The organism is Enterobacter sp. D2 (assembly GCF_034427575.1).
GTDB lineage: Bacteria > Pseudomonadota > Gammaproteobacteria > Enterobacterales > Enterobacteriaceae > Enterobacter > Enterobacter cloacae_M.
The window spans coordinates 228718-344060 of sequence record NZ_JAXQPP010000002.1 but is presented as its reverse complement, the minus strand read 5'-3'; the positions used below and the strand labels follow the sequence as shown (position 1 = coordinate 344060).

The 115343-nt window shown below is 54.2% G+C and carries 99 protein-coding genes, 3 tRNA genes, 1 other RNA gene and 1 pseudogene (2 of these 104 only partly in view); 65 read left to right on the top strand and 39 right to left on the bottom strand.

The genetic code is table 11. The features are described 5' to 3' along the window. The 4 genes from endA to metK all read right to left on the bottom strand — a co-directional run. A protein-coding gene (gene endA, locus SPG90_RS13795) for a deoxyribonuclease I (protein WP_023333343.1) crosses the window boundary here: on the bottom strand, positions 1–111 show its 5' end (the start). Its footprint begins 597 nt before the window's first position; the window shows 111 of its 708 coding nt (coding positions 1–111); the start codon lies at positions 109–111; its stop codon lies off the left edge, out of view. A gap of 94 nt (positions 112–205) precedes the next feature. Beyond that, the gene (locus SPG90_RS13790) at positions 206–703 is read right to left on the bottom strand and encodes a SprT family zinc-dependent metalloprotease (protein WP_032667932.1); all 498 of its coding nucleotides are present in this window, start codon (positions 701–703) and stop codon (positions 206–208) included. A 58-nt stretch (positions 704–761) separates the two neighbouring features. Beyond that, positions 762–2159, bottom strand: coding sequence for a galactose/proton symporter (gene galP, locus SPG90_RS13785; RefSeq protein ID WP_023309123.1), 1398 nt, complete (start codon positions 2157–2159; stop codon positions 762–764). Positions 2160–2519: 360 nt separating this feature from the next. Then, positions 2520–3674, bottom strand: coding sequence for a methionine adenosyltransferase (gene metK, locus SPG90_RS13780; protein WP_014885184.1), 1155 nt, complete (start codon positions 3672–3674; stop codon positions 2520–2522). A 663-nt stretch (positions 3675–4337) separates the two neighbouring features. On the opposite strand from metK, the gene yqgB reads away from it, so the two are divergent. From yqgB to speB, 3 genes are all read left to right on the top strand, one after another. Further along, positions 4338–4469, top strand: a complete 132-nt coding sequence (yqgB, locus tag SPG90_RS13770; protein WP_127312443.1) for an acid stress response protein YqgB — start codon at positions 4338–4340, stop codon at positions 4467–4469. 8 nt (positions 4470–4477) lie between these two features. Continuing rightward, on the top strand, positions 4478–6454 hold the full coding sequence (speA, locus tag SPG90_RS13765; protein WP_008499744.1) for a biosynthetic arginine decarboxylase: 1977 nt from the start codon (positions 4478–4480) through the stop codon (positions 6452–6454). A gap of 286 nt (positions 6455–6740) precedes the next feature. Beyond that, positions 6741–7661: an agmatinase gene (gene speB, locus SPG90_RS13760; protein ID WP_014071686.1), complete on the top strand. Its 921-nt coding sequence runs from the start codon at positions 6741–6743 to the stop codon at positions 7659–7661. Between the two features lie 52 nt (positions 7662–7713). Here speB and SPG90_RS13755 read toward each other — a convergent pair whose 3' ends face one another. Then, positions 7714–8982, bottom strand: a complete 1269-nt coding sequence (locus SPG90_RS13755) for an OprD family outer membrane porin (protein WP_023309119.1) — start codon at positions 8980–8982, stop codon at positions 7714–7716. A gap of 210 nt (positions 8983–9192) precedes the next feature. Further along, positions 9193–9951, bottom strand: coding sequence for a M48 family metallopeptidase (locus tag SPG90_RS13750; protein WP_021242066.1), 759 nt, complete (start codon positions 9949–9951; stop codon positions 9193–9195). Between the two features lie 272 nt (positions 9952–10223). Between SPG90_RS13750 and tkt the strand changes: the two genes are divergently transcribed. The 7 genes from tkt (at position 10224) to SPG90_RS13715 (ending at position 18600) form a co-directional block, all read left to right on the top strand. Continuing rightward, positions 10224–12215 (top strand): transketolase, encoded by a 1992-nt coding sequence (gene tkt, locus SPG90_RS13745; RefSeq protein WP_045355615.1) that lies wholly within the window; start codon positions 10224–10226, stop codon positions 12213–12215. Positions 12216–12543: 328 nt separating this feature from the next. Beyond that, positions 12544–13563, top strand: a complete 1020-nt coding sequence (gene epd / locus SPG90_RS13740) for an erythrose-4-phosphate dehydrogenase (RefSeq protein WP_021242064.1) — start codon at positions 12544–12546, stop codon at positions 13561–13563. A 49-nt stretch (positions 13564–13612) separates the two neighbouring features. Continuing rightward, positions 13613–14776, top strand: a complete 1164-nt coding sequence (gene pgk, locus SPG90_RS13735; RefSeq protein WP_024906565.1) for a phosphoglycerate kinase — start codon at positions 13613–13615, stop codon at positions 14774–14776. A gap of 92 nt (positions 14777–14868) precedes the next feature. Then, positions 14869–15948, top strand: a complete 1080-nt coding sequence (gene fbaA, locus SPG90_RS13730; RefSeq protein ID WP_008499731.1) for a class II fructose-bisphosphate aldolase — start codon at positions 14869–14871, stop codon at positions 15946–15948. A 186-nt stretch (positions 15949–16134) separates the two neighbouring features. Further along, positions 16135–16989 carry a small-conductance mechanosensitive channel MscS gene (locus SPG90_RS13725; RefSeq protein ID WP_045405010.1) on the top strand — a complete coding sequence of 285 codons (855 nt, stop codon included), beginning with the start codon at positions 16135–16137 and terminating at the stop codon, positions 16987–16989. Positions 16990–17132: 143 nt separating this feature from the next. Further along, the gene (gene argO, locus SPG90_RS13720) at positions 17133–17768 is read left to right on the top strand and encodes an arginine exporter ArgO (RefSeq protein ID WP_047173568.1); all 636 of its coding nucleotides are present in this window, start codon (positions 17133–17135) and stop codon (positions 17766–17768) included. 91 nt (positions 17769–17859) lie between these two features. After that, positions 17860–18600: an oxidative stress defense protein gene (locus SPG90_RS13715; RefSeq protein ID WP_023309114.1), complete on the top strand. Its 741-nt coding sequence runs from the start codon at positions 17860–17862 to the stop codon at positions 18598–18600. A 48-nt stretch (positions 18601–18648) separates the two neighbouring features. Here SPG90_RS13715 and argP read toward each other — a convergent pair whose 3' ends face one another. Beyond that, positions 18649–19542, bottom strand: a complete 894-nt coding sequence (gene argP, locus SPG90_RS13710; protein WP_008499727.1) for a DNA-binding transcriptional regulator ArgP — start codon at positions 19540–19542, stop codon at positions 18649–18651. Positions 19543–19669: 127 nt separating this feature from the next. Here argP and rpiA point away from each other — a divergent pair, with 127 nt between their 5' ends. Then, positions 19670–20329 carry a ribose-5-phosphate isomerase RpiA gene (gene rpiA / locus SPG90_RS13705; protein WP_014885151.1) on the top strand — a complete coding sequence of 220 codons (660 nt, stop codon included), beginning with the start codon at positions 19670–19672 and terminating at the stop codon, positions 20327–20329. Positions 20330–20595: 266 nt separating this feature from the next. After that, entirely contained in the window at positions 20596–21828 is a 1233-nt protein-coding gene (gene serA / locus SPG90_RS13700) for a phosphoglycerate dehydrogenase (protein ID WP_023309113.1), read from the top strand. A gap of 96 nt (positions 21829–21924) precedes the next feature. Here serA and SPG90_RS13695 read toward each other — a convergent pair whose 3' ends face one another. From SPG90_RS13695 to zapA, 3 genes are all read right to left on the bottom strand, one after another. After that, positions 21925–22521 carry a 5-formyltetrahydrofolate cyclo-ligase gene (locus SPG90_RS13695; protein WP_126303075.1) on the bottom strand — a complete coding sequence of 199 codons (597 nt, stop codon included), beginning with the start codon at positions 22519–22521 and terminating at the stop codon, positions 21925–21927. Positions 22522–22545: 24 nt separating this feature from the next. Further along, positions 22546–22729, bottom strand: a non-coding RNA gene (ssrS, locus tag SPG90_RS13690) — 6S RNA. Positions 22730–22770: 41 nt separating this feature from the next. Further along, the gene (gene zapA, locus SPG90_RS13685) at positions 22771–23100 is read right to left on the bottom strand and encodes a cell division protein ZapA (protein WP_006811891.1); all 330 of its coding nucleotides are present in this window, start codon (positions 23098–23100) and stop codon (positions 22771–22773) included. Between the two features lie 168 nt (positions 23101–23268). On the opposite strand from zapA, the gene SPG90_RS13680 reads away from it, so the two are divergent. The 8 genes from SPG90_RS13680 to SPG90_RS13645 all read left to right on the top strand — a co-directional run bounded on the left by SPG90_RS13680 (position 23269) and on the right by SPG90_RS13645 (position 33299). After that, entirely contained in the window at positions 23269–23847 is a 579-nt protein-coding gene (locus SPG90_RS13680; RefSeq protein WP_023333316.1) for a YecA family protein, read from the top strand. Positions 23848–23878: 31 nt separating this feature from the next. After that, complete coding sequence (gene pepP, locus SPG90_RS13675; RefSeq protein WP_123244558.1) at positions 23879–25192, top strand: Xaa-Pro aminopeptidase; 1314 nt, start codon at positions 23879–23881, stop codon at positions 25190–25192. Beyond that, positions 25189–26367, top strand: a complete 1179-nt coding sequence (gene ubiH / locus SPG90_RS13670; RefSeq protein ID WP_126303074.1) for a 2-octaprenyl-6-methoxyphenyl hydroxylase — start codon at positions 25189–25191, stop codon at positions 26365–26367. Before pepP ends, ubiH begins: the two co-directional genes overlap by 4 nt. A 12-nt stretch (positions 26368–26379) precedes the next feature. Next, on the top strand, positions 26380–27582 hold the full coding sequence (gene ubiI / locus SPG90_RS13665) for an FAD-dependent 2-octaprenylphenol hydroxylase (RefSeq protein ID WP_047173565.1): 1203 nt from the start codon (positions 26380–26382) through the stop codon (positions 27580–27582). Between the two features lie 397 nt (positions 27583–27979). Continuing rightward, positions 27980–29074, top strand: coding sequence for a glycine cleavage system aminomethyltransferase GcvT (gcvT, locus tag SPG90_RS13660; RefSeq protein ID WP_047173564.1), 1095 nt, complete (start codon positions 27980–27982; stop codon positions 29072–29074). 23 nt (positions 29075–29097) lie between these two features. Next, positions 29098–29487, top strand: coding sequence for a glycine cleavage system protein GcvH (gene gcvH, locus SPG90_RS13655; protein WP_126303073.1), 390 nt, complete (start codon positions 29098–29100; stop codon positions 29485–29487). Between the two features lie 124 nt (positions 29488–29611). Then, positions 29612–32485: an aminomethyl-transferring glycine dehydrogenase gene (gene gcvP / locus SPG90_RS13650; RefSeq protein ID WP_322408194.1), complete on the top strand. Its 2874-nt coding sequence runs from the start codon at positions 29612–29614 to the stop codon at positions 32483–32485. A gap of 70 nt (positions 32486–32555) precedes the next feature. Continuing rightward, complete coding sequence (locus SPG90_RS13645; protein ID WP_045405035.1) at positions 32556–33299, top strand: SDR family oxidoreductase; 744 nt, start codon at positions 32556–32558, stop codon at positions 33297–33299. Positions 33300–33360: 61 nt separating this feature from the next. Here SPG90_RS13645 and bglA read toward each other — a convergent pair whose 3' ends face one another. Both bglA and SPG90_RS13635 read right to left on the bottom strand, forming a co-directional pair. Beyond that, complete coding sequence (bglA, locus tag SPG90_RS13640) at positions 33361–34794, bottom strand: 6-phospho-beta-glucosidase BglA (protein WP_045405037.1); 1434 nt, start codon at positions 34792–34794, stop codon at positions 33361–33363. Between the two features lie 116 nt (positions 34795–34910). After that, positions 34911–35642: a MurR/RpiR family transcriptional regulator gene (locus tag SPG90_RS13635; protein WP_032660101.1), complete on the bottom strand. Its 732-nt coding sequence runs from the start codon at positions 35640–35642 to the stop codon at positions 34911–34913. Positions 35643–35693: 51 nt separating this feature from the next. Here SPG90_RS13635 and yqfB point away from each other — a divergent pair, with 51 nt between their 5' ends. After that, positions 35694–36005: a N(4)-acetylcytidine aminohydrolase gene (yqfB, locus tag SPG90_RS13630; protein WP_023309102.1), complete on the top strand. Its 312-nt coding sequence runs from the start codon at positions 35694–35696 to the stop codon at positions 36003–36005. A 165-nt stretch (positions 36006–36170) separates the two neighbouring features. After that, positions 36171–36830 (top strand): PAQR family membrane homeostasis protein TrhA, encoded by a 660-nt coding sequence (gene trhA, locus SPG90_RS13625; protein WP_023309101.1) that lies wholly within the window; start codon positions 36171–36173, stop codon positions 36828–36830. 73 nt (positions 36831–36903) lie between these two features. Here trhA and ygfZ read toward each other — a convergent pair whose 3' ends face one another. Further along, positions 36904–37884: a tRNA-modifying protein YgfZ gene (gene ygfZ, locus SPG90_RS13620; RefSeq protein ID WP_045405040.1), complete on the bottom strand. Its 981-nt coding sequence runs from the start codon at positions 37882–37884 to the stop codon at positions 36904–36906. 294 nt (positions 37885–38178) lie between these two features. Here ygfZ and sdhE point away from each other — a divergent pair, with 294 nt between their 5' ends. Both sdhE and SPG90_RS13610 read left to right on the top strand, forming a co-directional pair. Then, a complete protein-coding gene (gene sdhE, locus SPG90_RS13615; protein ID WP_010435322.1) occupies positions 38179–38445 on the top strand; it encodes an FAD assembly factor SdhE in 267 nt (88 codons plus the stop codon). Continuing rightward, positions 38426–38836, top strand: coding sequence for a protein YgfX (locus SPG90_RS13610; protein WP_045405042.1), 411 nt, complete (start codon positions 38426–38428; stop codon positions 38834–38836). The genes sdhE and SPG90_RS13610 overlap by 20 nt, the downstream gene beginning before the upstream one ends. A 6-nt stretch (positions 38837–38842) precedes the next feature. On the opposite strand, the gene fldB is transcribed toward SPG90_RS13610, so the two are convergent. Continuing rightward, positions 38843–39364: a flavodoxin FldB gene (gene fldB, locus SPG90_RS13605; protein WP_045405044.1), complete on the bottom strand. Its 522-nt coding sequence runs from the start codon at positions 39362–39364 to the stop codon at positions 38843–38845. Between the two features lie 101 nt (positions 39365–39465). Here fldB and xerD point away from each other — a divergent pair, with 101 nt between their 5' ends. The 5 genes from xerD to lysS all read left to right on the top strand — a co-directional run bounded on the left by xerD (position 39466) and on the right by lysS (position 45559). After that, the gene (gene xerD / locus SPG90_RS13600) at positions 39466–40362 is read left to right on the top strand and encodes a site-specific tyrosine recombinase XerD (RefSeq protein WP_023309098.1); all 897 of its coding nucleotides are present in this window, start codon (positions 39466–39468) and stop codon (positions 40360–40362) included. Between the two features lie 28 nt (positions 40363–40390). Further along, positions 40391–41104: a bifunctional protein-disulfide isomerase/oxidoreductase DsbC gene (gene dsbC, locus SPG90_RS13595; RefSeq protein ID WP_023309097.1), complete on the top strand. Its 714-nt coding sequence runs from the start codon at positions 40391–40393 to the stop codon at positions 41102–41104. Positions 41105–41109: 5 nt separating this feature from the next. Continuing rightward, on the top strand, positions 41110–42843 hold the full coding sequence (recJ, locus tag SPG90_RS13590) for a single-stranded-DNA-specific exonuclease RecJ (protein WP_045355605.1): 1734 nt from the start codon (positions 41110–41112) through the stop codon (positions 42841–42843). Between the two features lie 90 nt (positions 42844–42933). Continuing rightward, a protein-coding gene (gene prfB / locus SPG90_RS13585) for a peptide chain release factor 2 (RefSeq protein ID WP_096059326.1) occupies positions 42934–44032 on the top strand; the annotation gives its coding sequence in 2 pieces (ribosomal slippage) (positions 42934–43008 and positions 43010–44032; 1098 coding nt in all). A 9-nt stretch (positions 44033–44041) separates the two neighbouring features. Next, a complete protein-coding gene (gene lysS, locus SPG90_RS13580; RefSeq protein ID WP_023309094.1) occupies positions 44042–45559 on the top strand; it encodes a lysine--tRNA ligase in 1518 nt (505 codons plus the stop codon). A gap of 38 nt (positions 45560–45597) precedes the next feature. Here lysS and idi read toward each other — a convergent pair whose 3' ends face one another. Then, positions 45598–46140 (bottom strand): isopentenyl-diphosphate Delta-isomerase, encoded by a 543-nt coding sequence (gene idi / locus SPG90_RS13575; RefSeq protein ID WP_045405048.1) that lies wholly within the window; start codon positions 46138–46140, stop codon positions 45598–45600. Positions 46141–46303: 163 nt separating this feature from the next. Here idi and actS point away from each other — a divergent pair, with 163 nt between their 5' ends. From actS to SPG90_RS13555, 4 genes are all read left to right on the top strand, one after another. After that, positions 46304–47047 carry an amidase activator ActS gene (gene actS, locus SPG90_RS13570; protein WP_274621334.1) on the top strand — a complete coding sequence of 248 codons (744 nt, stop codon included), beginning with the start codon at positions 46304–46306 and terminating at the stop codon, positions 47045–47047. A gap of 80 nt (positions 47048–47127) precedes the next feature. Beyond that, a tRNA-Gly gene (locus SPG90_RS13565) sits at positions 47128–47201 on the top strand. Positions 47202–47290: 89 nt separating this feature from the next. Further along, the gene (locus tag SPG90_RS13560; protein ID WP_322408193.1) at positions 47291–49231 is read left to right on the top strand and encodes a site-specific integrase; all 1941 of its coding nucleotides are present in this window, start codon (positions 47291–47293) and stop codon (positions 49229–49231) included. 182 nt (positions 49232–49413) lie between these two features. Then, complete coding sequence (locus tag SPG90_RS13555; RefSeq protein WP_135411516.1) at positions 49414–49641, top strand: hypothetical protein; 228 nt, start codon at positions 49414–49416, stop codon at positions 49639–49641. A 399-nt stretch (positions 49642–50040) separates the two neighbouring features. Here the strand turns inward: SPG90_RS13555 and SPG90_RS13550 are convergent, their stop codons facing one another. From SPG90_RS13550 to SPG90_RS13530, 5 genes and pseudogenes are all read right to left on the bottom strand, one after another. Further along, positions 50041–52335 carry an AAA family ATPase gene (locus SPG90_RS13550; protein ID WP_322408192.1) on the bottom strand — a complete coding sequence of 765 codons (2295 nt, stop codon included), beginning with the start codon at positions 52333–52335 and terminating at the stop codon, positions 50041–50043. Between the two features lie 373 nt (positions 52336–52708). Further along, the gene (locus SPG90_RS13545) at positions 52709–53041 is read right to left on the bottom strand and encodes an NIPSNAP family protein (protein WP_135411518.1); all 333 of its coding nucleotides are present in this window, start codon (positions 53039–53041) and stop codon (positions 52709–52711) included. A gap of 636 nt (positions 53042–53677) precedes the next feature. Further along, on the bottom strand, positions 53678–54697 hold the full coding sequence (locus SPG90_RS13540) for a hypothetical protein (RefSeq protein ID WP_250204374.1): 1020 nt from the start codon (positions 54695–54697) through the stop codon (positions 53678–53680). Between the two features lie 152 nt (positions 54698–54849). Then, positions 54850–54996: pseudogene (locus SPG90_RS13535) on the bottom strand (hypothetical protein); the annotation flags it as partial. Positions 54997–55018: 22 nt separating this feature from the next. Beyond that, complete coding sequence (locus tag SPG90_RS13530; protein ID WP_135411519.1) at positions 55019–55462, bottom strand: NUDIX hydrolase; 444 nt, start codon at positions 55460–55462, stop codon at positions 55019–55021. Positions 55463–55681: 219 nt separating this feature from the next. Between SPG90_RS13530 and SPG90_RS13525 the strand changes: the two genes are divergently transcribed. Continuing rightward, complete coding sequence (locus SPG90_RS13525) at positions 55682–56242, top strand: recombinase family protein (protein WP_322408225.1); 561 nt, start codon at positions 55682–55684, stop codon at positions 56240–56242. A gap of 273 nt (positions 56243–56515) precedes the next feature. Beyond that, positions 56516–57517, top strand: coding sequence for a PIN domain-containing protein (locus tag SPG90_RS13520; RefSeq protein WP_201472684.1), 1002 nt, complete (start codon positions 56516–56518; stop codon positions 57515–57517). Between the two features lie 278 nt (positions 57518–57795). On the opposite strand, the gene SPG90_RS13515 is transcribed toward SPG90_RS13520, so the two are convergent. Continuing rightward, the gene (locus tag SPG90_RS13515; RefSeq protein WP_322408191.1) at positions 57796–58548 is read right to left on the bottom strand and encodes a hypothetical protein; all 753 of its coding nucleotides are present in this window, start codon (positions 58546–58548) and stop codon (positions 57796–57798) included. A 122-nt stretch (positions 58549–58670) separates the two neighbouring features. Here SPG90_RS13515 and SPG90_RS13510 point away from each other — a divergent pair, with 122 nt between their 5' ends. Next, the gene (locus SPG90_RS13510; protein ID WP_322408190.1) at positions 58671–59129 is read left to right on the top strand and encodes a helix-turn-helix transcriptional regulator; all 459 of its coding nucleotides are present in this window, start codon (positions 58671–58673) and stop codon (positions 59127–59129) included. Positions 59130–60048: 919 nt separating this feature from the next. Here the strand turns inward: SPG90_RS13510 and SPG90_RS13505 are convergent. The 6 genes from SPG90_RS13505 to SPG90_RS13480 all read right to left on the bottom strand — a co-directional run bounded on the left by SPG90_RS13505 (position 60049) and on the right by SPG90_RS13480 (position 68619). After that, a complete protein-coding gene (locus tag SPG90_RS13505; protein ID WP_047173548.1) occupies positions 60049–61839 on the bottom strand; it encodes an LTA synthase family protein in 1791 nt (596 codons plus the stop codon). 290 nt (positions 61840–62129) lie between these two features. Beyond that, a complete protein-coding gene (locus SPG90_RS13500; protein WP_045404646.1) occupies positions 62130–63200 on the bottom strand; it encodes an ABC transporter ATP-binding protein in 1071 nt (356 codons plus the stop codon). Beyond that, positions 63193–64962: an ABC transporter permease gene (locus SPG90_RS13495; protein WP_023309073.1), complete on the bottom strand. Its 1770-nt coding sequence runs from the start codon at positions 64960–64962 to the stop codon at positions 63193–63195. The genes SPG90_RS13500 and SPG90_RS13495 overlap by 8 nt, the downstream gene beginning before the upstream one ends. A gap of 80 nt (positions 64963–65042) precedes the next feature. Then, positions 65043–66131: an ABC transporter substrate-binding protein gene (locus SPG90_RS13490; protein ID WP_047173547.1), complete on the bottom strand. Its 1089-nt coding sequence runs from the start codon at positions 66129–66131 to the stop codon at positions 65043–65045. Positions 66132–66299: 168 nt separating this feature from the next. After that, positions 66300–66995, bottom strand: coding sequence for a response regulator (locus SPG90_RS13485; protein WP_100245683.1), 696 nt, complete (start codon positions 66993–66995; stop codon positions 66300–66302). Next, positions 66979–68619, bottom strand: a complete 1641-nt coding sequence (locus SPG90_RS13480) for an ATP-binding protein (protein ID WP_045404637.1) — start codon at positions 68617–68619, stop codon at positions 66979–66981. Before SPG90_RS13480 ends, SPG90_RS13485 begins: the two co-directional genes overlap by 17 nt. 301 nt (positions 68620–68920) lie before the next feature. Here SPG90_RS13480 and yjdI point away from each other — a divergent pair, with 301 nt between their 5' ends. Together yjdI and SPG90_RS13470 are read left to right on the top strand one after the other, a co-directional pair. Then, positions 68921–69151 carry a 4Fe-4S mono-cluster protein YjdI gene (gene yjdI / locus SPG90_RS13475; protein WP_008499689.1) on the top strand — a complete coding sequence of 77 codons (231 nt, stop codon included), beginning with the start codon at positions 68921–68923 and terminating at the stop codon, positions 69149–69151. 10 nt (positions 69152–69161) lie between these two features. Then, positions 69162–69434, top strand: coding sequence for a GNAT family N-acetyltransferase (locus tag SPG90_RS13470; protein WP_047173545.1), 273 nt, complete (start codon positions 69162–69164; stop codon positions 69432–69434). Positions 69435–69461: 27 nt separating this feature from the next. Here SPG90_RS13470 and SPG90_RS13465 read toward each other — a convergent pair whose 3' ends face one another. Then, on the bottom strand, positions 69462–70073 hold the full coding sequence (locus SPG90_RS13465; protein WP_045404632.1) for a LysE family translocator: 612 nt from the start codon (positions 70071–70073) through the stop codon (positions 69462–69464). Between the two features lie 115 nt (positions 70074–70188). Between SPG90_RS13465 and SPG90_RS13460 the strand changes: the two genes are divergently transcribed. Continuing rightward, positions 70189–70641 carry an Lrp/AsnC family transcriptional regulator gene (locus SPG90_RS13460; protein ID WP_045404629.1) on the top strand — a complete coding sequence of 151 codons (453 nt, stop codon included), beginning with the start codon at positions 70189–70191 and terminating at the stop codon, positions 70639–70641. A 55-nt stretch (positions 70642–70696) separates the two neighbouring features. Here the strand turns inward: SPG90_RS13460 and SPG90_RS13455 are convergent, their stop codons facing one another. Further along, positions 70697–71926 carry an amino acid permease gene (locus SPG90_RS13455; RefSeq protein WP_047173544.1) on the bottom strand — a complete coding sequence of 410 codons (1230 nt, stop codon included), beginning with the start codon at positions 71924–71926 and terminating at the stop codon, positions 70697–70699. Positions 71927–72045: 119 nt separating this feature from the next. Further along, positions 72046–72507: a multidrug/biocide efflux PACE transporter gene (locus SPG90_RS13450; RefSeq protein ID WP_023309065.1), complete on the bottom strand. Its 462-nt coding sequence runs from the start codon at positions 72505–72507 to the stop codon at positions 72046–72048. A 105-nt stretch (positions 72508–72612) separates the two neighbouring features. Here SPG90_RS13450 and SPG90_RS13445 point away from each other — a divergent pair, with 105 nt between their 5' ends. The 7 genes from SPG90_RS13445 to SPG90_RS13415 all read left to right on the top strand — a co-directional run bounded on the left by SPG90_RS13445 (position 72613) and on the right by SPG90_RS13415 (position 80491). Then, on the top strand, positions 72613–73479 hold the full coding sequence (locus SPG90_RS13445; protein WP_047173543.1) for a LysR family transcriptional regulator: 867 nt from the start codon (positions 72613–72615) through the stop codon (positions 73477–73479). Between the two features lie 93 nt (positions 73480–73572). Then, positions 73573–74751, top strand: a complete 1179-nt coding sequence (locus SPG90_RS13440) for an acetyl-CoA C-acetyltransferase (protein ID WP_023309063.1) — start codon at positions 73573–73575, stop codon at positions 74749–74751. Positions 74752–74986: 235 nt separating this feature from the next. Continuing rightward, positions 74987–75823, top strand: coding sequence for a 5-dehydro-4-deoxy-D-glucuronate isomerase (gene kduI / locus SPG90_RS13435; protein ID WP_023309062.1), 837 nt, complete (start codon positions 74987–74989; stop codon positions 75821–75823). A gap of 63 nt (positions 75824–75886) precedes the next feature. Beyond that, the gene (gene kduD / locus SPG90_RS13430; protein WP_047173541.1) at positions 75887–76648 is read left to right on the top strand and encodes a 2-dehydro-3-deoxy-D-gluconate 5-dehydrogenase KduD; all 762 of its coding nucleotides are present in this window, start codon (positions 75887–75889) and stop codon (positions 76646–76648) included. A 312-nt stretch (positions 76649–76960) separates the two neighbouring features. After that, positions 76961–78382 (top strand): sugar porter family MFS transporter, encoded by a 1422-nt coding sequence (locus SPG90_RS13425; protein ID WP_126303070.1) that lies wholly within the window; start codon positions 76961–76963, stop codon positions 78380–78382. A 203-nt stretch (positions 78383–78585) separates the two neighbouring features. Next, entirely contained in the window at positions 78586–79710 is a 1125-nt protein-coding gene (gene wzz(fepE), locus SPG90_RS13420; protein ID WP_045404620.1) for an LPS O-antigen length regulator Wzz(fepE), read from the top strand. Positions 79711–79798: 88 nt separating this feature from the next. After that, on the top strand, positions 79799–80491 hold the full coding sequence (locus SPG90_RS13415) for an aspartate/glutamate racemase (protein ID WP_045404617.1): 693 nt from the start codon (positions 79799–79801) through the stop codon (positions 80489–80491). Here the strand turns inward: SPG90_RS13415 and SPG90_RS13410 are convergent. Further along, positions 80486–81412 carry a LysR family transcriptional regulator gene (locus SPG90_RS13410; RefSeq protein ID WP_163354190.1) on the bottom strand — a complete coding sequence of 309 codons (927 nt, stop codon included), beginning with the start codon at positions 81410–81412 and terminating at the stop codon, positions 80486–80488. The genes SPG90_RS13415 and SPG90_RS13410 overlap by 6 nt on opposite strands. A 121-nt stretch (positions 81413–81533) precedes the next feature. On the opposite strand from SPG90_RS13410, the gene lysA reads away from it, so the two are divergent. Then, positions 81534–82796: a diaminopimelate decarboxylase gene (lysA, locus tag SPG90_RS13405; protein WP_045404613.1), complete on the top strand. Its 1263-nt coding sequence runs from the start codon at positions 81534–81536 to the stop codon at positions 82794–82796. On the opposite strand, the gene SPG90_RS13400 is transcribed toward lysA, so the two are convergent. Then, complete coding sequence (locus SPG90_RS13400; RefSeq protein ID WP_045404611.1) at positions 82766–83803, bottom strand: LacI family DNA-binding transcriptional regulator; 1038 nt, start codon at positions 83801–83803, stop codon at positions 82766–82768. The two genes, lysA and SPG90_RS13400, sit on opposite strands and share 31 nt — an antisense overlap. 229 nt (positions 83804–84032) lie before the next feature. Between SPG90_RS13400 and SPG90_RS13395 the strand changes: the two genes are divergently transcribed. Further along, positions 84033–84509 (top strand): GNAT family N-acetyltransferase, encoded by a 477-nt coding sequence (locus SPG90_RS13395; protein WP_032668263.1) that lies wholly within the window; start codon positions 84033–84035, stop codon positions 84507–84509. Here the strand turns inward: SPG90_RS13395 and galR are convergent. Continuing rightward, positions 84470–85486, bottom strand: a complete 1017-nt coding sequence (gene galR / locus SPG90_RS13390; RefSeq protein WP_322408189.1) for an HTH-type transcriptional regulator GalR — start codon at positions 85484–85486, stop codon at positions 84470–84472. The genes SPG90_RS13395 and galR overlap by 40 nt on opposite strands. Positions 85487–86109: 623 nt before the next feature. Here galR and aas point away from each other — a divergent pair. Next, positions 86110–88269, top strand: a complete 2160-nt coding sequence (gene aas, locus SPG90_RS13385) for a bifunctional acyl-ACP--phospholipid O-acyltransferase/long-chain-fatty-acid--ACP ligase (RefSeq protein ID WP_045404609.1) — start codon at positions 86110–86112, stop codon at positions 88267–88269. Continuing rightward, complete coding sequence (gene lplT / locus SPG90_RS13380) at positions 88262–89455, top strand: lysophospholipid transporter LplT (protein WP_047060028.1); 1194 nt, start codon at positions 88262–88264, stop codon at positions 89453–89455. The genes aas and lplT overlap by 8 nt, the downstream gene beginning before the upstream one ends. Before the next feature lie 93 nt (positions 89456–89548). Here the strand turns inward: lplT and SPG90_RS13375 are convergent, their stop codons facing one another. The 3 genes from SPG90_RS13375 to mutH form a co-directional block, all read right to left on the bottom strand. Continuing rightward, positions 89549–90589 (bottom strand): NADP(H)-dependent aldo-keto reductase, encoded by a 1041-nt coding sequence (locus tag SPG90_RS13375; RefSeq protein WP_023309049.1) that lies wholly within the window; start codon positions 90587–90589, stop codon positions 89549–89551. 131 nt (positions 90590–90720) lie between these two features. Further along, the gene (locus SPG90_RS13370) at positions 90721–90939 is read right to left on the bottom strand and encodes a YgdI/YgdR family lipoprotein (RefSeq protein WP_008499668.1); all 219 of its coding nucleotides are present in this window, start codon (positions 90937–90939) and stop codon (positions 90721–90723) included. Positions 90940–91067: 128 nt separating this feature from the next. After that, positions 91068–91760 carry a DNA mismatch repair endonuclease MutH gene (gene mutH, locus SPG90_RS13365; protein WP_322408188.1) on the bottom strand — a complete coding sequence of 231 codons (693 nt, stop codon included), beginning with the start codon at positions 91758–91760 and terminating at the stop codon, positions 91068–91070. Between the two features lie 683 nt (positions 91761–92443). Here mutH and rppH point away from each other — a divergent pair. From rppH to recD, 12 genes are all read left to right on the top strand, one after another. Continuing rightward, positions 92444–92974: an RNA pyrophosphohydrolase gene (rppH, locus tag SPG90_RS13360; RefSeq protein ID WP_045355585.1), complete on the top strand. Its 531-nt coding sequence runs from the start codon at positions 92444–92446 to the stop codon at positions 92972–92974. Positions 92975–92986: 12 nt separating this feature from the next. Then, the gene (gene ptsP, locus SPG90_RS13355) at positions 92987–95233 is read left to right on the top strand and encodes a phosphoenolpyruvate--protein phosphotransferase (RefSeq protein ID WP_023309047.1); all 2247 of its coding nucleotides are present in this window, start codon (positions 92987–92989) and stop codon (positions 95231–95233) included. Positions 95234–95426: 193 nt separating this feature from the next. Beyond that, positions 95427–96302 (top strand): prolipoprotein diacylglyceryl transferase, encoded by an 876-nt coding sequence (lgt, locus tag SPG90_RS13350; RefSeq protein ID WP_023309046.1) that lies wholly within the window; start codon positions 95427–95429, stop codon positions 96300–96302. 6 nt (positions 96303–96308) lie between these two features. After that, positions 96309–97103 carry a thymidylate synthase gene (gene thyA, locus SPG90_RS13345; RefSeq protein WP_014885081.1) on the top strand — a complete coding sequence of 265 codons (795 nt, stop codon included), beginning with the start codon at positions 96309–96311 and terminating at the stop codon, positions 97101–97103. 184 nt (positions 97104–97287) lie between these two features. Continuing rightward, complete coding sequence (locus SPG90_RS13340; protein WP_126303152.1) at positions 97288–97752, top strand: prepilin peptidase-dependent protein; 465 nt, start codon at positions 97288–97290, stop codon at positions 97750–97752. After that, entirely contained in the window at positions 97743–98303 is a 561-nt protein-coding gene (locus tag SPG90_RS13335; protein WP_322408187.1) for a prepilin peptidase-dependent protein, read from the top strand. The genes SPG90_RS13340 and SPG90_RS13335 overlap by 10 nt, the downstream gene beginning before the upstream one ends. Continuing rightward, positions 98300–98701, top strand: a complete 402-nt coding sequence (locus SPG90_RS13330; protein ID WP_045404600.1) for a DUF2509 family protein — start codon at positions 98300–98302, stop codon at positions 98699–98701. The genes SPG90_RS13335 and SPG90_RS13330 overlap by 4 nt, the downstream gene beginning before the upstream one ends. Beyond that, positions 98686–99009, top strand: coding sequence for a prepilin-type N-terminal cleavage/methylation domain-containing protein (locus SPG90_RS13325; protein ID WP_023309042.1), 324 nt, complete (start codon positions 98686–98688; stop codon positions 99007–99009). The genes SPG90_RS13330 and SPG90_RS13325 overlap by 16 nt, the downstream gene beginning before the upstream one ends. A 12-nt stretch (positions 99010–99021) precedes the next feature. Then, a complete protein-coding gene (gene recC, locus SPG90_RS13320) occupies positions 99022–102396 on the top strand; it encodes an exodeoxyribonuclease V subunit gamma (RefSeq protein ID WP_126303064.1) in 3375 nt (1124 codons plus the stop codon). A gap of 140 nt (positions 102397–102536) precedes the next feature. Next, positions 102537–105404 carry a pitrilysin gene (ptrA, locus tag SPG90_RS13315; protein WP_045404597.1) on the top strand — a complete coding sequence of 956 codons (2868 nt, stop codon included), beginning with the start codon at positions 102537–102539 and terminating at the stop codon, positions 105402–105404. Next, complete coding sequence (recB, locus tag SPG90_RS13310; RefSeq protein WP_126303063.1) at positions 105401–108943, top strand: exodeoxyribonuclease V subunit beta; 3543 nt, start codon at positions 105401–105403, stop codon at positions 108941–108943. Before ptrA ends, recB begins: the two co-directional genes overlap by 4 nt. After that, positions 108940–110760: an exodeoxyribonuclease V subunit alpha gene (recD, locus tag SPG90_RS13305; RefSeq protein ID WP_126303062.1), complete on the top strand. Its 1821-nt coding sequence runs from the start codon at positions 108940–108942 to the stop codon at positions 110758–110760. Before recB ends, recD begins: the two co-directional genes overlap by 4 nt. A gap of 54 nt (positions 110761–110814) precedes the next feature. Here the strand turns inward: recD and argA are convergent, their stop codons facing one another. Beyond that, positions 110815–112146, bottom strand: coding sequence for an amino-acid N-acetyltransferase (argA, locus tag SPG90_RS13300; protein ID WP_023309037.1), 1332 nt, complete (start codon positions 112144–112146; stop codon positions 110815–110817). 227 nt (positions 112147–112373) lie between these two features. Here argA and amiC point away from each other — a divergent pair, with 227 nt between their 5' ends. After that, a complete protein-coding gene (amiC, locus tag SPG90_RS13295) occupies positions 112374–113627 on the top strand; it encodes an N-acetylmuramoyl-L-alanine amidase AmiC (protein WP_029740496.1) in 1254 nt (417 codons plus the stop codon). Between the two features lie 88 nt (positions 113628–113715). Here amiC and SPG90_RS13290 read toward each other — a convergent pair. Both SPG90_RS13290 and SPG90_RS13285 read right to left on the bottom strand, forming a co-directional pair. Further along, positions 113716–113792 (bottom strand) — tRNA-Met (locus SPG90_RS13290). Between the two features lie 44 nt (positions 113793–113836). Next, positions 113837–113913: transfer RNA gene (locus tag SPG90_RS13285), tRNA-Met, on the bottom strand. Between the two features lie 208 nt (positions 113914–114121). On the opposite strand from SPG90_RS13285, the gene mltA reads away from it, so the two are divergent. Both mltA and tcdA read left to right on the top strand, forming a co-directional pair. Further along, on the top strand, positions 114122–115219 hold the full coding sequence (gene mltA, locus SPG90_RS13280) for a murein transglycosylase A (protein WP_322408186.1): 1098 nt from the start codon (positions 114122–114124) through the stop codon (positions 115217–115219). A 75-nt stretch (positions 115220–115294) separates the two neighbouring features. After that, a protein-coding gene (gene tcdA / locus SPG90_RS13275; protein WP_008499651.1) for a tRNA cyclic N6-threonylcarbamoyladenosine(37) synthase TcdA crosses the window boundary here: on the top strand, positions 115295–115343 show its beginning. It continues 758 nt past the right edge of the window; only the first 49 of its 807 coding nucleotides appear in the window; its start codon is at positions 115295–115297; its stop codon lies off the right edge, out of view.

Sequence of the window (115343 nt, the reverse complement as noted above, 5' to 3'; positions counted from 1 at the left end):
CTTCACGCCTGCTGCCTTGGCCTGGGAAAAACTGTTGATACCGTCGGCCAGAGCATGGCCTGAGAGCGCCGTCGTCAGAAAGGCGACCGCGAGAGAAAAATTACGGGACATCTTACACTCCGTGTCAAAACGAGCCCGCAACGTAACGAATGTTGTTCCCGTATGCAATCAGTCAGATCAGGAAAGTTCCTGAAAGTTCAGATGATTATTCCGCAACCAGCGGCTCGCCGCATTTGACGCAGCGGTAGGTCGCCTCGCCGCGCACCACGCGATTATGGCGGCGGACGGTAAGCTGGTGCAGCTGACACTGGCAGCGGTAGGGGAAGGTATTGCGGCGCACCGATTCCAGTTCGAACTGATGGGTGCGGCGTGCCGGAACGCCGAGCACCGCTTCCATCATCCACTTCCACTCCTTGCCGTGGGGCGCGACGCGTCCGAAGTGTTTCCACACCAGCAGATGCGCCAGCTCGTGCGGTACCACTTCCTCGATAAACGCCTGCTGGTTTTCCATCATCAGCACCGGGTTAAGGCGGATCTCATACGGCTCGAGCCAGGCGGTACCCGCCGCGGTTCCGCGCTGCTGATAAACGATCTTAGGTTCAGGGTAATTGCGGCCGAGCTTCAGGTTCGCCTGGGCGAGTTTTTCCCGCAGGCAGCGCATAACGGCTTGCTGAAGGGCGATGGGGAGACGGGGTGCTTTCATAGGGGCAGAGCATAAAGCGCGAAGCGGGGAGGCGCAAGAGGCGCCTCCCGCGTGAGGATCAGTCGTGGGCGCCGATTTCGCGCAGCGGACGACCTTTCATCAGGTTACGTTCAATATGTTCCAGAGAAACGTGTTTGGTTTCTGGAACCAGCCAGATTGTCAGCACAATAAAGAAGATATTCAGACCTGCGTAGACCCAGAAGGTGTTCGCGTTGCCCAGGGTATTGAGCATGGTCAGGAACGTTGCTCCGACGATCATGTTGGCAATCCAGTTGGTTGCGGTAGAGCAGGTGATACCAAAATCACGCCCTTTCAGCGGCTGGATCTCAGAGCACAGTACCCAAATCAGCGGGCCGGCGCTCATCGCAAACCCGACGATAAACATCAGCAGCATGCCGACCGCAAAGTACTGGGCGGTTGGTGAGTGAATGCCCACATGCATCATGGTACCGAGGACACCCATACCGGCTGCCATCACCAGGAAGCCCAGCGTCAGCGTTGGCTTACGTCCCCAGCGGTCCACCAGACCGATGGCGATAAAGGTCGCCAGCACGTTGGTCAGACCCACGATGACGGTCCCCCACATTTGTTCGGTGGTGTTGGTATAGCCCGCCAGCTCAAAGATTTTTGGCGCGTAATACATGATGACGTTCATCCCGGTGAACTGCTGCATCACCTGAAGCAATACGCCAAGGAACACCGCGCGGCGGAAGTTGCTGTTCTCTTTAAACAGCGCCCAGCCGGACTGTTTGACCTTCAGGCTTTCGCGGATCTCTTCCAGCTCGTTTTTCGCTTCGGCGCTGGTATCGCGCAGGCGCATCAGCACGCGTTCGGCATCGTGGAATCGACGTTTGGCGGCGAACCAGCGCGGGCTGTCCGGCAGGAAGAAGACGCCAATCAGCAGCAGAATGGCCGGGATGATGATCACGCCGAGCATCCAGCGCCATGCGCCGCTGTAGCTAAACGCGGTATCAGAAAGGTACGCGCCCAAAATACCGATGGTGATCATGAGCTGGTACATCGAAATCATACTGCCGCGGATTTTCTCCGGCGCGATTTCAGACAGGTAAAGCGGGGCGGTATAGGACGCCACGCCCACGGCCAGGCCGAGCAGCACGCGGGAAACCAGCAGGACCTCAACGTTAGGCGCAGCGGCAGAGAAGAGTGAACCGGCAACGAACAGGATCGCGCCGATCATCAGGCTCTTTTTACGCCCGAGCTTGAAGGAGAGCCAGCCGCTACCGACGGCCCCGACGGCAGCGCCAAACATCATGGAGCTGACCACCCACTCCTGGGTGTGAGCGCTGATCTGGAACTCGTCAGTAATGAAAGGTAATGCACCGGCAATGACGCCGATATCCAGGCCAAAAAGTAATCCTGCCAGGGCGGCGAGGAAACAGACGAAGAATGTCATCGCCTTGTTGGACGTACGCCCCTGTTTTTTATTGTCAGGCATTATGCCCTCCAGTTGGGTTATCAGTTTTATTGATATAAAGGGTAGGTGAGTGACCCGTAAAAATATGTGAGATTAATCACATAGGTGTAATCGGTTACACTAAGGTGCAACCGTAAAAATAATTAAAGCTTTGAAAATATAGAGGTAAACGAGGTGATATGCATCGCGAAAGAACACATTTCAGACTTAACTGAAATGAGATGTAACAGCAGAAGAAAGGCGATCATGCAAAGAGAATATTCTGAAAGCGAGACGCATCCGGTGCAGTGTAATCGGTTCCATATGTGCGCCTTTGCGGCGTCACCCGACAAAAAAAGGCCAGCCCGAAGGCTGGCCTTTTATCACGCAGATGTCAGTCGATTACTTCAGACCGGCAGCTTCACGCAGCAGAGCGGCTTTGTCGGTTTTTTCCCATGGGAAATGTTCACGACCAAAGTGACCGTATGCAGCGGTTTCTTTGTAGATTGGGTGCAGCAGATCCAGCATCTGAATCAGGCCGTATGGACGCAGGTCGAAGAACTCGCGCACCAGCAGGGTCAGCTGTTCTGAAGGCACTTTCTCGGTACCGAAGGTTTCCACCATGATGGAGGTGGGTTCAGCCACGCCGATTGCGTAGGAGACCTGAATCTCACAGCGGTCAGCCAGGCCGGCAGCAACGATGTTTTTCGCCACATAACGTGCCGCGTACGCCGCAGAACGGTCAACTTTAGACGGATCTTTACCGGAGAACGCACCGCCACCGTGACGCGCCATGCCGCCGTAGGTATCAACGATGATTTTACGACCTGTCAGACCGCAGTCACCCATTGGGCCGCCGATAACAAAGCGTCCGGTTGGGTTGATGAAGAATTTGGTCGCAGAGCTCAGCCATTCGGTAGGCAGAACCGGCTTGATGATCTCTTCCATCACTGCTTCCTGCAGGGATTTCTGATCGATTTCTTCGGAATGCTGGGTAGACAGAACCACCGCGTCAATACCGACGATTTTGCCGTCGTCATACTGGAAGGTGACCTGGCTTTTCGCATCCGGGCGCAGCCACGGCAGGGTGCCGTTTTTACGCACTTCTGCCTGACGCTGCACCAGACGGTGTGCGTAGGTGACCGGTGCTGGCATCAGCACGTCGGTTTCGTTGGTTGCATAGCCGAACATCAGACCCTGGTCGCCCGCGCCCTGTTCCAGCGGATCGGCACGGTCAACGCCCTGGTTGATATCCGGAGACTGTTTGCCAATTGCGCTCAGTACCGCGCAGGAGTTGGCATCAAAACCCATATCAGAATGCACATAGCCGATCTCACGCACCGTGTTACGGGTGATCTCTTCGATATCAACCCATGCGCTGGTGGTGATCTCACCGCCAACCAGAACCATGCCGGTTTTGACATAGGTTTCACACGCTACGCGCGCTTTAGGATCCTGCGCCAGGATCGCATCCAGCACCGCATCGGAGATTTGGTCAGCAATTTTATCAGGATGTCCTTCTGATACGGACTCGGACGTAAACAGGTGTTTTGCCATGTTTTATTTCACCTAAGAGGAATTTGGTTAGCTCAAGCTGCTGTGTGGAATAGCCAAAGGAGATAATTCTACCAAGGCCTGCAGGTTTTTGACACTGGCAGTATGAGTGTTAATCAGTATAGATGGATTAACATCTGGATGGCTATTTTAGGTCACTTCTTCGCCCGATTTCCAGTTTTTTTTGACTAACCTCTCACTCAGTTGAAATTGCTGCTGGCAATAATTCCTGACGGCTCCGGCAACACGCGCATTTTTGTTTTGCTTTTTAGCCCCCTTCTCGGTATAAAACGCGGCGCGCGGCTCATATAAAATAAGCGCTCGATGAACTCATCGTGTCGCCACTTCCAGCCGGGTTAAGCAGTGAACTTTTAGCTTTGGCTTGGGGTCCGTTTCAGCAGAAGCGGCCGTGGAGGTGATACGAGATAATGAACCATCGTTTTCCGCTAATTCAGCGCAGCCGTTCTGGCGCGCATTTGATTCCCGCAACCCGCATTTTTAGTCTGCAAACCTGCCGATGTTATACCCATCTCGGCGCTTCTCAGGATTCCAGGGCCGGTCGCGCTTTGTGAAAACTGAACAAGGGCGCTCTTGTTAATACAAGAGTTTTCTCGTGGTTTCGCCGAACCTTGTCATACAGAGTTCGGATACGTGTTTTACAATGATATGAATAAGAAACCGGTCGCACGGTCTGGATTTCAGCATACTCTGCTGGGAAACGGAGCCGTTTATGGGTTGTTATCGCCGTATAACGCTGCGATAGTAGTCAACTGTTTTACACTTAATACAAAGAGTTGAGGTTCGCTATGTCTGACGACATGTCTTCTTTTTCGCCTTCGTCAGCGGGCGAACAGGGTGTACTACGTTCTATGCAGGAGGTTGCGATGAGCTCCGAGGAAGCCAGCAAGATGCTGCGCACTTACAATATTGCCTGGTGGGGCAATAACTATTACGACGTCAACGAACTGGGCCACATCAGCGTCTGCCCGGATCCGGACGTCCCTGAAGCGCGCGTGGATCTCGCGAAACTGGTGAAAGCCCGTGAGGCTCAGGGCCAGCGTTTGCCTGCACTGTTCTGCTTCCCGCAGATCCTGCAACATCGCCTGCGTTCGATTAACGCCGCGTTTAAGCGCGCGCGTGAGTCCTACGGTTATAAAGGTGACTACTTCCTGGTTTACCCGATCAAGGTGAACCAGCACCGCCGCGTAATTGAATCTCTGATCCACTCCGGCGAGCCGCTGGGTCTGGAAGCCGGTTCCAAAGCTGAACTGATGGCAGTTCTGGCGCATGCGGGCATGACCCGTTCAGTGATCGTCTGTAACGGCTATAAAGACCGTGAATACATTCGTCTGGCGCTGATTGGCGAGAAGATGGGCCACAAGGTCTATCTGGTTATCGAGAAGATGACCGAAATCGCCATCGTGCTGGAAGAGGCCGAGCGTCTGAACGTGGTGCCACGCCTTGGCGTGCGTGCGCGTCTGGCGTCACAGGGTTCCGGCAAATGGCAGTCCTCCGGCGGCGAAAAATCCAAGTTCGGCCTGGCGGCAAACCAGGTACTGCAGCTGGTGGAAATCCTGCGCGAGCGCGGTCGTCTGGACAGCATTCAGCTGCTGCACTTCCACCTCGGCTCGCAGATGGCCAACATTCGCGATATTGCGACCGGCGTGCGTGAGTCAGCGCGTTTCTACGTTGAGCTGCATAAGCTTGGCGTAAATATTCAGTGCTTCGACGTGGGCGGCGGCCTGGGCGTGGACTACGAAGGGACCCGCTCGCAGTCTGACTGCTCCGTGAACTACGGCCTGAACGAATACGCGAACAACATCATCTGGGCGATCGGCGATGCCTGTGAAGAGAACGGCCTGCCGCACCCGACGGTGATCACCGAATCCGGTCGCGCAGTCACTGCGCACCATACGGTGCTGGTCTCGAACATCATCGGCGTTGAGCGCAGCGAAACCACCGAAGCGACGCCTCCGGCAGACGATGCGCCGCGTTCCCTGCAGAGCATGTGGGAAACCTGGCAGGAGATGCACGAGCCGGGCACGCGTCGTTCCCTGCGCGAATGGCTGCACGACAGCCAGATGGACCTGCACGATATTCACGTGGGCTATTCTTCAGGCACCTTCAGCCTGCAGGAGCGCGCGTGGGCGGAGCAGCTCTATCTGAACATGTGCCATGAAGTGCAGAAACAGCTCGACCCGAGCAACCGCGCGCACCGTCCGATTATCGACGAGCTGCAGGAGCGTATGGCGGATAAGATTTACGTCAACTTCTCGCTGTTCCAGTCGATGCCGGATGCCTGGGGTATCGATCAGCTGTTCCCGGTTCTGCCGCTGGAAGGGCTGAACCACGCCCCGGAACGTCGCGCGGTGCTGCTGGACATTACCTGCGATTCCGACGGTGCTATCGACCACTATGTTGACGGCGACGGTATCGCAACGACGATGCCAATGCCGGAATACGACCCGGAGAACCCGCCGATGCTGGGCTTCTTTATGGTCGGCGCGTATCAGGAGATCCTCGGCAACATGCATAACCTGTTCGGTGATACCGAAGCGGTGGACGTGTTCGTGTTCCCTGACGGCAGCGTGGAAGTTGAGCTGTCCGATGAAGGGGACACCGTGGCGGACATGCTGGAATACGTTCAGCTCGATCCGAAAACCCTGCTGACACAGTTCCGCGATCAGGTGAAAAACACCGGTCTGGACGACGCGCTCCAGCAGCAGTTCCTGGAAGAGTTTGAAGCGGGTCTGTACGGGTATACCTACCTGGAAGACGAGTAGGAAAACCTCCCTCTCCCTGTGGGAGAGGGGCGGGGTGAGGGCATCAGACCGCTAAGTCGCTGATGCCCGGTGGCGCTGCGCTTACCTAGCCTACGAACGTAGGCCGGATAAGGCGAAGCCGCCATCCGGCAGAATGCTATACTCACTTGAACCCGTATGCATTACCGGCGATAATTCGCCCTAATAAGCGATTTACGAATCAATCCCTTCCTCGTCGGGTTTAACGACGCGGAGGGGATTTTTTTTCATCTGTTTTTAATGTATCGACTTTAAAAGAGGTCAGGACATGAGCACTTTAGGTCATCAGTACGATAACTCTCTGGTATCTAACGCGTTTGGTTTTTTACGCCTTCCGATGAACTTCCAGCCGTACGACAGCGACGCTGACTGGGTGATCACCGGCGTGCCGTTCGATATGGCGACATCTGGCCGCGCGGGTGGTCGTCACGGCCCGGCGGCGATCCGTCAGGTTTCCACTAACCTGGCCTGGGAGCACAACCGCTTCCCGTGGAACTTCGACATGCGCGAGCGCCTGAACGTGGTGGACTGCGGTGACCTGGTGTATGCCTTCGGCGACGCGCGTGAGATGAGCGAAAAGCTGCAGGCCCACGCCGAGAAGCTGCTGGCCGCCGGTAAGCGCATGCTCTCCTTCGGCGGCGACCACTTCGTGACCCTGCCGCTGCTGCGCGCCCACGCGAAGCACTTCGGTAAAATGGCGCTGGTGCACTTCGATGCGCATACCGACACCTACGCGAACGGCTGCGAGTTCGACCACGGCACAATGTTCTTCACCGCGCCGAACGAAGGTCTGATCGACCCGAACCACTCGGTGCAGATCGGTATTCGCACCGAGTTCGACAAAGACAACGGTTTCACCGTGCTGGATGCGGGCCAGGTTAACGATCGCGGCGTCGACGACATCATCGCTCAGGTGAAGCAGATCGTGGGTGATATGCCCGTGTATCTGACCTTCGACATCGACTGTCTGGATCCGGCATTTGCACCGGGCACCGGTACGCCGGTCATCGGCGGTTTGACCTCAGATCGTGCCATTAAGCTGGTGCGCGGCCTGAAGGATCTGAACATTGTCGGGATGGACGTGGTGGAAGTGGCGCCTGCGTACGACCAGTCCGAGATCACCGCGCTGGCCGCAGCGACTCTGGCGCTGGAAATGCTCTATATTCAGGCAGCCAAAAAAGGCGAATAAGCCTCGCCTTGCGTGAAAAAAAACCTCTCTACTGAGAGGTTTTTTATTGCCTTTAGAACACGTTAAACGGGTATTCCACGTAAGCGCGGATCTCGTCCCCGCCCACGTTGTACTCGCTGGCGTTGCTGGAGACGCGCAGGACGGAGTAGCGCAGTTTCAGCTTCAGATCCTTCGCCGGACCATCCTGCACCTGGTACTGGATCTGGTTAAACCACTCGTGCTCTTTGCCGTTGCTGGTTTCAGAGGTTTTGATGTTATCGCCGCGCACGTAGGCGGTGGTCCAGCTCAGGCCCGGTAAGCCAAGGCCGGCAAAGTCCAGACCGTAGGATGCCTGCCAGGAACGTTCATCTTCGCCATTAAAATCAGACCAGTAGGAGTTCGCCAGCCAGATGGTGTTACCGCCATCACCCACGCCGCCCTTGTCGCGATAGCCGCCGTAGTTGTAGCCGGTGCTGCCGCTGCTCTGCTGGTACGCCACTTTGAACGTGTGAATGTCCCAGATGTAGCTCGCCGCCAGGCTCCAGATGGTGTTGCTGCGGCCCGTGTCGAGGCTGTCCGCGTAACCCTGGTCCAGACGGGAGTTATAGCCGTTGAAGTCGAGTACCAGCTGCTGCCCGGTGCTGAACGGCTGTTTGAAGTTCATGCCCAGGTATTGCTTGTTCATTACCTCTTCATTATGAGAGGCGTACAGCGCGCCGCTGAACTGGTCGTTAAACTGATAGCTCGCACCGCCGAAGGAGAGGCTCTTCAGCCCGCTGTCGTGGCGGTCATCGCTTTTACGCTGCTCGTCGGTGAAGTAACCAGCGTTGACTTCCAGACCGTCGATCTCTTTTGAGGTCAGCATGGTGCCGGTATAGCTTTCAAACAGCAGGCGGGAGCTGTCGGCATTCACGATGGGCAGCTCAGGGCGCTGATTCCCGTAGCTCAGTACGGTATTCGAGATGCGCATTTTGGCGGTGGCGCCAAACTTTGCCAGATCGGATTTTGCCCGGCCGTCATCTTCCTGCTTAAAGAAGTCGATGCCGCCCGCGCCGCTCTTGCCACGGCCGCCGTCCAGGCGCACGCCGTATTGAGCAATACCGTCCACGCCAAAGCCCACCAGCCCTTCGGTATAGCCGGATGCAAACGTGGCAATGATCCCCTGACCCCACTCGGCTTTGTCCTGCTGGCCCTGATGGTAATCGCGGCTGATATACGCATTGCGTAAAAACAGGTCCAGATGGCTGTCGTCAATAAAACCCTGGCTGTCGGATTGCTGGCTTGCAGCGGCAGGTAATGCGGCAAATAAGCTTAAAGCAATTAATGATAATTCTTTTTTCACGGAGGGAACGTCTCTGTCTGGATATAGTAATTTGAATAACTGCGGGCGTGATAATTACCGGAAAAAGAGACCTTTGCAATAATTATGTGACCAGACATTTCAATGCGATAGGGCAGATTTGGCGGGGCTTTCAGGGGTGTTATCGATACGTGCTGTTAAGTTAACAATTCATGCGAAATAAAAAGGAGGCAAAATTGCCTCCTTCTGAAATTATTTAATTCCGTCTGCGGCCATACGGTCGCGAATATGCTGTGCGCGTTCTTCTGAGGCCGGGTGATCGTCAAACATGGAGCTTTGGCGTCCGGCTTCCAGCTTGGCCAGTTTTTCGAAGCTGGTGGCTAAGCCTGAAGGATTAATGCCGCGTTTGCGCAACAGATCGTATGAGTAGTCATCCGCCTCGGACTCCTGACGCTGTGAGAACTGAGAGTTAACCAGCTTTTCACCCACGTCGCCAAGCTGTGACTGCGACAGGCTGCCAACGATACCGCCCGCTGAGGCCGCCGCTGCGCGGATGGCATTGGTGCCCAGGGCAACCTGCATCCCTTTCTTCACGTGGCCCAGGGCAACGTGGCCCATTTCGTGGCCGATCACCGCTTCCACTTCGTTGTCGGTCATCATGTCCATCAGTCCGCTATAGACGCGGATACAGCCGTTCGCCATCGCGAAGGCGTTCACGTCTTTCGCCATGTACACCTTGTAGTTCACCGGCTGGCCGTTGATGTTGTCGCCCAGCGCGGAAGCAATCTTATTCAGACGCTGCGTGTAGGTACTGTTAGCCGGCGCAAGCGTGGCTTTTCCGTCCATATCTTTACAGGCCTGGTCGCTCAGCGCTTTCACCTGCGCATCGCTCAGGGAATAGGCCTGAAAGGCCTCTGCGCCTGACGTCATCAGACCGTTAGAATCCATATTCTGACAGCCGCTCAGCAGGAGCGTTGTACCCAGGGCCAGCACTATTGCACGCATTTTCATGAGGTTGCTTCCGTACTCGTTAAACTGAATAAAATCCGAAAAGGGCACCGTCAGCGAAGCCGGTGTCGGGCTAAGTATAAGGAATATCTGCAGGGCCGGGCGAGCAGATTGCGCAACATGCGAGCATGATCCAGAGATTTCTTAACAAGCAAAAGAATGCTCCATGTACATGACTTGCGGCTTGGGTTACATTGTTGGCACTTTTTTCCGGCGTAGCCCAAAACGCGCTGTCGTCAAGGGCATGGCCTTTAACAGTCCGATCTGGAGTTAAAATGTCCTCACGTAAAGAGCTTGCTAATGCTATTCGTGCGCTGAGCATGGACGCAGTACAGAAAGCCAAATCCGGCCACCCAGGGGCCCCTATGGGTATGGCTGATATCGCCGAAGTCCTGTGGCGTGATTTCCTGAACCACAACCCGCAGAACCCGTCATGGGCTGACCGCGACCGCTTCGTGCTGTCCAACGGCCACGGCTCTATGCTGATCTATAGCCTGCTGCACCTCACCGGCTACGATCTGCCAATTGAAGAGCTGAAAAACTTCCGTCAGCTGCACTCCAAAACTCCAGGTCACCCGGAAGTGGGCTACACCGCTGGCGTAGAAACCACCACCGGCCCGCTGGGTCAGGGTATTGCTAACGCTGTGGGTATGGCGATTGCTGAGAAGACCCTGGCGGCGCAGTTCAACCGTCCTGGTCACGACATCGTTGACCACTTCACCTACGCGTTCATGGGCGACGGCTGCATGATGGAAGGCATTTCTCACGAAGTGTGCTCCCTGGCAGGTACCCTGAAGCTGGGTAAACTGGTTGCGTTCTATGACGACAACGGTATCTCCATCGACGGTCACGTTGAAGGCTGGTTCACCGACGACACCGCAGCACGTTTCGAAGCCTACGGCTGGCACGTTGTGCGTGGCGTTGATGGTCACGATGCTGACTCGATTAAACGTGCAGTGGAAGAAGCGCGCGCTGTGACGGACAAACCGTCCCTGCTGATGTGCAAAACCATCATCGGCTTCGGTTCACCGAACAAAGCGGGTACGCACGACTCCCACGGCGCGCCGCTGGGCGATGCGGAAATCGCGCTGACCCGCGAAGCGCTGGGCTGGAAACACCCTGCATTTGAAATCCCATCAGAGATCTACGCTCAGTGGGATGCAAAAGAAGTAGGTCAGGCGAAAGAAGCGGCCTGGAACGAGAAGTTCGCTGCTTACGCGAAAGCCTTCCCGCAGGAAGCGGCTGAATTCACCCGTCGTATGAAAGGTGACATGCCGTCTGACTTCGACGCGAAAGCGAACGAGTTTATCGCTAAGCTGCAGGCGAACCCGTCTAAAATCGCGAGCCGTAAAGCGTCTCAGAATGCGATTGAAGCGTTCGGCCCATGGCTGCCAGAATTCCTGGGCGGCTCCGCTGACCTGGCGCCATCTAACCTGACCCTGTGGTCTGGTTCTAAGCCAATCAACGAAGATACTGCCGGTAACTACATCCATTACGGTGTACGTGAATTCGGTATGACCGCGATTGCCAACGGTATCTCCCTGCACGGTGGTTTCCTGCCGTACACCTCTACCTTCCTGATGTTCGTTGAATACGCACGTAACGCCGTGCGTATGGCCGCGCTGATGAAACAGCGTCAGGTGATGGTCTACACCCACGACTCCATCGGTCTGGGCGAAGATGGTCCAACTCACCAGCCGGTAGAGCAGGTGGCTTCCCTGCGCGTGACCCCGAACATGAGCACATGGCGTCCATGTGACCAGGTTGAATCCGCGGTGGCGTGGAAATACGGCGTTGAGCGTCAGGACGGTCCAACCGCGCTGATCCTCTCCCGTCAGAACCTGGCACAGCAGGAGCGCACTCCAGAGCAGCTGGCGAACATCGCTCGCGGTGGTTACGTGCTGAAAGATTGCGCGGGCCAGCCGGAGCTGATCTTCATCGCCACCGGTTCTGAAGTTGAACTGGCGGTTGCAGCGTGGGAAAAACTGACTGCCGAAGGCGTGAAGGCGCGCGTGGTTTCCATGCCGTCTACCGACGCGTTCGACAAGCAGGATGCCGCTTACCGTGAATCCGTGCTGCCTAAAGCGGTTTCCGCTCGCGTGGCAGTGGAAGCGGGTATCGCTGACTACTGGTTCAAATACGTGGGCCTGAACGGTGCCATCGTCGGTATGACCACCTTCGGTGAATCTGCTCCTGCAGAACAGCTGTTCGAAGAGTTCGGCTTCACCGTTGAGAACGTTGTCGCGAAAGCGAAAGAACTTCTGTAATTGCTGTTTTGCCCGGTGGCGCGCTAGCGCTTACCGGGCCTACAAATGGCTCGCAAGTAGGCCGGGTAAGCGCTAGCGCGCCACCCGGCTTTTTTTGCGTCATTATTCCACCGAAAATGTGACGCAAGTCATATAGCTCGCTTATTCATCTGGACAGACATTCCTTTTATTCCCCGATTCGCTTATTCTTGCTGAAGCGTTTCAGTCGATTAAATGTTCGACAAATGACCAATCAATCGCAGTTTGTGACAGCAAGGATTCCCCTTCGGGCGTAGCTGGATTACTCTTTCAGCCACCTCAAACTCAGGGATTGCTTTGCAGGAGATCTATGACCGTACGCGTAGCGATTAACGGCTTCGGTCGCATCGGGCGTAATGTGGTTCGTGCTTTGTATGAATCCGGACGTCGGGCGGAAATGACCGTGGTGGCAATCAATGAACTGGCGGATGCTGCGGGCATGGCGCATTTGTTGAAGTATGACACCAGCCACGGACGCTTTGCCTGGGATGTACGCCAGGAAAGAGATCAGCTTTTTGTGGGTGACGACGCTATTCGTGTGCTGCATGAGAACAGCATCTCCGGGCTACCCTGGCGTGAACTGGGTGTGGATGTGGTGCTTGACTGTACCGGTGTGTATGGCAACCGCGAACATGGCGAAGCGCATCTCGCGGCAGGTGCGAAAAAAGTCCTGTTCTCCCATCCCGGCAGTAACGACCTCGACGCGACCGTCGTGTTTGGCGTCAACCAGCATGAGCTGCAGGCCGAACACCGCATTGTTTCCAACGCCTCCTGTACCACCAACTGCATTATTCCGGTCATCAAACTGTTAGACGATGCGTATGGCATTGAGTCCGGTACCGTGACCACGATTCACTCCGCCATGCACGATCAGCAGGTCATTGACGCTTACCACCCGGATTTACGGCGCACGCGTGCAGCGAGCCAGTCAATCATTCCGGTGGATACGAAACTGGCGGCAGGGATCACCCGAATTTTTCCGCAGTTCAATGACCGTTTTGAAGCGATTGCCGTGCGCGTCCCAACAATCAACGTCACCGCAATCGACCTTAGCGTAACGGTGAAAAAACCGGTAAAAGCCTGTGAAGTCAACCTGTTGCTGCAAAAAGCGGCACAGGGGGCATTTCATGGTATAGTTGACTATACGGAATTACCGTTGGTCTCAGTAGATTTTAACCACGACCCACACAGCGCCATCGTCGATGGCACGCAAACGAGGGTCAGTGGCGCACACCTTATCAAGACGCTGGTCTGGTGTGATAACGAATGGGGCTTTGCTAACCGAATGCTCGACACCACGTTGGCAATGGCTGCTCAAGGTTTCAGGTAAGACGCATCGTGCGTCTGCAAAACTTTAAGAATCAACGAGAGGATTCACCATGTCTGTAATTAAGATGACCGATCTGGATCTGGCTGGTAAACGCGTTTTCATCCGTGCCGATCTGAACGTACCGGTTAAAGATGGCAAAGTGACCAGCGACGCGCGTATCCGTGCATCTCTGCCAACCATCGAGCTGGCTCTGAAGCAGGGCGCGAAAGTGATGGTCACCTCCCACCTGGGTCGTCCAACTGAAGGCGAGTACAACGAAGAGTTCTCTCTGCTGCCAGTGGTTAATTACCTGAAAGACAAACTGTCCAACCCGGTTCGCCTGGTGAAAGATTACCTGGACGGCGTTGACGTTGCAGCCGGTGAACTGGTTGTTCTGGAAAACGTTCGCTTCAACAAAGGCGAGAAGAAAGACGACGAAACCCTGTCCAAAAAATACGCTGCACTGTGCGACGTATTCGTGATGGATGCCTTCGGTACGGCGCACCGTGCTCAGGCGTCTACCCACGGTATCGGTAAATTCGCAGACGTAGCGTGTGCCGGTCCTCTGCTGGCTGACGAACTGGAAGCGCTGGGTAAAGCACTGAAAGAACCTGCTCGTCCAATGGTCGCTATCGTTGGTGGTTCTAAAGTTTCCACCAAACTGACCGTTCTGGATTCCCTGTCTAAAATCGCTGACCAGCTGATCGTTGGCGGTGGTATCGCGAACACCTTCGTTGCCGCTCAGGGCCACAACGTCGGTAAATCCCTGTACGAAGCAGACCTGGTTGACGAAGCCAAACGCCTGCTGAGCACCTGCGATATCCCGGTTCCAACTGACGTTCGCGTAGCGACCGAGTTCTCCGAAACCGCAACCGCGACCCTGAAATCTGTAAACGACATCAAAGACGAAGAGCAGATTCTGGATCTGGGCGACGTTTCTGCACAGAAACTGGCTGAAATCCTCAAAAACGCAAAAACTATCCTGTGGAACGGTCCGGTTGGCGTGTTCGAATTCCCGAACTTCCGCAAAGGGACTGAAATCGTTGCTAACGCTATCGCAGACAGCGAAGCGTTCTCTATCGCAGGCGGTGGTGACACCCTGGCAGCAATCGACCTGTTCGGTATCGCTGACAAGATCTCCTACATCTCCACTGGTGGCGGCGCATTCCTCGAATTCGTGGAAGGCAAAGTACTGCCAGCAGTAGCAATGCTCGAAGAGCGCGCTAAGAAGTAAGCCATTCAAGGGCAGGGAAACCTGCCCAATTTTCAGCGCGCTTTTAAGAGCTCGCACCTTTTCTAACGGCCGAAGATACAGGACTAAGCAACATGTCTAAAATTTTTGATTTCGTAAAACCTGGCGTTATCACTGGTGATGACGTACAGAAAGTGTTCCAGGTAGCTAAAGAAAACAACTTCGCTCTGCCAGCAGTGAACTGCGTGGGTACCGACTCCATCAATGCCGTACTGGAAACCGCTGCAAAAGTTAAAGCACCGGTTATCGTTCAGTTCTCTAACGGCGGCGCTGCGTTCATCGCAGGTAAAGGCGTGAAAACTGACATTCCTCAGGGTGCTGCAATCCTGGGCGCTATCTCTGGTGCGCACCACGTACACCAGATGGCTGAGCACTACGGTGTTCCAGTTATCCTGCACACTGACCACTGCGCGAAGAAACTGCTGCCGTGGATCGACGGTCTGCTGGACGCGGGTGAAAAACACTTCGCGGCTACCGGTAAGCCACTGTTCTCTTCTCACATGATCGACCTGTCTGAAGAGTCACTGCACGAAAACATCGAAATCTGCTCCAAATACCTGGCGCGCATGGCCAAAATGGACATGACTCTGGAAATCGAACTGGGTTGCACCGGTGGTGAAGAAGACGGTGTGGACAACAGCCACATGGACGCTTCTGCACTGTACACCCAGCCAGAAGACGTTGATTACGCTTACACCGAGCTGAGCAAAATCAGCCCACGCTTCACCATCGCAGCGTCCTTCGGTAACGTACACGGCGTTTACAAACCAGGTAACGTGGTTCTGACTCCGACTATCCTGCGTGATTCTCAGGAATACGTTTCCAAGAAACACAACCTGCCGCACAACAGCCTGAACTTCGTCTTCCACGGCGGTTCCGGTTCTTCTGCTCAGGAAATCAAAGACTCCGTAAGCTACGGCGTAGTGAAAATGAACATCGATACCGACACCCAGTGGGCAACCTGGGACGGTATCCTGCAGTACTACAAAGCGAACGAAGCTTACCTGCAGGGCCAGCTGGGCAACCCGAAAGGCGAAGACCAGCCGAACAAGAAATACTACGATCCACGCGTATGGCTGCGCGCAGCGCAGACGTCCATGGTGACCCGTCTGGAGCAGGCTTTCAAAGAACTGAACGCGATCGACGTTCTGTAATTTGAGCTGCTAACAGCATCAGAAGGCCCGCAAATGCGGGCCTTTTTTTATGCTTTTTCAATACCCTGCCAGACCTGCTTTTGTGATCTGTTTGGCAAAACCGGTGCTTTTTGTTTACCCTTTACAGACCTGCCTGTCTCCATGGGGGATGGATTTTGTGTTTTGGTTTAACAAAAGGAAGAATAAATGGAACAACTCGATGTTGTAGACAGCATCAATAACGCCGGTAACTGGCTGGTGCGTAACCAGGCCCTGCTGCTGAGCTATGCCGTGAACATCGTCGCGGCGATTGCCATCATTATCGTCGGGATGATCGTGGCGCGTATTGTCTCGAATACGGTTAACCGCGTGATGCTGGCCCGTCACATTGACGCCACGGTGGCTGACTTCCTCTCCGCACTGGTGCGTTACGGCATTATCGCCTTTACGCTGATTGCCGCGCTGGGCCGTGTTGGGGTGCAAACCGCCTCCGTCATCGCCGTTCTCGGTGCCGCCGGTCTGGCTATTGGTCTGGCGCTGCAGGGCTCGCTTTCAAACCTGGCGGCAGGCGTTCTGCTGGTGACCTTCCGTCCGTTCCGCTCCGGCGAGTACGTTGACCTTGGCGGCATTGCCGGAACCGTGCTGCAGGTACAAATTTTCTCAACGACCATGCGCACCGTCGATGGCCGCATCGTGGTCGTGCCGAACGGGAAAATCATCGCGGGCAACATCATTAACTTCTCCCGTGAGCCGGTGCGTCGTAACGAACTGATTATCAGCGTGGCGTACGACTCCGACATCGATCAGGTGAAGTCGCTAATTAGCAACATCATCGCCTCAGACGATCGTATTCTGAAAGATAAAGAGCAGACGGTTCGCCTCAACGAACTGGGCGCGTCCTCCATTAACTTCGTGGTGCGTATCTGGAGCAAAAGCAGCGATCTGCAAAACGTGTACTGGGACGTGCTGGAGCGCATTAAGCGCGACTTCGATGCCAACGGCATCAGCTTCCCGTACCCTCAGATGGACGTAAACGTCAAAAAAGTCAAAGAAGCCGAATAACTTCTCGCAGGCCCGGTAAGCGCCAGCGCCACCGGGCTTTATTTTTATAAGTACTGCTAATCCCCAATTAATATTATCCATTTCCTCTAATGTAATTCGCGCAGTATAGTCTCCTTCAAGAACAATACTGTGAGAATTTCGTTATGTTATCTTATTATTTTCAAGGGCTTGCCTTAGGTGCAGCCATGATCCTTCCCCTTGGCCCGCAAAATGCGTTTGTGATGAACCAGGGCATTCGCCGCCAGTATCATCTGATGATTGCCCTGCTGTGTGCGGTAAGCGATTTACTGCTGATCTGTGCCGGGATTTTTGGCGGCAGCGCATTGCTCATGCAGTCTTCCTGGCTGCTGGCGCTGGTCACCTGGGGCGGCGTGGCGTTTCTGCTCTGGTACGGTTTTGGTGCCCTGAAAACGGCGATGAGCAGCAACCTCGAACTGGCGAGCGCGGAAGTCATGAAGCAGGGCCGCTGGAAGATTATCGTTACTATGCTGGCGGTCACCTGGCTTAATCCGCATGTTTATCTGGACACCTTCGTGGTGCTGGGCAGCCTCGGCGGGCAGCTGGACGTTGAGCCGAAACGCTGGTTTGCGCTGGGTACGGTTAGCGCCTCTTTCCTCTGGTTCTTCGGCCTCGCCATTCTGGCTGCATGGCTGGCTCCTCGTCTGCGTACGGCCAAAGCCCAGCGCATCATCAACACTCTGGTAGGGCTGGTGATGTGGTTTATAGCCTTTCAGCTGGCAAAAGAGGGGATTCACCACGTTCAGGAATTGTTCAACTAATCCTTGTCTTATGGACAACTGAACAAGACCCGCTAAGCTTGCTGGCATGCGCCCTGTTAATGGGCACTCTTCGCAACATGGAGGAATAACAGTGAAGTTTAAGGTGATGGCCCTGGCGGCATTAGTAAGTTTTGGTGCGGTGTCGGTGCAGGCAAGTGAACTGCCGGATGGCCCGCACATCGTCACTTCAGGCACCGCAAGCGTGGACGCGGTACCTGATGTCGCAACGCTGGCAATTGAAGTCAATGTGTCTGCGAAAGATGCGGCATCTGCCAAGAAGCAGGCTGACGATCGTGTTGCGCAATACCTCTCTTTCCTTGAGCAGAACGGTGTCGGTAAAAAAGATATCAACTCCGCGAATCTGCGTACTCAACCCGATTATGACTACCAGAATGGTAAAAGCATCCTGAAAGGCTACCGTGCCGTGCGTACCGTCGAAGTGACCGTGCGTCAGCTGGATAAGCTTAACTCGCTGTTGGATGGCGCGCTGAAGGCGGGTCTGAACGAAATTCGTTCCGTATCGCTGGGCGTTGCGCAACCGGAAAAATACAAAGACGAAGCGCGTAAAGCGGCGATTGATGATGCCATTCACCAGGCGGAACAGCTGGCTTCTGGCTTTAAGAGCAAGCTCGGCCCGGTTTACAGCGTGCGTTACCACGTCTCTAACTACCAGCCAAGCCCGATGGTACGGATGATGAAGGCTGATGCAGCCCCGGTGTCTGCTCAGGAAACATACGAGCAGCCAACCATTCAGTTTGACGATCAGGTGGATGTGGTGTTCCAGCTGGAGCCAACTCAAACTCAGCAAACTGAGGCGGCTAAGGCGCAGTAATTTGCCCTCACCCTAACCCTCTCCCGCAGGGAGAGGGAATTCAAGCGATTAATCCTGTCTCAACACCTTGTGCCCGTACGCCAGCAGCGCGTCGGTTACGTTGCGCATCATGCGGCTTTCCGGCGCAAACCGGTGCCAGTAGAGCATCCGGCGCTGATACAGCCCCGGCGTCAGGTCAATCAGCTCACCGCTTTTTAACTCTTTCTCAATCTGCAGATGCGGGATCATGCAGCAGGTGGTGCCCTGACGCGCAAGCTGCACAAAGGCCTCAGACGAGTTGACGATATGGCACGGCACGCTGCCCGGTGGCAGATCGAAGTTTTGCTGCAGGAACGCCTGATGCATATCATCCAGATGGTCGAACGCCACGGCAGGGGCTTTCAGCAGCGCGGCGCGGGTGACGCCGTTCGGGAAGTAGCGCTCGGCAAAGGCTTTTGAACCCACAAACAGATAGTCCAGCGCGCCCAGCTGATCGACAAGACAGCTTGGCAAGGCCTGAGGCTGGATACTGACCGCCCCAACCACTTCACCGCGACGCAGGCGTTCCTGGGTACGGGTTTCATCCTCAACCTGTAAATTCAGGCGGATAGGGGAGTCCGCTAATACCGGCGCAAGGGCCGGCAGCAGCCAGGTTGCCAGGCTGTCGGCGTTGACCGCCAGAGAGAGCAGCAGCGGCGTAGAGCCCGTTTGTTCGTCACCCAGCCACTCGTCTTCCAGCAGTTCAACCTGGCGCAGCAGGGCGAGGAGCTTTTGCCCCTGCTCGGTTGGACGTGGCGGCACGGTACGCACCAGCAGCGGCTGGCCGAACATGTTTTCAAGCTGTTTAATACGCTGTGATACGGCGGACTGGGTGATGCAAAGCTTTTGCGCCGCGCGCTCAAAACCGCGTTCACGAATAACTGCATCAAGTGCCTGTAGTGTTCTGTAGTCCGGACGTTTCATTGCTCTGGCTGGCTCCTTAATTTTGCTTATTCTGCACTATGACACAATTTTCCCTTCGTGGCAGACGAATTCCATTCGACGTGTTCTATAATGCGCCCTGAGTTTTCACACCACAGGCAAAACGATCATGACGCAGGATGAACTGAAAAAAGCAGTAGGATGGGCCGCTCTCCAGTACGTGCAGCCGGGTACCATTGTCGGTGTCGGTACGGGATCAACCGCGGCACACTTTATCGATGCGCTGGGCACGATGAAGGGGCAAATCGAGGGCGCGGTTTCCAGCTCTGATGCTTCCACGGAAAAGCTGAAAAGCCTCGGCATTACCGTTTTCGATCTCAACGAAGTGGATCGTCTGGGGATTTACGTTGATGGCGCGGATGAAATCAACGGCCACATGCAGATGATCAAAGGCGGCGGCGCGGCGCTGACGCGCGAGAAGATCATCGCCTCCGTTGCGGACAAGTTTATCTGCATCGCGGACGCCTCCAAGCAGGTCGACATTCTGGGTAATTTCCCGCTGCCGGTCGAAGTGATCCCAATGGCCCGTAGCGCGGTTGCCCGTCAGCTGGTGAAGCTGGGCGGTCGTCCGGAGTATCGTCAGGGCGTAGTCACCGATAACGGTAACGTGATCCTCGACGTTCACGGTCTGGAAATCCTCGACGCGATTGCGCTGGAAAATGCTATCAATGCTATCCCAGGCGTAGTGACCGTAGGGCTATTCGCCAACCGTGGCGCGGATGTGGCGCTGATTGGCACCGCTGACGGCGTGAAAACCATCGTAAAATGATCTGACGGGGGGAGTCCTCCCCCCGCTAAAAAATTTTTGAAAAGCTAAATTCGGTGACTTGTGTGACGTTTTTCCGCCTCTTTTGCCGATCCTGCCGCGTTTGTAAATTTCCATAGCATTTTCCTCTGACATTTTGCTCTGTATGACTTTTCTTCAGAGTGCTGACGCAAACGTTCATATTGCTGCAATAGTTTTTTTTGATATGTTGGCTACAGCGGATTCATATCCAGCACAACATCAGTTCAGACAAAAACAGGGTCGGGTAAATGGCAAAGGTATCACTGGAGAAAGACAAGATTAAATTCCTGCTGGTCGAGGGCGTGCATCAAAAAGCAATCGATAGCCTTCGTGCGGCAGGTTACACCAACATCGAATTTCACAAAGGCGCGCTCGATACCGAAGAGCTGAAAGCGTCCATCCGTGATGCCCACTTCATTGGCCTGCGATCCCGTACTCACCTGACTGAAGAGGTTATTGCCGCTGCGGAAAAGCTGGTGGCTATCGGCTGCTTCTGCATCGGTACCAACCAGGTTGACCTGAATGCTGCCGCCAAACGCGGTATTCCCGTCTTCAACGCCCCGTTTTCCAACACCCGTTCCGTGGCGGAGCTGGTGATCGGCGAACTGCTGCTGCTGCTGCGCGGCATTCCTGAAGCGAACGCCAAGGCGCACCGCGGCGTGTGGAACAAGCTGGCGTCCGGCTCATATGAAGCGCGTGGTAAAAAACTGGGGATTATCGGCTACGGCCACATCGGTACGCAGCTCGGTATTCTGGCGGAATCCCTGGGCATGCACGTGTTTTTCTATGATATCGAAAGCAAGCTGCCGCTGGGCAATGCGACCCAGGTTCAACACCTGTCTGACCTGCTGAACATGAGCGACGTGGTGAGCCTGCACGTGCCGGAAAATGCGTCCACCAAAAACATGATGGGCGCGGAAGAGCTGGCGCTGATGAAGCCGGGCTCACTGCTGATTAACGCCGCGCGCGGCACGGTTGTCGATATCCCGGCCCTGGCGGATGCGCTGAAGCGTAAGCATCTGGCGGGCGCGGCCATCGACGTCTTCCCGACGGAGCCTGCGACCAACAGCGATCCGTTTACCTCTCCGCTGTGCGAGTTCGACAACGTGATTCTGACGCCGCACATTGGCGGTTCGACTCAGGAAGCGCAGGAAAATATCGGCCTGGAAGTGGCGGGTAAGCTGAGCAAATATTCCGACAACGGTTCAACGCTCTCTGCCGTGAACTTCCCGGAAGTGTCTCTGCCGTTGCACGGCGGTCGACGTCTGCTGCACATCCACGAGAACCGTCCTGGCGTGCTGACCGCGATCAACCAGATCTTTGCCGAGCAGGGCGTCAACATTGCCGCGCAGTATCTGCAGACGAACTCGCAGATGGGCTACGTGGTTATTGATATCGAAGCGGATGACGATGTGGCCGAAAAAGCGCTGCAGAGCATGAAGGCGATTCAGGGAACGATTCGCGCGCGTCTGCTGTACTGATAGTGCGGTTTGGGGTGTCGGGTGGCGGCTGCGCCTTACCCAACCTACGCTGAGTATTTGTAGGCCGGGTAAGCGTAAGCGCCACCCGGCTTTATTCTACCAGACCCAGATTTTGCTGGGCGTCACCACTGCCGGCAACGGCACATCCCACTTCTCCACCGGCAACGCCTCCACGCCCTGACAATCATGCGCATAGCCCACCGGCTGCAACCCGTACTGCTGCCAGTTTTGCAGCGTCCGGTCATAAAAACCGCCGCCCATCCCTAAACGCTGGCCCTGTTCATCAAACGCCACCAGCGGTGTAATCAGCACATCCAGCTGTGACAGCGGGAGCACGTCGCGCACGTCGAGTTTCGGTTCGGTGATTTTCAGGCGATTCACCACCAGTTCGCTGTGCGGGTGGTAGTGCAGAAACAGCAAATTACCTTCGCTGAACGGGTGCAGCACCGGCAGATAGACCTTCTTCCCGGCGCGCCAGAGCTGCTCTATCAGCGGTTGGGTATCCAGCTCTCCATCAAATGACAGAAACAGCGCAACGGTGTGCGCCATCACGACAGGGGGATACGCCATCATACGGGCGGCGGCCTGCTGGGCAAAATGCGCTTGCTGATCGGCGGTTAACGCACGGCGGCGCTGACGAATTAACTGACGGATGTCCTGGCGTGAAGCAGAAACTTCAGGGAATTGGGTCATGGTAGTCGGTAGAAGAAAAGAGAGGGAATCTCCGAGATGCCGCCGCAGGCTGTAACCCTTGAACCCTTGGTTCAAGGTGAATGTGTCGTCATAGTTTTAAGGCTTCTCGGACGGACCGAGCATGCTCACCAACCATGGAGCGCCACATTCTTGTGGTATGAAATATCGGCTCAGGGGACTGGCCCGCTTGCGAACATCTCAGAGAAATTTTGTCTTCACAGTTACTCTACCATAGTCAACTGAGAAGTGTTATTCAAACTTTGGTCCCGGTCTTTCGGGATTGCGACCTTGATCAAGCAATGCCTGTTCTATGGTCTGCTGGAGCATTTTAATGCGCTGCTCCATGCTTGCCGCGTAGTCGCGGGTCTTCGCTTTTTCCTGAGTCAGTTCATAGCTGATGTTCAACGCGGCGATGAAAACCAGCTGCTCAGTATTTGTGACTCTAGTGCGTTCTTTTAGATCTTGCAACCGCTGATTCAAATCGTCCGCTGCCTGATTCAAAGCATCCCTTTGTTCAGGCGGACAATTCACTCGCAGTGAACGGCCAAAAATCTGGAGATCGACGGGTTGTGCAGACATGCCACCTTCCTGCTGATTGACTGCGCTGCCTTCGCTTACTGCCCCGGGGGCTGCGAAGGGGCGACACTATAGCTACCCTGATGTGAAGATACAAGCCCTTTTCTGGTATCACCAGGGTCCAAAGTGGTAGCATATCATGAAACTTCCCCCCTTTGATGACGAATGCTCATGTCTATACAGAACGAAATGCCTGGTTACAAGGATTTAAACCAGTTACTGAACCAGCAGGGAATCGGTTTAACCCCTGCCGAAATGCACGGTCTGATCAGTGGCATGCTGTGCGGCGGAAACAGCGACAGCTCATGGCAGCCGCTGATCCACGACCTCACGAATGAAGGGCTGGCGTTTGGTCACGAGCTGGCGGAAGCGCTGCGTAAAATGCACGCCGCAACCAGCGATTCGCTGGAAGACGATGGCTTCCTTTTTCAGCTTTATCTGCCTGAAGGCGACGACGTCAGCGTGTTCGATCGCGCCGATGCGCTGGCCGGCTGGGTAAACCACTATCTGCTGGGGCTGGGCGTGACGCAGCCTAAACTGGATAAAGTGACCGGCGAAGCGGGTGAGGCGATCGACGACCTGCGTAACATCGCCCAGCTCGGCTACGATGAAGACGAAGACCAGGAAGAGCTGGAAATGTCTCTTGAAGAGATTATCGAGTACGTGCGCGTGGCGGCTCTGCTGTGCCACGACAACTTCACGCGCTCTCAGCCGACCGCGCCGGAAGTCCGCAAGCCAACCTTACATTAAGAAAAACAACGCACAGGAGGGTGTCATGGTTATCTCGAGTCAAGAGTATTCGCGCCGCCGTCAGGCGCTGCTGGCAACAATGCAGCCGGGCAGCGCCGCGCTGATTTTTGCTGCGCCCGAAGTTACGCGCAGCGCCGACAGCGAATATCCCTATCGCCAGAGCAGCGATTTCTGGTACTTCACCGGCTTTAACGAGCCGGAAGCGGTGCTGGTGCTGATTAAGAGCAATGACACCCACAACCACAGCGTGATTTTCAACCGCGTGCGCGATCTGACAGCCGAAATCTGGTTTGGCCGCCGCCTGGGCCAGGAGGCCGCACCGGCGAAGCTGGGCGTTGACCGCGCGCTGGCGTTTAGCGAAATCAACCAGCAGCTCTATCAGCTGCTTAACGGCCTCGACGTGCTCTATCACGCGCAGGGTGAATATGCCTACGCCGATGAGATTGTTTTCACCGCGCTGGATAAGCTGCGCAAAGGCTCGCGGCAGAACCTGTCCGCGCCGGCCACGCTGACGGACTGGCGTCCGGTGGTGCATGAGATGCGCCTGTTCAAGTCTGAAGAAGAGCTGAATTTGATGCGTCGTGCGGGCGAAATCAGCGCCCTGGCGCACACCCGCGCCATGGAAAAGTGCCGTCCTGGGCTGTTCGAATACCAGCTGGAAGGCGAAATTCATCACGAATTTAACCGCCACGGCGCGCGTTATCCCTCCTACAACACCATTGTTGGCGGCGGAGAAAACGGCTGCATTCTGCACTACACCGAAAACGAAAGCGCGCTGCGCGACGGCGATCTGGTGCTGATTGACGCCGGTTGCGAATACCAGGGCTACGCGGGGGACATCACCCGTACTTTCCCGGTAAACGGTAAATTCTCACCGGCACAGCGCGCGATTTACGACATTGTCCTGGAATCGCTTGAGACGGCGCTCAGGCTGTATCGTCCCGGTACCTCCATGCAGGAAGTGACCGGCGAAGTGGTGCGCATCATGATTACCGGTCTGGTCAGGCTCGGGATTCTGAAAGGGGACGTAGACACCCTGATTGCTGAAAATGCGCATCGACCGTATTTCATGCACGGCCTGAGCCACTGGCTGGGGCTGGATGTGCATGACGTCGGCGCGTACGGCGCCGACCGTTCACGCGTGCTGGAGCCGGGCATGGTGTTAACCGTGGAGCCAGGCCTGTATATCGCGCCGGATGCCGACGTGCCTGAGGAGTACCGCGGGATTGGCATTCGTATTGAAGATGACATCGTTATTACCGAAACCGGTAACGAAAACCTGACCGCGAGCGTCGTGAAAAACGCTGACGATATCGAGGCGCTGATGGCAGCGGCACGCGCATGAGCGTGATTATCGTTGGCGGCGGCATGACCGGGGCCACGCTGGCGCTGGCCATTTCGCATTTGACGAAGGGGCAGCTTGCGGTGCACCTGGTGGAAGCCGTCGCGCCGCAGGGAAAGAATCATCCCGGTTTTGATTCCCGCGCTATTGCCCTGGCGCAGGGTACCTGCCAGCAGCTGTCCCGTATTGGCATCTGGCAGGCGATCGCTGACCGCGCCACGGCAATTAAAACCGTTCACGTAAGCGATCGCGGCCATGCTGGCTTTGTCACGCTGGACGCGCAGGATTACCGCATTGACGCGCTGGGTCAGGTTGTTGAGCTGCACGACGTCGGATTGCGTCTGTTCCGTCTGCTCCAGGATGCGCCGGGCGTCACGCTGCATTGTCCGGCGCGCGTGGCCGGCGTGAGCCGCAGCGAGGAGTCGGTCAGCGTAACGCTGGAAAACGGCACCGTGCTTGAAGGCCAGCTTCTGGTCGCCGCGGACGGCTCGCGCTCATCGCTCGGCGCCCAGTGCGGCGTGGAGTGGCGTCAGCAGCCTTACGGGCAGGTTGCGGTCATTGCCAACGTCTCTACCGCAGCTGAACACCACGGCAGGGCGTTTGAACGCTTTACGCAGCATGGCCCGCTGGCGATGCTGCCGATGTCGGACGGGCGCTGTTCCCTGGTCTGGTGTCATCCGCAGGATAAGGCTGAAGAGGTTAAAGCCTGGTCAGACGAACGTTTTTGTACCGAGCTGCAGAAGGCCTTTGGCTGGCGGCTGGGGCGTATTACCCATGCGGGCCAGCGGGCAGTCTACCCGCTTTCGCTGACGACAGCGTCTCAGTCCATCTCCCATCGTCTGGCGCTTGTCGGTAATGCCGCGCAGACGCTGCACCCCATCGCGGGGCAAGGGTTTAACCTTGGCCTGCGGGATGTCATGAGCCTGGCGGAAACCCTTTCGCAGGCGTGGGGTGAGCAAAAAGATTGCGGCGCTTATTCGGTGCTAAGCCATTACCAGAAGCGACGTCAGGCCGATAAAGAGGCGACAATCGGCGTTACCGACGGCTTAGTCCATCTCTTTGCCAATCGCTGGGCGCCGCTGGTAGCAGGTCGCAACCTCGGGCTGATGGCGATGGAATTATTCATTCCGGCACGTGACGTGCTGGCGCAGCGGACTCTTGGTTGGGTCGCGCGTTAAGGAGTTATCACCGTGCAAAATGTTGATGTCGCCATCGTTGGCGGCGGTATGGTCGGACTGGCGCTGGCCTGCGGTTTACAGGGCAGCGGCCTGCGCGTGGCGGTGCTGGAGCAAAAGCAGCCTCAGCCCGTTGCGCCAGATGCTCCGCCGGAACTCCGCGTCTCGGCGATCAATGCCGCCAGCGAGAAATTGCTGACGCACCTTGGCGTCTGGGCAGATATTGTGGCGCAGCGCGCCAGCTGCTATCACGGCATGGAAGTGTGGGATAAAGACAGCTTTGGTCATATTGCTTTTGATGATGAAAGCATGGGCTATAGCCATCTGGGCCATATCATCGAAAACGCGGTGATCCACCACGCGCTGTGGCAGAAAGCACAGCAGTGCAGTGACGTGACCCTGATTGCGCCTGCGCAGATCCAGCAGGTGGCATGGGGCGAAAACGAGGCGTTTATCACCCTGCAGAGCGGCGACATGCTGACCGCGCGTCTGGTGGTCGGTGCTGACGGTGCGAACTCCTGGCTGCGCAACAAAGCCGATATCCCGCTGACCTTCTGGGATTACCGCCATCATGCTCTGGTGGCAACGATCCGAACAGAGGAGCCGCACGGCGGCGTGGCGCGGCAGATTTTCCACAACGACGGCATTCTGGCGTTCCTGCCGCTTGCCGATCCGCACCTGTGCTCGATTGTCTGGTCCCTGGTGCCGGAGAAAGCCCAGCAGATGCACGAAGCGACGCCGGAGGCCTTTAACCAGGCGCTGTGCATGGCGTTTGATAACCGCCTTGGCTTATGCGCCCTTGAAAGCGCGCGGCAGGTGTTCCCGTTAACCGGCCGCTACGCGCGTCAGTTTGCGGCGCACCGTCTGGCGCTGGTCGGTGATGCGGCGCATACCATTCATCCGCTGGCCGGGCAGGGCGTCAACCTTGGCTTTATGGACGCGGCGGAGCTGGTTGAGGAACTGCGTCGCCTGCACCGCGAAGGCAAAGATATCGGTCAGCATCTGTACCTGCGTCGCTACGAGCGTAGCCGCAAGCACAGTGCGGCGATGATGCTGGCGGGCATGCAGGGCTTCCGCGAGCTGTTTGCCGGCGCGAATCCGGCGAAAAAACTGCTGCGCGACATTGGCCTCAAGCTTGCTGACACCCTTCCGGGTGTTAAGCCTCAACTCCTCCGTCAGGCGATGGGTCTTAACGACCTGCCGAACTGGCTACGTTAATTTAGACCCCCGTCACACTTTATTTTCCCGGCCTCTGCGCCGGGGAAATTCCCTCGTTTGAAATATTCTAATTTCACGTCATTTTTCGCATTAGAAAATCTAATCTACGAGATTTTATGTTACGGAAATTCGGCCCGTTTTTCCGCACGAAATATCACCATGTGCTAAATCATGTTAGATCATTGTTAATTTTGTGCGGGGTTAATCGCATTTTTCCAGTGAATAACTCTGTAGGCTTTTTAGCGTTTTTTGGTCATAAGCTAATGTGATGACCCGTTTTACCTTATGGTTAACCGCCGGTTTCGGTGGTAAGTTCGGGTAAAAGAGAACGTTTGCGTCGGCGCCAGGTAACGGGGCCGACACCGGGTTTCACGGTGAATTTTTCAACGAGGACAAGATGGCTCAACAGACTCCTTTGTACGAACAACACGTGTTATGCGGCGCCCGCATGGTGGACTTCCATGGCTGGATGATGCCGCTGCACTACGGCTCGCAGATTGATGAGCACCACGCGGTGCGCACCGATGCCGGTATGTTCGACGTGTCCCACATGACGATTGTCGATCTGCGCGGTAGCCGCACCCGGGAGTTTTTGCGTTATCTGCTGGCAAATGACGTCGCCAAACTGAAGACGCCGGGTAAAGCGCTCTACACCGGCATGCTGAATGCCTCGGGCGGCGTGATTGATGACCTTATCGTCTACTACTTCGCTGAAGATTTCTTCCGCCTTGTTGTCAACTCCGCCACCCGCGAAAAAGACCTCTCCTGGATCACCCAACACGCCGAACCTTATGCCATCGACATCACCGTCCGTGACGACCTGTCGCTGATCGCCGTACAGGGGCCGAACGCGCAGGCGAAAGCCGCGTCTCTGTTTAACGACGAGCAACGCAAAGCAACCGAAGGCATGAAGCCGTTCTTCGGCGTGCAGGCGGGCGATCTGTTTATCGCCACCACCGGCTACACCGGTGAAGCGGGCTACGAAATTGCGATGCCGAACGAGAAGGCCGCTGATTTCTGGCGTGCGCTGGTGGAAGCTGGCGTGAAGCCTGCGGGTCTGGGCGCGCGCGATACGCTGCGTCTGGAAGCGGGGATGAACCTCTACGGGCAGGAGATGGACGAAGGCGTCTCCCCGCTGGCCGCCAATATGGGCTGGACCATTGCATGGGAACCGGCTGACCGTGACTTTATTGGCCGTGAAGCGCTGGAGATGCAGCGCGAGAAGGGCACTGAACAGCTGGTGGGGCTGGTGATGACCGAGAAGGGCGTGCTGCGCGGTGAACTGCCGGTGCGCTTTACCGATGCTGACGGCAATCCTCGCGAAGGCGTGATCACCAGCGGTACCTTCTCCCCGACGCTGGGCTACAGTATTGCACTGGCACGCGTGCCGGCGGGCATTGGCGAAACGGCGGTGGTGCAAATCCGCAACCGCGAAATGCCGGTCAACGTGACCAAACCGATTTTTGTTCGCGCCGGTAAGCCGGTCGCCTAATCATTTTTATCAGGAGAACTTCAATGAGCAATGTGCCAGCAGAACTGAAATACAGCAAAGAACACGAGTGGCTGCGCAAAGAGGCGGACGGCACTTACACCGTAGGGATCACCGAGCACGCGCAAGAGCTGCTGGGCGACATGGTGTTTGTTGACCTGCCTGACGTGGGCACGACCGTTAGCGCGGGCGACGACTGCGCCGTGGCGGAGTCCGTAAAAGCGGCATCTGACATCTATGCCCCTGTGAGCGGCGAAATCGTTGCCGTCAACGACGCGCTGAGCGATTCGCCAGAGCTGGTGAACAGCGAGCCTTATGAAGGCGGCTGGATCTTCAAGATCAAAGCCAGCGACGAATCTCAGGTTGCCGCGCTGCTGGATGCGTCCGCGTACGAAGCACTGTTAGAAGACGAGTAATCGTTTATCCCCCTCTCCTTTCGGGAGAGGGCAGGGGCGAGGTTGCCCATCTTCCCCTCGCCCTAACCCTCTCCCAGAGGGAGAGGGAACTTAAATTCACTGCACGTTTCAGGAACCATCGCTCATGACACAGACTTTAAGCCAGCTTGAAAACCGTGGCGCCTTCATTGAACGTCACATTGGGCCGGATGCTCAGCAACAGCAGGAGATGCTGAAGACAGTTGGCGCGGATTCATTAAACGCACTGATCGGCCAGATTGTGCCAAAAGACATCCAGCTTGCCACGCCGCCTCAGGTGGGGGAAGCCACCACGGAATTCGCCGCGCTGGCGGAGCTGAAGGCTATCGCAGGCCTGAACAAGCGCTATAAGTCTTACATTGGCATGGGCTACACCAACGTGCAGTTGCCGCCGGTTATCCTGCGCAACATGCTGGAAAACCCGGGCTGGTACACCGCTTACACCCCGTATCAGCCAGAAGTGTCCCAGGGCCGTCTTGAAGCGCTGCTGAACTTCCAGCAGGTGACGCTGGATCTGACCGGTATGGATATCGCCTCCGCCTCGCTGCTGGATGAAGCGACCGCCGCCGCCGAAGCAATGGCGATGGCAAAACGCGTGAGCAAGCTGAAAAATGCCAACCGCTTCTTCGTGGCGGCGGACGTGCATCCCCAGACGCTGGACGTGGTGCGCACTCGCGCGGAAACCTTCGGCTTTGACGTGATCGTCGACGACGCCGACAAAGTGCTGGATCACCAGGACGTCTTCGGCGTGCTGCTGCAGCAGGTAGGCACCACCGGTGAAGTTCACGACTACGGCGCGCTGATTGCCGAGCTGAAATCCCGCAAAGTGGTTGTCAGCGTTGCCGCCGACTTTATGGCGCTGGTGCTGCTGACGGCACCGGGCAAACAGGGCGCGGATATTGTCTTTGGTTCAGCGCAACGCTTCGGCGTGCCGATGGGCTACGGCGGCCCGCACGCGGCATTCTTCGGCTCGAAAGATGAATTCAAACGCTCCATGCCCGGCCGTATTATCGGCGTCTCAAAAGACGCTGCCGGTAACACCGCGCTGCGCATGGCGATGCAGACCCGCGAGCAGCACATCCGCCGTGAGAAAGCGAACTCCAACATCTGTACCTCACAGGTGCTGCTGGCAAACATCGCCAGCCTGTACGCCGTGTTCCACGGCCCGGCTGGTCTGAAGCGCATTGCCAGCCGCATTCACCGCCTGGCCGATATTCTGGCCTGCGGCCTGCAGCAGAAAGGCCTTAAGCTGCGCCACGCTCACTACTTCGACACCCTGTGTGTGGAAGTGGCGGACAAAGCGGCCGTGCTGGCGCGCGCGAATGCGGCAGAGATCAACCTGCGCAGCGATATCCACAATGCCGTCGGCATTACGCTGGATGAAAGCACCACCCGCGACGATATCCTGAACCTGTTCAGCGTGTTGCTGGGTGACGCGCACGGTCTGGACATTGATGCGCTCGACAAAGAGGTCGCGCTCGACAGCCGCTCCATTCAGGAAAGTATGCTGCGTAACGATGCGATCCTGACGCATCCGGTGTTTAACCGCTACCACAGCGAAACCGAGATGATGCGCTATATGCACTCTCTGGAGCGCAAGGATCTGGCGCTGAACCAGGCGATGATCCCGCTGGGCTCCTGCACCATGAAGCTGAACGCCGCAGCAGAGATGATCCCGATCACCTGGCCTGAATTCTCCGAGCTGCACCCGTTCTGCCCGCCAGAGCAGGCGGAAGGTTATCATATGATGATCAACCAGCTTTCCGACTGGCTGGTGAAGCTGACCGGTTATGACGCGCTCTGCATGCAGCCAAACTCCGGCGCGCAGGGCGAATACGCGGGCCTGCTGGCGATCCGTCACTATCACGAAAGCCGCAACGAAGGACACCGCGATATCTGCCTGATCCCAAGCTCTGCCCACGGTACCAACCCGGCCTCTGCCCAGATGGCAGGCATGGAAGTGGTGGTGGTGGCGTGCGATAAAAACGGCAACATCGATCTGGCCGACCTGCGCGCGAAAGCCGAGCAGGCGGGCGACAAGCTCTCCTGCATCATGGTGACCTACCCGTCTACCCACGGCGTGTACGAAGAGACTATCCGTGAAGTGTGCGAAGTGGTGCACCAGTTCGGCGGTCAGGTTTACCTCGACGGCGCGAACATGAACGCTCAGGTGGGCATTACCTCTCCGGGCTTTATCGGCGCGGATGTGTCGCACCTGAACCTGCACAAAACCTTCTGCATCCCTCACGGCGGTGGCGGCCCGGGCATGGGTCCTATCGGCGTGAAAGCGCACCTGGCGCCGTTTGTCCCAGGCCACAGCGTTGTGCAGATTGAAGGCATGCTGACTCGTCAGGGCGCGGTCTCTGCGGCACCGTTCGGTAGCGCCTCTATCCTGCCAATCAGCTGGATGTACATCCGCATGATGGGCGCGGAAGGGCTGAAGCAGGCGAGCCAGGTGGCGATCCTCAACGCCAACTATATTGCGACTCGCCTGAAGTCCGCCTTCCCGGTGCTCTATACCGGCCGCGACGGTCGCGTGGCGCACGAGTGCATCCTCGATATTCGTCCGCTGAAAGAGCAAACCGGCATTAGCGAGCTGGATATCGCCAAGCGTCTGATCGACTACGGCTTCCATGCGCCAACCATGTCGTTCCCGGTTGCGGGTACGCTGATGGTTGAGCCGACCGAGTCTGAAAGCAAGGCCGAGCTGGACCGCTTTATCGACGCGATGCTGGCCATCCGCATGGAGATCGACCGCGTGCAGGACGGCGAATGGACGCTGGAAGATAACCCGCTGGTCAACGCTCCGCATACCCAGCATGAGATGGTCTCCGAGTGGAACCACGGCTATTCCCGCGAGCTGGCCGTCTTCCCGGCAGGCGTGGCAAACAAATACTGGCCGACCGTGAAGCGTCTTGATGACGTCTACGGCGACCGTAACCTGTTCTGCTCCTGCGTGCCGATGAGCGAATACCAGTAATATTGTTGGTGTAGTAACGTAGGCCGGGTAAGGCGAAGCCGCCACCCGGCTTTTTTATTGGGAGAAGAAAATGGCAATAGCACTGGTCACCGGCGCCAGCCGGGGCATTGGGAAAGCCACCGCGCTGCAGCTGGCGCGCGAAGGCTACACCGTGGCGGTGAACTATCATCACAACATTAAAGCCGCGACGGACGTGATCAACCAGATCGTTGAAGCGGGCGGTAAAGCCTTTGCCGTCCGCGCAGATATCAGTGATGAAGCCCAGGTGCTGGCGATGTTTAACAGCCTCGATCGTGAAGGCGAGCCGCTTCGTGCGCTGGTCAATAATGCGGGCATTCTGTTTGAGCAATCCACTATCGAGAACCTCTCCGCTGAGCGCATTAACCGCGTCCTGGCGACCAACGTCACGGGCTACTTTCTCTGCTGCCGGGAAGCGGTAAAACGCATGTCCTTCAGGCATGGCGGCAAGGGCGGGGCGATAGTGAATGTCTCTTCCGCAGCGTCGCGTCTGGGGGCGCCGGGTGAATATGTGGATTATGCCGCGTCTAAGGGGGCGGTGGATTCGCTGACAACCGGGCTATCGCTGGAAGTGGCGGCGCAGGGTATTCGCGTCAACTGTGTACGTCCGGGTCTGATTTATACGGATATTCATGCGTCCGGCGGAGAGCCGGGGAGGGTGGATCGCGTGAAATCGTTGCTGCCGATGCAGCGTGGCGGCCAGCCGGAAGAGGTGGCGCAGGCGATTGTCTGGCTGCTGAGCGAGAAGGCGTCGTACGTAACGGGCAGTTTTATTGAGTTGGCTGGCGGGAAATAAGCCCCTCACCCTAACCCTCTCCCCAAAGGGGAGAGGGGATCAATCGTAGCGCCGCCCGGCGTTAAAGTTTCTCGCCGTTGCTGGCAATCACGCCCTTATACCACTCGAAGCTTTTCTTGCGGGAACGCGACATGTCGCCCGTGCCGTCGTCGTGCTTGTTCACGTAGATAAAGCCGTAGCGCTTGCTGTACTGGCCGGTGGTGAACGACACGCAGTCGATGCAGCCCCATGGCGTATATCCCATCAGATCCACGCCGTCGTGCGTCACGGCTTTGATCATCTCTTCCACGTGGGCACGCAGGTAGTCGATGCGATAGTCGTCGTTGATGCTGCCGTCTTCTTCAACCTTGTCGTAGGCGCCGAACCCGTTCTCCACGATAAACAGCGGTTTCTGATAACGCTCGTACAGTTCGCACAGAGAATAGCGCAGGCCTACCGGGTCAATCTGCCAGCCCCAGTCGGACGCCTTCACGTGCGGGTTCGGCACGCTGCCTTCGAAGCCGGAAATCGCATCGCCGGTACCGCCTTCCGCTTTCACCGCGTTGGTCATGTAGTAGCTGAAACCTAAGTAGTCGCAGGTACCTTCACGCAGGATCTGCTCGTCGCCTGCCTCCATTTTGATGGAGAAGCCACGGCGCTCCCACTCGTTCAGCACGTAGGATGGGTAGTAACCACGCAGTTGGACGTCGGTAAAGACATAGCGCTCGCGCATGGATTCCTGGGCGAACATCACGTCTTCCGGTTTGCAGGAGAACGGATAGAGCGCCACCATCGCCAGCATGCAGCCGACTTTCATCTCCGGATTGATGCGGCGCGCGGCTTTCACCGCCAGGGCGCTGGCCACAAACTGGTGGTGCAGGACCTGGTACATGGTCTCTTCCGGATTGTCATGTTCGGTATAGACCACGCCCGAGCAGCAGTAACCGAACAGCGGCGCGCGCCAGTTGCGCTGGTTATTGATTTCGTTGAAGGTCATCCAGTATTTGACCTTGTTTTTGTAGCGCTCAAAAACCACTTCCGCGAAGCGCACAAAGAAATCGACCACTTTACGGTTGGTCCAGCTACCGTACTCCTGCACCAGGTGCAGCGGCATTTCGAAATGAGAGAGGGTGATCACCGGTTCGATGTTGTATTTCAGCAGCTCGTCGAACATGTCGTCGTAAAACTTCAGCCCCTCTTCGTTTGGCTGCGTTTCGTCACCTTTCGGGAAGATGCGCGTCCAGGCGATAGAGGTGCGGAAGCACTTGAAACCCATCTCGGCAAACAGCTTGATGTCTTCTTTATAGTGGCCGTGGAAGTCGATAGCCTCGTGGTTTGGGTAGTATTTACCCGGCACTACTTCCTGGGTGATTTCGCGCGGGACGCCGTGCGCGCCGCCGGTCAATACGTCGCAAATGCTTGGTCCTTTGCCGCCTTTTTTCCAGCCGCCTTCAACCTGGTGAGCCGCAACCGCGCCGCCCCATAAAAAATCTTTTGGTAAGGTTAATTTTTTCATCGCTGCTCTTCTCAATAAATGGCTTATTGGCATCGAGTCTAGCAAAGCGAAATTGAATGTCACGATATAACAATTCACAGTAAATGTGATTTGTTACATCAAAAAAACAGGGTGTTTTATTCTGTGAGTTTCTTCGCCAGTTTACGTCCGAGAGATTCCAGAATATAGATAACGGGAATTTGCGTGGTGATATCGTAGACGCCTGCAATACGCGTCTGAGGAACATGCCAGGAGAGATTAAAGTCCGCCAGTTTTGCGAGACGCGAGTGCTCGTGGCTGGTTATCGAGAGCACCTTGCAGTGATGCAGGCTGAACTGGCTGGCGAAGCGCAGGATCTCCTCGGTCTCGCCCGAGACGGAAAGCACAATCGCCAGCGCATTTTTCGCCATATCATTGGTGACCGGGAAATAAGGATCATCAATATGATTACTGAATTTCCCGATATTAGAAAAGAAGCGTGCGCCATATTTTGCCAGCGAACCCGATGTTCCGGCACCGACAAATATAATTCGCTCTGACGATAAAATAATATCAACCGCCTTATCTAATAACGCATCGAACTCTTCATTATTCACGCTTTTAAAAAAGCTGATAATTTCGCTGGCACCGAAGTTTGCCTGCTGGGGCTCGTTCTGTTCAAGATAAAGCTTAAAGCGCACGCGGAATTCAGAATAGCCTTCGCAGTTAAGCTTGCGGCAAAAGCGCAGGATGGTGGTGGTTGAGACGTCTGCCGCATCCGCCAGCTCGCGGATGGTCATGTACATCACTTTGTCACGATTTTTTATGACATAGTTGTAGACCATCATCTCCAGGTTATTGAGACTGGCAATGGCGGAATGGGAGAACATGCTCACAATGGCTACACTCACTCATCAGACTTTTCTTCAGGGAATAATAACATGCAGCCAAACGACATCACTTTTTTTCAGCGTTTTCAGGACGACATTCTGGCCGGACGTAAAACCATAACTATCCGGGATAAAAGTGAATCCCATTTCAAAACCGGCGATATCCTGCGGGTGGGGCGTTATGAGGATGATGGTTATTTTTGCACCATCGAAGTAACGGGAACGTCAACCGTTACGTTCGATACATTGACGCAAAAACATGCTGAACAGGAGAACATGACCCTGGATGCATTGAAAAACGTGATCTCAGAGATCTACCCCAGGCAGAACCAGTTTTATGTGATTGATTTTAAATGCTTATAATTAAAATCGAAACGCATGTTCGCTGAAATTAAAGTGTAACTGTCTGATTGTAATTTAGAAACGTTATGTTTAACTTTATTTTGGCTAACAGGTGTTCACTGGAATCATTCTCAGTTAGCATAGTTATACGATGAATAATCATCTTTTGTTTTCCCGGAGTTTTGTATGGTGAGTAGACCATTAATCGCACAGGGATATTCGCTGGCTGAGGAAGTAGCCAACAGCATCAGCCACGGCATTGGCCTGGTGTTTGGGATTGTCGGTTTAGTGTTATTGCTGGTGCAGGCGGTGGACGCCAATGCCAGCGCGATGGCCATTACCAGCTACAGCCTTTATGGCGGGAGTATGATCCTGCTGTTCCTGGCCTCGACGCTATATCACGCGATCCCGCATCAGCGGGCCAAGATGTGGCTCAAGAAATTTGACCACTGTGCTATCTATCTTCTGATTGCAGGCACCTACACACCGTTTTTGCTGGTGGGGCTCAACTCACCGCTGTCGCGTGGCCTGATGATTGTTATCTGGAGCCTGGCACTGCTGGGGATCCTGTTTAAGCTGACCATCGCGCACCGGTTTAAGGTGCTGTCACTGGTCACCTATCTGACAATGGGCTGGCTGTCGCTGATTGTGGTGTATCAACTGGCGGTCAAACTGTCGGTAGGGGGCGTGACGCTTCTGGCCTTAGGCGGCGTGGTGTACTCGCTCGGCGTGATTTTCTACGTCTGCAAGCGCATCCCGTACAACCATGCCATCTGGCACGGCTTTGTGCTCGGCGGCAGCGTATGCCACTTTTTGGCGATCTATTTGTACGTGGGGCAGGTGTAGTTTTTAAACCGTGCGGGCGGTTGCCCTCACCCCGGCCCTCTCCCACAGGGAGAGGGAGGGCACCTGGATACGATTACTCTTCTAACGAATACGGCAGCGGCTCGATGCTCAGCGTGTTCGCATCGTCACGCACGCGGAACATGCTGTCGGCTTCCATGTCGTTGTTCATGACGGCCTGTACCAAAAGACGTCCATCATCCAGCTGTACGGCGGCTAACACGGTGCCGGTGCGGCGCCAGTTATCACCCATCTTCAGCTCTAAGTCTTCACCCGCTTCAGGTACACGGCTGGCATGGCCCGCCAGCGTCCACAGCGCTCGTTTGTTAGCTCCGCGGAATTTTGCACGCGCCACCATCTCCTGGCCGGTATAACAGCCCTTTTTAAAGCTGATACCCCCCAGCGCCTGCAGGTTCGTTGCCTGAGGAATAAACTGCGCGCTGTTTGCTGCGTCAATCACCGGCAGACCCGCTTCGATGTTCAGCGCCAGCCACTGCTGACTATTGTTGAGCTGCGCTTCGCCGCGCAGCGCTTCGGTCACGCGTTCGGCCGTTGCCGCATCCGTGACTAACAGGAAACGCTCCGCAGGGTGTTCAAACCACAGGATGGAGGTCGCGCCTTCGCTGACCACCTGCTTTTCTGCGTCCGGCAGTTCGCTGAAGAGATTTTTCAACGCCGCTCGCGCCTGGAAACCGGCCACGCCCAGCAGGACATGTTCGTCGTCCGGGGCGATAGTGACTTTGGAAAAGACCGCGTACTTCTTCAGCTCTTTGAGCTGGGCCTCTTGCAGGCTGCGGCGCTCAATAAAGGCAAAGCCGTCCTGACGGCGGAAGAGGCGCAGGTTGCTCCACATTTTACCTTTTGGGTCGCAATGCGCGGCCAGCAGGTGCTGGTGTTCGGTCATCTGGCTGACGTCGGCGGTCACCTGGCCCTGCAGGTATTTTTCGGCGTCGGCACCGGTGAGCGTTGCCAGCGCCCAGTCATCAAGAGAAATAAGCGTCAGCGGCAGACGCGCAGAGGCGGCGGGCTGGCGAGGAGAAAATGGTGTAAATGCCATAACGATATCCTGAATTGCTTAACGCTTTGATAATGCCTAATGGTAAAAGAGCCTGCAGGCAATGCAAGCGCTTTCAACAGACCATTTGTGCCATAAACCGGTTATGCGTAGCGCTACGCAAAATAATGTAATCCGCTGTCTTTGTAGGGATTATTCTGGAAGCCTGCTCGGCGATCGCAATATTCCAGTAATGAAACGGTCAAAAACACGTTACACTAGCTGGTGTCCCCGTAGAGAAATAAAGAACACTGAACGGGGTACCGACTGTGCCAAACGTAATGCAGGAAACTGAACATGGATATTAACAACAAGGCCCGTATTCACTGGGCGTGCCGTCGCGGCATGCGTGAACTTGATATTTCCATCATGCCTTTCTTTGAATATGAGTATGACAGCTTAAGCGATGATGATAAGCGTCTGTTTGTTCGCCTGCTTGAGTCTGACGATCCGGATTTATTCAACTGGCTGATGAACCACGGCAAACCCGCCGACACCGAGTTGCAACGGATGGTGCAATTAATTCAAACACGGAATCGGGAACGTGGTCCTGTGGCAATCTGATCTTCGCGTCTCGTGGCGCTCGCAGTGGATGTCTTTATTGCTCCACGGCCTGGTTGCGGCCTTTGTTTTACTGATGCCGTGGCCGCTGAGCTATACGCCGCTGTGGCTGCTGTTACTGTCGTTTGTCGTTTTTGACAGCGTACGCAGCCAGCGTCGCATTAATGCCCGTCAGGGAGAGATTAAATTACTGATGGATTCCCGCCTGCGCTGGCAGGGTAAAGAGTGGGATATTCTCGGTATGCCCTGGATGCTCAACTACGGCATGATGTTACGGTTACGCAAGGTGGACGGCGGGCGTTGCCAGCATCTGTGGCTGGCGGCTGACAGTATGGATGCTGCCGAGTGGCGAGACCTGCGCCGGATGCTGTTGCAACAGACGACGCAGGGGTAATGCGCGTTAGCTAAACTTTTCAGCCATTTCGCCCAGAATCTGCTCGCACCAGCTTTGCAGGCGCTCATCGCTGAGATCGTACTGGTTGGTTTCATCCAGCGCGAGTCCTACAAACAATTCGCCGTCGGCGATAATCGGTTTTTTACTGGTGAACTCGTAACCTTCGGTTGGCCAGTAGCCGATAAACGACACGCCTTTCGGCGCCAGCTTGTCATGCAGCATGCCGAGCGCGTCCAGGAACCATTCCCCGTAACCCACCTGATCCCCCATGCCGTACATGGCAATGATTTTGCCGTCGAGGTTGAGCGTATCGAGCTGGTCCCAGATAGCTTCCCAGTCTTCCTGTATCTCGCCGAAATCCCATGTCGGGATGCCGAGGATCAGCACGTCATACTGCTCCATCAGCGTAAGCGCGTCATCTTTCAGGTTATGCAACGTCACCAGTTCCGGGCCAATGATGTCGCGAATTTTCTCTGCCGCCATTTCGGTGTAGCAGGTGCTGGAACCATAGAACAGACCAATATTCATCGCGTAACTATCTCAATACTTGCTTTGACTTTGCGCATAGTGTACCAGAAACCGGTCGCAATCAGGCATAATGGCCTGACTGCAAAATCAAAGGGGCTGATGTGGAAAAGGATCTCGCACTGATCGAACAGTTTCTCGACGCGCTCTGGCTGGAGAAAAATCTGGCCGAGAATACCCTTAGCGCCTACCGTCGCGATCTCACCATGCTGGTGGAATGGCTTGCGCACCGGGGGTTATCCCTTGCGAGCGCGCAGCGTGACGACCTGCAGGCGCTGCTGGGGGAACGTATCGCAGGGGGCTACAAAGCTACCAGTTCCGCGCGTTTGCTCAGCGCCATGCGTCGGCTGTTCCAGCACCTCTACCGTGAGAAGATCCGCGAAGACGATCCCAGCGCGCTGCTGGCATCTCCTAAGCTCCCGCAGCGGCTGCCGAAAGATCTCAGCGAAGCACAAGTTGAGAGATTATTACAGTCACCGGCTGTTGACCTGCCGCTGGAGCTACGCGATAAAGCCATGCTTGAGCTATTGTATGCTACCGGCTTGCGCGTTTCGGAACTGGTTGGTCTGACGATGAGCGACATCAGCCTGCGTCAGGGCGTAGTGCGCGTCATTGGTAAAGGAAATAAGGAAAGGCTGGTTCCGCTGGGTGAAGAGGCGGTTTACTGGCTGGAAACGTACCTGGAGCACGGTCGTCCGTGGCTGCTAAATGGTACTTCTATCGACGTCCTGTTTCCGAGCCAGCGCGCCCAGCAGATGACGCGGCAAACGTTCTGGCATCGCATCAAGCATTACGCCACACTGGCGGGTATCGACAGTGAAAAGCTTTCGCCGCACGTATTGCGTCACGCCTTCGCGACGCATCTGTTAAACCACGGCGCTGATTTACGCGTGGTGCAGATGCTGCTGGGCCACAGCGATCTTTCCACGACTCAAATTTACACCCATGTCGCGACGGAACGCCTGCGGCAGCTACACCAACAGCACCACCCTCGTGCGTGAGTGCCGACGAATTGTAACAGGATCACATATGAAAAAGACTTTCGCGCTGTTCACCCTGCTGGCAGCCTCATTTACCGGTTTCGCCCATGCGGACGACGCCGCCATCAAACAGTCGCTGGCTAAGCTTGGCGTCACCGGTAGCGATATTCAGCCTGCACCGGTTGCCGGCATGAAAACGGTACTCACCAACAGCGGCGTGCTGTACGTCACCGAAGACGGCAAACACATTATTCAGGGGCCAATGTACGACGTGAGCGGCGCGCAGCCGGTGAACGTCACCAACCAGCTGCTGATGAAAAACCTGAACGCGCTCGAAAAAGAGATGATCGTCTATAAAGCGGCGCAGGAAAAACACGTCATTACCGTCTTCACCGACATCACCTGCGGCTACTGCCACAAGCTGCATGAAGAGATGAAAGACTACAACGCGCTGGGCATCACCGTGCGTTACCTGGCCTTCCCGCGCGCGGGCGTGCAGAGCCAGCCAGAGCAGGACATGAAGGCGATCTGGTGTGCGAAAGACCGCAACAAAGCGTTTGATGACGCGATGAACGGCAAAGGCGTTAAGCCAGCCTCCTGCGACATTGATATCGCTAACCACTACGCGCTCGGCGTGCAGTTTGGCGTGAGCGGTACGCCTGCGATTGTCCTGAGCAACGGCTATGTCGTTCCGGGCTATCAGGGACCAAAAGAGATGAAAGAGTTCCTCGACGCGCACCAGAAACAGTTTGGTGGTAAATAATCCGCGTGAAAGCCCCAATAAAATTGCGCCGCCGCGAGGCGGTTGAACCCGTTGATTTACCGGACGATCTCCCGGCACTGCTTAAGCGCCTCTACGCCAGCCGCGGCGTGCGTCGCGCTGAGGATCTTGAACGCAGCGTAAAAGGGATGCTGCCCTGGCAGCAGCTGAGCGGTATCGAAAAAGCCACCGAAATGCTCTACAACGCGCTTCGAGAGGGAACGCGGATTGTGGTGGTAGGGGATTTCGACGCCGACGGCGCAACCAGCACCGCGCTGAGCGTGCTCAGCCTGCGCGCGCTGGGCTGCGATAACGTCACGTATCTGGTACCGAACCGTTTTGAAGACGGCTATGGCCTCAGCCCGGAAGTGGTCGATCAGGCCCACGCCCGTGGTGCACAGATGATCATGACCGTCGATAACGGGATCTCTTCCCATGCGGGCGTCGATCATGCTCACGCGTTGGGGATCCCGGTGCTGGTCACCGATCACCACCTGCCGGGCGAAACGCTGCCGGATGCGGAAGCGATTATTAACCCCAACCTGCGCGACTGCGATTTTCCATCAAAATCACTTGCAGGCGTGGGCGTAGCGTTTTATCTGATGCTGGCGTTACGTACCCTGCTGCGCGATAAGGGCTGGTTCGACTCCCGCGGTATTGCCGTACCGAATCTGGCCGAATATCTCGATCTGGTGGCGCTGGGCACCGTCGCGGACGTGGTACCGCTCGATACTAATAACCGCATTTTGACCTGGCAGGGCTTAAGCCGCATTCGGGCGGGCAAGTGCCGTCCAGGGATCAAGGCGCTGCTGGAAATCGCCAACCGCGACCCGCTCAAGCTGGCGGCAAGCGATTTGGGCTTTGCCCTTGGGCCGCGCCTGAACGCGGCAGGAAGGCTGGACGATATGTCCGTTGGCGTCGCGCTGCTGCTGTGCGACAACATCGGTGAAGCGCGCGTGCTGGCCAACGAGCTGGACGCGCTGAACCAGACCCGTAAAGAGATTGAGCAGGGGATGCAGGCCGAAGCGCTGACCCTGTGCGAAAAGCTTGAGCGTAGCGGCGATACGCTGCCGGGCGGCCTGGCGATGTACCATCCCGAGTGGCATCAGGGCGTGGTGGGCATTCTGGCGTCGCGTATTAAAGAACGTTTCCACCGGCCGGTGATCGCGTTCGCCCCCGCGGGTGATGGCACGCTGAAAGGCTCTGGCCGCTCAATCCAGGGGCTGCACATGCGCGATGCGCTGGAGCGTCTCGATACGCTGTATCCGGGTCTGATGATCAAGTTCGGCGGCCATGCGATGGCGGCAGGCCTGTCTCTGGAAGAGGCGAAATTCGACGAGTTTCAGCGTCTGTTTGGTGAACTGGTCACCGACTGGATTGATCCGGCCCTGCTGCAGGGGGAAGTGGTGTCCGATGGCGAGCTTTCACCGCTTGAAATGACGATGGACGTGGCGCAAATGCTCCGCGATGCCGGTCCGTGGGGACAGATGTTCCCGGAACCGCTGTTCGACGGGCGTTTCCGCCTGCTGCAGCAGCGCATCGTCGGCGAACGTCATCTGAAAGTGATGGTCGAGCCCGTGGGCGGGGGACCGCTGCTGGACGGCATTGCCTTCAACGTCGATACCTCCATCTGGCCGGACAACGGCGTGCGCGAGGTCGAACTGGCGTACAAACTGGACATCAACGAGTTTCGCGGTAACCGCACCCTGCAGATCATCATCGACAATATCTGGCCAATTTAGCGGCAGTAATCTCTATAAAAAAGGGCGTGGATTCGGTACAATCCCGCTCTTATCACCGCATTTTGACAAGTCCATAAAAGAAAACAGACCATGTTTGAAATTAATCCGGTAAAAAACCGTATTCAGGACCTCACGGAGCGCTCTGACGTTCTTAGGGGGTATCTTTGACTACGATGCCAAGAAAGAGCGTCTTGAAGAAGTAAACGCCGAGCTGGAACAGCCGGACGTCTGGAACGAACCTGAACGCGCACAGGCGCTGGGTAAAGAGCGTTCCTCTCTCGAAGCTATCGTAGATACGCTGGATCAAATGGCCCAGGGGCTGGAAGATGTTTCCGGTTTGCTGGAGCTGGCCGTCGAAGCCGACGACGAAGAAACCTTTAACGAAGCCGTGGCAGAACTCGACGTGCTGGAAGAGAAGCTGGCGCAGCTGGAATTCCGTCGTATGTTCTCCGGCGAATACGACAGCGCTGACTGCTATCTCGATATTCAGGCAGGTTCTGGCGGCACCGAAGCGCAGGACTGGGCCAGCATGCTGACGCGCATGTACCTGCGTTGGGCAGAAGCGCGCGGCTTCAAAACCGAAATTATCGAAGAGTCTGAAGGTGAAGTGGCCGGTATTAAATCCGTGACCATCAAGATTATCGGTGATTACGCCTACGGCTGGCTGCGTACCGAAACCGGCGTTCACCGCCTGGTGCGTAAGAGCCCGTTCGACTCCGGTGGCCGTCGTCATACCTCCTTCAGCTCCGCGTTTGTTTATCCGGAAGTTGATGAAGATATTGATATCGAAATTAACCCGGCGGACCTGCGTATCGACGTTTATCGCGCATCCGGCGCGGGTGGCCAGCACGTTAACCGTACGGAATCAGCGGTGCGTATTACCCACATTCCAACCGGGCTGGTAACACAGTGCCAGAACGACCGTTCCCAGCATAAGAACAAAGACCAGGCCATGAAGCAGATGAAAGCAAAGCTTTATGAGCTGGAGATGCAGAAGAAAAATGCTGAGAAACAGGCGATGGAAGACAACAAGTCCGACATCGGCTGGGGCAGCCAGATCCGTTCTTACGTCCTTGATGACTCCCGCATCAAAGACCTGCGTACCGGGGTTGAAACCCGCAATACGCAGGCGGTGCTGGACGGCAGCCTGGACCAATTTATCGAAGCAAGTTTGAAAGCAGGGTTATGAGGAACCAACATGTCTGAACAACAAGCACAGGGCGCTGACGCGGTAGTCGATCTTAACAACGAACTGAAAACTCGCCGCGAGAAGCTGGCAGCGCTGCGCGAGCAGGGCGTGCCGTTCCCGAACGATTTTCGTCGTGACCATACCTCAGACCAACTGCACGCTGACTTCGACGCTAAAGAGAACGAAGAGCTGGAAGCGCTGAACGTTGAAGTGGCCGTTGCAGGCCGCATGATGACCCGTCGTATCATGGGCAAAGCCTCCTTCGTGACCTTGCAGGACGTGGGCGGCCGTATTCAGCTGTACGTTTCCCGTGACGACCTGCCGGAAGGCATCTACAACGAGCAGTTCAAGAAGTGGGACCTGGGCGATATCCTGGGCGCGAAAGGTAAACTGTTCAAAACCAAGACCGGTGAACTGTCTATCCACTGCACCGAGCTGCGTCTGCTGACCAAAGCCCTGCGCCCGCTGCCGGACAAATTCCACGGCCTGCAGGATCAGGAAGCGCGCTATCGTCAGCGCTACCTGGATCTCATCTCTAACGATGAATCCCGTAAGACCTTCAAAATTCGCTCTCAGATCATGGCCGGTATCCGCCAGTTCATGGTGAACCGCGACTTTATGGAAGTGGAAACCCCAATGATGCAGGTGATCCCTGGCGGCGCGTCTGCGCGTCCGTTCATCACCCATCACAACGCCCTGGACCTGGACATGTACCTGCGTATCGCGCCGGAACTGTACCTGAAGCGTCTGGTGGTCGGTGGTTTCGACCGCGTGTTCGAAATCAACCGTAACTTCCGTAACGAAGGTATCTCCGTTCGTCATAACCCAGAGTTCACCATGATGGAACTCTATATGGCGTATGCGGATTACAAAGATTTGATCGAGCTGACCGAATCCCTGTTCCGCACCCTGGCGCAGGACATTCTGGGTACCACCCAGGTCCCTTACGGTGAAGAAGTCTTCGACTTCGGCAAGCCGTTTGAAAAACTGACCATGCGCGAAGCGATCAAGAAGTACCGTCCGGAAACCAACATGGCGGATCTGGATAACTTCGATTCTGCGAAAGCGATCGCTGAAAGCATCGGTATCAAGGTTGAGAAGAGCTGGGGTCTGGGCCGTATCGTGACCGAGATCTTCGAAGAAGTGGCCGAAGCGCACCTGATTCAGCCGACCTTCATTACCGAGTATCCGGCTGAAGTCTCTCCGCTGGCGCGTCGTAATGACGAGAATCCGGAGATCACTGATCGCTTCGAATTCTTCATCGGCGGCCGCGAAATCGGCAACGGCTTTAGCGAGCTGAACGATGCGGAAGACCAGGCTCAGCGCTTCCAGGATCAGGTTGACGCGAAAGCGGCAGGCGACGACGAAGCGATGTTCTTCGACGAAGACTACGTGACCGCGCTGGAACACGGTCTGCCACCAACGGCGGGTCTGGGGATTGGTATCGACCGTATGGTGATGCTGTTCACCAACAGCCACACCATCCGCGACGTGATCCTGTTCCCGGCGATGCGCCCGGTGAAATAAGGCGTTAAGATGTAAAAAAAGCCCCGAAAGGGGCTTTTTTATTGCGCCGCGAAGGCTTTGAGTTTTTCGCGGGCGGTCGTCGCTTCCATGACCATCCACGGGCTAAACGCCCAGGGCGTCGCGTCCAGCGCGCGGAATAGCGCGTCCAGTTCAACCCACTGATAGTCCATCACTTCATCTTCGTTTATCGTCACGTCATTGGTGATGCGGGCGGCGAATACCGGGCAAATTTCGTTTTCCACGATCCCGGACGGGTCGGTTTCCCGATAGCGAAATTCAGGGGCGACGGCGGTGATATCGGACAGCTCAGCGCCTACTTCAAAGCGGCAGCGGCGAATTATCGCCTGTATCGTCTCTTCGCCGGACTGCGGGTGGCCGCAGACGGAGTTGGTCCAGACGCCGGGCCAGGCTTTTTTGCTTAAGGCGCGCCGGGTGATCAGACATTCGCCGTTTGCGTTAAAAAGCCAGGAGGAGAAAGCCAGATGCAGCGGGGTATGTAAGGTGTGCGCGGCATATTTTTCCTGAGTGCCAATCACCATTCCCTGGTCGTTTACCAAAATAACGTGTTCTTGAATACTCATTCATGCTCCAGTGCCAAAATGCCGAGTGGTTCAGCACCATCAGCCGGATCATTATACTGCATTCTTATACGAACGGTTTGGCGCGTAGAGCGGAAAAGGGCATGACCCATATTCGTTTTGGCTGTTATCATAGTGCGCCATTCACGCTGACCGAGGATCTGTTTTGTTTGCAGGAAGCCTGACGAGAAACCCCATCACCGCCATTTTTTGCCTGACGATGACGCTATTGCTGGCGGGCTGTTCAGGGAGCAAATCTTCGGATATGGGCAGCTATTCCGGTTCGGTCTATACCGTTAAGCGCGGGGATACGCTGTACCGGATTTCGCGTGCAACGGGAACCAGCGTGAAGGATCTGGCGCGTCTGAATAATCTCTCACCACCCTACACCATCGAGGTGGGGCAGAAGCTGAAGGTTAGCGGCGGATCGTCCTCGGGTAAAAAATCCTCTTCGAAAGGCAAAGCCGCCAAAGTGACGCCGTCCTATCAGGTGCCTCAATCATCCTGGCCGCCGGTCGGTCAGCGCTGCTGGATCTGGCCTGCCAGCGGTAAAGTGGTCGCCCCTTACTCGCTCTCTGAAGGTGGCAATAAGGGTATTGATATCGCGGCTGCACGCGGTACGCCGGTTTATGCCTCCGGAGCCGGGAAGGTGGTTTACGTCGGCAACCAGCTGCGCGGCTACGGTAACCTGATCATGATTAAGCATGGTGAAGACTACATCACGGCCTATGCGCACAACGACACGATGCTGGTCAACAACGGGCAGAACGTCAAAGCCGGGCAGAAGATTGCCACCATGGGCAGCACCGGTACGGATTCGGTGAAGCTGCATTTCCAGATTCGCTATAAGGCGACGGCCATCGATCCGCAGCGTTATCTGCCTGCGCCCGGCAGCAAACCGAAGTGCTAATTGATTATTTAATCGCCGGTTAGTTGTGAAGAGGCTTGTATGAAGGTGCGTAAGGTCTATAATGCCATACGCACCTCAAAGCGGGCGTAGTTCAATGGTAGAACGAGAGCTTCCCAAGCTCTATACGAGGGTTCGATTCCCTTCGCCCGCTCCAGAATTCCCCTAACGTATTCATTCCCCAGTATTTTTATAAATTATACGTAACGGCGCTCGTGATCCTCCTACAAGGAGTTCATACAGCCGATGGCGCAACGTGGTAATCTCTATCGACGTCCTAGCGGGATCTATGTTCTGCGGATAACCGTTCCAGTTCGTTATCGTGCCCTGATAGGGCAGCGTGAAATACATGCATCTACCCGCACAACCCACCTTGCAAATGCTAAGGCAATCGCCACGCGTTTGTTGGATAAGTGGTATGCGTCTCTGGAAGAGTTCAAGCAAGTGGATAAAGAGAAAATTCGGGGAAACGCCCCGTTGTTGGCTGGGGCTGGCAAAATCAGTTTGGCTCTGTTTTGCGAATCATTTGATGTGGGGCTTGAAACGGTTGTTCCGCATCTTTTGGCAGGCAATATTCCGCTGTATGTTTTTGTAGATAGCCAGCGGGGCTTCCTGATTGATGATTTTACTGCCATTGATCGTGACCCTGATACGCATGGCTTTGTTTTAAACGACGTTGCTCATTACGGCAGTGAGGCTATGGTTAACGGCTATATGCAGATTTACATGCCGCTGCATGCCCTCAATGAATTGAAGAAAGGGCTATCAACGCAGATAACTGCATTCAGGGCTAACAACGGTAATCCCCTTGCTCTTTGGTTACTGGACTTGCCCGGGGTTACGGTAGATTCAAGTTCTTTATTTATCAATAATGTGCAGGCTGAAAAGCTGCGTAGCATGTGGGATAAAGCGTTTGCGAAATCTGAGCCTGAATTACCTCCGGTTCCGGCTGTTGTGCCACCGCCACCGCCCCCTCCTTTCATCATCGCTAACCCGTTTTGCAATCCACTACACGCGTCAAAAACGGTTTCAGAAGTGCTGGAGGAGTTCATTGCGTATAAGAACTCAGGGGATCTCAAACTTGCCAGTGAGGAAAAAATCCGGTCGCGAATATCTCATTTTATCGACGTTATGGGAGACTTAACACTTGTTGAGTTAGATCGTAATGTCGTAAAAAAATACGTTGCCAGAATGCAAAGAATGCCCAGTAACTTGTATTTAATGCAACGCCGATACGCTGCCGGAGATTTAGAACAACTCATCGAAAAAGCACTTGATGCTGGCGAGTCGCTCATGACTAAAGATGCAATTGGGCGTCATATGGCATCATTAGGTTCAATGTTAAAGTGGGCCTGTAAAGAAAATTATTTAATTGCCAATCCAGTGGAAAATGTTTTGGCAAAGCGTAAGAAAACTGCACGATCTCAGGATGACCGTTATCAGTTCGACGATGATGAACTGGAACTCATATTCTCTGCATACTGGTTTAAAACTGGCGAAGGTGTGCCGAACAAATTCGGGCGCCATATTGATTTTCGACCTTATCGCTATTGGTTACCCCTATTAGCGTTATATAGCGGCGGGCGAATGAATGAGTTATGCCAACTTTATCTTTCTGATATCCGTATGAGTGAAAATGGTGTTGCGTATCTGGACTTCAATTTAGATTCACCGGATAAAGTTATGGACACTGAAGCTGAAGCGGATAAATCGCTGAAAACGCTCAATGCGTTGAGACAGGTTCCCATTCATCCAAGGCTGATTGAGCTTGGCTTTCTTGAATACGTTAAAGCTTTGAAAGCTGATGGACAGGAACGTGTTTTTCCAGAGTTAATCTTCAATAAAATTAAAGGTTATCGTGGTTATGCGTCAAAATGGTTCAATGAACTTTATTTTGGCAAGAAGCTTGGATTTGACCGTAATGGGAAAAAGGTTTTTCACTCATTCCGCCATAACTATGTGAATAGCCTCGACCGACTGGAGTTAAGTGAACGGATGATCGCCCAACTTGTCGGACATGTTCGAGGAAGCACTACTGCCATGACAACCTATCGTAAAGACAGAGCTGTTGAGGAGCAATTCCACGCAATTTCCGGGCTTAAACACAATTTGCCTGAGATAGCTCCGTTTAATGCTGAGGCGGGACTGAAAGCGATGAAGGATGGGGTTCGAAAACATAAGAAATGATCGCTCACCAGCGCCATAGGAAGCTGTCAGGCGCGTTTAAGATTAAGGGTAATAGAAATCATGGTGAGGAATCTGCGGTGCTCTCTTGGTGCGGCTGGTGAAGTTTAACGAGATGAGCAAACTAAACCGCGTATTCTTCATCAGTATAGTGACATCAAATTCGAATCGGCTGTGGGGGACGTATGAAGGGTAAACAGTGGATCAGCACGCAAAAACATAAACAGCTCTATTTGGCTCGTATTGAGTTTGAGGAGTGGTGGATGGAGAGAGAGTGGGAGCATCCTTTTACCCGCTTTATTCTCAAGACATCTGGTTTTTTTATGCTGATCGTTCTGGGTGCTGCCTCTCTGTTCTTTGGTATTGGTTCACATAAGAAAGCCTTTCCAGAATTGCATCCAAAAGATAAATAATGCAAATACCAAATGGTAGCACATCCTTACTATAATGATGGTTTTGCCGAAGCCAAAGCTTTTAAACTCATTGCTTGATAGGGAGGCTTTCAATCCTAGGATATTGAGTTTTTCACGTCCAAAAACTCTTGCGAGGAAAATAACTGGTATAGTAAAGATCACCCACTAGGAACCCTTTTGCTGTGCTTGAGAGCGTTACGTTGGGGCTACTGGAAGTCACTCCGTTTGTTTGCGAAGCTGGTGCAGCTGCGGTAGCTGATGCACTACAAATTAAAAGAAAAAATAGAGAGCATAAACTTAAACAATTAACATAAGTTTGAGTGTTTTTTTGTTAGTTATTTGATTTAATTTTTTGTTATAGCATGGCATCCCCACATAAAAGTTGTGGGGATGCAACTATCAGTTTTTCTGACAAACACTTACCATTTCATCATAATGAACCTTGTCAATTTCTTCTATCCATAAAAAGATATCTCCGATTACGTTTGTGCCTTCACCTATTAAATTTTCAGCAATGTCTTCATTCATTTCGATAACAGCACTATGGGAATATTTGTTAATGAAACGATAAACCTTTTCTTTTTTATTGCTATCAAAGGCAATACAATTTTTTGCAGCAACATCCATTAGTTGTGATAAATCTGATCTATGTTTTGGGTATTTGAAGTTTAAAAATGATTCTAACAATTTACGAGATAGATTTGCTGTAAAGAATGCCTGCTCACGAGTTAGTCGAGGATGTTCTTTATGCTTATACAAAGTATCAAAGATATAATGATATTCTGAGTTGTAATCAATTAAACTCGGGTCAGCATTACATATTGCTGACGAGCGAGGCGTAACAGCACTGGGCTCAATGGTAAAGAAAAATGCGTTTTCAACTTTTTCTCTCTTTTTTCTGTTTTTATTGTTTGTATTGAACCAGTCGCGTGCCAATTTGAAAAACGTAAAGTTATGAGTTAGTAAAAAAAGTTGCTTTGCATCATTACAATACGTTTTTATAAATGAATATGAATGAAATAGATGGTTTGAATCAAAACTCGAAACGGGATCATCGAAAACAATGATGCTGTCGGAGATTTTATTATCATTCTCTGTTAGTTTTGTTATAAAGTAAATCAAGGCTATGGCCGTTTTTTCACCCTCGCTAAGATTAGGTGCATGCCCAATTTGGTTATCTCTGAGTATTTCGTATCCATTTTTTTCTTTATTAAATTGGAGCGATAATTCTGAACGACCAAGAAAACCGTGTAGATGCTTATTGAAAATATCTGCTGCTATGGTTTCATTTGATAACGAATCTTCAATGGATTTTATTTCTGCTTTTATTTGTTTTAGGTCATTATCATTTGTTTGCAAGTTTTTTGTTTCTGCATCGCGATTTGATATTTTCCTGAAATAATCGAAGCTATTTACCTCCGATGCTGCATAGTGTGACTCAAGTTTTGATTTTACCTTGTGAGTTTCTTCTTTGAAGTCTTTGCATTTTTTATTATGCATTTCTATTATTTTATTAATTTCGGTTGCGATTTGATTGAAGTTAATAAATAAGGAGTTAGGTATCTCAACGGCAAAGAGATCAATGTTGAAAGGGTTAGTTATTTTTTCATCTAATTTTTTCTCCCATTCATTGATGTAACTGTTTATTTTTTCAGCCTCATCTTTAAGGAGTGATGATTTTTCTTTTAGAAGATCTTTATGTTCGTCATAAATATCAATGTCACTGTTGCTTGCTAACACAATGAATTGACTTGTTAACCAAGTTTTAGCTTTGTCTAGAGTTTCTGAAAACTTTCTGTATTCATCATTAAAATGTGCGTTTAATTCATCTATTCGTTCTTGTGAAATCTTGTTTCCGCAAAAATGACAGCTATCGCTACCTAGATTTAAATTCAATCCACTAAAAACCCAAGATTGTATCTCTTGATTGTTTTTTAAACTCTCAATAACTTTGTTTGTTACTGATTGTTTAAATAGTTCATTTAACCTATCTTGTGCTTTTTTAAGTAGAGAAGAGTCTACGCTCGGAGTTTTGGTTGTAATTGCCGGTTTTTGTGTGGGATTTGCTGCTTTAGTTAACCTTGCTACTTCATTTATATCTAGGATTGAATCTGCTTTTTTGATTAGATCAACATTTGACGTGATGAAGTTTTCAAGTTTTGTTCTGTTATAACTTAAAAATCTTGAGTCACTGGTATCAATGACTTGCAAGCTGGTTTTAGTTCTCTTAGCTGCATCCGTTAGGAACTTTTGAAGTTCTTCTGTAAGTTTGTCATTCGCTATTTTTCGTCTTACATACTCTTTTGTTTTTTTATCAAAAGATGCTCTCAATTCCTCTAATTTTTTCTTCTCTTCAATTTTTTCCTGAGCTATCAATAAAATACTTTTTACTGAATTATTCCAGTCAATGTTTTTGTTTATGAAGCTTTGATTGAATACTTTCAGATTTAAATTATTTGCGGAAATGTTATCTTTTGTTATCGTTCCTTGTTCGAAGGTTTTTATAGAAAAGGTTGAATTAGGGTATCTAGTGTTCTGACGGTTTTCTATCTGCTCAAAAAGCGATGATAATGTTGATTTTCCGCTTCCATTCCAGCCGTATATTAAATTAAGCCTTCCAAAATCTTTTGCATCAGTCTTGATGTAATTTCTGAAAATTCCGTAGTCTCTAAGTAAGTCAATGCTTTGCACCATAGTAGTAACCCTGAGTGATTATATCTATGCCATTTTTCTCATACAGACTTTACGAATAAAAATACTCTATTATTTGTATGTGTTGCGATAGTTTTATGGTTCAACAATTTGATATATGCCAAAAAAACGTTATATCTTCGCAGTATCAAGGTCAATGTCCGTAAGTTTAGTGATAGCGATCTAACTTCCGCAACGGGTAACAGCCTGCGAATGAAGCGCAACAAGAAATCGCGAAAAGAACCGCAACAGCTTGACTCTCTTTCTTGATCTAACGCGCTCAGAACGATTCTGGCGCGTTTTTTATTAAGGATTGTAGATTTCACAGTGCCAAATTTGGAGACGCTCAAAACGCGTCTGGTGAAATCCTGATGACCTATGATTGCACCCGCAACCCTTCCACGTTTTCTGATGGTAGATTCATCACTGTTTTAATGCTGGTTCCAATGCTGCGAATAATGTCTTCGCGTGGGCCGCTGCGCCAGTCATCGCTTGCATAAAAAGCATTGAGAACCGAAGTCATGCTTTCAGCGCTGTCAAAGGCGCGAATCAAGTAGTAGCAATCCAGGTCATGAAGCGAGTTGCCAAACGAAACAACATCGATCCCATGGCGGCGGTGTAGGGGAACACTGATTTCCTGCATTATGGCGTGAAAAGCGGCACCGCTGCCTTTGCGTAAGGTGTATTGCAGTATTTCGACGGTTCTCAAACGTTATCTCCTTATCGCCCTCTGGGTGGCTCCTGATTGATAGCAGTAAAGTAAATCGGACTGCGCCATGAAGCTACTACTAATCAGACAGTCACCCGTAAGCAGAAGCCACGATATGCGGTTCAAACGTGCTGTAAGGCTCTCTGGCGAGTTTTTTAAAGAAGGTAGTGGAAATCATGGTGCAGAATTCGCGGCGCTCTCATAGAGTGGCTGGCGAAGCCAATTGAAACAAGCGTAGCGGAGTTCGAGCAATCAATGAGAAATCTGGGCGAGCTTTGAGCTTTACCGAGCCGCTTAACTTTGGAGGCTGATTGCCTCTATAAGGACTGTCTCGCTGCCACGGAAAATTTCGGACGCAATGCCTGAGAGAGGCGCTTCCAAATCTAGGAGATCCATTTTTTCGCGCCCAACTTATCCGGCTGCTTTTCACCGCGAACACGTTGAAGATTAACAACGTTTAGTTCATATTTTATTGAAAGGAACAGCCGCCGACAAACACCGTTAGCGAAGGTATGTAAGCTGATAGTTGTGTTGTTATATATACAGTTATTAAGAGAACTGCACCCAGACCAGCAGGAATGCAGCTTCTTTCCTGCTGATTGTCACTTTTTTCTGGAATAGGAAACGGGTTGCGGTTCAAACGTGGAGACGACGTAAAGCGCCCTTGACGGCGTTTTGCAGATCGCTAACAACCGCCAGATGAGAGCTTTCTTTCCGCAGGCGCTTGTCACTGTTGAGCATCATCCAGCTACGTTTATCCCTACGTCCAATGTTATTGAAAGAATGCAATCCGCGCTCGGCTGTTGCATCGTTCACCTTACGAACCGCATTGATAGCGGTCAACCGGAACAAATCACCGTCAGCCATCATTTCAGGCTCAAGTGGTTTGCGAAATTTGAACAGGTGAGTGAGGGTTTCAAATCGAAAGCGCTGCATGTCGTTAAGGCGGTGAAGAGAGTAGTGAGTGAGCGCAGCACCTTTTAACGTGACTTCAACACGAGCGCGTTGCTCTTCTACAGGTAGTTTCTGACCGTTGTCAGTGCATTTGTGGTAGACCTGCCACGAGATGTTATCCCATTTATTACCCGTTCTCAGGTTCCATTCAGGATTGATACGAGCACCCTGAACATCAAGGAAAACATTTCTTCGAGTTACGGGATTGTATTGTCGGACTTTGGTTCCCGGACTGAACAGGGAGCTTTGAAGCCGATAGGTCATCGCATTTGTAGCGGTTATCGACCGAATCTTGTGCCTGAAATCGCAGAAAACTTCGATTCCCACAATTTGCGGCTCACACGCAAATGGGAAACGGTTTTGCAATTGGTTGAGTGCAGCTTCCAGCTTCCCACAATGTTTTACCAGTAGATCGCGGAAGCGAATCCGAAAAGTATCGTTAGTGCTGCTAATCATGGGTTTTACCCAAGTTTTGACGTTGTTATCGGGACGGGGTTCGCATGATGTCAACTTCGAGATACGTAGGCCGCAGGGTTCAACCCAGAGTTTTAACCCGGTGATTTTAAGTAATTCTTCCTGAACATAGCGATGCTGGGTCAGTCTGGATAAGCTGATCTTTAAGTCCAGCCAGTCAATCCCGGCTGAGACTTTAAAGAATTTGCGGTCTGCTTCGGCAGCTTTGCATTCTCGAATCTTCATCATGCGACCTTATTGAACGAAACCTCAAACCGGCATCAGGGTAATTTGAACTGAGCATATTTGAGAACATTTCGAGCACGTTAGCACAACGGCTTTACGATAAAAACCTTACTTATCAGTAAACTGCGTTCATATTGTGAACGCAGTATCCGTTGTTAACCTAAGGGTATGAGAACACTGTCGTTTTTCATATACAAAGGGTGCTTCGGCTCACCTGTAGAGTTTAAGACGAAACACATTGTGCTCTCTGGCAATAGCTGTCGGACGGTTGTTGAGCGTTTGAGGTGCCTGCCTTCGCTTTTCAGTGCTAAGTGCAACAGACGACTAGTTCAGAACTGAGATCATTTCCAGAATATTCAATGGATAAACCGTTTCTTTAGTATTTTTGAGTTCAGTTTCAGTCCACCAATGATGCCGGTCGATAACGTTTTTTTCATTTTGGCTCCAGCCTTCTTTGCTAATTTCCGTATTGGTGATTTTCACAACAAAAAAGCGCTCTTCTGCCTGAACAGATTCCCCACTTGGAAGAAGCATTTCAAAAGTGCTGCTTCCGATAGAGTTGCCTATGAAGTCCCGTGTGATTCCCGTTTCTTCGTAAAGCTCTCGAATAGCAGCCTGCTCAAAAGTTTCATGACCTTCAAGTCCACCGCCGGGGGTTGCCCAGTAAGATCTTCCTGCTAAAGCGTCATCACAATGTGTAAAACGGAAAAGTAGCACGTCATTAGTGTTATTGATGATCAGTAATCTTGCGGCTCGACGGGTTCGCATTAGTTCATATCCTTATTTGAGAGTTGAACACAAAAGAACAATCAACTTTGCCCAACTAGTCCGGCAATGTTACTCCCTGTTTCGCTGCCAAAAAACGACCGTTTTCCGGCATCTTCCTATCCCATACTTTCACACTGATGGAAAATTAGCCTTGGCTTTTCTGGCAGGCCATCCTAAGTTGACATCGTTTTCTGGCAGGGGCCGGATGAGGATATGACTATGGCGATTTTTGGCTACGGGCGTGTTTCGACACCGCAGCAGGATACTGAGAACCAGCGTTTGGAACTTGAAAAAGCAGGATGGACGTTTGACTTTTGGTTTGCTGATATTCTTAGCGGGAAGGTTCCTGCGATGCAACGCAAAGCGTTTTCTGAAATGCTCAGCAAAATCCGCGATGGTGAAACGTTGGTAGTTGCAAAACTAGACCGTCTGGGGCGTGATGCGATTGACGTTCTGCAAACTGTCAGAAAGTTGGCTGACCGAAATATCAAGGTTATTGTCCACCAGCTTGGCACGACTGATCTCACCTCCGCTGCGGGTAAGCTTCTGCTGTCAATGCTGGCAGCGGTTGCAGAGATGGAGCGTGACTTGCTCATTGAGCGCACTCAGGCGGGGCTGTCACGAGCAAAAGCCGAAGGCAAGAAATTGGGCAGACCTTCTAAAATCGCACCAGAAGCCCGTATGGCGATTATAGAGAAAAAGAATAGCGGAGCCAGTGTCAGTGCGTTAGCGCGTGAATACGGCGTTTCCAGGGCCACTATAGCTGCAATACTTGATTAAGGCTCATCTGCATCTCAGGCTCGAGCTGGCATTTTGGGTAGCGGTTTGTATTTCTTTTGACCGTCAGGAGTGGTCTAAAAGAGGTTATGTTATATAGCTAATTCACATAGTTGATCGCCGTCCATTCAGGATTATGTATGATTGGTGTGCCATCAGATAGGCATCCAAGACCGAAGTAACATTCAGTTTGGTTTAAGGTGATTATTAATAATTGCTACCAACTTCTCTGAAGATTAGTATTGTTTCTATTCCTTACTTGCGGAGATTAAAAAAGTGCATTATCTCTACATCGATACCTGTGTTTGGCTAACTATAGCAAAGTCAAAGAACCAGCATGCACTACTTGAAGCATTTAACCAATTATTGGATAGTAACAACGCTGCTATTGTAATCCCAACCTTGGTGAAGGAAGAGTTCCTTCGAAATAAGGACAGGGTTATTGAGGCTACTAAGCAGCAAATTGGTTCGGAATTCCATAAAGTCAAAAAAATAATTGGGGCTTATGGAGGTAATGGTAAGGACCAAGCGCTAGCTGTATTAAATGATGTTGGAAGTCGCTTGCCTATTTTAAGCGAAGTTACAGGGCATACAGCGGAGATGATTGAATCTCTGATGGATAAATGTATAAGTCTTGAGGCTAGTGATTCCGTTCGGTTAAAAGCCGTGGCAAGGGCATTGGATAAGAGAGCCCCTTTTCATCGCTCGAAAAACAGCGTTGCTGATTCAATATTAATTGAGTTGTTTTACGACTTTATGAAAGATAAAAATGGCGTCTTCCATTTTGTTACGGAAAACTATACGGATTTCAGCTCATTAACTGATAGGCGAAATCCACATCCGGATTTTGGTGAAATATTTTCTGATAATGTCCATTATCATTTAGATATTGCGGAGGCTATAAATAGTATAGAACCTGAGCTTTTAAGTGTGCTTGAAGAAGAAAATAATTGGTTTGATGATGACACAAGAAGCTTAACAGACATACTAACTGCGATTAATGAGTATTGTGAAAAAGTATGGTATAACCGGCATAAATACAGGGAGTATAAAATTGAAATAGGTGATATTTCTATAATACCTAAAGGAGATGCACGCCATGGTAATAATGTTATTCATGAAGATATCTGGGAAAGGGCAAAGTTGGCAGCTGAGAAAGTCGAAGAACAATATGAAGACACTGGCCCTTGGGATGATTTTGAATGGGGAATGATCAATGGCAAGTTATCTGCCTTAAGATGGGTGCTTGGAGATGAATGGGATATGTTGGATACCTAGTGATAATTAATCCTGTTCACGGTTATGGATTACATCCTGCTGCTTTGAATATCCGCCTGTTTTTGAAGCTCTGGTTATGATTTATAAGTATTCAATATTGTGGCTTTTTCCGGTCAGCTTTCTAGTTCTAAACTGACCGGAGTAATTAGGAATGATGTAGCAAAAGCTGGAACCTTTACATGAGATGAAAACGCTTTCTTGAAACTATAAGATACTCAAATGCCAGATAGCTTCCGCATAACGTAGTTACATCTGCCTGTCTCCTGCTGTGGGTGCGATCAGAAGTTGTTTATACAGTTAGTGTAAACAAAGGCCGCTGAAACCTGAGCATCTTGCTTCGGGTGTTCATATACGTAGTCAACGAAGGTCTTATAGAGCATGATCATTTGAGGAGTGACTTCGGACTTACCGTTCATATTATCAAGTCGCTGATAATATTCACCTTTGCTCATTCCTCCGTTTCGGCCTTCGGTTACGTTTGCAGTAAATTGAGCCATACCCATGCACATTTGATCTTTATGGTTATTTGTTTTATCCGGGTGGATAGCACCTTCTAATACTTTATCACCGCTGATGGCATGTTGTGCCCACATTGAATTGTTGGCGATAAACTTTTTGGAACCGGTCGCAATACCGTATTCGATGCGAATGCCATTATCGTGATAGCTACCGTCAGCATCTTTAGTCGCTAGCTTTAAAGATATGCGGCAACCAGGGAGTGTTTTGTGTTCTTGCGCCGAGATAATAACGGTGTCCGTATCGCAATCAGCAAAGCTGTATTCGGGGTTAACGTAGGTGTTAGTTTTGATGAGCAGCCCAGTAAGTCCGTTTTTATAGCCTTTTGCCGGCAGCGTTTTGAAGGCGCTGCGATCACCCTTTTTGATTGCTTCCCGGAAGTGATCCATACCGATGCGCGTCGCCAGTTGATCGATGCTTTCTGCTGCATAAGATCCAGATGACGCAGCGATTAACATAATGGTCAGCACAGACTTGGCTGAAAAACCGGGCTTACTAAGCCGTGTTTTTGACATGTTGTTACCCCTCAGAATCCACCCCAACGGTGTTAGTTATCGCATCATAGATCATTGATTCAAAATGTCACTATTGGAGCGTGGCTCTTTAGTGGACATCTGCGCAAATTCAGGGCATGAAAATGACCCTGAGAAAACTGTTTGGACAACGAGTAAAAGAGTTGCGCATTGCCACCGGAATGAGCCAAGAAGCCTTTGCCGATCGGTGTGGGTTTGCTCGTAGCTATATGAGCCGCATTGAACGCGGCGGTTCTAATGCGTCTCTGGATGCGATTGAGGTGCTGGCTAACGCTCTCAGTGTTGAGCCGTGGCAGTTGTTAGCATCTGACCCATCTGAAGATAATGACTCGGAACTGTTGGTTCCATACGCTGCCGATGGCTCGTGCTTTAATCCTGGACTAGCGAGCACCCGCGATGGTTCGTTTGGTGTAGGTGATAAAACGGCTCAGAAGCGTTTTGGCACGTTTTCTGAAGCTCTTGAGTATCTTCGTAGCATGGAGACAGCAAAATGGCGTAGGCCTAATCCTAGCGGCAACTGGGGTATCGTATCTGCGGTTCGGTGGGACAAGCTGAGAAAGTAGCTCAAGTGTAAGTTTATGAATTTTCACACTGTATGGATGAACAGTGTTCATTGGATGCTGATAGTCTTACGTTTCATCAGCTTGTCGTTTCTACAAGAGCGAGTGAAGTGCCAAAATTCAGGTGCATTACGTAGGCGTTACGGTGGCGTTTAACCTTGGATATGAATTGGTAAATTCATATAAATAACATTGAGTTAAATACTTATTCTTACTAAGGTCTGTAGGATTTTAACTCGTTTCAAAATCCGAAAGCAGTGGCGTTTACTTAAAGTCCGTGCAGTTGCGTAGGAATGTTGTAGTTCCTCCTACAAATCCTTCCTACAATGCATCAAGTTTTTGTTATTAAATCCATGGGATTACGAGATCTTTGGAGCGGGGGTGATTTCCCTTCGCCCGCTCCAGAACACATCTTAAAATATTCTAACTTGCTGAATTAAAAACAGTAATGCGGTAAAGCTCTTTACGGAGTTACTTGCTGTATCCCTCTCATGGCAATACAGACAACTGATTCAGCCAATAGAATGAAACTACCGGCCCTGCTATCGCCTATATTTCAGCGCAACAGTGTCAACTATTACTGTCTTAGGTTCAGTCATCAGGGAGATGCACTTTTGTCTTGTTTTCCTCAGTCCGTGGTGTTGCTGCTTGTTTTTTGTTCCTGACTGCGGTGATTTGGTTATGCAGTATTCCATCGATAACCATTAGCAGTCAATGCAATCTGGAATCCATTCCACCAGAAGCATTAGAAAGTATCCGCGTCACTTCTCATTTCTCTAAACTCTGGTGCACTGAGCCAGACGAATCTTGCAATTTGCTATATGTCATATTTTAGTATTTAGGAATTATCAGTTACGACATTCTGATAATTCCTTTTTGAATCGATTCTAAATAGGTAGTTTTTGTATTTTTACTTTACATATCATAATTCATTATCTTCAAATAATGCCAATGAGTATACCCACGATGGCATTGCATTGATCTTTTTTTCATATGAATAATTTGTGTTAGAGCATTCATTTTTAATATTGTATCTGAAACTAGGTAGTGCTGAATTAATTAAATATTTATCTATAAGAGATGATACGCAAAAGTAAGGTTGATTATTCGCTTCCTGAACGAGTTGTTTTAAATTAGCATTGTTTCCTGCAGCTACAAATACAGGGACATCTCCGTAATCGGTCGGATTTATATCCCATTTAAATACAAAGTCATTGTCGTGATCGCCTGTTTTGCTGAAAAGATTAGTTGGGAGAACACTCTTATTCATAAAGAATTTATTTAAGGCTGGTTTGTGATCGCCATAAATCACAACAACAGCCTCAGGATCTATCTCTCGTACTTCTTTGTAGAACTCAACGAAGCGATCAATTGCTTGTTTTAATTCGTATGTATATACATACTCTCCCGAGTCATTCTCATGAGGATAGGGGCCATGTGTAGACATAGTTATTAAATTCATGAAAATATTTTTTTTGTCGGCTTTTTTTAACTGATCGATTGCTGACTTATAAAGAAGGTAATCATCGGGTTGCCATTGCCATTTTTTTTTGGTTGCGACAATTTGATCGGGTAGGCTTATATTAGACATTTCATAAAGCCCATCAAATTTTTCAAAACCAAATTTTTGATAAACAATATCTCTATGCCAAAATTCTTTTAAATAATTATGTGCTGCATAAGTAATAAAACCTTTTGTTTTTAAAGCGCTTGCAATGGTGTCAGAATGCGATTTGAATTGTGAGGAATATTCTTGATAAATTATACCCGATAAGACCCTTGAATTACTTGGTAGCCCTGTCAGCATTTCAAATTCAACATTTGCAGTACCTCCGCCATAAACTGGAGACGTCGCTCGAAAAGTAACAAAGCCTTCATTTAATATTGGGGCGATAAGTTCTTTGAAATTTGCATTGTCATACCAGCATGACTCACATAGTACATAAATGATAGTTTTATGTTTCGGTAATTCCGTACTTCCCGTTCGTTTTTCAAGATCGTACATCTCTTTATTATTTTCGTTAGCCAAAGGTGCAGATTTTCGTGAGCTTGTCATTACAATATGCATTGCCATTCCATTGTCCTGGAGGTTTTCAGGCCAATTCCATGACTTATAAATCACATTCATTTCTTTAGCTAATAATATCATTTTGCGGGAGAGAAGACTGTCCTCTCCAAAAAGAGAACTGAAATGAGTATAGAATGAGAAAGGTAATATAATCATAAAGCTAATGGCAAGTGATGCTTTATTTTTCTTTGTTGTGTAAAATGCTCTGCTGATAAAAAATAAAATCACACAAAATAATATTGCAAGGAAAAGACAAAATACTGGCCACGGTGTAAGATAATGATTTGCAATAGATATGTTAGAACGGGAAAATAAGTCATTCCAGGATAACACTTCACCTGTGAGTGATAATTTTATGTCGCTTATATATTCTAATAATTTAAACGCTATTAAGACTGTATAGGCTGAAATTAATGATGGTATTTTTATCAACCGAAGTGAAATATAGGATAAAGGTAAAGGGCTTGCAAGCCATAAATAGTGTATTGTTAAATATAAATGGTTTGGTAGTGGTGCTGGATTTTTAATCCCCACGAAAGCTATTATAAAAAAAAGAACGATGAATGTGAAATCCATTAATGAGGATTTTATTTTTCTGGAATGATTAATTGAGATGAGAGGCTTAGTCTTGAAGAGCAAGTTCATTTTTTGAACCTTAGGATTAATGATCTAGAGTAGATCATGTAATTATAAAGCCTGTAAAAGGCTATCTCAATAGGTAAGTAATGCCAACACTTAAACAGTAGTATATGCCACTCAATGATATGTAAACCATTGAGCAATCTCTGCGCGAAACGGCAACTGATAACCTACCGAGTTAGCCCCTAAGTAGAGTTATGATGCCAACTCCTTAACCACTATACTTATAATAAGATAGATTGCGTGCACTAATTATGCGCCAGCAAAGAAGGCTGCATTATGCAGCCTTTTAAAATTCACCCTTTCGGGAACACCCACACATGCTTCTCAGGCAGCGAAAGATGGCAGTGCTGCGGATCCCGAACCTCATGCCCATACGCACGAATGACAAAATCATCCCCCACGGTGCGGAACAGGTACTCCCAGCGGTCGCCGAGGTACATGCTGGTGAGCAGCGGCAGCTCAAGCTGATTTTCCCCTGGCCCCTCGACCACCGCCACGCGCTCGACGCGGATCACCGCCGTGGCTTCTTCACCGCTCTGCACCCCTTCACCGGCCTGGCCCCACAGCACCCAGCCTTTGCCTTCGATACGCGCTTTGCCTTCGCGCACTTCGGTAACCTTGCCGTGCAGGCGGTTGTTGCTGCCCATAAACTCAGCGGTAAACAGCGTTTTTGGCGAGCCGTACATCTCCTGCGGCGTGCCCTGTTGCTCAATTTTGCCGTTGTTGAGCAGCAGGATGCGGTCGGAAATCGACATCGCTTCGTTCTGGTCGTGCGTCACCATCAGCGCCGATAGCCCGAGCTTGATAATCAGCTCGCGCAGGAACACGCGGGCCTCTTCGCGCAGCTTGGCGTCGAGGTTAGAGAGCGGTTCGTCCAGCAAAATCACCGGCGGGTTGTAAACCAGCGCCCGGCCAATCGCCACGCGCTGCTGCTGCCCGCCGGAGAGCTGGTGCGGGTGACGTTTGCCAAGATGGCCCAGACCCAACTGGTCCAGCACGTCCTGCACGCGCTGCTGGATCTCTTTGGCCGGGACTTTGCGCAGCTTGAGCGGATAGGCCACGTTCTCAAACACGGTCTTGTGCGGCCACAGGGCATAGGACTGGAACACCAGCCCCAGGTTACGCTCTTCCGCCGGGACCTCGCTGCGCGGCGTGCCGTCGTAAACTTTATTGTTGCCAATGACAATCGACCCCTGCGTCGGTTTTTCCAGACCCGCGACGGCGCGCAGCAGGGTGGTTTTACCGCTGCCGGAGGGGCCTAACAGGGAGACCACTTCGCCGCGCTTCAGGTTCATGGAGACACCTTTTAAAACAGGATTGTCGCCGTAGGTTAAGTGCAGATCGTCAACCGCTAATTCAATCATGTATTTTCACTCCGAAACGAAGGGCAATGCCCAGACCTACCACGACCAGCAGGATGTTAATGAAAGAGAGCGCCGCCACGATATCGATGGCACCCGCGGCCCAGAGGGAAACCAGCATCGAGCCGATGGTCTCCGTGCCGGGTGAAAGCAGGTACACACCCGTTGAATATTCGCGCTCAAAGATCAGGAACATCAGCAGCCACGAACCGATAAGACCGTAGCGGGAGAGCGGGATGGTGACGTGGCGGGTGATCTGCCCGCGCGTCGCTCCGGTGCTGCGCGCCGCTTCTTCAAGCTCCGGCCCCACCTGCAGCAGCGTGGAAGAGATCAGCCTCAGCCCGTAAGCCATCCACACCACGGTATAGGCCAGCCAGACGCTGAAAATGGTGCTGCGCAGCGAACGCAGCCAGACGATGACGTTTTCGCGCATCCAGTCGGTCCAGGCGAACCCGGAAAGCCAGCCGGATTTCAGCGAGTTATCGAGCCACATCGGCAGGAACAGGAACACCCACAGGAACGCCAGACCCGCCAGCAGGCCTGGCACGGCGCGCGGCACCAGCACGCTGTAGTCCAGAAAACGCGTGGTGTTGTCCGGCTTGCGGTGCATGGCAATGCCGACAAACAGGTAGCACACCACGGCCAGCGCGCCGCCAATCACGCCAATCGCCATGGAGTTGACGATGGCGCGCAGCAGGTTGGGCTGTGCCCAGATGGTGCGGAAGGTGTTCAGTGAAAGCTCGTCCCACAGCGAAACGCCCACGCCCCAGTTGGAGATAAACGCGCGCAATACCACGCCGAGCAGCGGAACGCCGATGGTGACGGTGAGCCAGAAGGCAATCACTCCGCCAGCCACCCAGCGCCATTTACCCAGCGGCAGCGCGCGGGCCTGCGAAGCCTTACCCTTCATGGTGACGAAGCGGTTGGCGGTGCGCATCAGGCGACGCTGGAGCATCACCAGCGGGATGGTGATACAGATAAGCACCACGGCAACCGCCGCCATCAGGTTATAGGATGGGGTGCCCATCTTGTTTGTCAGCTTATAGAGATAGGTCGCCAGCACCATGTTGCCTTCCGGGTCGCCGAGGACCAGCATCAGACCGAACACTTCCAGCCCGAGGAAGAACAGCAGCACGGTGGCGTACAGAATGGACGGGCGCACCATCGGCAGGCTGACGGAGGTCATCACCTGCCAGGGCGACGCGCCCGCGGTGCGCGCGGCTTCTTCCACATCGGAGCCCACGCTGCGCAGCGCTGACGAGATATACAGATAGGCGTGCGGGACGTGCGTCAGGCCGGCGATGACCACAATGCTCGACATGTCGTAGATATTCCACGGCACAAAGCCAATCAGCGCCTGAGCCCACTGGGAGAGAAAGCCCACCGGACCGGCGGCCACCACGTAGCCGAAGCCCAGCACCATCGGTGAAACGAAAATCGGGACCAGGATAAGCGGCTCAATCAACCGGCGGCCGGGCAGGTCGGTACGCACCATCAGAAACGCCAGAACGCCGCCCAGCGGAATGGAGATAAAGACCAGCCCGAAAGCAAGAATAAAGCCGCTTTTCAGGGCCTTATAAAAATCAGGGTCGGTGAAAATAAACTCAAATGATTCAAAGCTCCACTCTTTTGACGGCGAAAAGAACGGGGCGGACAGGAAGCTCTGTATCACGATAAACGACAGCGGCGTATAGATAACCAGGGCGGTTATCAGCACGACGATGCCTCGCGGCAGGCTTTGCCACTTTCTGCGTAATGTATTCATGGGGTATCCCTGGTGTTGCAGCCCAGAAAAACGAACTCAGTCGATAAGGGAGCGCGGCGGCCTGCGCCGCGCTCAGACGCTTATTTACCGGCGGCGGTACGCCACTCTTTGATGTACTCCAGGCGTTTTTTCGGCTGCAGGTATTCCAGCAGCGTTTCATCAACCGGAATTGGCTTCAGCGCGTTGCCGAGGATTTTGGTCAGGCCGTCGATATCATTTTTCCCTTCGATATCGTTACGAATGGAGGGAATATCCGCCTGACTGGCCAGAATGTTTTGCCCTTGTTCAGACAGCACATAGTCCAGCCACAGTTTCGCGGCGTTGCTGTTTTGCGATTGCTGGCTGATGAACGACACGCGCGACAGCACCAGGGTGTAATCTTTTGGATAGGAAATGCCGAGCGAAGGATCGTTCTTTGCGCGCGCTTCCGCGTAGGAACCGAGGATGTTGAAGCCGATCAGGTTTTCACCGGAGGAGACGCGCTCCATCATGGTGCCGGTAGACGACTGCACCGATAAGCCACCTTTGGCGACGTCGGCCAGGGTTTTGAAGTAATTAGGATCGGCGTTGTGATCCTGAACCGAGAGCATAAAGCCCAGGCCCGATTTTTCGATGTCGTAGGTGGTGACTTTGCCCTTGAATTTGTCCGTCTGGCTGGCAATCAGCTTCGCCAGCGCGGCGTGAGAATCCGGCACGTCGCCGGCCGGGATCAGGCGCTTGTTGTAGATAAAGACCACCGGCTCATAGGTGGTGCCGTAGGCCTTATCTTTCCAGACCGCCCATTTCGGCAGCTGGCTTTGCTCCGGCGATTTATACTCCATGGCGTAGTCGGTGGCGAGCTTCAGGCCGGTGTCCATAGAGGAGCTCCAGACCACGTCGCCGCTCACGCCGCCGGAGGCCTGTTCGCTGATGAAACGGTTATACAGCTCGGTGCTGTTCATGTCGTTGTATTCGACTTTAATGCCCGGGTAGGTTTTTTCGAAGCCCTGGATCAGCGGCCCGGCGGCCTTGATGTCGGTGGTGGAGTAAATAACAACCTTGCCCTCTTTCGTTGCGGCATCAACCACTTTTTGATACTCAGCAGGATAGCCCTGCGGCAGTGCAGACAGTGCAGAAGCAGAGAACAGTACAGTAGCGGTAAGCAGAGAAATTCGGAACGTGTTCGACATTATAGTTAACCTTTTAGTTACATTTGAGGAACTAATTGTCAACATAGCGTATCGGGTTCCACCTACAAGAGGGTGAAGCAAGCAATGATTCCGAAGTGTGATTGTCGCCGTCGTTTCAGCAATTAACACCATAAAATCCGCGAACGTTAGCCTCCGAACGGTTCTGGATTACGGTTTATCGGGCGCTTTGCGGTATAACCTTCGCGGATGACCAATATTGCCATACAGCATTTCGATGCTGATTAACCCGCTCTCCACGCAGTATTCAAGGTAGCGACGCCCCGTGGTTTTGCTGATCCCCACGTTTTCCACCACCTCTTCAACCGACATCGCATCGTCGGGATGCTCGGCGAACAGGCGTTTAATCCGTTCCAGCGTTTGGGGTTCAATGCCCTTCGTCGACGGCGTAATGGAGGCTTCCGAGGCGGGCAGATTAAACAGGCGATCCAGCGCATGCTGATCGACCACCTTCACCTGCTGCACGGTGTGGATAAAACGCATAAACCGCTCCAGCGAGGCGTGCAGGCGCTGGAAAAAGACGGGCTTAATCAGGTAGTCAAACGCGCCGCTGCGCATGGCGTGGCTGCAGGTCTGCATATCGCTGGCGGCGGTGATGAAAATCACCGAACACTCATAGCTTTTCAGCAGCGGGTTATCGATGAGCTCCACGCCTTTACCGTCCGGGAGATAGTTGTCCAGCAGGATCAGCCGCGGCTGATGCTGACGAATCAGCCTGCACGCCTGCTCAATCGACGCGGCGATGCCCACCACGCGCAGATGGAAATTCTGCTCGATATACTCGCGATGCAGCTCCGCCAGGTGCGGCTCATCTTCAACTATCACAACGTCAAGTGGTCGGGTCATGCTGTTGCCCATTCGGAATAAACACAGAAAAAATAGTGCCCTGCGGCGTGTTGTCGGCAATCTCAATACTGCCGCCGGCCTTGTCGATATATCCTGCCACCAGGAACAGGCCAATACCGTGCTCGGTGCCCACAATGTCGTTTTCGCTGTCCGGCTTGCTGCTGAACCCCTGGCGGAAAATGTGCGGCTTCATCGCATCCTCCACCCCGCAGCCCCGGTCGGCCACCTCGATCAGCAGCTCCTGGTTACGGTCAGAAATGTAGAGTTCTACCGGCGCGTGGACCGGGGCGTTGAGTGTCGCCTCCACGGCGTTATCCAGCAGGTTACCAATAATGGACATCAGCTCCGTTTCACTCAGCGTGGCAGGCATGCGGATGAGCTGGCAGGCGGGGTCAAACAGCAGCTCGATGCCTTTTTCGCGCGCGCTGACGTATTTTCCTAACAGCAGCCCACACAGCGCGGGAGAGGAAAAACGGGCTGAGACAAAGTCCAGCACGCGCTGCGCGCCCTCTGACTGCACCTGAATGTAACGGATGGCCTCGTCATAGTGTTTCATCTGCAGTAGCCCGACCAGAGTGGCGGTCCAGTTCAGCTGTTCGTGGCGCATAATGCGCAGGTTATCCGCATAGCGTTTGATCTGGCTGAGCTGGCTGCTTAGGGTATTAATGTCATTTTTGTCGCGAAAGCTGTATACCCAACCGCTTTCAACGCCCGGTTCGACCTCAATGGCTACCCGGTTGACGATCACCTCGCGCTGGTTCAGCACCGCAATCTGGTCATGGCTCCCGCTGCTCACCGAGGCGTAGCGCTGGGATAAAAATCCCGGCGCCGTCTGCAGAATGTCCTCCAGCGGTTTACCGATAAGTTCTTTCTCATTTTGCCGAATATCCAGCATTTCGCGTGCCGCGCGGTTAATTAAAATCAGCTGCTTCTCGCTATTAACGGCAAATACGCCTTCGTACATGGCTTCTAATAGGGCGCGCTGCTGCAAAACCAGCTGAGCGATATCTTTCGGCTCCAGCCGGAACATCTGTTTTTTTAAATTGCGGGTAAACAGCCAGGAGAAAATAAACAGCAGCAGCAGAAGCGCAGCGCCGTATAGCCCGGACTGCCAGAGAATGCGGGCGTTAATATTGGCAATATACGACGTCAGATAGCCGACCGAGACAATGCCAATCACCTGATGCTGCGCGTTGAAGATGGGCGCTTTACTGCGTAGCGACACGCCAATCCCGCCCTGACGCACGGAAATAATGGTTTTGCCCTTTAATACCTCCGCATTATCCCCGCCGATCATCGGTAAATTAATCCGCTCCGGGGATTCCGAATGATAGAGGTGCTGCTCCTCGGTATCGCCAATCACAATGTAGCTGGCATCGCTTTCAGCGCGCAGCGGCTGAATTAAGCGGGCTATTCCCGGAATATCCCTGGCCGCTACCATTGCCGCCAGACCCGGCATCAGCGCGATCTGGCTGGCCTGAACCCGGGCGCGCTGGCCGAGATCGTGGTGGAGCTGACGGTCAATAAAATGAAACAGGATTGTTCCCAGCAGAACTAACAGCAGGCAGGAGAAGCACACCAGCGCTAAAAACAGTTTTACCTGAAAAGAGAGTCTGCGTTTCATTCAACCTGCGGAAGTTATGTAAAAGTGACATTTGCCGAGCCTGACATGGGCCAATAGCGGACGCAATCTGGCGAGAAAAGAGTTGTGACCTGGCTTTTCGTTTTCGGCGTTATACCCTAAATAATTCGAGTTGCGGGAAGGCGGCAAGGGAACGAATCCCCGGGAGCGTACATAAGTACGTGACTGGGGTGAGTGAGTGCAGCCAACGCACCTGCAGCTTGAAGTATGACGGGTATATAGCCATCAGGATCCCGTAAGGCTATGCTTCATTCAGCACGATAATAATTACAGAGGCAATGTCATGGATAAAGAACTACTGGATGCAGGTTACCGGGCCTATACCGGCGAGAAAATTGACGTTTACTTCAATACCGGGATCTGCAAACACTCAGGTAACTGCGTGCGTGGGAGCGCAAAGCTGTTTAATCTGAAACGTAAGCCGTGGATCATTCCCGATGAAGTGGACGTTGAAACGGTTGTACGCGTGATTGATACCTGCCCGAGCGGTGCGCTGAAGTATCGCCAAAAATAAGCGAGGAACCATGGATATTCTGGAAGGCCATAACAAGTTTTACGTGAATGATGCGAACGGCAATCAGGTCGCGGAGATTGTCTTCGTACCGACCGGCGAGCATCTGAGCATTATCGAGCACACCGACGTGGATGAGAGCCTGAAAGGGAAGGGCGTCGGTAAACAGCTGGTAGCGAAAGTGGTGGAGAAGATGCGCGGTGAGAATCGCAAAATTATTCCGCTGTGCCCGTTCGCGAAGCATGAGTTTGATAAAACGCGGGAATATGACGATATTCGGGCGTAAATAACACCGGCGATGGCCGGTGTTTTTTTATCTTACCTGCTCAAACAGCAATACCATCGCGATCAGCACCATTATCCCTCCCGATGCCATACTTACCAGACGCGCCGCCTGTGGCCGGGTCGCCAGTACCGCTTTCGAACCATACCCCACCAGCAGATAGACCAGCGTACAGGTGATAAGGTGCATCACGCCAAGCGCGGACATCTGCTTCGCTATCGACCAGCTTCCGGTCGGGTCGGTGAACTGCGGAAGCAGCGCCAGGAAAAGTAAAAAAACTTTCGGGTTAAGACCGCTAATGCAGAGCCCTTTCACCGCCCACTGCCTCCAGTTTCCCCCATGATGGGTGGCCTTTTCCGGTGCGGCAGGGTGACGCAACAGTCCGATGCCAAGCCACAGGAGATACGCGGCCCCCGCGACGGTCAGCCCGGTTAACGCCATCGGGTGTTGAGCAATCACTACGCCCACGCCAGCCACCACAATCAGCGTGGCTATCAGATGCCCGGACATTAGCCCCATCACCGCCGGTACCACGCGTCGCCCGTTAATCCCGGCGCTAATGGCGTAGGCCCAGTCGGCGCCTGGCGTCATGATAAGCAGAAAAGAAACCACCCAAAAGCCGGCCACAATACTCATTTCCATCGTCCTGAAGACTCCCGCAGTGCGTCAAAGGTTGAGAAAAAGAATATCGCTAACCCTGCGAAATAGGCTTTCAATGTTATGCTCATAACACCGTGAAATTGAGAAAATCTTCCACATGGATAGCATCGATCGAAAAATTCTTGCTGAGCTACAGTCTGATGGCCGCTTATCCCTTACCGAGCTGGCGGAAAGAGTGAATCTGAGCCTCTCGCCGTGCCATCGCCGCGTGCGGGCGCTGGAGCAAAGCGGGGCGATAACGGGATACCGTGCCAGCCTCGACCCCGCCAAAATGGGATTCAACTTCCTGGCGATAGTGTTTGCGACGCTGAAGGAGGGTGACCGTAAGGCGGTTAGCGCGTTTGAAGCGGCGGTGGAGGAAATTCCGCAGATCGTGCTGGCCCAGCGCCTGTTTGGCGATCCAGATTATCTGATGCACGTCGTGACCCGCGACCTGCCCGCTTTCCAGAAGCTCTACGACGAGAAGCTCTCCGCCATGCCCGGCGTGCAGCATCTTCGCTCTACGCTTGTCATGAAAACGGTGGTGCAGGACAGGCCTTTTCCGCTGTAAGCAGCAGGCCAGGACTGAAAGGCCTGCCCGGCAGAGCGCTGGGCAGGAAAGGAAATTAGCCGACAAACATCACCGACACGCACAGCACGCCGACGATCAGCGTCAGCAGGTTGCCAATGGAGCGGTACTGTTTCAGGGAGGGGATCAGATACGTCGACAGCGTCGGCATGATAAACAGGATCATGGCGATAAGCGGGCCGCTGATGGCGTAAATCATCGAAATGGCGTTCGGGTTAATGCAGCAGACGGCAAAGGTGATTAACGACACTCCCATAATGGAAATCGCGCGGTTAAAGGCGCGGCTCTTTTTCACCCCCACCTGGTTCAGCGACGACTTCACGATCTCCGTCGCCCCTTCAATCACCCCAAAATAGGTGCCGAGAAACGATTTCGACATCGCAATAATCGCCACGATAATCCCGGAAATGCCCAGCCACGCCGGAGAAGAAGGCATCATCGACAGCGCGGACAGGATCGTTACCCCTTGCTCTTTGGCGGCCACAATGTACGACGGCGGAATTGAGAGCAGGCAGCTGAAGACAAAAAACAGCACGCTCAGGCAGATGATCAGGTACGCCACCTTCATGATTTTCTTGCATTTATCCATGGCACCGTCGGCAAACTTCTCGCGGCGATCAACGGCAAACGTTGAGATAATCGGGGTATGGCTGAAAGCAAATACCATCACCGGAATCGAAATCCACACCTGGTGCAGCGTATGGCGATCGACGGCCATCTGGCTGGTCAGCAGCGAGGGTTGCCAGCTGCCGATCAGGTAGAGCGAGACAAACAGAAAATAGGCAATCAGCGGAAACACCAGGAAGCCCATCACTTTTATCGTGATATGGCGACCCATCAGGAAGATCAGATTCAGGACCAGCACCACGCCCAGGCTGACCAGCACGCGAACGGCGGTATCCACCGTCAGGTGTTTCGCCAGCTGCTCCGTGAGCGAGTTGGTGATGGCCACCGCATAAATCTGCACCACCACAAAGAAGGCGATGAAATAGAGCGTGGTGATCAGGTTGCCAATCTTCCTGCCGTAGTAGTGCGAGACGGCGCCGGTGATCCCTTCGTTGCCTTTTGTTTTTGACGACAGGATAAATTGCGCCAGCGCTTTGTGCGGCCAGTAGGTTAAGGGATAGGCCACGAGGGCGGTAATAAACAGGACGATTGCGCCTGCGGAGCCCAGCTGAATGGGCAAGAACAGCGTTCCTGCGCCCACGGCCGTGCCATAGAGAGCGAAACTCCAGAGAGTCTCATCTTTTGACCAAATTTTCGACATTAGAGCAACGTATCAACTATCAAACCATCGGAATGGCGTGCAATTTACCATAGTTATGCCTGAAGAGCGCAGTTGCTTCGACGGAGTTTGGCCGGAACGGGCGTCCGGCCAGAGGTGGTTTAGCCTGCCAGGGCGCGCCGTTGCTGGCGACGCTTAAGAAATTTCTCGCGCAGGCTATCGTACGCCCAGTTATAGAACATGGTGTACGGCAGGAAGAACAGGAAGAAACCTATTTCCAGCGTGAATGCCTGAAGCAGGGTAACGCCCAGCACGGCGGCGACAATCGACACGCCAATCACAATAAACCCGCATTCGAACCCCAGCGCATGCAGCGCACGGACTTTTGCGGTACGTTTGACGCGCTGAACGGGCCAGAAACGGTCGAAGCCAAAGTTATAAATAATGTTCCACAGCATGGCGGTGGTGGCCAGAATAATGGTCAATCCCCCCATCTCCACCACGGAACGCTGCATTAGCCACGCCGCCGTAGGGGCGAGGATCGCCGTAGCAATCCCTTCGAAACAGACAGCATGAAAGATCCGCTCCGGCAGTTTACGTTGGAGTGCATCCTGATGTTGCATAGTCATAGACCTCATTAATTCGCCGGTATGGGCGTTGATGCAGCCTATTTTTATCGCTATAGCTGATATATTACAGATAGTATCCATCGCTAAAGTAGATAGGTTATGCGCTATTCACCCGAAGCCCTTACCGCGTTTGTCGAGACCGTTGCGGCGGGCTCTTTTTCTGCTGCTGCACGCCGGCTGCGTAAAAGCCAGTCGACGATCAGCACGTCCATTGCCAATCTTGAAGCCGATCTCGGTTTCGAGCTGTTTGACCGCTCGGCGCGTCAGCCGGTGTTAACGGTCCAGGGAGAACAGGTGCTGGGCTACGTGCAGGCTATCCTGGCCGCCAGCACGCGGCTGGACGAGCTGGCGGTGTCGCTAACGGCGCAAACGGAGGCGCGTCTGACGTTTGTCCTTTCCGATACCCTCAATCCGGACGTGCTGGAAGATATGATGAAACAGTTTGACGCGCGTTTTCCCCATACGGAATTCGAATGTCTGATTGGCGAGGAAGAGGACGTGATCGATCTGCTGCAAAAGGAGCGCGCGCAGATTGGCCTGACGGAAGCGCGCGACGGTTACCCTACGGATATTGGCGTCACCCGGTTGCCGATGCAGACCCGCATGGCGATCTACGTCGCGACCACGCATCCGCTGGCCGGACAACATGACGTTCAGCATGACGAGCTGCACGGCTGGCGCGAGCTGCGGCTCAGCACCTATCTTGAGCGCGAGGCTGAGATCGCGCGCGGGCCCGTCTGGTCAGCGCCGAATTACCTGTTACTCTTGAGTATGGCGGTACAGGGATTTGGCTGGTGCGTGCTGCCGTGTGCGCTGGTGGATGAATTTGCCGCTGCGAAATCCCTGGTACAGCTCAATGTTCCCGGCTGGCCGCGGGCGATCGGCATCGATCTGCTGTGGAATAAACGATCCCCTCCCGGCGTTGCCGGAAGCTGGCTACGGCAGTATCTGCAGGATGCGCGCTGATCCTTGTGATTAAACTCACTATTTTTAAACAATTAAGATAATTGCCAGTAACAATCCTCTACTATCGTCATGTCATTTAACACAGAGGTCGTGATGAAAGATGTCGTTATAGTGGGTGCGTTGCGTACAGCTATCGGCTGTTTTCAGGGATCGCTCGCGCGTCACTCGGCGGTTGAGCTGGGTAGCGTGGTGGTAAAAGCGCTGGTGGAACGTAGCGGGATCGCAGCACATGAAGTTGATGAGGTGATTCTGGGCCAGGTCCTCACGGCCGGTGCCGGGCAAAACCCTGCGCGTCAGGCGGCGCTGAAGGGCGGGCTGCCCAATACCGTCTCCGCTATCACCATCAACGACGTCTGTGGTTCAGGATTAAAAGCGCTGCATCTCGCGACGCAGGCCATTCAGTGTGGTGAGGCGGACGTGATCATCGCGGGCGGGCAGGAGAACATGAGCCGCGCGCCGCACGTGTTGACCGACAGCCGGACCGGCGCACAGCTGGGCAACAGCCAGCTGCTCGACAGCCTGGTGCATGACGGGCTGTGGGATGCGTTCAATGACTATCATATGGGCGTGACGGCGGAAAACCTGGCGCGCGAGTACGGCATCAGCCGTGAGGTGCAGGATGCCTATGCGCTAAGCTCGCAGCAAAAAGCGCGTGCGGCGATTGATTCCGGTCGCTTTCGCGACGAGATTGTCCCGGTCAGCACGCAGCGTCAGAGCGGCGAGCGTATCCTCGTGGATACCGATGAACAGCCGCGCACCGACGCCAGCGCAGAAGGCCTGGCGAGGCTGAATCCCGCGTTTGAAATGCAGGGCTCGGTGACGGCGGGAAATGCCTCTTCCATTAACGACGGCGCAGCCGCCGTCATGATGATGAGCGAAAGCAAAGCCCTTGAACTCGATCTTCCGGTCCTGGCCCGCATTAAAGCATTCGCCAGCGTGGGGGTTGATCCTGCGCTAATGGGGATCGCACCGGTCTACGCTACCCGCCGCTGCCTGGAGCGCGCGGGCTGGCAGCTTTCGGATGTGGATCTGATCGAAGTGAACGAAGCCTATGCCGCGCAGGCGATCTCCGTCGGAAAAATGCTGGAGTGGGATCCTCTGCGGGTCAACGTTAACGGCGGCGCGATCGCGCTGGGGCATCCTATCGGTGCGTCCGGCTGCCGGATCCTGGTTTCGCTGGTCCACGAAATGAAAAAACGTAATGCCCGCAAAGGGATTGCTACACTCTGTATAGGCGGCGGGCAAGGGGTGGCGCTGGCCATCGAACGCTAACCTCTTCTCAAACAAAATGACCTCCTCCGGGAGGTTTTTTTTCGCGTCCTTTTTCTCCCGGCGGTTGAATTGTGATCCGAACATCATTTCCGCTATAAACAAAAATAAAAATGAAACGTTGTTTTAAATATAATTGAAAAGCCCACTTTATGCCGATAGTATGTGCTCATTATGAAAAACGGAACGCTGTTTCGTTTATTTCCGCCTTCGGGCATGACCACATCTGGAGGTTACCGTGGACGTCAGAGAAAGCATCCACAGTGCGCACGCCAAAACGCTCGATACTCAGGGGCTGCGCAATGCATTTTTAGTCGAGCAGGTATTCGAGGCCGACAGGTACACCATGGTTTACAGCCATATCGACCGCATTATTGTGGGCGGGGTTATGCCCGTCACGAAAAGCGTCTCCGTGGGCGGTGAAGTCGGTAAACAGCTGGGCGTGAGCTACTTCCTTGAGCGTCGCGAACTCGGCGTGATTAACATCGGCGGGCCGGGCACCATCATCGTAGACGGACACTGCTATGAGATTGGCCATCGCGAGGCGCTGTACGTGGGTAAAGGGGCGAAAGACGTGGTCTTTGCCAGCATCGACGGCAGCAGGCCTGCGAAGTTTTACTACAACTGCGCGCCGGCCCACGCCACCTGCCCAACCAGGAAAGTGACCCCGGCAGACGTCGCGCCCGTGACGCTGGGCGACAACCTCACCAGCAACCGCCGCACCATCAATAAATACTTCGTGCCGGACGTGCTGGAGACCTGCCAGCTCAGCATGGGGTTGACCGAGCTTGCGCCGGGCAACCTGTGGAACACCATGCCGTGCCATACCCACGAGCGCCGCATGGAAGTCTACTTCTACTTCAATATGGATGAGGACGCCTGCGTGTTCCACATGATGGGACAGCCGCAGGAAACGCGCCATATCGTGATGCACAACGAGCAGGCGGTGATTTCACCGAGCTGGTCCATCCACTCCGGCGTAGGGACGAAAGCCTACACCTTTATCTGGGGAATGGTGGGCGAAAACCAGGTCTTTGATGATATGGACCACGTTGCGGTCGGCGATCTGCGCTAGTCGCGGGCGGTGAAGCATAAACCTGCCTGTGAGTGACAGGCTCTGAAAGAGTAAGGAATAAACATGATTCTGGATGCATTCTCTCTGCAGGGGAAAGTGGCGGTGGTTTCCGGGTGTGACACCGGGCTGGGTCAGGGCATGGCGCTAGGCCTGGCGGAAGCGGGCTGCGATATCGTCGGGATTAATATCGTTGAGCCTACGGAAACCATCGAGCGCGTGACGGCTCTTGGGCGCCGTTTCCTGAGCCTGACCGCCGACCTGCGTAAAATCGATACCATTCCTGAACTGCTGGATCGCGCGGTAGCGGAATTCGGTCATATCGACATTCTGGTCAACAACGCCGGGCTGATTCGGCGTGAAGATGCGATCAACTTCAGCGAACGCGACTGGGACGACGTGATGGATTTGAACATCAAGAGCGTATTTTTCATGTCCCAGGCGGCGGCGAAGCATTTTATTGCGCAGGGGAAAGGCGGCAAAATCATCAATATTGCCTCTATGCTCTCGTTCCAGGGCGGCATCCGCGTGCCGTCGTACACCGCGTCCAAAAGCGCCGTAATGGGCGTGACCCGCCTGCTGGCAAACGAATGGGCGAAACATAACATCAATGTGAATGCGATTGCGCCGGGCTACATGGCGACGAACAACACGCAGCAGCTGCGTGCGGACGAGCAGCGTAGCGCGGAAATCCTCGACCGCATTCCGGCCGGACGCTGGGGTCTGCCGAGCGATCTGATGGGGCCGGTTGTCTTCCTGGCCTCCTCCGCATCGGATTACATCAACGGCTACACCGTGGCTGTAGACGGCGGCTGGCTGGCGCGTTAATTCCACCCGTATTGAGAACCTCTGCCCGTGGGCGGAGGTTTTTTTGCGCAATAATTGGCTTAGTCCATATCGATAAAGATGAAAAATCCATACTAAAAAATCACTAATGACGGCAATCACACTTTTATTGCTTAAATATTAACTGATTAGTAAAAATACGTGATTATTCGCCACGAGTTGAAATTGTAATGTCCATCACAGAACCGTATGCCGTAGCGGAATAATCCATAACTTCGCGATTTCCGGCCTGACACTTTTCCTCGCTTTCTCGTAATTTCAGTTAACGAATTTTGCTGTTGAGGCAGGAAAAATATGACATCGATAAATGACTCTACCCTAATGCCCGCTGCGCTGCGCGATACTCGCCGCATGAACCAGTTTGTCTCCATTGCCGCCGCCGTGGCGGGCCTGTTATTTGGACTGGATATCGGCGTCATTGCCGGCGCATTACCGTTTATTACCGATCACTTTACCCTCAGCAGTCGCCTGCAGGAGTGGGTGGTGAGCAGCATGATGCTCGGCGCGGCCATTGGCGCGCTGTTCAACGGCTGGCTGTCGTTCCGCCTGGGGCGCAAATATAGCCTGATGGTCGGGGCAATTCTGTTCGTTGCCGGCTCCATTGGCTCGGCGTTTGCCGCTAACGTTGAAATCCTCCTGCTCTCCCGCGTGCTGCTGGGCGTGGCGGTGGGGATTGCGTCCTACACGGCGCCGCTTTATCTCTCCGAAATGGCGAGTGAAAACGTGCGCGGCAAGATGATCAGCATGTATCAGCTGATGGTCACGCTGGGTATTGTGCTGGCGTTCCTGTCTGATACCTACTTCAGCTACAGCGGCAACTGGCGCGCGATGCTGGGCGTGCTGGCCTTACCGGCGCTGGTGCTGATCGTCCTGGTGATTTTCCTGCCAAACAGCCCGCGCTGGCTGGCGCAAAAAGGGCGTCACGTGGAGGCGGAAGGGGTCCTGCGCATGCTGCGCGATACCTCGGAAAAAGCGCGCGAAGAGCTGAACGACATCCGCGAAAGCCTGAAGTTAAAGCAGGGCGGCTGGGCGCTATTTAAGATCAACCGCAACGTGCGCCGCGCGGTCTTCCTCGGCATGTTGCTGCAGGCGATGCAGCAGTTCACCGGGATGAACATCATCATGTACTACGCGCCGCGCATTTTCAAAATGGCCGGGTTTACCACTACGGAACAGCAGATGATCGCGACCCTGGTGGTCGGGCTGACCTTCATGTTCGCCACCTTTATTGCCGTGTTCACCGTGGACAAGGCGGGCCGCAAACCGGCGCTGAAGATTGGCTTCAGCGTGATGGCGCTCGGCACGCTGATCCTCGGCTACTGCCTGATGCAGTTTGATAACGGCACGGCCTCAAGCGGGCTTTCCTGGCTTTCTGTCGGGATGACCATGATGTGTATCGCAGGTTACGCGATGAGCGCCGCGCCGGTGGTGTGGATCCTGTGCTCCGAAATTCAGCCGCTCAAATGCCGTGATTTTGGCATCACCTGCTCCACGACCACCAACTGGGTATCAAACATGATCATCGGCGCGACCTTCCTGACGCTGCTGGACGCGATTGGCGCAGCGGGAACGTTCTGGCTCTATACGGTGCTGAACGTGGCGTTTATTGGCGTCACGTTCTGGCTGATCCCGGAAACCAAAGGCGTGACGCTGGAACATATCGAGCGCAAGCTGATGGCAGGGGAGAAACTGCGGAATATCGGCGTGCGATCGTAATGCCTGTTTAAGCGTTCAACACAAGTCAGAGTTGGTAAAATGGTTAGTCATTACAATAATAACGTAATGAAATTCACTACCAACTCTGGCAGGGAAGGATGAATAGAGGGATTTGAACTTAGGATAATTCTTAGGATAATGTATCATCGGAACACCGCTGTTATTTGCGCAACATGAAACGCATCCTAAAAAGAAGAATGTCTATGTCTGAGATGGATATCAAAAAAAGCACCGATCTTGATTTTCCCCGTTATACCTCCCCGGCAATACACGCTAAAGAAATTGATCTTTTCGGTTTATTAGCGGTCCTTTTGGCGGCCAAAAAACGCATTGTCACCATTACCCTTGCTTTTGCACTGGCGGGGCTGGCCATTTCATTTTTACTGCCGCAGAAGTGGACCAGTAAAGCAGTGATCACTCAGGCAGAATCGTCGCAGTGGAACCCGCTGCGCCAGATGATGGTAGCGTTGCAGGTACTTGACGTGGACGCGAAAATTTCCCGTCCGGAAGTCTTTGACATGTTTATTAAAAAGTTTCAGTCGCAGTCATTGCTTGAAGAGTATCTGAAATCCTCTCCTTACGTGATGTCACAACTTAAAGATGCCGAGGTGGATCCGCTTGAGCTGCATCGGGCGATAGTTAACATTTCAGACAGAATGAAAGCGGTGAATGACGCTCAGGGAAAAGACGCGGATAAAGCGCCTTTTGTCTCCTGGACATTGAGCTTCACTGCGCCGACAGCTGACGATGCTCAAGCCGTACTAAATGGATACATCGATTATATCGCGGCTATTGTTGAAAAAGAGACGGTGCAGAATATCCGCAACCAGATCGCCCTGAAAAAGAATGTCGTTGAGCAGCAGCTGGAACTGGATCGTGTCCGTCTGACTAATATTCACAATACCAACCTGCAGCGACTGAATTATTCGCTGGAAGTGGCAAATGCCGCAGGCATTAAGAAACCAGTTTACAGCAACGGGCAGGCCGTAAAAGATGACCCGGATTACTCCGTTGCGCTCGGCGCTGACGGTATCGCGCAAAAGCTGCAGATCGAAAAAAATCTGAAGGACGTGACCGAGCTGAATGCGGATTTCCAGAACCGGGAATACCACCTCGCACAGCTGAAAAAGCTCTCCTTTGCCGATGTTAAACTTGAGCCATTCCGGTACCAGCTCTCTCCTTCCATGCCGGTGAAAAAGGATGGCCCGGGCAAGGCTCTAATGGTCGTCCTGGCGGCGCTTCTGGGGGGCCTGTTTGCCTGCGGTAGCGTTTTACTGCGCGAGGCGATGCTCGCACGTACTTCGCCGCCGGAGCCGGTAGCGGAATAAGCTCTGCAGTTTAAAAGGCGCTGAATACAGCGCCTTTTTTTATGTGCATCGGTTGTGTTAAAAAAGAGACCAAAGATAAGGAGGGATGATGAAAACGATCGGCCTGTTAGGCGGAATGAGCTGGGAATCGACAATCCCTTATTACCGCCTGATTAATGAAGGGGTAAAGCAGCGTCTGGGTGGTCTGCACTCCGCAAGCCTGCTGCTGCACAGCGTTGATTTCCATGAAATTGAAGCCTGTCAGTCGAGCGGTGAGTGGGATAAAGCCGGCGAGATTCTGGCTCAGGCGGCGCTGGGGCTGGAGCGCGCCGGCGCCGAGGGTATTGTGCTTTGTACCAATACCATGCACAAAGTGGCGTCGCATATTGAGGAGCGCTGTTCGCTGCCGTTTCTGCATATCGCGGACGCAACCGGGCGTGCGATTGCGGCATCCGGGATGTGCCGCGTAGCGCTTTTGGGTACACGCTACACCATGGAACAGGATTTTTATCGTGGACGTTTGAACAGTGAATTTGGGATAGAGAGCCTGATCCCGGATGAAGAAGATCGGGCGCGCATCAATCAGATTATCTTTGACGAGCTCTGCCTCGGTACCTTCACCGAATCTTCCCGCGCGTATTACGTCAGCGTCATCGATAAACTCGCGCAGCAGGGGGCTGAAGGCGCGATCTTCGGCTGCACCGAGATTGGCCTGCTGGTGCCAGCCGAGCGAAGCCCCGTCCCGGTATTCGATACCACCGCCATCCATGCCGCGGATGCCGTGGCGTTTATGCTGTCATAACGGGTTTTGCAGGTCAGGTAAGCGAAGCGCCACCTGGCGCGCGTGCTCCTTTAAGTGTTCGGTGAACGCGTCCACCAGCGCGGAAGCCGGACGGTGCAGCGGGCGGATCAGGCTCACGGTGAACGGGACGGAGACGCTAAAGCGGCGGATGACGATCCCGCTTCCGGCATAGTCCAGCGCCGTGAGCGGATTCACCACCGCGACGCCGACGCCTGCACGCACCATCGCGCAAATCGAAGCCGCGCTGTGCGTTTCTACCACCATTCGCCGTTTGACCTGATGCTCGGCAAACAGCGAATCCAGCAGCTGTCTGTAGCTGTCTGTCTGCGAAAGGCTAATGTAGTTTTCCCCGTGGAAATCCTCCGGTGTGAGCACCGCCTTACCGGCAAGCCGATGCCCTGCGGGCAGAACGCACACTTCATCTAACGAGATCAACTCCGTGCGCGCCGTTCCCGCCGGCGTGGAGAGGGTTTCAGTTAAGCCTAAATCATGACGCTGGGCCGAAAGCCACTCTTCAAGCAGGGGGGATTCCTGAGGCACGATGGTGAGGCTGACCTCCGGGTATCGGGCCAGAAAAGGCTGCAGCAGCATCGGCAAAAAGGATTGCGAAAAGACGGGCAGGCAGACGATCGACAGCTCGCCCTGGCGAAACTCGCGCAGGCTTTCCGCAGCACTCACTATTCTGTCCAGTCCGTACCAGGAGCGCTGGACTTCCTCGAACAGGCGCAACCCCTGCACCGTCGGGTGAAGCCTGCCCCGGGTGCGCTCGAACAGCTTCAGCCCCAGCACTTTCTCGAAGCGGGCCAGCTCGCGGCTCACCGTCGGCTGCGAGGTATGCAGCATCTGTGCGGCTTCGGTGAGATTGCCGGTAGTCATCACGGCGTGAAAAATCTCGATGTGGCGTAAATTGACGGCGGGCATAGGGCACCTGAAAGCAGATTACTGTCCATATCATTTTTGCATAGACTCGCGATAAAACGATATTTTTTATTCTCTTCGCGCTGTGGCGTAATCATCAAAACGCATTTACCCGGAGAAGACCATGCCACGCCCGCTGAACCAGACCGATACCGATTTGAACGCCGACAACCTGCTGCGCCTGCCTGCCGAGTTTGGCTGTCCGGTGTGGGTCTATGACGCGCAGATCGTTCGCGAGAAGATCGCTGCTCTGCATCAGTTTGACGTGGTGCGTTTTGCCCAGAAGGCCTGCTCCAATATTCATATTCTGCGCCTGATGCGTGAGCAGGGCGTGAAGGTCGACTCCGTCTCGCTTGGCGAAATCGAGCGCGCGCTGGTAGCCGGATTCGATCCGAAAGCCGACAGCGACGCGATCGTCTTTACTGCCGATGTGATCGACGATGCGACGCTTGCGCGCGTCCACGAACTGCAGATCCCGGTGAATGCCGGCTCTGTAGATATGCTGGAGCAGCTGGGTAAGGTTTCTCCCGGCCATCGCGTCTGGCTGCGCGTGAACCCGGGTTTTGGTCATGGTCATAGCCAAAAAACCAACACTGGCGGCGAAAACAGCAAACACGGTATCTGGTATGCCGATATGCCAGCCGCGCTTGACGTGTTGCAGCGTTATAACCTGAAGCTGGTCGGCATTCATATGCACATTGGCTCTGGCGTGGATTATGCGCATCTTGAGCAGGTCTGCGGGGCGATGGTGCGTCAGGTTGTCGATTTTGGTCAGGATCTGGAGGCCATCTCCGCAGGTGGTGGGCTTTCTATTCCTTACCGTGAAGGTGAAGAGGCGATCGATACCGATCACTATTACGGTCTGTGGAGCGCCGCGCGTGACCAGATCGCTGCGCATCTTGGCCATGCTGTGAAACTGGAAATTGAGCCGGGTCGTTTCCTGGTGGCGGAAGCCGGCGTGCTGGTTTCGCAGGTCCGCAGCGTCAAAGAGATGGGGTCTCGCCACTTCGTATTGATTGATGCAGGCTTTAACGATCTGATGCGTCCGTCCATGTACGGCAGCTATCACCACATTACCGCCCTGGCCGCCGACGGCCGTGATTTAACGCAGGCGCCGCGGATTGAGACGGTCGTTGCGGGACCGCTGTGCGAATCGGGTGACGTGTTTACCCAGCAGGAAGGCGGCAAAGTGGAGACCCGCGCGCTGCCAGAGGTCAAACCGGGTGATTATCTTGTGCTGCATGATACCGGTGCCTACGGGGCGTCGATGTCATCTAACTACAACAGCCGCCCGCTGCTGCCGGAAGTGCTGTTTGATAACGGCAAGGCACGGCTGATCCGTCGTCGTCAGACCATTCAGGAACTGCTGGCTTTAGAACTCATCTGATGAAAGTAGGGCCCCGTTGTAACCGAATCGCGTAACACCAGCGTGCCGGTAAACGGCGGGATGGCATCGACCGGCTGGTTTTTTGCCAGCCGGATCGCCTGATCGATGGCCGTGACAATCATATTGTCGATGGGCAGATAAACCGATGAGAGCGCAGGCTCCAGCCATTTCGCGCTTGGGGCATCGTCAAAGCCGAACAGTGAAATATCCTGCGGAATTTTAAGCCCTGCCTGGTGTAACGCTTTGGACGCCCCCAGGGCCATATCGTCGTTACAGGCAAACAGGGCGCTAAACGACACACCGTCGGCAATCAACTCCTTGCACAGCTCGTATCCCCGCGTCATTCCCGCATCGCCGTACTTTATCCGACGCTCGTCCAGGCGAATGCCGTGCTTTTCCAGCGCCTTACGGTAGCCCATCAGCCGCGCTTTCCCGGTTGGGGTGTGGATCGGAACGGTGATACAGGCGATCTCCCGATGGCCCTGGGCGATCAGGTAATCCACGGCCTTAAACGCGGCATCCTGCTGTTCAAAAAATACGCAGCGATCTGGCGCCTGGCTCACTTCGCGGTTAATGACCACCAGCGGCGTTTTCACGGTGTTCATCAGTTTGACGATCGCTTTTTCGCTCATGTAGCGCGTGTAAAGCACGATGGCATCGCACTGGCGATCGGCCAGCATCTGCACGGCCTGTTCTTCCTGTTCCGGCGCGTCGTGACCGTCGGTGACGATCAGCTGTTTCCCGTGAGTTTCCGTCTGCCGCGACGCCTGCTGGAGAAGACGACCAAAGTAAAAGCCGTCGAAGGTCGAGACGACCAGGCCAATGCTGTTGCTGGTCTGGTTAGCCAGCGAACGCGCGAGAAAGTTCGGGCGATAGCCCAGCTCTTCCATCGCAGCAAAGACCTGCTGACGCGTACTCTCTTTAACCTGACCTGTGCCGTTCAGCACGCGCGAGACGGTAGCCTTCGACACGCCCGCACGCAGTGAGACATCCAGCATTGTTGCCATTCTACATTCCTGCTTCCACGTAATGGTTTGCAGTTTAACACAGACCTCACGGCGTATAAGCGATGCGGGAGGCGCAAAACTTCTGCCACGATCACGCTTTTTGGTCACGATTCGTCTGGCCTGCGTGAAGTAAAACGAAATAGTCTGACTCTGGTAAAGTAATCGCCGAACCGAGCTGGGGCGACAGGCCAGCAAATAGACGAGAAAACGCAGGTGAAACGTGAAAAAGATAGCCATCCTTCCGCTTTACCAGGCACCGCACTATGCGGAGCAGGTCACCGACTGGCTCTGGCAGGCCTTTGGCGAAGGGCTTTCCCGGGAATTTTTCCACAGCATTATTGAGCACAGCCAGACGCCGGGAGCATTACCGCTGACCTTTATCGCCGTTGAAGACGAAAAGCTTGTTGGTACGGTAGGGCTCTGGCGCTGCGATTTGATCACGCGTCAGGATCTCTTTCCGTGGCTGGCGGCGCTCTACGTTGACGACGCGTCGCGAGGCAAGGGGCTGGCAGGAAAGCTACAGCAGCACGTTATTACCTGGGCCGCGCAGGCGGGATATGAAGAACTGCACCTCTGGTCTGCCTGCCGCGACTTCTACGAACGTTACGGCTGGCAGTATATCGGTGATGGGCTGGAATACCCCAACACGCGGGTTCACCTCTATCGTTATTCGCTCTGCGCTTCCGCAGGTGAAGCAACGGAGTGACGGCGAACCAGCGTCGGGCTAAACAGATGCGTAATATCCGGCGGCTGGCGCTGTTCAGCCAGCGCTAGCGCCAGCTCGGCGGCCTGCGTCGCCATGGTGATAATCGGGTAGCGTACGGTGGTCAGCCGCGGGCGCACGTAGCGAGAGACCAGCACGTCGTCGAAGCCAATCAGCGAAATTTCTGCCGGAACCTCAATCCCGTTGTCATTCAGCACCCCCATTGCCCCCGCGGCCATGGAGTCGTTATAGCTGGCAACCGCCGTGAAATTTCGTCCGCGACCCAGCAGCTCGGTCATGGCCTGTTCACCGCCGCTCTCATCCGGTTCACCGTAGGCCAGCAGACGGTCATTACACGGCAGGCCGTTTTCGCGCAGGGCGTCGTAGTAGCCCTGCAGGCGGTCTTCCGCATCAGAAATCGGATGATTGGAACAGAGATAGCCAATCCGGGTATGGCCCTGTTGAATCAGATGACGGGTCGCAAGCCAGGCGCCGTAGCGGTCGTCGAGGGCCACACAGCGTTTTTCAAACCCGGGAATAATGCGGTTGATGATCACCATTCCGGGCATCTGCTTCATCAGGTGAATCAGCTCGGCATCCGGGATCATTTTGGCGTGAACCACCAGCGCGGCGCAGCGGTGGCGGATCAGCTGCTCGATGGCCTGGCGTTCTTTTTGCTCATTATGATAGCCATTGCCGATCAGCAAAAAATTGCCTGTCTGGTAAGAGACCTGTTCAACCGCTTTCACCATGGCGCCGAAAAAGGGGTCGGAAACATCACCCACTACCAGCCCAATAGTTTCGGTGGACTGCTGGGCGAGCGCGCGGGCATTGGCATTGGGATGATAATTCAGGGATTCCATGGCGGTTTGTACCGCCTGGCGCGATGCGTCACTGGCTTTTGGGGAGTCGTTAATCACTCGAGAGACGGTTGCCACCGACACACCTGCCAGACGGGCCACATCCTTTATTGTCGCCATTCATTACCTTCTTATTGGGGGTAAGCGTTTACACACCAAATAGTGTTGCGGAAAAGCGCCGCCCATTCAAGGGGAGCGGATTTTCGCTCTCTACAAACGTGACGCAGGACAACACTGGTAGTGTAATCGTTACACGCGCAGTCATGTCTGAAGAATGTCAATCTGAACCTTTGGTTACACTTTGCGTCAGGCTGTTGCGATTGTCCGATGGCAAGGATGTTAGAGAGGTTGATACAGTCGAAATCCCAGAGGTATTGATAGGTGGAGTCAACTCCGGTTGATTAACACGCTTACACCAGCCTGCGTTTTTACGCAGGTTTTTTTTTGCCTGAAAGTTCAACCTGTAACAGCAATAGAAAATATTCACACCTGGTTGCACTTCGGCTCATTCCCTTGCGTTTTCCTGCTGGCGAAGCGCAGGTCGAACGACCACAATCAAGATCCCAGAGGTATTGATTGGTGAGAATTCTTAGTACGGTTTCGTACTCATCTCTTGCACCAACCTGCGCGGATGCGCAGGTTTTTTTTCGCCTCCACTTTTGCTGTCGCTCCCGTATCACTTCTCGTGTAATCTGCCACCATTTACTATCAACCCTCCACACTGGCTGGCAAAGGGAGTTGAGATGCTATTTGGGTTCTTCCGTACACTCTTCCGTATTCTTTTTCGCATCCGCGTTACTGGCGATACCCAGGCGCTTCGCGGCGAACGCGTTCTTATCACGCCAAATCATGTTTCCTTTATAGACGGCATTCTGCTGGCGCTATTTTTACCCGTGCGCCCGGTGTTTGCGGTCTATACCTCTATCAGCCAGCAGTGGTACATGCGCTGGCTCACGCCGCTGATTGATTTTGTGCCGCTCGACCCGACAAAGCCGATGATGATTAAGCATCTGGTGCGTCTGGTTGAGCAGGGGCGTCCGGTGGTTATTTTCCCGGAAGGGCGTATCTCCGTGACCGGTTCGCTGATGAAAATCTACGATGGCGCGGGGTTTGTTGCAGCGAAATCAAAAGCGACCGTGGTGCCGCTGCGTATTGAAGGCGCAGAGTTGACCCATTTCAGCCGACTGAAGGGGCTGGTGAAGCAGCGTCTGTTCCCAAAAATCACGCTGCATATTCTGCCGCCCACGTCGTTACCGATGCCGGACGCCCCGCGTGCCCGCGATCGCCGTAAAATCGCCGGGGAAATGCTGCATCAGATTATGATGGAAGCGCGCATGGCCGTGCGTCCGCGCGAAACGCTGTACGAATCTCTGCTTTCCGCTCAGCACCGCTATGGCGCGAAGAAAAACTGCATCGAAGACATCAACTTTACCCCGGATACCTATCGCAAGCTGCTGACTAAGACCCTCTTTGTGGGCCGCATTCTTGAGAAATACAGCATGAAGGGCGAAAAGATTGGCCTGATGCTGCCTAACGCAGGCATCAGCGCGGCGGTGATTTTTGGTGCGGTTTCCCGGGGGCGCATCCCGGCAATGATGAACTACACGGCGGGCGTGAAAGGGCTGACCAGCGCCATCACCGCTGCCCAGATTAATACCGTCTTTACCTCTCGTCAGTTCCTGGACAAAGGCAAGCTCTGGCATCTTCCCGAGCAGCTCACCCAGGTGCGCTGGGTCTTCCTGGAGGATCTGAAAGCGGACGTGACCACCGGCGACAAGCTGTGGATTTTTGCTCACCTGCTGATGCCGCGTCTGGCGCAGGTCAAACAGCAGCCGGAAGATGACGCGATCATTCTCTTCACGTCGGGATCGGAGGGCAACCCGAAAGGCGTCGTCCACAGCCACAAGAGCATTCTGGCGAACGTTGAACAGATCAAAAGCATTGCCGACTTTACCGCGAATGACCGTTTTATGTCGGCGCTGCCGCTGTTCCACTCCTTTGGCCTGACGGTGGGGCTGTTTACGCCGCTGCTGACCGGCGCAGAAGTGTTCCTCTACCCAAGCCCGCTGCATTATCGGATTGTGCCGGAGCTGGTGTATGACCGTAACTGCACCGTTCTGTTCGGCACCTCAACCTTCCTCGGCAACTATGCGCGTTTCGCCAATCCGTATGACTTCTATCGCGTGCGGTATGTGGTGGCCGGTGCGGAAAAACTGCAGGAGAGCACGCGTCAGATCTGGCAGGACAAGTTTGGCCTGCGCATTCTCGAAGGCTATGGCGTTACCGAGTGTGCTCCCGTGGTCTCGATTAACGTACCGATGGCGGCGAAGCCGGGTACGGTGGGTCGAATTCTGCCGGGGATGGATGCGCGTCTGCTGGCCGTGCCGGGCATTGAGGACGGTGGCCGTCTGCAGCTGAAAGGGCCAAACGTGATGAACGGTTATCTGCGCGTGGAAAACCCAGGCGTGCTTGAGGTGCCGACGGCTGAAAACGTCAACGGCGAGGTTGAAACCGGCTGGTACGACACCGGTGATATTGTCCGTTTTGATGAACAAGGCTTTGTACAGATTCAGGGACGCGCGAAGCGCTTCGCCAAAATCGCCGGTGAAATGGTCTCTCTGGAAATGGTTGAGCAGCTGGCGACGGCCGTCTCCGCGGATAAGATGCATGCGACGGTGGTGAAGAGTGATGCCAGCAAAGGCGAGGCGCTGGTGCTGTTTACGACTGACGGTGAGCTTAAGCGCGACAGGTTACTGAGCTATGCGCGTGAACACGGTATTCCTGAACTGGCGGTGCCGCGCGATATTCGCTTCCTGAAGCAGCTCCCGGTGCTGGGTAGCGGGAAGCCCGATTTCGTGACCCTGAAAGGCATGGTTGAAGAGGCGGAACAGCAAAATGCGTGAGTCAGTACACACTAACACATCGCTCAGATCAAAAGGCATGATGGCGGTCATCGCCGCGCAGTTTCTCTCTGCGTTTGGTGATAACGCGCTGCTGTTTGCCACGCTGGCGCTGCTGAAGGCCGAGTTTTACCCCGACTGGAGCCAGCCGATCCTGCAGATGGTGTTTGTGGGCGCTTACATTATCTTTGCTCCGTTCGTCGGGCAGGTGGCGGACAGTTTCCCGAAAGGCCGGGTGATGATGTTTGCCAACGGTCTCAAGCTGCTGGGTGCCGCCAGCATTTGCTTTGGCTTCAATCCGTTTATTGGTTACACGCTGGTGGGCATTGGCGCTGCCGCTTACTCCCCGGCTAAGTATGGCATTCTCGGAGAACTGACCACGGGCGATAAGCTGGTGAAAGCCAACGGCCTGATGGAGTCGTCAACCATCGCCGCAATCCTGCTCGGATCCGTCGCGGGCGGCGTACTGGCCGACTGGCATGTCCTGGCGGCACTGGGCATCTGCGCGGTGGTGTATGGCGGGGCAGTTGTGGCGAACCTGTTTATTCCTAAGCTACCTGTGGCTCGCCCGGGGCAATCCTGGCGCTTTAAACCGATGACAGGCAGTTTCTTTACCGCCTGTCGCGTGCTGTGGCGTAACGGAGAAACGCGTTTCTCCCTGATGGGAACCAGTATGTTTTGGGGGGCGGGCGTCACGCTGCGCTTCCTGCTGGTGCTGTGGGTGCCGGTGGCGCTGGGAATTACCGACAACGCGACGCCGACCTATCTTAACGCGATGGTGGCCATCGGCATTGTGGTGGGAGCTGGCGCGGCGGCGAAGCTGGTGACGCTAGAGACCGTAGCACGCTGCATGCCCGCAGGGATCCTGATTGGCGTCGTGGTGCTGATTTTCTCGCTGCAACATGCATTATTGCCTGCGTATGTCCTCCTCATCCTGATTGGTATTCTGGGCGGTTTCTTCGTGGTGCCGCTGAACGCGTTGCTGCAGGAACGTGGCAAGCAGACCGTCGGGGCGGGGAATGCCATCGCGGTACAAAACCTGGGTGAAAACCTGGCGATGCTGCTAATGCTGGGGCTCTACTCGCTGGCGGTAAAAGTCGGTGTGCCGGTGGTGGGGATTGGCGTCGGGTTTGGCGGGCTGTTTGCGCTGGCGATTGCGGGATTGTGGATCTGGCAACGTCGGCGCTGATAAGTGCGGCCTGATGTCCTCACTCTGGCCCTCTCCTACAGGGAGAGGGAGCAAACCCTAAAAACGGCAACGTGCGTTGCCGTTTTGCTTTTATTACGGCGCAGGATACGTATAAACCTGATGCACCGCTTCAATCTCCGCTAACACCTCTTCACTCAGGTTCAGATGGAAACTCTCAATATTGGTTTTCAGCTGTTCCATCGTGGTCGCGCCCAGCAGGGTGCTGGCAACAAACGGCTGACGACGCACGAAGGCCAGCGCCATCTGGGCAGGGTCAAGACCGTGACGCTTTGCGATATCCACATAGGCGGCAACGGCCTTCTGCGTCTGCTCGCCGCTGTAGCGGGTAAAACGGCTAAAGAGGGTATTTCGCGCCCCGGCCGGTTTCGCGCCGTTCAGGTATTTCCCCGTCAGCGTGCCAAAGCCGAGACAGGAATAGGCGAGCAGTTCCACTTCTTCATATTGCGTCACTTCGGCCAGACCCACCTCATAGCTACGGTTAAGCAGGCTGTACGGATTCTGGATGGTGACGATACGCGGCAGATCGTGTTTATCCGCCAGGTGCAGATAGCGCATTACGCCAAAGGCCGTTTCGTTAGAGACGCCAATGTAGCGGATTTTTCCCGCGCGCTGGCACTCGGTCAGCGCTTCCAGCGTTTCCAGCAGCGTTACGGCGGGGGCACTCTCATTCCAGCTATAGCCGAGCTTACCAAAGCAGTTGGTTGGACGCTGCGGCCAGTGCACCTGATACAGGTCGAGGTAGTCGGTTTGCAGGCGCTTCAGGCTGGCGTCCAGTGCAGCGCGGATATTCTTACGATCGAGGATCTGATTCGGGCGGATCCCGGTATCGTTGTTGCGCGCGGGACCACTGACTTTTGAGGCAATCACCAGCTTTTCACGGTTGCCGCGTTTTGCCAGCCAGTTACCGACGTAGGTTTCGGTAAGTCCCTGCGTTTCCGGACGTGGCGGAACAGGGTACATCTCCGCGACATCAATCAGGTTAATCCCCTGGCTGACGGCGTAATCGAGTTGTGCATGGGCATCGGCTTCGCTGTTTTGTTCACCAAATGTCATCGTGCCCAACCCCAGTTGGCTAATTTCCAGAGCGCTGTGGGGGATACGGTGATAATGCATAGCCGGCTTCCTCAGTAGACTTATAGACCGCGTCAGGGCGTGCCCGACAAAGGAATATAAACATGGCAGAGGGGAAGCAAAAGGGGAAGAAAAAAATCAAAAAGGCCAGCAAGCGACTGACCTCTCTCTGTTTATCGCTCGATAATTTGCGATACTTCGTCGCGATTGATCTGCATTTTATTGCCTTCCTGGTCGCGGTAGCTGACCAGACCGGTATCATCGTCGACTTCGGGTTTGCCGTCGGTCAGGATCATTCGACCGTCTTTTGTCGCCATAACGTAATCGCTGCTACAGCCCGATACGGCAAACGCTAAACCGACTGCTGAAACTAACACTGCCCATTTTTTCATCGTTATCGTCCTCATCTGGCGCGTATCAAATCATAGTTTAGTTTTAACCCGATATTGCAACAGGAGGAAGCGGTAAAATCTTAAAAAGCAGTCGATTATGTTTGGGAGCTCGCAAAATAAGTAAAAAACTATGTTTTTAGAAGAAAATGGCGAGCAAGAAGCGCGCCGGTGAAGTTCTTTTTGAGATAAAAACCGCGCGGCAACGTTAGTATCGGCTCACCCTTCGAGCCGATTGCCTCGGTAAGCGCTTTGCTGTTGGCCGCTTTCGGGCGCAGCTGTAATACTTCTCCGTGCCGGGCGGTGATGCGCTCTACCTGCCCAAGCACGATCATGTCCATCAGCTCTTCCCAGTCCAGACGCAGCTGTTGCTCCTCATCGTCGTTCGGGCTCCAGAGCAGCGGCGCGCCAACGCGACGCTCAGCCAGGGGGATCTGACGCTCACCTTCAACCGGCACCCACAATACGCGCTTCAGCTTGTGGCGAACATGGCAGGTTTCCCACGTCACGCCGGTGTTGCCGGTTAATGGCGCTACGCAGACGAAGGTGGTCTCAAGGGGCTTGCCCTGGCTGTCTATGGGGATGGTTTTTAACTCCACGCCAAGCGCTGCAAAATCCTGCTCGGGTTTGCTCCCTGCGCTGGCGCCCAGCCACAGCTCGAGCAGCATGCCGATCCAGCCTTTATCCCGTTTTAGATCCTTCGGGATCTGAAGCCCTGCCAATGCCGCCAGCTCGCCAAGCGAAAAGCCTGCCAGACGCTGTGCCTGCTGTAGCAACTGGCCCTCGCTGGACGGCGGTGAGAGCAAGTGTGTAAGCGGATGCATGAAGGTAACCTTTTGATTAAAAAATAAACGAAGAAATTGTCCCCTGTGGATAGAGTTTAACTATTTCTGTACCAATATTCCATGTCTATGATTTATAGGTTTTTTTATTGCTTTTAAATCGTTTCACCAGACTCAGAAAACCGGTTGTTCAAATCTGGTCACTGACAATGAACAGGATCTTACACCATGTTATCCACAGAAAAATGGGATAACTGGGTATAACCCTGACTACTGTTTCAATTTACAGCCTTGACGTGCGATGAAAATCGAATTTTCAAACAAATTGTGACTAACTTATTGGCACAATCTGTGGATAAAACCGACGCTGTTCGATCTTTCATCAGTACGACGATCCCTGATGTGACGATCGTCACGCTATTCTGTTTTTTGTTCATAAAAATACATTTAACTTTATGAAAAATATTGAATTATTTGAATGACGCGAAAGCGTTGGCAAAACAGGGTTTGAGGTTGTTCATCGGTAATCAGACACTTCTTCACAACTATATCCACAGAAAAGGTGAATAAAATTCCCTTCACCGCCTCTCATCTGTTTATAACTCAGCACTTATTTGTGAGTTATTCAAATGTTATTAGGTTGCAGCCCTGTAAGAGAGTGGTTTACCGCCTCCCTGTAGTGTGAAACAATCATTCATATATAAGGTTTAGTTTGGGGTAGTCCGGTGATTGATGACGATGGCTACCGCCCGAACGTAGGAATAGTAATTTGTAATCGTCAGGGCCAGGTAATGTGGGCCCGGCGATATGGTCAGCACTCCTGGCAGTTCCCGCAAGGCGGGATCAATCCGGGAGAGTCCCCAGAACAAGCGATGTACCGGGAGCTTTTTGAAGAGGTCGGTTTAAGCCGAAAAGATGTTCGCATCCTGGCTTCGACCCGCAACTGGTTGCGTTACAAGTTACCGAAACGTTTGGTGCGTTGGGACACAAAGCCGGTTTGTATCGGCCAGAAACAGAAGTGGTTTCTGTTGCAGTTGGTGGGCAACGATTCAGACATCAATATGCAAACCAGCAGTACGCCGGAATTCGATGGCTGGCGCTGGGTGAGCTATTGGTATCCTGTTCGTCAGGTCGTGTCATTTAAACGCGATGTTTACCGTAGGGTGATGAAAGAGTTTGCAAGTGTGGTCATGCAGCTTCAGGAGGTCCCCCCTAAGCCGCAGAGCGCACCTGCATGGCGACGTAAAAGAGGTTAAGCTACGCAAATCATGCTCACCCGCTTGCGAGAAATAGTCGAGAAGGTGGCCAGTGCTCCGCGTCTGAACGAGGCGCTGAATATTCTGGTCACTGACATCTGTCTTGCGATGGAGACCGAGGTCTGTTCGGTGTATCTGGCCGACCACGATCGGCGCTGCTATTACCTGATGGCGACCCGTGGTTTGAAAAAACCACGTGGACGCACCGTCACGCTCGCCTTTGATGAAGGTATCGTGGGTCTGGTTGGGCGGCTGGCTGAACCCATCAACCTTGCTGATGCGCAAAAACACCCCAGCTTTAAATACATCCCTTCCGTAAAAGAAGAGCGCTTCCGCGCTTTCCTTGGCGTGCCGATTATCCAGCGTCGCCAGCTGCTCGGCGTGCTGGTTGTCCAGCAGCGCGAGCTACGTCAGTACGATGAAAGCGAAGAGTCTTTCCTCGTCACGCTGGCCACGCAGATGGCGGCGATCCTCTCCCAGTCCCAGCTTGCCGCGCTCTTTGGTCAGTATCGCCATACGCGCATTCGTGCCCTTCCGGCATCGCCAGGCGTAGCGATTGCGGAAGGCTGGATGGACGCCACGCTGCCGCTGATGGAGCAGGTTTACGAAGCCTCTACGCTTGATGAAGCGCTTGAGCGCGAGCGTCTTACCGCCGCGCTGGAAGAGGCTGCGAATGAATTTCGTCGTTACAGCAAGCGTTTTGCCGCAGGCGCACAGAAAGAGACGGCGGCCATCTTCGACCTCTATTCGCATCTGCTCTCCGACGCGCGTCTGCGTCGTGAGCTTTTTGCGGAAGTGGATAAAGGCTCGGTCGCAGAGTGGGCGGTTAAGAAGGTCATCGAAAAATTTGCCGACCAATTTGCGGCACTGACCGACGGTTACCTGAAAGAGCGGGCTGGCGATCTCCGCGCCCTGGGACAGCGTCTGCTGTTCCATCTCGATGACACCATTCAGGGGCCGAATGCCTGGCCAAAACGGTTTGTTCTGGTCGCCGATGAACTCTCGGCAACGACGCTGGCTGAACTGCCCCAGGACAGGCTGGCCGGTGTGGTGGTGCGCGATGGTGCCGCCAACTCGCATGCCGCCATTATGGTGCGCGCGCTGGGTATCCCAACCGTTATGGGGGCCGATATCCAGCCGTCGGTACTGCACCGCCGTACGCTGGTGGTTGACGGCTATCGCGGTGAGCTGCTGGTCGATCCTGAGCCGGTTTTGCTCCAGGAATACCAGCGACTTATCAGCGAAGAGAATGAATTAAGCAAGCTGGCGGAGGATGACGTTAACCTGCCCGCACAGCTTAAGAGCGGAGAGCGGATCAAAGTCATGCTCAACGCCGGTTTAAGCCCTGAGCATGAAGAAAAGCTTGGCAGCCGCATCGACGGTATTGGCCTGTACCGTACTGAAATCCCGTTCATGCTGCAGAGCGGTTTCCCCTCCGAAGAGGAGCAGGTGGCGCAGTATCAGGGGATGCTGCAGATGTTTAACGACAAACCTGTCACCCTGCGAACCCTCGATGTCGGCGCGGATAAACAGCTGCCCTATATGCCGATCAGCGAAGAAAACCCGTGCCTGGGCTGGCGTGGGATCCGCATTACGCTCGATCAGCCGGAGATCTTCCTGATCCAGGTGCGTGCAATGCTGCGCGCCAACGCGGCGACGGGCAATCTCAGCATCTTACTCCCGATGGTCACCAGCATTGATGAGATCGACGAGTCCCGGCGACTGATCGAACGTGCCGGCCGTGAAGTGGAAGAGATGATCGGCTATGCGATCCCGAAACCGCGGATCGGGGTGATGCTTGAAGTGCCGTCTATGGTCTTTATGCTGCCGCAGCTGGCAAACCGTGTTGATTTTATCTCTGTCGGCACGAACGACCTGACGCAATATATTCTGGCCGTCGACCGTAACAATACGCGTGTCGCCAGTATCTACGACAGCCTGCACCCGGCGATCATTCGCGCGTTAGCGATGATTGCCCGCGAAGCGGAACAGTACGGCATTGATTTACGCCTGTGCGGTGAAATGGCCGGGGATTCAATGTGCGTTGCGATCCTGATTGGTCTGGGATACCGCCATCTGTCGATGAACGGTCGCGCTGTCGCCCGCGTGAAGTACCTGCTGCGGCATATCGACATCAACGATGCCCGCGAGCTGGCTGAACGCAGCCTTGACGCGCAGCTGGCAGCAGAGGTTCGTCATCAGGTCGCAGCGTTTATGGAACGACGCGGTATGGGCGGCCTGATCCGCGGCGGCCGCTAATCATCTTTCCGCCTCTCCCTCCGGGAGAGTGCTCCAGCGCGCATAAAACCCTATACACATCTTTTACATCTCTGGCGCATCCTCCGCGCCCGCCTTGTGCTATGATTCGCAACTTTGGAGCCTCTGCTTACGGCAGAATCGCATTTCTACCGCTGTCCACTTTCAGCGGAATAACAACATCTTGTGGTGACAGATGAACAGTGGTTATCTGCATTTTCCGGAATTTGATCCGGTCATTTTCTCAGTAGGACCTGTTTCGCTTCACTGGTACGGTCTGATGTACCTGGTGGGCTTCATTTTTGCCATGTGGCTCGCTGGCCGTCGCGCCAGTCGTCCGGGCAGCGGCTGGACGAAAAACGAAGTTGAAAACCTGCTCTATGCGGGCTTCCTCGGCGTGTTCCTCGGTGGCCGCATTGGGTACGTGCTGTTCTATAACTTCCCGGTGTTTCTGAATGACCCTCTCTATCTGTTCCGCGTGTGGGACGGCGGCATGTCCTTCCACGGCGGCCTGATTGGGGTGATCCTGGTGATGGTGATTTTTGCCAAACGCACCAAACGCAACTTCTTCCAGGTTTCAGATTTTATCGCACCGCTGATCCCGTTTGGTCTCGGCGCTGGCCGTCTGGGTAACTTTATCAACGGTGAGCTGTGGGGCCGAGTCGACCCGAGCGTGCCGTACACGATGCTCTTCCCGGGCTCCCGCGCAGAGGATATCGCGCTGCTGCCATCACACCCGGAGTGGCAGTCCATTTTTGATACCTACGGCGTTCTGCCGCGCCATATGTCTCAGCTGTACGAGCTGGCGCTGGAAGGCGTGGTACTGTTTATCATCCTCAACCTGTTTATCCGCAAACCGCGTCCGATGGGCGCTGTCTCCGGCCTGTTCCTGATTGGCTACGGCGCATTCCGTATTATCGTCGAGTTCTTCCGTCAGCCTGACGCACAGTTTACCGGCGAATGGGTACAGTACATCAGCATGGGGCAGATCCTCTCCATTCCGATGATTGTCGCGGGTGCCATTATGATGATTTGGGCGTATCGTCGTCGTCCACAGCAACAAATTTCCTGAGGAACCATGAAACAGTATCTTGAATTGATGAAAAAAGTGCTCGACGAGGGCACGCCGAAAAACGACCGCACCGGCACCGGTACGCTCTCCATTTTTGGCCACCAGATGCGCTTCAATCTGCAAGAAGGCTTCCCACTGGTGACGACAAAGCGCTGCCACCTGCGCTCGATCATTCATGAACTGCTCTGGTTCCTGCAAGGCGATACCAACGTTGCGTATCTGCACGAAAATAACGTCTCAATCTGGGACGAGTGGGCAGATGAAAATGGCAACCTGGGCCCGGTTTACGGCAAGCAGTGGCGCGCCTGGCCGACGCCTGATGGTCGCCATATTGACCAGATCACCACCGTGATGAACCAGCTAAAAAACGATCCGGACTCGCGCCGAATCATCGTTTCCGCCTGGAACGTCGGCGAGCTGGATAAAATGGCGCTGGCGCCGTGCCATGCGTTCTTCCAGTTCTATGTGGCGGATGGAAAGCTTTCTTGTCAGCTCTACCAGCGCTCCTGTGACGTGTTCCTCGGCCTGCCGTTTAACATTGCCAGCTATGCGCTGTTGGTCCACATGATGGCGCAGCAGTGCGATCTGGAAGTGGGTGATTTTGTCTGGACCGGTGGGGACACCCATCTTTACAGCAACCATATGGAACAGACGCATCTCCAGCTGACTCGCGAACCGCGTGCGCTGCCGAAGCTGATTATCAAGCGCAAACCGGCATCAATCTTCGACTACCGCTTTGATGATTTCGAGATTGAGGGCTATGACCCGCATCCGGGCATCAAAGCGCCTGTCGCTATCTGATGCGATAAAGCGTGACACAACCGGTGCTCTTTAGCGCCGGTTTTTTTTTGCCTTTATCCCGTTTCCCGAAGCGCTATCCAGAAAGCGTGCAACGCGCTGCAACACTCTCAATTCCTCGGATAACGCCTCGTAAAACGAAGAACCGTCGCTCGTCATGTTCACGGCGCTTCGCCACACTCCCGGTATGAAAAAAGAGAACGGTTTTACGCTTATCGAAACGCTGGTCGCGATTTCGCTTGTCGTTATCCTCAGCGCCTCAGGGCTGTACGGCTGGGACAGCTGGCAGCGGCAGCAGCGGCTGTGGCAAACCGCCAGTCAGGTGCGAGATTACCTGCTGTTTCTGCGCAACCATGCCAACCGCTACAACCGCGACCATCAAATTACCCGTCTGCGGGTGGGAGGCATGGATTGTCTGGTGAGCTCTGCCGTGCAAGGCTGTGAGAAGGGCAGTCCCTTTGTGCTGATACCACTCTGGCCTGAGATCGCGATCGGCGAGGTAACGCCGTCGCTCGCGTTCTATGGATTAAAGGATACGGCATGGGCAGGGCGGATACGCGTTCAAAGCCGTGCGGGAGAATGGCTGATTATTGTCTCAAATGGAGGACGCATCAGGATGTGTAAGGTCTCTGCAGGAGGTTCATGTCGATGAAGCAGCGTGGTTTCTCACTGACTGAAGTTCTGATTGCCACGGCGATTAGCAGCCTCCTGCTGATAAGCGCATCGCGTTTTTTACCCGGCTTGCAGCGGGCGATCTTAGTGCAATCTGGTCAGAGACAACTGGAGGAAGAGGTCTGGCACCACCTGTTTGCTCTGGGCAAAAAGCTTCAGCGTGCGGGGTACTGCGCGGGAAACTGTCAGGGACAGGCACTGGTGACAGCCAGGCAAGGAAGTTGCGTCATTGTGCGGTGGGATGCCAACAGTAACGGCAGCTGGGATAACAGCGCATCAGAAAATGACAGCACCGGTTTTCGACTGGAGTCTGGTGCGCTTGAAACCCAGCGTGGAGCGACCTCATGTGAAGGAAAAGGATGGGAAAAGCTCACAGACCCGAACAGGCTTACGATCGCGCATTTTGTGGTGAGGACAGTGGAACATGCCGATTTTGCGCCAGAGGTGAATATCGAACTGGCGGCGATTCGTAAAGGCGAGCAGGGGGAACCCTGGCAGGCGTTGTATACGGTCACGGGGTACAACCTGTGAATCGTCAACGCGGAATGTCTTCGCTGGCGATGGTTCTGCTTTTACTGGTGCTCGGTACCCTGATCCTCACCGGTCTCAATCAGCAGCTCACAACCTTTAGCGCGCTCGTTGGCGGTGAGAAAAGTTCGATTCAGCAGCAGGCGACGGTGCAGTCCGCGCTTGAGTGGGGACGAGTTCAGAGCTGGTCATCGGAGCCACAGGTTCAGTGCAAAATGACACCGGCGTGGCGAGTGTGTTTGCGCCAGTTGAATGGAGCGCGTGTGCTGCTGATTGCCGGAGACAGCGGCCTGCTGCTTTGGCGCTCAGGAGAGATTGTCGACGGGAACGTTCGCTTTTCGCCTCACGGCTGGAGTGATTTTTGTCCCCTTAAGGAGAGCGCGTTATGCCAGCTGCCGTAAACAGAGAAAAAGGGTTTAGCATGGTTGAGGTACTGCTGGCGATGATGCTGCTGGTGATCGTCGTGACGGCTTTGTCCGGTTATCACCGGGCGCTGGCGGCGCGGTTTACCCTATTTAATCAGTATCGCCAGCTCTGGCACCATGCCTGGAATCAGTCTCAGCTCTCAACAAATGTTCTCCCGGCAGGCTGGCAGGCCAGTCGGGGGCAGACAACGCACGCAGGATGTGTCAGCATCACGGTCACACTTATTTCTCCTCTGGGGCGGCGCGGTGAGATAACGCGTCTGCATTGCCCGGTTAGCCAGTAGTCGGGAGCGTCTATGTTAAGGGTCTACCACTCAAATCGTCTGGATGTGCTGGAAGCGCTGATGGAATTTATCGTTGAGCGCGAGCGGCTTGACGATCCTTTTGAGCCTGAAATGGTGCTGGTGCAGAGCACCGGTATGGCACAGTGGCTGCAAATGTCGCTTTCCCGTAAATTTGGCATAGCCGCAAATATTGATTTCCCGCTGCCCGCGAGTTTTATCTGGGAGATGTTTGTGCGCGTGTTGCCGGACATCCCGGAGCAGAGCGCCTTCAACAAACAAGGCATGAGCTGGAAGCTCATGGCGCTGCTGCCGGAAATGCTGCAGCACGATGAATTCGCCATGCTGCGCCACTACCTCAATGACGATACCGATAAGCGCAAGCTGTTCCAGCTGGCGTCGCGTACCGCCGATCTCTACGACCAATACCTTGTTTACCGTTCTGACTGGTTAATTCGTTGGGAAGCGGGCGAGCTGGTTGAAGGGCTACCGGAGGCGCAAATATGGCAGGCACCTCTGTGGAAAGCACTGGTAGAGCATACGGAGAAACTTGGGCAGCCTAAGTGGCATCGTGCCAACCTGTACGAGCGGTTTATCTCAATACTCGAGAATGCCCCGGAGCGCCCGGCCCGACTGCCGTCACGCGTTTTTATCTGCGGGATATCCGCCTTACCGCCTGTTTATCTGAAGGCGTTGAACGCGCTGGGTAAACATATTGATATCCATATTTTGTTCACCAACCCTTGCCGACAGTATTGGGGGGATATCCTCGACGAACGTTGGCTTGCGCGGCTGGTAACTCGCCAACGAAAGCGCCTTTTTGAAGAACGTTCCGTCCCGCTGTTTAAAGACGGCTCGACTGCCGGGCAACTTTTTGATGAAGACGGTATCCAGAACCTGCCCAATCCACTGCTTGCCTCGTGGGGGAAGCTGGGGCGTGACTACATTCACATGCTTTCAGACATCACTTCATCAGGCGAAGGCGACGTGGATGCCTTTGTCGATATTGCCCCTGATAGCCTGCTGCATCATATTCAGCTGGATATCCTCGATCTGGAAAACAGTGCCGTGATGGGCGTGACGGCGAACGAATTCGAACGTAGCGACAGCAAGCGCAAGCTGGATGCTGACGATCGCAGCATCACGATCCACGTTTGCCATAGCCCTCAGCGTGAGGTCGAAGTGCTTCACGACCAGCTGCTGGCGATGCTGCAGGACGATCCCGAACTGACGCCACGCGATATTGTGGTGATGGTGGCGGATATCGACAGCTACAGTCCCTTCATTCAGGCCGTTTTTGGCAGTGCGACGGGCGAGCGATATCTGCCTTACGCTATCTCTGACCGTCGTGCCCGCCAGTCGCATCCGGCACTGCAGGCCTTTATCACTCTGCTTTCACTGCCGGATAGCCGCTTTATCTCCGAAGATGTCCTGGCGTTACTGGATGTTCCCGTGCTGGCTGCACGCTTTAACATCACTGAAGAGGGGCTGCGCTACCTTCGCCAGTGGGTGAACGAATCTGGCGTACGCTGGGGGATCGATGACGATAACGTTCAGGAGTTCGAACTTCCTCCAACCGGGCAGCACACGTGGCGTTTTGGCCTGACGCGTATGCTGCTGGGCTACGCCATGGAGAGCAGTCAGGGCGAGTGGAATGAGGTGCTGCCTTACGATGAGTCCAGCGGGTTAATTGCTGAACTGGTGGGGCATTTAGCGTCACTCCTGATGCAGCTTAACCGCTGGCGACACGAGCTGATGCAGCCGCGTCCGCTTGAAGCGTGGCTTCCGGTTTGCAGGGCATTGCTTAATGATTTTTTCCTGCCAGACAGTGACACCGAAGCGGCAATGGCACTGATTGAAACGCAGTGGCAGGCGATCATCGACGAAGGCGTCAATTCCCACTATCAGGAGGCCATTCCGCTGTCGCTGTTGAGGGATGAGTTGACGCAGCGGCTTGACCAGGAGCGAATCAGCCAGCGTTTCCTGGCAGGCCCCATCAATATTTGCACCCTGATGCCAATGCGTTCTATCCCGTTTAAAGTGGTCTGTTTACTTGGCATGAACGACGGCGTTTATCCGCGCGCGCTGGCGCCGCTGGGGTTCGATTTGATGAGCGCAGATCCAAAGCGGGGCGACCGTAGCCGCCGCGATGATGACCGCTACCTCTTCCTTGAGGCGCTCATTTCCGCCCAGAGTAAGCTATATATCAGCTATATCGGCCGTTCCATTCAGGACAACAGCGAGCGTTTTCCCTCCGTTCTGGTGCAGGAGCTGGTGGACTATATCGGCCAGAGTCACTATCTGCCGGGGGATGAAGAGCGCAACTGCGATGAAAGCGAGAAGAGGGTGAAATCTCATATCACCTGTTTCCACAGCCGCATGCCATTTGACCCGGTGAACTACACGCCCAGCGAGCGCCAGAGCTATGCGCAGGAGTGGTTACCGGCAGCGAAAAAGGAGGGGAGTGCGCATACCGATTTCATACAGGAACTTGATCCGCGCCCTGTCGATACCCTGACCTTCGAACAGCTTCAGCGGTTTTGGGCGCATCCGGTGCGCGCTTTCTTCCAGCAGCGATTGCAGGTCAACTTCCGTTCTGAAGAGAGTGAAATTCCTGATGCAGAACCCTTTACGCTGGAAGGGCTGGAGCGCTACCAGTTAAACCTGCAGCTGTTGAATGCGCTGGTTGAAGAGGAAGATGCTGACAAACTTTATCGCCGCTACCGTGCTGCAGGGCAGCTGCCCTATGGGGCGTTCGGGGAAATTGTGTGGGAGGCGCAGTGTCAGGAGATGACCGCCCTGGCAGAACGCGTAAGAGCGTGCCGACAGCCAGGAAAAAGCATTGAAATCGATCTCAACTGCAATGGTGTACAGCTCACGGGCTGGTTAACCCAGGTTCAGCCGGACGGGCTGCTGCGCTGGCGGCCCTCTATGCTTAGCGTTTCACAGGGTTTGCAACTCTGGCTGGAACATCTTGTCTACAGTGCGGATGGTCATAAAGGTGAAAGTCGGATTTTCGTGCGCAAAGAGGGCGAATGGCGCTTCCCGCCGATGGAGTCTGAGCAGGCGTTACGGTATCTGTCTTTGTACATTGAGGGCTACCGTCAGGGAATGAACAAACCGCTCCTGGTACTGCCGGAAAGTGGCGGCGCCTGGATAAAAGCCTGTTATGACGCACAGAATGATGCGATGTTAACGGATGAGGCGTCACTGCAGAAAGCGCGCAGTAAATTTATGCAGGCCTACGAAGGTAACATGATGGTGCGGGGCGAAGGTGAAGATGTCTGGTATCAGCGCTTATGGCGAACGCTTGAGCCAGAGTACTTTGAGGCCATCACGGAAGAGGCGCAGCGCTACCTGCTGCCGTTGTTTAAATTTAATCAGTCCTGAGCGCTGTATAAAAATTGCGCAGCATGGGGGGTTCATTTATGATGCACTTCTTATCACGGACTGATGTACCCCATAAAGAGATGTTGGCGTGTCCAGCACGCAATGTGTTAATGATGTAGCCGTGATAAAGAGGTAGCACCTTGTTTAAAGCGTTTGTTTTGTTTTTCGCCCTCTGGGTACCTGTCACTCAGGCAGACTCCGGTTGGCAACCCGTTCAGGAAACTATTCGTAAAAGCGAAAAAGATACTCGTCAATATCAGGCTATTCGTCTTGATAACGGCATGACCGTGCTGCTGGTTTCCGATCCGCAGGCGGTGAAGTCCCTCTCGGCATTAGTGGTGCCGGTTGGATCGCTGGAAGATCCTGACGCGCATCCTGGGCTTGCACACTATCTGGAACATATGACGCTGATGGGGTCAAAAAAATACCCGCAGCCAGATAGCCTGTCCGAATTTTTGAAAATGCATGGCGGCAGCCACAATGCCAGTACGGCACCGTACCGCACGGCCTTTTATCTTGAAGTCGAAAATGATGCGCTGGAAGGCGCGGTCGACCGCCTTGCTGATTCCATCGCAGCCCCCCTGCTGGATAAAAAATATGCCGACCGTGAACGCAATGCCGTCAATGCTGAGTTGACCCTTGCCCGCACGCGAGATGGTATGCGCATGGCCCAGGTCAGCGCCGAAACCATCAACCCTGCGCACCCGGGTTCGCGCTTCTCCGGCGGTAACCTGGAGACGTTAAGCGACAAACCGAACAGCCCGGTGCTTGATGCCCTGCACGCGTTTCGCGATAAATACTACTCCGCCAACCTGATGAAAGCGGTCATCTACAGCAATAAACCGTTGCCAGAACTGGCAGGCATGGCGGCTAAAACGTTTGGTCGGGTGCCGAATAAAAATATCGACCTGCCGCAGATAGACGTACCGGTGGTCACGGACGCGCAAAAGGGCATTGTGATCCACTACGTGCCTGCGCTGCCGCGCAAAGTGCTGCGCGTGGAATTCCGCATCGATAACAACACCGCAAAGTTTCGCAGTAAAACCGATGAGCTGGTGACCTACCTGATAGGTAACCGTAGTCCGGGTACGCTTTCTGACTGGCTGCAAAAACAGGGGCTCGTGGAAGGTATTCGCGCCGACTCCGATCCGGTTGTGAACGGCAATAGCGGCGTGCTGGCGATCTCCGCCACCCTGACCGACAAGGGCCTGGCAAACCGTGACGAAGTGGTGGCTGCGATCTTCAGCTACCTCTCTTTACTGCGTGAGAAAGGCGTCGATAAGCGCTACTTTGATGAGCTCGCGCACGTGCTGGATCTCGATTTCCGCTATCCGTCCATTACCCGCGACATGGATTACGTTGAGTGGCTGGCGGATACCATGATCCGCGTGCCGGTGGAACACACCCTCGATGCGGTCAATATTGCCGACCGGTATGATGCCGATGCGGTGAAAGCCCGCCTGGCGATGATGACGCCGGAGAATGCCCGCATCTGGTACATCAGCCCGAACGAACCGCATAACAAGACGGCGTATTTTGTCGATGCTCCTTATCAGGTGGACAAAATCAGCGCACAGACCTTCGCCGACTGGCAGAAGAAGGCCGGGGAGATTGCGTTGAAGCTGCCGGAGCTGAACCCCTATATTCCGGATGACTTCTCGCTGACCAAAACGACTCAAGATTACCCGCACCCGGCGCTAATCGTTGATGAGCCTACCCTGCGCGTGGTGTATACCCCTAGCCGCTATTTCGCAAGCGAGCCAAAGGCCGATGTCAGCGTGGTGCTGCGTAACCCGAAAGCGATGAACAGCGCTAAAAATCAGGTGATGTTCGCGCTCAATGACTATCTCGCCGGGATTGCGCTCGATCAGCTCAGCAACCAGGCGGCCGTGGGTGGGATCAGCTTCTCCACCAACGCCAACAACGGTTTGATGCTCAATGCAAACGGCTATACCCAGCGTTTGCCTCAGCTGTTCCAGGCACTGCTGGAGGGTTATTTCAGCTATACGCCGACGGAAGAGCAGCTTGAGCAGGCCAAATCGTGGTATGCGCAGATGATGGATTCTGCGGAGAAGGGCAAAGCTTACGATCTGGCGCTTATGCCGGCGCAAATGCTGTCGCAAGTTCCTTATTTCCAGCGAGAGGACCGCCGCGCGCTGTTGCCTTCGATCACCTTAAAAGACGTGCTGGCTTACCGTGACGCGCTGAAAACCAACACGCGCCCGGAGTTCCTGATCGTCGGCAACATGAGTGAGGATCAGGCCAAAACCCTGGCAGAGAATGTACGCGCTCAGCTCGGTTCGAAAGGCGACGAGTGGTGCCGAAACCAGGACGTGCTGGTTGAGAAAAAACAGAATGTGATTTTTGAAAAGGCGGGTAACAGCACGGACTCCGCGCTGGCCGCGGTATTTGTGCCAACGGGCTATGATGAATTCGCCAGCTCAGCGCAGAGTGCCGTGCTGGGGCAAATTATTCAGCCGTGGTTCTACAACCAGTTACGCACTGAGGAGCAGCTTGGCTACGCGGTGTTTGCCTTCTCCATGAACGTAGGCCGACAGTGGGGGCTGGGTTTCCTGCTGCAAAGCAGCGATAAACAGCCGGCGTATCTCTGGAAGCGTTACCAGGCCTTCTTCCCGCAGGTGGAAGCGAAACTCCGCGCCATGAAGCCGGAAGAGTTTGCGCAGATCCAGCAGGCCGTCATCGCACAGGTGATGCAGCCGCCGCAGACGCTGGGTGAAGAAGCCTCGCAGCTGAGCAAAGATTTCGATCGCGGTAATCTGAAATTTGATTCGCGTGATAAAGTAGTGGCCGAGATAAAACAGCTGACGCCGCAGAAGGTTGCCGACTTCTTCCATCAGGCGGTCATTAAGCCGCAGGGTATGACCATTCTGTCCCAGGTTTCCGGTAGCCAGAACGGGAAAACGGAGTACGTGAACCCGAAAGGCTGGAAAGTCTGGAAGAGCGTCAGCGCGCTGCAGCAATCTATGCCCTGGAGTAAGAAAGAATGACCGATACCGCTGAGTCCCTTGATCCCTTACGTTTACCTATGCAGGGTGAACGATTGATTGAAGCCTCAGCGGGAACGGGAAAAACCTTCACCATTGCCGCTCTGTACCTGCGTCTGCTGCTGGGGCTTGGCGGCAACGCCGCTTATCCACGCCCTTTGAGCGTGGAAGAGCTGCTGGTGGTGACCTTCACCGAGGCTGCCACCGCTGAGCTGCGGGGTCGTATTCGCAACAATATCCACGAGCTGCGCATCGCCTGTCTGCGTCAGAGCACGGATAACCCCCTCTACGCGAGCCTTCTGGAAGAGATTGCCGATAAGCAACAGGCCGCCCAGTGGCTGCTGCTCGCTGAACGGCAAATGGACGAAGCGTCCGTCTTTACTATTCACGGTTTTTGCCAGCGCATGCTGAGCCTGAATGCGTTCGAGTCCGGCATGCTGTTCGAACAGCAGCTCATTGAAGATGAATCCGTTCTTCGCTATCAGGCGTGCGCGGATTTCTGGCGTCGCCACTGTTATCCTTTAGAGCGCGATATCGCCGAAGCGGTACATGCGCTGTGGAAGGGCCCGGAGGCGCTGCTGCGCGCTATCGATCGTTACCTGCAGGGCGAAGCGCCGGTCATCAAATCCCCGCCGCCAGCGGATGAAACCCTGGCCTCACGGCATGAAAAAATCATCGCGCAAATTGCCGACATCAAGCAAAAATGGATGGAGTCCGTTGGCGAGATTGACGCAATCATCGAAAATTCCGGGATTGACCGACGCAAGTTTAACCGTGGCAACCAGGGAAAATGGATCGACAAGATCAGCGCCTGGGCGCAGGAGGAGACGCGAGGCTACCAGCTCCCGGACGCGCTGGAGAAATTCTCCCGGCGTTTCCTGGTTGAGCGGACCAAATCCGACGGCATTGTGCCTGAGCATCCCCTGTTTGTGGCGATTGAAACCCTGCTGGCTGAGCCCTTAACGCTCAACGATCTGATGATCGCCCGTGCCATGACGGAAATTCGCGAAGCCGTCGCGCGTGAAAAACGCCGCCGGGGTGAGCTGGGGTTTGACGACATGCTGAGCCGCCTCGATGCGGCGCTGTGCAGTGAAAATGGCGAAGCGCTTGCCGCCGCGATCCGGACCCGCTTCCCGGTGGCGATGATTGACGAATTTCAGGATACCGACCCTCAACAATACCGCATTTTCCGCCGTATCTGGCGCCAGCAGCCCGGTACCGCGCTGTTGTTAATCGGCGATCCGAAACAGGCCATCTACGCCTTCCGCGGTGCGGATATTTTCACTTACATGAAAGCCCGTAGCGAAGTTGACGCGCACTACACTCTCGATACTAACTGGCGCTCCTCTCCCGGCATGGTGGAAAGCGTCAATGCGCTCTTCAGCCGCATGGATACGGCGTTTATGTTCCGGGAGATCCCGTTTCAGCCGGTAAAATTCGCCGAGAAAAATGCCTCGTTGCGCTTCGAGTTCAACGGCGAGACGCAGCCTGCCATGAACTTCTGGCTGCTGGACGGGGAAGGCTGCGGCGTTGCCGACTATCAAAATGCCATGGCCCAGCACTGTGCCGCACAAATCCGCGACTGGCTCAGCGCGGGCGCGCACGGTAAAGCGCTGCTGTGGAAGGGGGATAAACCAACTCCGGTAAAGGCATCCGATATCACGGTGCTGGTGCGCAGCCGTCAGGAGGCCGCGCTCATCCGCGACGCCCTGACGTTACTAAATATCCCCTCCGTCTACCTCTCAAACCGCGACAGCGTCTTTGAAACGCTGGAAGCGCAGGAGATGCTATGGCTGCTGCAGGCCGTGCTGGCTCCGGAGCGGGAAAGCACGCTGCGTAGCGCACTGGCGAGCGCGATGCTCGGGCTGAACGCGCGGGATATCGATGCGCTCAACAATGACGAAGCCGCGTGGGATGCCGTGGTGGAAGAGTTTGTTCGCTACCGCGAAAAGTGGCAGAAGCGTGGAGTCATGGCGATGGTGCGCGAGCTCATGGCACAGCGCCACATTGCCGAGAATATGCTGGCGACAGCAGGCGGCGAGCGCCGTTTGACCGATATTTTACATATCAGCGAACTGCTGCAGGAAGCCGGTACGCAGCTGGAGAGCGAACACGCCCTCGTGCGCTGGCTGGCGCAGCAGATTGCCGATCCGAACAGTAATTCGTCCAGCCAGCAGATGCGCCTTGAGAGTGATAAACATCTGGTGCAGATCGTCACCATTCACAAGTCGAAAGGCCTGGAATATCCGCTGGTCTGGCTGCCGTTTATCGCCAATTATCGCGTGCAGGATCAGGCCTTTTACCACGATCGCGAATCTTTTGAGGCGGTGCTCGATCTCAGCAACGCGGAGTCCAGCGTTGAGCTGGCCGAAGCCGAGCGTCTGGCGGAAGACCTGCGCCTGCTTTACGTGGCGCTGACCCGTTCGGTCTGGCACTGCAGCCTGGGCATTGCGCCTCTGTTCCGTCGCCGTGGCGAAAAGACCGGGGAGAGCGATTTTCATCTGAGCGCGCTGGGGCGGCTTATTCAGCATGGTGAACCCAAAGACGCGGCGGGCCTGCGCCAGTGCATCGAATCTCTTTGCACAGAGCATGTTGCCCTGCATATTCCGTCGCAGCCCGACAAGAGCCGCTGGCAGATGCCGGAGCTGGGTGAGTCAGAGCTCCATGCCCGCCAGGTTGCACGTACCATTGCCGACGACTGGCGCGTCACCAGCTACTCCGGTTTGCAGCAGCACGGGCAGAGTATTGCGCAGGATCTGATGCCAAAACTGGACGTGGATGCCGCAGGAGCCGGTAGCGTACCTGTTGAGCCGGTGCTCACGCCGCACCAGTTCCCGCGCGGCGCCTCGCCGGGCACGTTTTTGCACAGCCTGTTTGAAGAGCTGGATTTTACCCAGCCGGTATCGGAAGAGTGGGTGCTGAAGATGTTACAGAGTGGCGGCTACGACGCACAGTGGCAGCCGGTTCTCACCGACTGGATCCGCGCGGTACTGCACGCGCCGCTCACGACGCAGGGGATCTCGCTGAACCAGTTGACCGCCAAAGATAAGCAGGTGGAGATGGAGTTTTATCTCCCCATCGCCAGCCCGCTCAGGGCCGAGGCGCTTGATGCGCTGATCCGCGAGTACGATCCGTTATCCGCCGGATGTCCGCCGCTGAACTTCCGCCAGGTGCAGGGGATGCTCAAAGGCTTTATCGACCTGGTTTTCCGCCACGAAGGGCGCTACTACCTGCTGGATTACAAATCAAACTGGCTGGGTGAAAGCAGCGAAGCCTACACCCAGGACGCGATGGCCTCGGCAATGCAAATGCATCGCTACGATCTGCAGTACCAGCTTTACACCCTTGCGCTGCACCGTTACCTGCGCCATCGCATGGCCGATTACCGCTACGAAGCGCATTTTGGCGGCGTAATTTACCTGTTCCTGCGCGGAGTGGATGCTAACGACCCGCATTCCGGCGTCTTTAGCACGCGTCCGGCTGCGGAACTGATTGAAAAAATGGATAACCTGTTTGCTGCAGGCACGGAGGAGGTGGCATGACGATGCAGGCGCTACTGCTGGACGCGGTTGAACAACAATTACTGCGCCACCTGGATGTGCAGTTCGCCATGATGGTGGCAGGCGAGGAGCCTGCCGTCATGCTTGCCGCCGCCATTCTGAGTAAAGACGCGGGGGAAGGGCACGTATGTCTGCCGCTGTCGCGTCTGGCGGTGGATGAGAAAATGCCTCCGGCTTTACAGGCGTGTTTCGCGCTGCTGGGGGACGCAGTGGACTGGCAGGAGATATTACTCGGTTCGCCTGCCGTGAGCGGAGCCGATACCGGGACGCCAATGATCCTTGTCGGCGAGCGTTTGTATCTTAACCGGCTGTGGCGTAACGAACTGACGGTAGCGCGCTTCTTCAGCGAGACCAACGCCCCGCTTCCCTGCGATGAAGTAAAGCTCCGGCAAACGCTGGATACGCTGTTTACCGCTGACGACGCGACAGACTGGCAGAAAGTGGCGGCAGCCGTGGCCTTAACGCGACGGATCTCGGTGATTTCTGGCGGCCCGGGCACCGGGAAAACGACCACTGTGGCAAAACTGCTTGCCGCGCTGATTCAGCTCTCGGGTGAGCAAAAGTGCCGTATTCGCCTGGCGGCTCCCACCGGTAAAGCGGCGGCGCGTCTGACGGAGTCGTTAGGCGGCGCGCTGCAAAAGCTGCCGCTAACCGGGGAGCAGCTTGCGCTTTTCCCCAATGAAGCCAGCACGCTGCACCGTTTGCTTGGCGCACAGCCGGGTAGCCAGCGTCTGCGCTATCATGCCGGTAATCCATTGCACCTTGACGTGCTGGTGGTGGATGAAGCGTCGATGATTGACCTGACTATGATGTCGCGTTTGATCGATGCGCTACCGCCGCACGCGCGTGTCATTTTCCTCGGCGATCGCGACCAGCTTGCCTCCGTTGAGGCGGGAGCCGTATTGGGGGATATCTGCACCTATGCCAGCCTGGGATATACCGCTGAACGCGCGCAGGAGTTAGCCCGTCTCACCGGATGTTCGCTCACCTCTGAAAACCATTCGCTGGCAGGGGCGCTGCGCGACAGCCTGTGTCTGCTGCAAAAAAGCTACCGTTTCGGCAGCGACTCCGGCATCGGCCAGCTTGCGGCAGCGGTGAACCGGGGCGACCGGCGCACCACCACTGCGGTGTTTGACGGTACCTTTACGGATATTGAGAAAAAATCGCTGCAAAGCGGGGAAGAGTATCAGGCGATGCTGGACGACGCCCTGCAGGGGTACCAGCACTTTCTGACGGGCGTACAACAGCAAAGTACGCCGGAGCAGGTCATTGCCGCGTTTGGCGAGTATCAGCTGCTCTGTGCGCTGAGGGAAGGTCCCTTTGGCGTCCGGGGTCTTAACGACAGGCTGGAACAGCTGCTGGCGCAAAAATGCAAAATTAACCGTACCCCGCACTCGCGCTGGTATGAAGGGCGACCGGTGATGATCTCCCGCAACGACAGCGCGCTGGGGTTGTTTAATGGGGATATCGGGATTGCGCTCGACTGCGGTCAGGGCCTGCGCGTCTGGTTCCAGATGCCGGACGGGAGCGTGAAGTCCTTCCAGCCCAGCCGTTTACCCGAGCATGAAACCGCCTGGGCGATGACGGTGCATAAATCCCAGGGCTCCGAGTTTAACCATGCGGCGCTGATCCTGCCCACGCAGCTTTCACCCGTCGTTACCCGCGAGCTGATCTATACCGCCATTACGCGCGCGCGTCAGCGCCTGTCGCTCTATACCGATGAACGGGTGCTGGTGCAGGCGATCGCCACCCGAACGGAACGCCGAAGCGGGCTGGGCGCGATATTTGAGTCACTCTGAACAACGCCAGACATCCAGGCCGGGTACGCGCAGCGCTACCCGGCAAGCGTTGTATTATCCCAGGTCAGCCATCAGCACCTTTGAACGACGCTGATAGTTGTACATCTCTTTCTTCGTTTCCGGCAGAGAATCGATATCCACCGGTGTGAATCCGCGCTCCTGGAACCAGTGAATGCTGCGCGTCGTCAGGACGAACAGCTTGCTTAGCCCCATCTGGCGCGCCTGTGCCGCCACGCGTTCAAGCAGCATTTCGCCGCGTGAAGAGCTACGGTAATCAGGATGCACCGCCACGCAGGCCATTTCACCGATCTTCTCTTCCGGGAACGGATAGAGCGCGGCGCAGGCAATGGTCAGGTTATCGCGCTGAATAATGGTGAATTTGTCGATCTCCATCTCCAGCTGTTCGCGTGAGCGACGCACCAGAATACCCTGCTGTTCCAGCGGGCGGATCAGCTCCAGAATGCCGCCGATGTCATTGATGGTGGCGCGGCGGATCTGCTCCGCACTCTCCATCACAATCTGCGTACCAATACCGTCGCGGGAGAATAGCTCCTGGAGCAGGGCCCCGTCTTCCTGATAGCTGATCAGGTGGCTGCGGCGCACGCCGCTGCGGCAGGCCTTCACGGCGCCACGCAGGAAGCGGACGGTGCCGGAGTGGTAATCACCTTCGGCTTCCAGCGCTTCCACGCGGGCCTGGGCTTCATTCGGGAAGAGTTCCGGTACGATTGTTCCTTCAGCGTCCACGACGCCCTGGGAGGAGCAGAACCCAATCATTTTTTCCGCCTTCAGCTTGATTGCCAGCTGCGTGGCGATCTCTTCGGACGTCAGGTTAAAGCTTTCGCCGGTCACGGAAACGGCGACCGGGCCCATCAGCACGATGGCGCCGCTGTCCAGCTGGCGGTGAATAGCTTCCTCATCAATACGACGGATACGGCCGCTGTGGCAGTAATCCACGCCATCGTCCACGCCGAGCGGCTGGGCAATGATAAAGTTGCCGCTCACGACGTTGATATGCGCCCCCTGCAGCGGCGTATTGTTCAGGCTCATGGAGAGACGCGCGGTAATATCCAGCTGCAGCAGACCCGCCGCCTGTTTCACCAGCTCCAGGGTTTTGGCATCGGTGACGCGGGTGTGTTTGTGGTAAATCGGCTCGTGGTGGTGAGCGGCCAGGTTGGCGTCGATCTGCGGACGCGCGCCATACACCACCACCAGGCGGATCCCGAGGCTGTGCAGCAGGCCAATGTCATTGACGATGCTGGAAAAATTTTCATGCTCAATGGCTTCGCCGCCAAGCATGATGACAAACGTTTTTCCCCGATGGGCGTTGATATAGGGAACAGAATGGCGGAATCCCTGGACCAGTTCGGTTCTACGTTCCTTCACCATGGCACAACCCTTAATGAATGTTTATTCGTAATTTCTGTATTTTTATTCGATTGTGGTCGCGTGTGCAAGCGCAAATTTTCCGCGACCTACAGAAATTGGTAAGTAATCCGTGCGTTAGCGTATGATTGTTTACCCTTTTATAGATGACAGTTTATGCGTCATTCGTTAAAGTTTTCGGTCAATCTGGACATTTTGTATATCAGTCAGTGTTCTTGCTCGGGAGAAGCATGTCGGGATCCAATTCAGCAATAAGCCGCCGCCGTTTGTTAAAAGGGGCCGGGGCAATGTGGTTGCTTAGCGTCAGTCAGGTCGGTCTTGCCGCCACCAGTCAGGTGGTGGCGGTGCGCGTCTGGCCGTCGTCGACCTATACGCGCGTGACGGTCGAATCCAATCGCGTGCTGAAATATAAGCAATTTGCCCTCAGCAACCCGGAACGCGTGGTGGTGGATCTCGAAGGCGTTAACCTCAACTCCGTGCTGAAAGGGATGGCGGCGCAGATCCGCGGTGACGATCCGTTTATTAAATCGGCTCGCGTCGGGCAGTTTGATCCACAAACCGTGCGCATGGTGTTTGAGCTTAAACAGAACGTTAAGCCGCAACTGTTCGCCCTGGCGCCCGTCGCGACGTTTAAAGAGCGCCTGGTGATGGATCTCTACCCGGCCAACGCAACGGATATTCAGGATCCGCTTCTTGCCCTGCTGGAGGATTACAACAAGGGCGACTTGCAGCGTCAGGTTCCACCTGCGCAAAGCGGTCCGCAGCCGGGGAAAGCAGGGCGCGATCGTCCGATTGTGATCATGCTCGATCCCGGACACGGCGGTGAAGACTCCGGCGCGGTGGGGAAATACCGCACGCGTGAAAAAGACGTTGTGCTGCAAATTGCCCGCCGCCTGAAGGCGTTGATTGATAAAGAAGGTAATATGCGCGCCTATATGACGCGCAATGAAGATATCTTTATTCCGCTGAAGGTCCGGGTGGCGAAAGCGCAGAAGCAGCGCGCCGATTTGTTCGTGTCGATCCATGCGGATGCCTTTACCAGCCGCCAGCCAAGCGGCTCGTCGGTGTTTGCGCTCTCGACCAAAGGCGCGACCAGTACCGCAGCAAGATTCCTGGCGGACTCCCAGAACGCCTCTGACCTGATTGGCGGCGTGAGCAAAAGCGGCGACCGCTACGTCGATCACACCATGTTCGACATGGTGCAGTCCCTGACCATTAACGACAGCCTGAAGTTTGGTAAAGCGGTGCTGGGCAAGCTGGGCAACATCAATAAGCTGCATAAAAACAGCGTTGAACAGGCCGGGTTTGCGGTACTCAAAGCACCGGATATCCCGTCCATTCTGGTAGAAACCGCGTTTATCAGTAACGTCGAAGAGGAGCGTAAGCTCAAGACGGCAAAATTCCAGCAGGAGGTTGCGGAGTCGATTCTGGCGGGGATACGGGCGTATTTCTCTGACGGGGCGACGCTGGCGCGGCGCGGATAACGCTTTCAGCCGGGTAAACGCCCGGCAAATTCACAAACGACAGATACAAAAAAACACCCTTGAGGGTGTTTATTGTTTTCAGAAGTGTTGGTTGCGGGGGCCGGATTTGAACCGACGACCTTCGGGTTATGAGCCCGACGAGCTACCAGGCTGCTCCACCCCGCGTCCGTCTTTCTACAGTCGTAGAAGATACTTCATCAAATTTTAATTGGTTGCGGGGGCCGGATTTGAACCGACGACCTTCGGGTTATGAGCCCGACGAGCTACCAGGCTGCTCCACCCCGCGTCCGTGGATGCGCACTATACTCGGATAGGTTTGTGATGCAACCCCTTTTTCACATAAATCATGATTTTGTATGCAAATTGAACGACATGGCTCTGTTTGGACTATTTTTTGCGCAAAATTTGCCAAAGGGCATGCGATCGCATTTCATTAGCCCTGGCGGTTTGTTATCTTCATCACGCGGAAATGGGCAACTTAAAGACGAGATATAATGAAAGGACGTTGGGCGAAGTATCTGATGGCGGGCGCAATGGTAGCGATTCTTGCGGCCTGTTCTTCCAAACCGACCGATCGCGGTCAACAGTATAAAGACGGGAAGTTATCCCAGCCTTTCTCTTTAGTTAATCAGCCTGATGCCGTCGGCGCACCGATTAATGCCGGTGATTTCTCCGAGCAGGTCTACCAGATCCGCAACGCGTCGCCGCGTCTGTATGGTACCCAGAGTAGCGTGTATAACGCGGTCCAGGACTGGCTGAAAGCAGGCGGCGATACGCGCAACATGCGCCAGTTTGGTATCGACGCCTGGCAGATGGAAGGGGCCGATAACTACGGCAACGTCCAGTTTACCGGCTACTACACCCCGGTTATCCAGGCACGGCACTCGCGTCAGGGCGAGTTCCAGTACCCTATCTACCGTATGCCGCCAAAACGCGGTCGTCTGCCGTCTCGCGCTGAGATCTACGCCGGTGCGCTAAGCGAAAACTACGTTCTGGCCTACAGCAACTCCCTGATGGATAACTTCATTATGGACGTTCAGGGCAGCGGCTACATTGATTTTGGCGACGGGTCGCCGCTTAACTTCTTCAGCTATTCCGGTAAAAACGGCCACGCCTATCGCAGTATCGGTAAGGTGCTGATCGACCGCGGCGAAGTGAAGAAAGAAGATATGTCGATGCAGGCGATCCGCGAGTGGGGCGAGAAACACAGCGAAGCCGAGGTGCGCGAGCTGCTGGAGCAGAACCCGTCGTTCGTCTTCTTCAAACCGCAAAACTTCGCGCCGGTGAAAGGGGCCAGCGCGGTTCCGCTGATTGGCCGCGCGTCGGTAGCATCGGATCGTTCGATTATTCCTGTAGGCACCACGCTGCTGGCTGAAGTCCCTCTGCTGGACAATAACGGCAAGTTCAACGGTCAGTATGAGCTGCGTCTGATGGTGGCGCTGGACGTCGGCGGAGCAATTAAAGGACAGCACTTCGACATCTATCAGGGTATTGGCCCTGACGCAGGCCATCGCGCGGGCTGGTATAACCACTACGGACGCGTGTGGGTACTGAAGGCGGCGCCGGGTGCTGGAAACGTATTCAGCGGCTGATTGTGGTATTCTGAGCGCAATACGGATTACTGTTCAGGGTGAGGAAAACCTCACCCTTTTTACATCTGAGGTCTTATGTCTGTGGTAATCAGCGACGCCTGGCGCCAGCGTTTTGGCGGGACGG

Excerpts from the sequence above, each read along its gene's own strand:
- SPG90_RS13790 (WP_032667932.1), bottom strand. The coding sequence starts at position 703 with ATGAAAGCACCCCGTCTCCCCATCGCCCTTCAGCAAGCCGTTATGCGC.
- galP (WP_023309123.1), bottom strand. The coding sequence starts at position 2,159 with ATGCCTGACAATAAAAAACAGGGGCGTACGTCCAACAAGGCGATGACA.
- metK (WP_014885184.1), bottom strand. The coding sequence starts at position 3,674 with ATGGCAAAACACCTGTTTACGTCCGAGTCCGTATCAGAAGGACATCCT.
- yqgB (WP_127312443.1), top strand. The coding sequence starts at position 4,338 with ATGAATAAGAAACCGGTCGCACGGTCTGGATTTCAGCATACTCTGCTG.
- speA (WP_008499744.1), top strand. The coding sequence starts at position 4,478 with ATGTCTGACGACATGTCTTCTTTTTCGCCTTCGTCAGCGGGCGAACAG.
- speB (WP_014071686.1), top strand. The coding sequence starts at position 6,741 with ATGAGCACTTTAGGTCATCAGTACGATAACTCTCTGGTATCTAACGCG.
- SPG90_RS13750 (WP_021242066.1), bottom strand. The coding sequence starts at position 9,951 with ATGAAAATGCGTGCAATAGTGCTGGCCCTGGGTACAACGCTCCTGCTG.
- tkt (WP_045355615.1), top strand. The coding sequence starts at position 10,224 with ATGTCCTCACGTAAAGAGCTTGCTAATGCTATTCGTGCGCTGAGCATG.
- epd (WP_021242064.1), top strand. The coding sequence starts at position 12,544 with ATGACCGTACGCGTAGCGATTAACGGCTTCGGTCGCATCGGGCGTAAT.
- pgk (WP_024906565.1), top strand. The coding sequence starts at position 13,613 with ATGTCTGTAATTAAGATGACCGATCTGGATCTGGCTGGTAAACGCGTT.
- fbaA (WP_008499731.1), top strand. The coding sequence starts at position 14,869 with ATGTCTAAAATTTTTGATTTCGTAAAACCTGGCGTTATCACTGGTGAT.
- SPG90_RS13725 (WP_045405010.1), top strand. The coding sequence starts at position 16,135 with ATGGAACAACTCGATGTTGTAGACAGCATCAATAACGCCGGTAACTGG.
- argO (WP_047173568.1), top strand. The coding sequence starts at position 17,133 with ATGTTATCTTATTATTTTCAAGGGCTTGCCTTAGGTGCAGCCATGATC.
- argP (WP_008499727.1), bottom strand. The coding sequence starts at position 19,542 with ATGAAACGTCCGGACTACAGAACACTACAGGCACTTGATGCAGTTATT.
- rpiA (WP_014885151.1), top strand. The coding sequence starts at position 19,670 with ATGACGCAGGATGAACTGAAAAAAGCAGTAGGATGGGCCGCTCTCCAG.
- serA (WP_023309113.1), top strand. The coding sequence starts at position 20,596 with ATGGCAAAGGTATCACTGGAGAAAGACAAGATTAAATTCCTGCTGGTC.
- SPG90_RS13695 (WP_126303075.1), bottom strand. The coding sequence starts at position 22,521 with ATGACCCAATTCCCTGAAGTTTCTGCTTCACGCCAGGACATCCGTCAG.
- zapA (WP_006811891.1), bottom strand. The coding sequence starts at position 23,100 with ATGTCTGCACAACCCGTCGATCTCCAGATTTTTGGCCGTTCACTGCGA.
- SPG90_RS13680 (WP_023333316.1), top strand. The coding sequence starts at position 23,269 with ATGTCTATACAGAACGAAATGCCTGGTTACAAGGATTTAAACCAGTTA.
- ubiH (WP_126303074.1), top strand. The coding sequence starts at position 25,189 with ATGAGCGTGATTATCGTTGGCGGCGGCATGACCGGGGCCACGCTGGCG.
- gcvT (WP_047173564.1), top strand. The coding sequence starts at position 27,980 with ATGGCTCAACAGACTCCTTTGTACGAACAACACGTGTTATGCGGCGCC.
- gcvH (WP_126303073.1), top strand. The coding sequence starts at position 29,098 with ATGAGCAATGTGCCAGCAGAACTGAAATACAGCAAAGAACACGAGTGG.
- gcvP (WP_322408194.1), top strand. The coding sequence starts at position 29,612 with ATGACACAGACTTTAAGCCAGCTTGAAAACCGTGGCGCCTTCATTGAA.
- SPG90_RS13645 (WP_045405035.1), top strand. The coding sequence starts at position 32,556 with ATGGCAATAGCACTGGTCACCGGCGCCAGCCGGGGCATTGGGAAAGCC.
- bglA (WP_045405037.1), bottom strand. The coding sequence starts at position 34,794 with ATGAAAAAATTAACCTTACCAAAAGATTTTTTATGGGGCGGCGCGGTT.
- SPG90_RS13635 (WP_032660101.1), bottom strand. The coding sequence starts at position 35,642 with ATGTTCTCCCATTCCGCCATTGCCAGTCTCAATAACCTGGAGATGATG.
- yqfB (WP_023309102.1), top strand. The coding sequence starts at position 35,694 with ATGCAGCCAAACGACATCACTTTTTTTCAGCGTTTTCAGGACGACATT.
- trhA (WP_023309101.1), top strand. The coding sequence starts at position 36,171 with ATGGTGAGTAGACCATTAATCGCACAGGGATATTCGCTGGCTGAGGAA.
- ygfZ (WP_045405040.1), bottom strand. The coding sequence starts at position 37,884 with ATGGCATTTACACCATTTTCTCCTCGCCAGCCCGCCGCCTCTGCGCGT.
- sdhE (WP_010435322.1), top strand. The coding sequence starts at position 38,179 with ATGGATATTAACAACAAGGCCCGTATTCACTGGGCGTGCCGTCGCGGC.
- fldB (WP_045405044.1), bottom strand. The coding sequence starts at position 39,364 with ATGAATATTGGTCTGTTCTATGGTTCCAGCACCTGCTACACCGAAATG.
- dsbC (WP_023309097.1), top strand. The coding sequence starts at position 40,391 with ATGAAAAAGACTTTCGCGCTGTTCACCCTGCTGGCAGCCTCATTTACC.
- lysS (WP_023309094.1), top strand. The coding sequence starts at position 44,042 with ATGTCTGAACAACAAGCACAGGGCGCTGACGCGGTAGTCGATCTTAAC.
- idi (WP_045405048.1), bottom strand. The coding sequence starts at position 46,140 with ATGAGTATTCAAGAACACGTTATTTTGGTAAACGACCAGGGAATGGTG.
- SPG90_RS13560 (WP_322408193.1), top strand. The coding sequence starts at position 47,291 with ATGGCGCAACGTGGTAATCTCTATCGACGTCCTAGCGGGATCTATGTT.
- SPG90_RS13555 (WP_135411516.1), top strand. The coding sequence starts at position 49,414 with ATGAAGGGTAAACAGTGGATCAGCACGCAAAAACATAAACAGCTCTAT.
- SPG90_RS13550 (WP_322408192.1), bottom strand. The coding sequence starts at position 52,335 with ATGGTGCAAAGCATTGACTTACTTAGAGACTACGGAATTTTCAGAAAT.
- SPG90_RS13540 (WP_250204374.1), bottom strand. The coding sequence starts at position 54,697 with ATGATGAAGATTCGAGAATGCAAAGCTGCCGAAGCAGACCGCAAATTC.
- SPG90_RS13530 (WP_135411519.1), bottom strand. The coding sequence starts at position 55,462 with ATGCGAACCCGTCGAGCCGCAAGATTACTGATCATCAATAACACTAAT.
- SPG90_RS13525 (WP_322408225.1), top strand. The coding sequence starts at position 55,682 with ATGGCGATTTTTGGCTACGGGCGTGTTTCGACACCGCAGCAGGATACT.
- SPG90_RS13515 (WP_322408191.1), bottom strand. The coding sequence starts at position 58,548 with ATGTCAAAAACACGGCTTAGTAAGCCCGGTTTTTCAGCCAAGTCTGTG.
- SPG90_RS13510 (WP_322408190.1), top strand. The coding sequence starts at position 58,671 with ATGACCCTGAGAAAACTGTTTGGACAACGAGTAAAAGAGTTGCGCATT.
- SPG90_RS13505 (WP_047173548.1), bottom strand. The coding sequence starts at position 61,839 with ATGAACTTGCTCTTCAAGACTAAGCCTCTCATCTCAATTAATCATTCC.
- SPG90_RS13500 (WP_045404646.1), bottom strand. The coding sequence starts at position 63,200 with ATGATTGAATTAGCGGTTGACGATCTGCACTTAACCTACGGCGACAAT.
- SPG90_RS13495 (WP_023309073.1), bottom strand. The coding sequence starts at position 64,962 with ATGAATACATTACGCAGAAAGTGGCAAAGCCTGCCGCGAGGCATCGTC.
- SPG90_RS13490 (WP_047173547.1), bottom strand. The coding sequence starts at position 66,131 with ATGTCGAACACGTTCCGAATTTCTCTGCTTACCGCTACTGTACTGTTC.
- SPG90_RS13485 (WP_100245683.1), bottom strand. The coding sequence starts at position 66,995 with ATGACCCGACCACTTGACGTTGTGATAGTTGAAGATGAGCCGCACCTG.
- SPG90_RS13480 (WP_045404637.1), bottom strand. The coding sequence starts at position 68,619 with ATGAAACGCAGACTCTCTTTTCAGGTAAAACTGTTTTTAGCGCTGGTG.
- yjdI (WP_008499689.1), top strand. The coding sequence starts at position 68,921 with ATGGATAAAGAACTACTGGATGCAGGTTACCGGGCCTATACCGGCGAG.
- SPG90_RS13470 (WP_047173545.1), top strand. The coding sequence starts at position 69,162 with ATGGATATTCTGGAAGGCCATAACAAGTTTTACGTGAATGATGCGAAC.
- SPG90_RS13465 (WP_045404632.1), bottom strand. The coding sequence starts at position 70,073 with ATGGAAATGAGTATTGTGGCCGGCTTTTGGGTGGTTTCTTTTCTGCTT.
- SPG90_RS13460 (WP_045404629.1), top strand. The coding sequence starts at position 70,189 with ATGGATAGCATCGATCGAAAAATTCTTGCTGAGCTACAGTCTGATGGC.
- SPG90_RS13455 (WP_047173544.1), bottom strand. The coding sequence starts at position 71,926 with ATGTCGAAAATTTGGTCAAAAGATGAGACTCTCTGGAGTTTCGCTCTC.
- SPG90_RS13450 (WP_023309065.1), bottom strand. The coding sequence starts at position 72,507 with ATGCAACATCAGGATGCACTCCAACGTAAACTGCCGGAGCGGATCTTT.
- SPG90_RS13445 (WP_047173543.1), top strand. The coding sequence starts at position 72,613 with ATGCGCTATTCACCCGAAGCCCTTACCGCGTTTGTCGAGACCGTTGCG.
- SPG90_RS13440 (WP_023309063.1), top strand. The coding sequence starts at position 73,573 with ATGAAAGATGTCGTTATAGTGGGTGCGTTGCGTACAGCTATCGGCTGT.
- kduD (WP_047173541.1), top strand. The coding sequence starts at position 75,887 with ATGATTCTGGATGCATTCTCTCTGCAGGGGAAAGTGGCGGTGGTTTCC.
- SPG90_RS13425 (WP_126303070.1), top strand. The coding sequence starts at position 76,961 with ATGACATCGATAAATGACTCTACCCTAATGCCCGCTGCGCTGCGCGAT.
- SPG90_RS13415 (WP_045404617.1), top strand. The coding sequence starts at position 79,799 with ATGAAAACGATCGGCCTGTTAGGCGGAATGAGCTGGGAATCGACAATC.
- SPG90_RS13410 (WP_163354190.1), bottom strand. The coding sequence starts at position 81,412 with ATGCCCGCCGTCAATTTACGCCACATCGAGATTTTTCACGCCGTGATG.
- lysA (WP_045404613.1), top strand. The coding sequence starts at position 81,534 with ATGCCACGCCCGCTGAACCAGACCGATACCGATTTGAACGCCGACAAC.
- SPG90_RS13400 (WP_045404611.1), bottom strand. The coding sequence starts at position 83,803 with ATGGCAACAATGCTGGATGTCTCACTGCGTGCGGGCGTGTCGAAGGCT.
- galR (WP_322408189.1), bottom strand. The coding sequence starts at position 85,486 with ATGGCGACAATAAAGGATGTGGCCCGTCTGGCAGGTGTGTCGGTGGCA.
- aas (WP_045404609.1), top strand. The coding sequence starts at position 86,110 with ATGCTATTTGGGTTCTTCCGTACACTCTTCCGTATTCTTTTTCGCATC.
- lplT (WP_047060028.1), top strand. The coding sequence starts at position 88,262 with ATGCGTGAGTCAGTACACACTAACACATCGCTCAGATCAAAAGGCATG.
- SPG90_RS13375 (WP_023309049.1), bottom strand. The coding sequence starts at position 90,589 with ATGCATTATCACCGTATCCCCCACAGCGCTCTGGAAATTAGCCAACTG.
- SPG90_RS13370 (WP_008499668.1), bottom strand. The coding sequence starts at position 90,939 with ATGAAAAAATGGGCAGTGTTAGTTTCAGCAGTCGGTTTAGCGTTTGCC.
- mutH (WP_322408188.1), bottom strand. The coding sequence starts at position 91,760 with ATGCATCCGCTTACACACTTGCTCTCACCGCCGTCCAGCGAGGGCCAG.
- ptsP (WP_023309047.1), top strand. The coding sequence starts at position 92,987 with ATGCTCACCCGCTTGCGAGAAATAGTCGAGAAGGTGGCCAGTGCTCCG.
- lgt (WP_023309046.1), top strand. The coding sequence starts at position 95,427 with ATGAACAGTGGTTATCTGCATTTTCCGGAATTTGATCCGGTCATTTTC.
- thyA (WP_014885081.1), top strand. The coding sequence starts at position 96,309 with ATGAAACAGTATCTTGAATTGATGAAAAAAGTGCTCGACGAGGGCACG.
- SPG90_RS13340 (WP_126303152.1), top strand. The coding sequence starts at position 97,288 with ATGAAAAAAGAGAACGGTTTTACGCTTATCGAAACGCTGGTCGCGATT.
- SPG90_RS13335 (WP_322408187.1), top strand. The coding sequence starts at position 97,743 with ATGTCGATGAAGCAGCGTGGTTTCTCACTGACTGAAGTTCTGATTGCC.
- SPG90_RS13325 (WP_023309042.1), top strand. The coding sequence starts at position 98,686 with ATGCCAGCTGCCGTAAACAGAGAAAAAGGGTTTAGCATGGTTGAGGTA.
- recC (WP_126303064.1), top strand. The coding sequence starts at position 99,022 with ATGTTAAGGGTCTACCACTCAAATCGTCTGGATGTGCTGGAAGCGCTG.
- recB (WP_126303063.1), top strand. The coding sequence starts at position 105,401 with ATGACCGATACCGCTGAGTCCCTTGATCCCTTACGTTTACCTATGCAG.
- recD (WP_126303062.1), top strand. The coding sequence starts at position 108,940 with ATGACGATGCAGGCGCTACTGCTGGACGCGGTTGAACAACAATTACTG.
- argA (WP_023309037.1), bottom strand. The coding sequence starts at position 112,146 with ATGGTGAAGGAACGTAGAACCGAACTGGTCCAGGGATTCCGCCATTCT.
- amiC (WP_029740496.1), top strand. The coding sequence starts at position 112,374 with ATGTCGGGATCCAATTCAGCAATAAGCCGCCGCCGTTTGTTAAAAGGG.
- mltA (WP_322408186.1), top strand. The coding sequence starts at position 114,122 with ATGAAAGGACGTTGGGCGAAGTATCTGATGGCGGGCGCAATGGTAGCG.